This window comes from Arthrobacter sp. SAFR-044 (assembly GCF_051965175.1).
Taxonomy (GTDB): Bacteria; Actinomycetota; Actinomycetes; order Actinomycetales; family Micrococcaceae; genus Arthrobacter.
In genome coordinates this window covers 57,351-171,550 of sequence record NZ_JBQCMK010000007.1, presented here as the reverse complement: position 1 = coordinate 171,550, position 114,200 = coordinate 57,351, and the positions used below count along the sequence as shown (strand labels likewise).

The 114,200-nt window shown below is 66.8% G+C and carries 100 protein-coding genes and 4 tRNA genes (2 of these 104 cut by a window edge); 75 read left to right on the top strand and 29 right to left on the bottom strand.

The annotated features are described in order from the left end of the window. The 8 genes from ACTHQS_RS12850 to ACTHQS_RS12815 all read left to right on the top strand — a co-directional run. A protein-coding gene (locus tag ACTHQS_RS12850; RefSeq protein WP_440169423.1) for a homoserine dehydrogenase crosses the window boundary here: on the top strand, positions 1-1,155 show its 3' portion. 162 nt of this gene lie to the left of the window's left edge; the window shows 1,155 of its 1,317 coding nt (coding positions 163-1,317); the start codon falls outside the window, past its left edge; the stop codon is at positions 1,153-1,155. After that, positions 1,156-2,262: a threonine synthase gene (thrC, locus tag ACTHQS_RS12845; protein ID WP_440169421.1), complete on the top strand. Its 1,107-nt coding sequence runs from the start codon at positions 1,156-1,158 to the stop codon at positions 2,260-2,262. A gap of 2 nt (positions 2,263-2,264) precedes the next feature. Beyond that, positions 2,265-3,239 (top strand): homoserine kinase, encoded by a 975-nt coding sequence (thrB, locus tag ACTHQS_RS12840; protein WP_440169419.1) that lies wholly within the window; start codon positions 2,265-2,267, stop codon positions 3,237-3,239. 292 nt (positions 3,240-3,531) lie between these two features. Beyond that, positions 3,532-5,655, top strand: a complete 2,124-nt coding sequence (gene rho / locus ACTHQS_RS12835; protein ID WP_440169416.1) for a transcription termination factor Rho — start codon at positions 3,532-3,534, stop codon at positions 5,653-5,655. Positions 5,656-5,911: 256 nt separating this feature from the next. After that, complete coding sequence (prfA, locus tag ACTHQS_RS12830; protein WP_307357591.1) at positions 5,912-6,985, top strand: peptide chain release factor 1; 1,074 nt, start codon at positions 5,912-5,914, stop codon at positions 6,983-6,985. 16 nt (positions 6,986-7,001) lie between these two features. After that, entirely contained in the window at positions 7,002-7,901 is a 900-nt protein-coding gene (gene prmC / locus ACTHQS_RS12825) for a peptide chain release factor N(5)-glutamine methyltransferase (protein WP_440169413.1), read from the top strand. Next, a complete protein-coding gene (locus ACTHQS_RS12820; RefSeq protein ID WP_440169410.1) occupies positions 7,898-8,716 on the top strand; it encodes an L-threonylcarbamoyladenylate synthase in 819 nt (272 codons plus the stop codon). The genes prmC and ACTHQS_RS12820 overlap by 4 nt, the downstream gene beginning before the upstream one ends. Continuing rightward, on the top strand, positions 8,716-9,483 hold the full coding sequence (locus ACTHQS_RS12815; protein ID WP_440169408.1) for a WecB/TagA/CpsF family glycosyltransferase: 768 nt from the start codon (positions 8,716-8,718) through the stop codon (positions 9,481-9,483). The genes ACTHQS_RS12820 and ACTHQS_RS12815 overlap by 1 nt, the downstream gene beginning before the upstream one ends. 48 nt (positions 9,484-9,531) lie before the next feature. On the opposite strand, the gene ACTHQS_RS12810 is transcribed toward ACTHQS_RS12815, so the two are convergent. Continuing rightward, positions 9,532-10,428 (bottom strand): glycosyltransferase, encoded by an 897-nt coding sequence (locus ACTHQS_RS12810; protein WP_440169405.1) that lies wholly within the window; start codon positions 10,426-10,428, stop codon positions 9,532-9,534. Between the two features lie 289 nt (positions 10,429-10,717). On the opposite strand from ACTHQS_RS12810, the gene ACTHQS_RS12805 reads away from it, so the two are divergent. The 14 genes from ACTHQS_RS12805 to ACTHQS_RS12740 all read left to right on the top strand — a co-directional run bounded on the left by ACTHQS_RS12805 (position 10,718) and on the right by ACTHQS_RS12740 (position 24,278). Next, positions 10,718-11,830 (top strand): MraY family glycosyltransferase, encoded by a 1,113-nt coding sequence (locus ACTHQS_RS12805; protein ID WP_440169402.1) that lies wholly within the window; start codon positions 10,718-10,720, stop codon positions 11,828-11,830. Between the two features lie 110 nt (positions 11,831-11,940). Further along, positions 11,941-12,423, top strand: coding sequence for a hypothetical protein (locus tag ACTHQS_RS12800; protein ID WP_440169400.1), 483 nt, complete (start codon positions 11,941-11,943; stop codon positions 12,421-12,423). After that, a complete protein-coding gene (locus ACTHQS_RS12795; protein ID WP_440169397.1) occupies positions 12,416-12,754 on the top strand; it encodes an AtpZ/AtpI family protein in 339 nt (112 codons plus the stop codon). The genes ACTHQS_RS12800 and ACTHQS_RS12795 overlap by 8 nt, the downstream gene beginning before the upstream one ends. 81 nt (positions 12,755-12,835) lie before the next feature. Continuing rightward, complete coding sequence (gene atpB / locus ACTHQS_RS12790) at positions 12,836-13,636, top strand: F0F1 ATP synthase subunit A (RefSeq protein ID WP_440169395.1); 801 nt, start codon at positions 12,836-12,838, stop codon at positions 13,634-13,636. Positions 13,637-13,746: 110 nt separating this feature from the next. Beyond that, positions 13,747-13,965, top strand: a complete 219-nt coding sequence (gene atpE / locus ACTHQS_RS12785) for an ATP synthase F0 subunit C (RefSeq protein WP_003804776.1) — start codon at positions 13,747-13,749, stop codon at positions 13,963-13,965. Positions 13,966-14,019: 54 nt separating this feature from the next. Beyond that, positions 14,020-14,571: a F0F1 ATP synthase subunit B gene (locus ACTHQS_RS12780; RefSeq protein WP_440169393.1), complete on the top strand. Its 552-nt coding sequence runs from the start codon at positions 14,020-14,022 to the stop codon at positions 14,569-14,571. Beyond that, positions 14,571-15,398 carry a F0F1 ATP synthase subunit delta gene (locus tag ACTHQS_RS12775; RefSeq protein WP_440169391.1) on the top strand — a complete coding sequence of 276 codons (828 nt, stop codon included), beginning with the start codon at positions 14,571-14,573 and terminating at the stop codon, positions 15,396-15,398. The genes ACTHQS_RS12780 and ACTHQS_RS12775 overlap by 1 nt, the downstream gene beginning before the upstream one ends. 78 nt (positions 15,399-15,476) lie before the next feature. Beyond that, positions 15,477-17,114 (top strand): F0F1 ATP synthase subunit alpha, encoded by a 1,638-nt coding sequence (gene atpA, locus ACTHQS_RS12770; protein WP_440169389.1) that lies wholly within the window; start codon positions 15,477-15,479, stop codon positions 17,112-17,114. A 71-nt stretch (positions 17,115-17,185) separates the two neighbouring features. Next, positions 17,186-18,076, top strand: coding sequence for a F0F1 ATP synthase subunit gamma (locus ACTHQS_RS12765; RefSeq protein WP_307425892.1), 891 nt, complete (start codon positions 17,186-17,188; stop codon positions 18,074-18,076). An 82-nt stretch (positions 18,077-18,158) separates the two neighbouring features. Further along, entirely contained in the window at positions 18,159-19,613 is a 1,455-nt protein-coding gene (atpD, locus tag ACTHQS_RS12760) for a F0F1 ATP synthase subunit beta (RefSeq protein ID WP_110541032.1), read from the top strand. Position 19,614: 1 nt separating this feature from the next. After that, entirely contained in the window at positions 19,615-19,899 is a 285-nt protein-coding gene (locus ACTHQS_RS12755) for a F0F1 ATP synthase subunit epsilon (protein WP_018760117.1), read from the top strand. A 10-nt stretch (positions 19,900-19,909) separates the two neighbouring features. Continuing rightward, positions 19,910-20,341, top strand: a complete 432-nt coding sequence (locus tag ACTHQS_RS12750; RefSeq protein ID WP_440169386.1) for a DUF2550 domain-containing protein — start codon at positions 19,910-19,912, stop codon at positions 20,339-20,341. Positions 20,342-20,346: 5 nt separating this feature from the next. After that, a complete protein-coding gene (locus tag ACTHQS_RS12745) occupies positions 20,347-21,675 on the top strand; it encodes an alpha/beta hydrolase (RefSeq protein ID WP_440169384.1) in 1,329 nt (442 codons plus the stop codon). Positions 21,676-21,707: 32 nt separating this feature from the next. Further along, positions 21,708-24,278: a bifunctional lysylphosphatidylglycerol flippase/synthetase MprF gene (locus tag ACTHQS_RS12740; protein ID WP_440169608.1), complete on the top strand. Its 2,571-nt coding sequence runs from the start codon at positions 21,708-21,710 to the stop codon at positions 24,276-24,278. Between the two features lie 142 nt (positions 24,279-24,420). On the opposite strand, the gene ACTHQS_RS12735 is transcribed toward ACTHQS_RS12740, so the two are convergent. Both ACTHQS_RS12735 and nucS read right to left on the bottom strand, forming a co-directional pair. Beyond that, positions 24,421-24,624, bottom strand: a complete 204-nt coding sequence (locus ACTHQS_RS12735; RefSeq protein ID WP_011692441.1) for a cold-shock protein — start codon at positions 24,622-24,624, stop codon at positions 24,421-24,423. 305 nt (positions 24,625-24,929) lie between these two features. Further along, positions 24,930-25,625: an endonuclease NucS gene (gene nucS / locus ACTHQS_RS12730; RefSeq protein WP_387558902.1), complete on the bottom strand. Its 696-nt coding sequence runs from the start codon at positions 25,623-25,625 to the stop codon at positions 24,930-24,932. Between the two features lie 116 nt (positions 25,626-25,741). On the opposite strand from nucS, the gene ACTHQS_RS12725 reads away from it, so the two are divergent. Further along, positions 25,742-26,095: an ATP/GTP-binding protein gene (locus ACTHQS_RS12725; protein WP_440169380.1), complete on the top strand. Its 354-nt coding sequence runs from the start codon at positions 25,742-25,744 to the stop codon at positions 26,093-26,095. 45 nt (positions 26,096-26,140) lie between these two features. Then, positions 26,141-26,938 carry an alpha/beta hydrolase gene (locus ACTHQS_RS12720; RefSeq protein ID WP_440169378.1) on the top strand — a complete coding sequence of 266 codons (798 nt, stop codon included), beginning with the start codon at positions 26,141-26,143 and terminating at the stop codon, positions 26,936-26,938. A gap of 18 nt (positions 26,939-26,956) precedes the next feature. Here the strand turns inward: ACTHQS_RS12720 and ACTHQS_RS12715 are convergent, their stop codons facing one another. Further along, positions 26,957-28,270, bottom strand: a complete 1,314-nt coding sequence (locus ACTHQS_RS12715) for an AI-2E family transporter (protein WP_440169376.1) — start codon at positions 28,268-28,270, stop codon at positions 26,957-26,959. Positions 28,271-28,504: 234 nt separating this feature from the next. Here ACTHQS_RS12715 and ACTHQS_RS12710 point away from each other — a divergent pair, with 234 nt between their 5' ends. The 4 genes from ACTHQS_RS12710 to ACTHQS_RS12695 are packed head-to-tail and all read left to right on the top strand — an operon-like array spanning position 28,505 to position 32,635. Further along, positions 28,505-30,169 carry a hypothetical protein gene (locus tag ACTHQS_RS12710; RefSeq protein ID WP_440169605.1) on the top strand — a complete coding sequence of 555 codons (1,665 nt, stop codon included), beginning with the start codon at positions 28,505-28,507 and terminating at the stop codon, positions 30,167-30,169. A 51-nt stretch (positions 30,170-30,220) separates the two neighbouring features. Continuing rightward, entirely contained in the window at positions 30,221-31,240 is a 1,020-nt protein-coding gene (locus tag ACTHQS_RS12705; protein WP_440169374.1) for a tetratricopeptide repeat protein, read from the top strand. Then, entirely contained in the window at positions 31,240-32,337 is a 1,098-nt protein-coding gene (locus tag ACTHQS_RS12700; protein WP_440169371.1) for an NADH:flavin oxidoreductase/NADH oxidase, read from the top strand. Before ACTHQS_RS12705 ends, ACTHQS_RS12700 begins: the two co-directional genes overlap by 1 nt. Positions 32,338-32,365: 28 nt before the next feature. Continuing rightward, entirely contained in the window at positions 32,366-32,635 is a 270-nt protein-coding gene (locus ACTHQS_RS12695) for a DUF3253 domain-containing protein (RefSeq protein WP_440169369.1), read from the top strand. A gap of 16 nt (positions 32,636-32,651) precedes the next feature. Here the strand turns inward: ACTHQS_RS12695 and ACTHQS_RS12690 are convergent, their stop codons facing one another. Then, on the bottom strand, positions 32,652-34,529 hold the full coding sequence (locus ACTHQS_RS12690; protein ID WP_440169366.1) for a Na+/H+ antiporter: 1,878 nt from the start codon (positions 34,527-34,529) through the stop codon (positions 32,652-32,654). Between the two features lie 51 nt (positions 34,530-34,580). Here ACTHQS_RS12690 and ACTHQS_RS12685 point away from each other — a divergent pair, with 51 nt between their 5' ends. The 5 genes from ACTHQS_RS12685 to ACTHQS_RS12665 all read left to right on the top strand — a co-directional run bounded on the left by ACTHQS_RS12685 (position 34,581) and on the right by ACTHQS_RS12665 (position 39,958). After that, positions 34,581-35,375, top strand: a complete 795-nt coding sequence (locus ACTHQS_RS12685) for an ABC transporter ATP-binding protein (RefSeq protein WP_440169364.1) — start codon at positions 34,581-34,583, stop codon at positions 35,373-35,375. Further along, entirely contained in the window at positions 35,357-36,928 is a 1,572-nt protein-coding gene (locus ACTHQS_RS12680) for a transporter (RefSeq protein WP_440169361.1), read from the top strand. Before ACTHQS_RS12685 ends, ACTHQS_RS12680 begins: the two co-directional genes overlap by 19 nt. 21 nt (positions 36,929-36,949) lie before the next feature. Then, positions 36,950-37,729, top strand: a complete 780-nt coding sequence (nagB, locus tag ACTHQS_RS12675) for a glucosamine-6-phosphate deaminase (RefSeq protein WP_440169359.1) — start codon at positions 36,950-36,952, stop codon at positions 37,727-37,729. A gap of 109 nt (positions 37,730-37,838) precedes the next feature. After that, on the top strand, positions 37,839-38,177 hold the full coding sequence (locus ACTHQS_RS12670; protein WP_110541018.1) for a DUF3039 domain-containing protein: 339 nt from the start codon (positions 37,839-37,841) through the stop codon (positions 38,175-38,177). Beyond that, the gene (locus tag ACTHQS_RS12665) at positions 38,177-39,958 is read left to right on the top strand and encodes a DEAD/DEAH box helicase (protein ID WP_440169356.1); all 1,782 of its coding nucleotides are present in this window, start codon (positions 38,177-38,179) and stop codon (positions 39,956-39,958) included. Before ACTHQS_RS12670 ends, ACTHQS_RS12665 begins: the two co-directional genes overlap by 1 nt. Positions 39,959-39,961: 3 nt before the next feature. Here the strand turns inward: ACTHQS_RS12665 and ACTHQS_RS12660 are convergent, their stop codons facing one another. Beyond that, a complete protein-coding gene (locus ACTHQS_RS12660) occupies positions 39,962-40,594 on the bottom strand; it encodes an isochorismatase family protein (RefSeq protein WP_440169353.1) in 633 nt (210 codons plus the stop codon). Between the two features lie 9 nt (positions 40,595-40,603). Then, positions 40,604-41,932 carry a nicotinate phosphoribosyltransferase gene (locus tag ACTHQS_RS12655; RefSeq protein WP_440169350.1) on the bottom strand — a complete coding sequence of 443 codons (1,329 nt, stop codon included), beginning with the start codon at positions 41,930-41,932 and terminating at the stop codon, positions 40,604-40,606. A gap of 155 nt (positions 41,933-42,087) precedes the next feature. On the opposite strand from ACTHQS_RS12655, the gene clpS reads away from it, so the two are divergent. The 6 genes from clpS (at position 42,088) to rdgB (ending at position 46,420) form a co-directional block, all read left to right on the top strand. Continuing rightward, positions 42,088-42,471, top strand: coding sequence for an ATP-dependent Clp protease adapter ClpS (clpS, locus tag ACTHQS_RS12650; protein WP_440169348.1), 384 nt, complete (start codon positions 42,088-42,090; stop codon positions 42,469-42,471). Further along, a complete protein-coding gene (locus ACTHQS_RS12645; RefSeq protein WP_440169346.1) occupies positions 42,464-43,030 on the top strand; it encodes a DUF2017 domain-containing protein in 567 nt (188 codons plus the stop codon). The genes clpS and ACTHQS_RS12645 overlap by 8 nt, the downstream gene beginning before the upstream one ends. A gap of 105 nt (positions 43,031-43,135) precedes the next feature. Further along, complete coding sequence (gene murI, locus ACTHQS_RS12640) at positions 43,136-44,167, top strand: glutamate racemase (RefSeq protein ID WP_440169344.1); 1,032 nt, start codon at positions 43,136-43,138, stop codon at positions 44,165-44,167. Continuing rightward, positions 44,164-44,961, top strand: a complete 798-nt coding sequence (locus ACTHQS_RS12635) for an MBL fold metallo-hydrolase (RefSeq protein ID WP_440169341.1) — start codon at positions 44,164-44,166, stop codon at positions 44,959-44,961. Before murI ends, ACTHQS_RS12635 begins: the two co-directional genes overlap by 4 nt. A gap of 56 nt (positions 44,962-45,017) precedes the next feature. Next, positions 45,018-45,776 (top strand): ribonuclease PH, encoded by a 759-nt coding sequence (gene rph / locus ACTHQS_RS12630; RefSeq protein WP_440169339.1) that lies wholly within the window; start codon positions 45,018-45,020, stop codon positions 45,774-45,776. Continuing rightward, entirely contained in the window at positions 45,773-46,420 is a 648-nt protein-coding gene (gene rdgB / locus ACTHQS_RS12625; RefSeq protein ID WP_440169337.1) for an RdgB/HAM1 family non-canonical purine NTP pyrophosphatase, read from the top strand. The genes rph and rdgB overlap by 4 nt, the downstream gene beginning before the upstream one ends. A gap of 75 nt (positions 46,421-46,495) precedes the next feature. Here rdgB and ACTHQS_RS12620 read toward each other — a convergent pair whose 3' ends face one another. After that, positions 46,496-47,290, bottom strand: coding sequence for a DedA family protein (locus ACTHQS_RS12620; RefSeq protein ID WP_440169602.1), 795 nt, complete (start codon positions 47,288-47,290; stop codon positions 46,496-46,498). Between the two features lie 82 nt (positions 47,291-47,372). Between ACTHQS_RS12620 and ACTHQS_RS12615 the strand changes: the two genes are divergently transcribed. Both ACTHQS_RS12615 and ACTHQS_RS12610 read left to right on the top strand, forming a co-directional pair. After that, a complete protein-coding gene (locus ACTHQS_RS12615) occupies positions 47,373-48,437 on the top strand; it encodes an exonuclease domain-containing protein (protein WP_440169335.1) in 1,065 nt (354 codons plus the stop codon). A 79-nt stretch (positions 48,438-48,516) separates the two neighbouring features. Next, entirely contained in the window at positions 48,517-48,996 is a 480-nt protein-coding gene (locus ACTHQS_RS12610; protein WP_440169333.1) for a DUF4395 domain-containing protein, read from the top strand. Here ACTHQS_RS12610 and ACTHQS_RS12605 read toward each other — a convergent pair. Next, entirely contained in the window at positions 48,977-50,062 is a 1,086-nt protein-coding gene (locus tag ACTHQS_RS12605; protein ID WP_440169331.1) for an ADP-ribosylglycohydrolase family protein, read from the bottom strand. The genes ACTHQS_RS12610 and ACTHQS_RS12605 overlap by 20 nt on opposite strands. A 241-nt stretch (positions 50,063-50,303) precedes the next feature. Here ACTHQS_RS12605 and ACTHQS_RS12600 point away from each other — a divergent pair, with 241 nt between their 5' ends. The 4 genes from ACTHQS_RS12600 (at position 50,304) to ACTHQS_RS12585 (ending at position 57,015) form a co-directional block, all read left to right on the top strand. Continuing rightward, on the top strand, positions 50,304-51,233 hold the full coding sequence (locus ACTHQS_RS12600; protein WP_440169329.1) for an MIP/aquaporin family protein: 930 nt from the start codon (positions 50,304-50,306) through the stop codon (positions 51,231-51,233). A gap of 57 nt (positions 51,234-51,290) precedes the next feature. Then, on the top strand, positions 51,291-52,469 hold the full coding sequence (locus ACTHQS_RS12595; RefSeq protein ID WP_440169326.1) for an exonuclease SbcCD subunit D: 1,179 nt from the start codon (positions 51,291-51,293) through the stop codon (positions 52,467-52,469). After that, positions 52,466-55,552 carry an AAA family ATPase gene (locus tag ACTHQS_RS12590; protein ID WP_440169323.1) on the top strand — a complete coding sequence of 1,029 codons (3,087 nt, stop codon included), beginning with the start codon at positions 52,466-52,468 and terminating at the stop codon, positions 55,550-55,552. Before ACTHQS_RS12595 ends, ACTHQS_RS12590 begins: the two co-directional genes overlap by 4 nt. A gap of 92 nt (positions 55,553-55,644) precedes the next feature. Next, complete coding sequence (locus ACTHQS_RS12585; protein WP_440169320.1) at positions 55,645-57,015, top strand: MFS transporter; 1,371 nt, start codon at positions 55,645-55,647, stop codon at positions 57,013-57,015. Between the two features lie 58 nt (positions 57,016-57,073). Here ACTHQS_RS12585 and ACTHQS_RS12580 read toward each other — a convergent pair whose 3' ends face one another. Continuing rightward, positions 57,074-57,808, bottom strand: a complete 735-nt coding sequence (locus tag ACTHQS_RS12580; protein WP_440169317.1) for an IclR family transcriptional regulator — start codon at positions 57,806-57,808, stop codon at positions 57,074-57,076. A gap of 251 nt (positions 57,809-58,059) precedes the next feature. Between ACTHQS_RS12580 and ACTHQS_RS12575 the strand changes: the two genes are divergently transcribed. Further along, entirely contained in the window at positions 58,060-59,394 is a 1,335-nt protein-coding gene (locus tag ACTHQS_RS12575) for an MFS transporter (RefSeq protein WP_440169315.1), read from the top strand. Between the two features lie 98 nt (positions 59,395-59,492). On the opposite strand, the gene ACTHQS_RS12570 is transcribed toward ACTHQS_RS12575, so the two are convergent. Further along, positions 59,493-60,320, bottom strand: a complete 828-nt coding sequence (locus tag ACTHQS_RS12570; RefSeq protein WP_440169312.1) for an alpha/beta fold hydrolase — start codon at positions 60,318-60,320, stop codon at positions 59,493-59,495. A gap of 79 nt (positions 60,321-60,399) precedes the next feature. Beyond that, positions 60,400-61,731 (bottom strand): amino acid permease, encoded by a 1,332-nt coding sequence (locus ACTHQS_RS12565; RefSeq protein ID WP_440169599.1) that lies wholly within the window; start codon positions 61,729-61,731, stop codon positions 60,400-60,402. 362 nt (positions 61,732-62,093) lie between these two features. Here ACTHQS_RS12565 and ACTHQS_RS12560 point away from each other — a divergent pair, with 362 nt between their 5' ends. From ACTHQS_RS12560 to ACTHQS_RS12540, 5 genes are read left to right on the top strand one after another with little or no spacing between them, the layout of a single operon-like run. After that, a complete protein-coding gene (locus ACTHQS_RS12560; protein ID WP_440169310.1) occupies positions 62,094-62,804 on the top strand; it encodes an NUDIX hydrolase in 711 nt (236 codons plus the stop codon). Next, positions 62,801-64,105 carry a quinolinate synthase NadA gene (gene nadA / locus ACTHQS_RS12555; RefSeq protein ID WP_440169308.1) on the top strand — a complete coding sequence of 435 codons (1,305 nt, stop codon included), beginning with the start codon at positions 62,801-62,803 and terminating at the stop codon, positions 64,103-64,105. The genes ACTHQS_RS12560 and nadA overlap by 4 nt, the downstream gene beginning before the upstream one ends. Next, entirely contained in the window at positions 64,105-65,931 is a 1,827-nt protein-coding gene (locus ACTHQS_RS12550; RefSeq protein WP_440169597.1) for an L-aspartate oxidase, read from the top strand. Before nadA ends, ACTHQS_RS12550 begins: the two co-directional genes overlap by 1 nt. Then, positions 65,924-66,838 (top strand): carboxylating nicotinate-nucleotide diphosphorylase, encoded by a 915-nt coding sequence (gene nadC, locus ACTHQS_RS12545; protein ID WP_440169306.1) that lies wholly within the window; start codon positions 65,924-65,926, stop codon positions 66,836-66,838. The genes ACTHQS_RS12550 and nadC overlap by 8 nt, the downstream gene beginning before the upstream one ends. Before the next feature lie 10 nt (positions 66,839-66,848). Next, positions 66,849-68,015, top strand: a complete 1,167-nt coding sequence (locus tag ACTHQS_RS12540) for a cysteine desulfurase family protein (RefSeq protein WP_440169304.1) — start codon at positions 66,849-66,851, stop codon at positions 68,013-68,015. Between the two features lie 64 nt (positions 68,016-68,079). Here the strand turns inward: ACTHQS_RS12540 and ACTHQS_RS12535 are convergent, their stop codons facing one another. Then, positions 68,080-68,568 carry a GtrA family protein gene (locus ACTHQS_RS12535; RefSeq protein WP_440169302.1) on the bottom strand — a complete coding sequence of 163 codons (489 nt, stop codon included), beginning with the start codon at positions 68,566-68,568 and terminating at the stop codon, positions 68,080-68,082. Between the two features lie 25 nt (positions 68,569-68,593). Then, positions 68,594-69,256 carry a DUF1684 domain-containing protein gene (locus ACTHQS_RS12530; protein WP_440169300.1) on the bottom strand — a complete coding sequence of 221 codons (663 nt, stop codon included), beginning with the start codon at positions 69,254-69,256 and terminating at the stop codon, positions 68,594-68,596. Between the two features lie 220 nt (positions 69,257-69,476). Here ACTHQS_RS12530 and ACTHQS_RS12525 point away from each other — a divergent pair, with 220 nt between their 5' ends. Continuing rightward, positions 69,477-70,277 (top strand): hypothetical protein, encoded by an 801-nt coding sequence (locus ACTHQS_RS12525; RefSeq protein ID WP_440169594.1) that lies wholly within the window; start codon positions 69,477-69,479, stop codon positions 70,275-70,277. 70 nt (positions 70,278-70,347) lie between these two features. After that, entirely contained in the window at positions 70,348-71,154 is an 807-nt protein-coding gene (locus tag ACTHQS_RS12520; protein WP_440169298.1) for a transglutaminase-like domain-containing protein, read from the top strand. On the opposite strand, the gene ACTHQS_RS12515 is transcribed toward ACTHQS_RS12520, so the two are convergent. The 8 genes from ACTHQS_RS12515 to bcp all read right to left on the bottom strand — a co-directional run bounded on the left by ACTHQS_RS12515 (position 71,151) and on the right by bcp (position 81,210). After that, positions 71,151-71,612 carry a MarR family winged helix-turn-helix transcriptional regulator gene (locus ACTHQS_RS12515; RefSeq protein ID WP_440169296.1) on the bottom strand — a complete coding sequence of 154 codons (462 nt, stop codon included), beginning with the start codon at positions 71,610-71,612 and terminating at the stop codon, positions 71,151-71,153. The two genes, ACTHQS_RS12520 and ACTHQS_RS12515, sit on opposite strands and share 4 nt — an antisense overlap. Beyond that, positions 71,612-72,721, bottom strand: coding sequence for an LLM class flavin-dependent oxidoreductase (locus tag ACTHQS_RS12510; protein ID WP_440169294.1), 1,110 nt, complete (start codon positions 72,719-72,721; stop codon positions 71,612-71,614). Before ACTHQS_RS12510 ends, ACTHQS_RS12515 begins: the two co-directional genes overlap by 1 nt. Positions 72,722-72,911: 190 nt before the next feature. Beyond that, positions 72,912-76,142: an efflux RND transporter permease subunit gene (locus tag ACTHQS_RS12505; protein WP_440169292.1), complete on the bottom strand. Its 3,231-nt coding sequence runs from the start codon at positions 76,140-76,142 to the stop codon at positions 72,912-72,914. Between the two features lie 69 nt (positions 76,143-76,211). Further along, on the bottom strand, positions 76,212-77,714 hold the full coding sequence (locus tag ACTHQS_RS12500) for a malate:quinone oxidoreductase (RefSeq protein ID WP_440169289.1): 1,503 nt from the start codon (positions 77,712-77,714) through the stop codon (positions 76,212-76,214). A gap of 79 nt (positions 77,715-77,793) precedes the next feature. Next, positions 77,794-79,461: an ABC transporter substrate-binding protein gene (locus ACTHQS_RS12495; protein ID WP_440169287.1), complete on the bottom strand. Its 1,668-nt coding sequence runs from the start codon at positions 79,459-79,461 to the stop codon at positions 77,794-77,796. 163 nt (positions 79,462-79,624) lie between these two features. Next, entirely contained in the window at positions 79,625-80,329 is a 705-nt protein-coding gene (locus tag ACTHQS_RS12490; RefSeq protein ID WP_440169285.1) for a fasciclin domain-containing protein, read from the bottom strand. A 231-nt stretch (positions 80,330-80,560) separates the two neighbouring features. Further along, positions 80,561-80,642: transfer RNA gene (locus tag ACTHQS_RS12485), tRNA-Leu, on the bottom strand. Between the two features lie 94 nt (positions 80,643-80,736). Continuing rightward, the gene (gene bcp / locus ACTHQS_RS12480; RefSeq protein ID WP_440169283.1) at positions 80,737-81,210 is read right to left on the bottom strand and encodes a thioredoxin-dependent thiol peroxidase; all 474 of its coding nucleotides are present in this window, start codon (positions 81,208-81,210) and stop codon (positions 80,737-80,739) included. A gap of 96 nt (positions 81,211-81,306) precedes the next feature. Between bcp and ACTHQS_RS12475 the strand changes: the two genes are divergently transcribed. After that, on the top strand, positions 81,307-81,765 hold the full coding sequence (locus tag ACTHQS_RS12475; RefSeq protein WP_159635391.1) for a MarR family winged helix-turn-helix transcriptional regulator: 459 nt from the start codon (positions 81,307-81,309) through the stop codon (positions 81,763-81,765). A 244-nt stretch (positions 81,766-82,009) separates the two neighbouring features. Here ACTHQS_RS12475 and ACTHQS_RS12470 read toward each other — a convergent pair. The 3 genes from ACTHQS_RS12470 to ACTHQS_RS12460 form a co-directional block, all read right to left on the bottom strand. Next, a tRNA-Lys gene (locus tag ACTHQS_RS12470) sits at positions 82,010-82,082 on the bottom strand. Positions 82,083-82,196: 114 nt separating this feature from the next. Further along, positions 82,197-83,369, bottom strand: coding sequence for a PQQ-dependent sugar dehydrogenase (locus ACTHQS_RS12465; RefSeq protein WP_440169281.1), 1,173 nt, complete (start codon positions 83,367-83,369; stop codon positions 82,197-82,199). Then, positions 83,323-84,489, bottom strand: a complete 1,167-nt coding sequence (locus ACTHQS_RS12460) for a sunset domain-containing protein (RefSeq protein ID WP_440169278.1) — start codon at positions 84,487-84,489, stop codon at positions 83,323-83,325. Before ACTHQS_RS12460 ends, ACTHQS_RS12465 begins: the two co-directional genes overlap by 47 nt. 257 nt (positions 84,490-84,746) lie before the next feature. Between ACTHQS_RS12460 and ilvD the strand changes: the two genes are divergently transcribed. From ilvD to ACTHQS_RS12410, 10 genes are all read left to right on the top strand, one after another. Beyond that, positions 84,747-86,465, top strand: coding sequence for a dihydroxy-acid dehydratase (ilvD, locus tag ACTHQS_RS12455; protein ID WP_440169276.1), 1,719 nt, complete (start codon positions 84,747-84,749; stop codon positions 86,463-86,465). A gap of 380 nt (positions 86,466-86,845) precedes the next feature. Then, the gene (locus ACTHQS_RS12450; protein WP_440169274.1) at positions 86,846-88,753 is read left to right on the top strand and encodes an acetolactate synthase large subunit; all 1,908 of its coding nucleotides are present in this window, start codon (positions 86,846-86,848) and stop codon (positions 88,751-88,753) included. 2 nt (positions 88,754-88,755) lie between these two features. Beyond that, positions 88,756-89,268, top strand: a complete 513-nt coding sequence (ilvN, locus tag ACTHQS_RS12445; RefSeq protein WP_043453275.1) for an acetolactate synthase small subunit — start codon at positions 88,756-88,758, stop codon at positions 89,266-89,268. Positions 89,269-89,352: 84 nt separating this feature from the next. Continuing rightward, positions 89,353-90,378 carry a ketol-acid reductoisomerase gene (gene ilvC, locus ACTHQS_RS12440; RefSeq protein WP_440169270.1) on the top strand — a complete coding sequence of 342 codons (1,026 nt, stop codon included), beginning with the start codon at positions 89,353-89,355 and terminating at the stop codon, positions 90,376-90,378. A gap of 124 nt (positions 90,379-90,502) precedes the next feature. Then, entirely contained in the window at positions 90,503-92,092 is a 1,590-nt protein-coding gene (gene serA / locus ACTHQS_RS12435) for a phosphoglycerate dehydrogenase (protein WP_018768338.1), read from the top strand. Positions 92,093-92,308: 216 nt separating this feature from the next. Continuing rightward, positions 92,309-95,107 carry an FtsX-like permease family protein gene (locus ACTHQS_RS12430; protein WP_440169267.1) on the top strand — a complete coding sequence of 933 codons (2,799 nt, stop codon included), beginning with the start codon at positions 92,309-92,311 and terminating at the stop codon, positions 95,105-95,107. Beyond that, a complete protein-coding gene (locus ACTHQS_RS12425) occupies positions 95,104-95,859 on the top strand; it encodes an ABC transporter ATP-binding protein (RefSeq protein ID WP_387556566.1) in 756 nt (251 codons plus the stop codon). The genes ACTHQS_RS12430 and ACTHQS_RS12425 overlap by 4 nt, the downstream gene beginning before the upstream one ends. Before the next feature lie 35 nt (positions 95,860-95,894). After that, the gene (gene metG, locus ACTHQS_RS12420) at positions 95,895-97,451 is read left to right on the top strand and encodes a methionine--tRNA ligase (protein WP_440169263.1); all 1,557 of its coding nucleotides are present in this window, start codon (positions 95,895-95,897) and stop codon (positions 97,449-97,451) included. 92 nt (positions 97,452-97,543) lie between these two features. Then, on the top strand, positions 97,544-98,596 hold the full coding sequence (locus ACTHQS_RS12415) for a 3-isopropylmalate dehydrogenase (protein ID WP_440169260.1): 1,053 nt from the start codon (positions 97,544-97,546) through the stop codon (positions 98,594-98,596). A gap of 104 nt (positions 98,597-98,700) precedes the next feature. Continuing rightward, positions 98,701-99,813, top strand: coding sequence for a branched-chain amino acid aminotransferase (locus ACTHQS_RS12410; RefSeq protein ID WP_440169258.1), 1,113 nt, complete (start codon positions 98,701-98,703; stop codon positions 99,811-99,813). A gap of 82 nt (positions 99,814-99,895) precedes the next feature. On the opposite strand, the gene ACTHQS_RS12405 is transcribed toward ACTHQS_RS12410, so the two are convergent. Further along, on the bottom strand, positions 99,896-100,489 hold the full coding sequence (locus ACTHQS_RS12405; RefSeq protein ID WP_440169256.1) for a hypothetical protein: 594 nt from the start codon (positions 100,487-100,489) through the stop codon (positions 99,896-99,898). A gap of 148 nt (positions 100,490-100,637) precedes the next feature. Between ACTHQS_RS12405 and ACTHQS_RS12400 the strand changes: the two genes are divergently transcribed. Genes ACTHQS_RS12400 through ACTHQS_RS12385 form a run of 4 tightly spaced genes read left to right on the top strand, consistent with a single transcriptional unit; the run spans position 100,638 to position 104,553 of the window. Then, positions 100,638-101,462 carry an MBL fold metallo-hydrolase gene (locus ACTHQS_RS12400; RefSeq protein WP_440169253.1) on the top strand — a complete coding sequence of 275 codons (825 nt, stop codon included), beginning with the start codon at positions 100,638-100,640 and terminating at the stop codon, positions 101,460-101,462. Between the two features lie 5 nt (positions 101,463-101,467). Next, the gene (locus tag ACTHQS_RS12395; protein WP_440169250.1) at positions 101,468-102,244 is read left to right on the top strand and encodes a fumarylacetoacetate hydrolase family protein; all 777 of its coding nucleotides are present in this window, start codon (positions 101,468-101,470) and stop codon (positions 102,242-102,244) included. Between the two features lie 57 nt (positions 102,245-102,301). Beyond that, complete coding sequence (gene gltX, locus ACTHQS_RS12390) at positions 102,302-103,816, top strand: glutamate--tRNA ligase (protein WP_440169247.1); 1,515 nt, start codon at positions 102,302-102,304, stop codon at positions 103,814-103,816. Next, positions 103,816-104,553 (top strand): HAD family hydrolase, encoded by a 738-nt coding sequence (locus tag ACTHQS_RS12385; protein ID WP_440169244.1) that lies wholly within the window; start codon positions 103,816-103,818, stop codon positions 104,551-104,553. Before gltX ends, ACTHQS_RS12385 begins: the two co-directional genes overlap by 1 nt. 70 nt (positions 104,554-104,623) lie before the next feature. On the opposite strand, the gene ACTHQS_RS12380 is transcribed toward ACTHQS_RS12385, so the two are convergent. After that, entirely contained in the window at positions 104,624-106,189 is a 1,566-nt protein-coding gene (locus ACTHQS_RS12380) for a hypothetical protein (RefSeq protein ID WP_440169242.1), read from the bottom strand. Between the two features lie 303 nt (positions 106,190-106,492). Between ACTHQS_RS12380 and ACTHQS_RS12375 the strand changes: the two genes are divergently transcribed. The 4 genes from ACTHQS_RS12375 (at position 106,493) to ACTHQS_RS12360 (ending at position 110,339) form a co-directional block, all read left to right on the top strand. Then, positions 106,493-106,564, top strand: a tRNA-Gln gene (locus tag ACTHQS_RS12375). 128 nt (positions 106,565-106,692) lie between these two features. Further along, positions 106,693-106,768: transfer RNA gene (locus ACTHQS_RS12370), tRNA-Glu, on the top strand. Between the two features lie 188 nt (positions 106,769-106,956). Beyond that, positions 106,957-108,726 (top strand): dynamin family protein, encoded by a 1,770-nt coding sequence (locus ACTHQS_RS12365; protein WP_440169240.1) that lies wholly within the window; start codon positions 106,957-106,959, stop codon positions 108,724-108,726. Beyond that, positions 108,723-110,339, top strand: coding sequence for a GTPase (locus ACTHQS_RS12360; RefSeq protein WP_440169237.1), 1,617 nt, complete (start codon positions 108,723-108,725; stop codon positions 110,337-110,339). Before ACTHQS_RS12365 ends, ACTHQS_RS12360 begins: the two co-directional genes overlap by 4 nt. Positions 110,340-110,349: 10 nt before the next feature. Here the strand turns inward: ACTHQS_RS12360 and ACTHQS_RS12355 are convergent, their stop codons facing one another. Beyond that, positions 110,350-110,895: a DUF1697 domain-containing protein gene (locus ACTHQS_RS12355; protein ID WP_440169235.1), complete on the bottom strand. Its 546-nt coding sequence runs from the start codon at positions 110,893-110,895 to the stop codon at positions 110,350-110,352. A 43-nt stretch (positions 110,896-110,938) separates the two neighbouring features. Then, positions 110,939-111,658 carry an IclR family transcriptional regulator gene (locus tag ACTHQS_RS12350; RefSeq protein WP_009356552.1) on the bottom strand — a complete coding sequence of 240 codons (720 nt, stop codon included), beginning with the start codon at positions 111,656-111,658 and terminating at the stop codon, positions 110,939-110,941. 113 nt (positions 111,659-111,771) lie between these two features. Between ACTHQS_RS12350 and leuC the strand changes: the two genes are divergently transcribed. The 3 genes from leuC to murA all read left to right on the top strand — a co-directional run. Then, the gene (gene leuC / locus ACTHQS_RS12345) at positions 111,772-113,226 is read left to right on the top strand and encodes a 3-isopropylmalate dehydratase large subunit (RefSeq protein ID WP_440169233.1); all 1,455 of its coding nucleotides are present in this window, start codon (positions 111,772-111,774) and stop codon (positions 113,224-113,226) included. A 9-nt stretch (positions 113,227-113,235) separates the two neighbouring features. Beyond that, positions 113,236-113,838, top strand: a complete 603-nt coding sequence (gene leuD, locus ACTHQS_RS12340) for a 3-isopropylmalate dehydratase small subunit (protein ID WP_440169230.1) — start codon at positions 113,236-113,238, stop codon at positions 113,836-113,838. A gap of 147 nt (positions 113,839-113,985) precedes the next feature. Beyond that, a protein-coding gene (gene murA / locus ACTHQS_RS12335) for a UDP-N-acetylglucosamine 1-carboxyvinyltransferase (protein WP_440169227.1) crosses the window boundary here: on the top strand, positions 113,986-114,200 show its 5' end (the start). 1,111 nt of this gene lie beyond the right edge of the window; the window shows 215 of its 1,326 coding nt (coding positions 1-215); the start codon lies at positions 113,986-113,988; its stop codon lies off the right edge, out of view.

Sequence of the window (114,200 nt, the reverse complement as noted above, 5' to 3'; positions counted from 1 at the left end):
GACGTGGACCTGCCACAGGAGCTTTTCACCACCGACGCCGAAACACTCGTCAAGGACGCCGACCTGGTCATCGAGCTGATGGGCGGCATCGAACCCGCGCGCACGCTGATCCTCTCCGCGCTGCGCAACGGCGCCTGCGTGGTCACCGGCAACAAGGCGCTCCTGGCGCAGGACGGCCCCACGCTCTACGAAGAGGCGGACAAAGCCGGCGTCCAGCTGTCCTACGAGGCCGCCGTTGCCGGTGCCATCCCCATCCTGCGCCCCATCCGCGACAGCCTCTCAGGCGACCGGATTACCCGGGTGCTGGGCATCGTCAACGGCACCACCAACTTCATCCTTGACCAGATGGACACCACCGGCGCCCAGTTCGCGGATGCCCTGGCCGAAGCCCAGCGCCTTGGCTACGCCGAGGCCGACCCCACTGCCGACGTCGAAGGCCATGACGCTGCCGCCAAGGCCGCCATCCTCGCGTCGCTGTCCTTCCACACCCGTTTCGCGCTGGACGACGTCCACTGCGAAGGCATCACGTCCGTCAGTGCCGCGGACATCGCCGCCGCGAAAGACGCCGGCTTCGTCATCAAGTTGCTGGCCATCGCGGAAAAGCTGACGGACGCCGAAGGCAAGGAAGGCGTTTCCGTCCGCGTACACCCCACCCTCCTGCCCCGCGAACATCCGCTGGCCGCTGTCCGCGGTGCCTTCAATGCGGTGTTCATCGAGGCCGAAAACGCCGGTGAACTGATGTTCTACGGCCAGGGCGCCGGCGGCACCCCCACGGCATCGGCCGTCCTGGGCGACCTCGTTTCAGCAGCCCGCCGCCTGGTCCTGGGCGGTCCCGGCCGCACCGAAACCACCACCGGCCACGTTCCCGCGCTGCCCATCGACGCGGCCACCACCAGCTACTACATCGGCCTGGACGTTGCCGACCAGCCCGGCGTCCTGGCAAAGATCGCCCAGCTCTTCGCCGAACACGGTGTCTCCATCGAAATCATGCGGCAGACCATCCACCGCGATTCGGCGTCCAACGTGGAGTCGGCCGAACTGCGGATCGTCACCCACCGCGCGTCAGAGGCTGCCCTCGCAGCCACCGTCGAGGCCGTGAAGGGCCTGGACGTCATCAATTCAGTTACATCCGTTTTGCGGGTAGAAGGAGTCTAAGTGGCTCACCAATGGCGCGGAGTCATCCGCGAATACGCTGACCGCCTGCCCGTGACGGAGTCCACCAGGGTCATCACCCTGGGCGAGGGCGGCACCCCGCTGGTGCGCGCGCAGAAGCTCTCCGAACTCACCGGTTCCGAGGTCTACCTCAAGGTGGAGGGCATGAACCCCACCGGCTCCTTCAAGGACCGGGGCATGACCATGGCCATGACGGCAGCGGTTGCCTCCGGCGCGAAGGCCGTCGTGTGCGCTTCCACCGGCAACACGTCCGCGTCCGCCGCTGCCTACGCCACCGCCGCCGGCCTCAAGTGCGCCGTCCTGGTGCCCGAAGGCAAGATCTCCATGGGCAAGCTCAGCCAGGCCATCGCCCACGGCGCCACCCTGCTCCAGGTGGACGGCAACTTCGACAACTGCCTTGACATCGCCCGCAAGCTGGGGGAGTCCTACCCCGTCTTCCTGGTCAACTCGGTCAACCCTGCCCGCATCCAGGGCCAGAAGACCGGTGCCTTCGAAGTGGTCGATTCCCTGGGTGATGCCCCTGACATCCACGTGCTGCCCGTGGGCAACGCCGGCAACATCACGGCTTACTGGAAGGGCTACAAGGAGTACTCCGCTCCCTTCGAATCGGACACGGCCGGAACGCTCCCCGCCGTATCCACCAGGACGCCCGCGATGTGGGGCTTCCAGGCCGCCGGTGCTGCGCCCTTCGTGGCAGGCCACCCCATCACGGAGCCGGACACCATCGCCACCGCCATCCGCATTGGAAATCCTGCGTCCTGGGATGGTGCCGTGGGCGCCCGTGACGAATCCGGCGGACTCATCGAGGCCGTTACCGATGAGGAAATCCTGAACGCCCACCGGTGGCTGTCGTCCAAGGAAGGCGTCTTCGTGGAGCCCGGTTCCGCCGCCGGTGTGGCAGGCCTGCTCAAGAAGCACGCCGCAGGCGAAGTCCCCAGCGGGAAGACCATTGTCATCACTGTCACCGGCCACGGACTCAAGGACCCCCAGTGGGCCCTGCGCACCGAGGACGGCAGCGATGTCCAGCCGGTCAAGGTTCCGAACGACGTTGTCACCGTTGCCGCTGAGCTGGGACTGGAAGAAAAATAACCTTGGACACCACCTCGCAGGCCGCCGTAGGACTGCAACTGATTGAGCCGGGCCAGCGCGTCACCGTGCGCGTTCCGGCCACCACGGCCAACCTGGGTCCCGGCTACGACAGCCTGGGACTTGCACTGGCCCTGCACGACACCCTGACCGTGGAAAGCCTGGACACGGACCAACTCGTCTTCGAACTCAGCGGCGAGGGCGCCGACACCCTCCCTCGGGATGCCAGCCACTTGGTGGTGCGTGCCATGGATGCGGCCTTCGAACGGCTGGGCTACCGCCACGGCGGCCTCAAGGTGACAGCCCGGAACGTGAACCCGCACGGCCGCGGGCTGGGCTCCTCCGCGTCCGCCGTGGTGGCTGCGGTCTCGGCCGCCAACGCCATGGTGCCGTCCGGAAGCCAGCGTGGAAAGGACTGGATCCTGCAGCTCACCAGCGAGTTGGAGGGCCACCCGGACAACGTCGCACCCGCGATTTTCGGCGGACTGGCGCTGTCATGGCAGGACAGTGAGCAGTACAGCAGCACCAGCGCTGCCGTTGCCGGTTCCATCATCCCCATTGTGGCGGTCCCCGACTACGAACTCTCCACCGAGGCCGCCCGCGCTCTGCTGCCGGCATCCGTCGGACACCATGCGGCGGCGATGAATTCAGGCCGCGCGGCCCTGCTGATCCATGCCCTGACGCAAAAGCCCGAATTCCTGTTGCCGGGCACCGAGGACTACCTGCACCAGAGCTACCGGGCCGAGGCCATGCGGCCCAGTGCGGCATTGATCGGCGCCCTCCGGAAAGCAGGCTACGCGGCAGTGGTTTCCGGCGCCGGGCCAACCGTCCTGGTGCTGGCCAACGGTGAAGCGCAGGCCGGCGATGCCCTCGCCTTCATCGAGGCCTTTACATCCGAGAACACGCCGGACATCGGCTGGCGCGTGCTGAAGCTCGCAGTGGACGTTGAAGGTGCTAAGGTGGACGTGCACCGGCGGTAATTCCGCCTATCTGATCTGCTCCTGCATTCAGTTGCTGTTTGATCTACCACTGTGAATGTATTCCGGTGCCGCCTGCTTGGTCTGTCGCAGGAATCTGCAGCATCCAACTGCCCCTGAAGCGTCAGTCAGGCGTTGTGCCGTGGGCGCAGCGCAAGGTGAATCAGTATCCGGCCCTGCTGGCCGAAATCCAACCGGCAAGGCTGAAATCCGGCTGCAGATCTGAACTGCAGCCCAGATCAAATCATCGCGTCCAGCTCCCAGTCTGGACGCCGTCGAGGGGGAAGGATCCTTCGTGACCGAAACCACTGAGCTGTCGCCAGCTGTGGAACACACAACTTCTGCTGCCGAATCAACGGCCGCACCCGCCAAGAGCAGCGGCCTTGCCGGCCTGAAGCTCGCCCAGCTGCAGGCCCTTGCCAGCCAGCTCGGCATCTCCGGCGGCTCCCGCATGCGCAAGGGGGACCTGGTTTCGGCCATCTCCGCCCACCGCGCAGGGACCCTCACCGTCAAGACTCCTGCCAAGGCAGCGGCCAAGGCTCCGGAAAGCACTGTGGCTCCGGCCGCACCGGCTTCCGCTCCGGAGGCCGCAGAAGCTCCTGCTGCTGAAGGCACCCGTGCCCGCGGACGCGGCCGCAGCCGCCGCGCTGTCAGTGACGGCGTGGTAGCCCCCGCAACCGAGGCTCCGGTTGCGGAAACCGCAGCCGCACCGGCCGCCGCAGCCGTCGAGGCGCCGTCGGCCGCCCCCGCGGAAACCACCGAGGCAACGGAGGGCGCCGCCGAGCGCCGCCAGCCGCGAACCCGCAACCGCCGCCGCAGCGAAGCCGCTGCAGCCTCCGTCCAGGAAGCTCCGGTGGAAACCCCGGCAGAGCAGCCGGCCGCGGAACAGCGCGCAGGTGAACAGCGCACCGAAGCTCCCGCGGAAGCAGGGGACGCCGGCCAGCGCACGGAACGCCGTGAAGGCGGCCGCACCCGCGGCCGTGACAACACCCGCGATTCCGATGGCGGCCGCGACAACGCCGGCAGCCGCGAAGCCGGCCAGCGCGACGGCGGCCGGGACACCCGGGACAACGACGACGCCGACGGTGGAAGCCGCCGCAACCGCCGTAACCGCCGCGACCGGAATGACCGCAACGACCGTTCCGGCGGCCAGGACCGGGACAACTCGCGCAACGACCGTTTCCGCGACCGCAACGACCGCCGCCGCGGCCGCAACCAGGGTCCGGACGTGGACGATGTCGAGGTCACCGACGACGACGTCCTGCTGCCGGTCGCCGGCATCCTTGATGTCCTGGAGAACTACGCGTTCATCCGCACCTCCGGCTACCTGCCCGGCCCCAACGACGTCTACGTCTCCCTGGCCCAGGTCAAGAAGTACAACCTGCGCAAGGGTGACGCCGTTGTAGGCGCAATCCGTGCTCCGCGCGAAGGCGAAGACCGCAGCCAGCAGTCCGCCCGCCAGAAGTTCAACGCCCTGGTCCGGGTCACATCGGTCAACGGCAAGACGCCGGAAGAGCTCAAGGACCGCGTGGAGTTCGCCAAGCTGGTTCCGCTCTACCCGTCCGAGCGCCTGCGCCTCGAGACCGACCCCAAAAAGATCGGTCCCCGCGTCATCGACCTCGTGGCCCCCATCGGCAAGGGCCAGCGCGGCCTGATCGTCTCCCCGCCCAAGGCCGGCAAGACGCTCATCCTGCAGTCCATCGCCAACGCCATCACCACCAACAACCCTGAGGTCCACCTCATGATGGTGCTGGTTGACGAACGGCCCGAAGAAGTCACGGACATGCAGCGCACCGTCAAGGGCGAGGTTATTGCCTCCACCTTCGACCGTCCCGCCGACGACCACACCACCGTGGCCGAGCTCTCCATCGAACGCGCCAAGCGCCTGGTGGAAATGGGCATGGACGTGGTGGTCCTGCTGGACTCCATGACCCGCCTGGGCCGCGCCTACAACCTGGCAGCACCGGCCTCCGGCCGCATCCTGTCCGGTGGTGTGGACTCCGCAGCCCTCTACCCGCCCAAGCGCTTCTTCGGTGCCGCCCGCAACATCGAAAACGGCGGCTCGCTCACCATCCTGGCCACCGCCCTCGTCGAGACCGGTTCCAAGATGGACGAGGTCATCTTCGAAGAGTTCAAGGGCACCGGCAACATGGAACTCCGCCTGTCCCGCCAGCTGGCAGACAAGCGCATCTTCCCGGCCGTGGACGTCAACGCGTCCGGTACCCGCCGCGAAGAGAACCTGCTCTCGCCCGAAGAAGTCAAGATCATGTGGAAGCTGCGCCGCGTCCTCTCCGGACTCGAGACCCAGCAGAGCCTTGAACTGCTCACCAACAAGATCCGGGAAACCCAGAGCAACGTCGAGTTCCTCATGCAGGTCCAGAAGACGACGCTTGGTGCGAAGTCGGATAACGACAAGTAGTTTCACCAGGGGCGGGGCCGACGCATTTTGCCGGCCCCGCCTTTGTCGTTCGGATTTTGCCGCCCCCGCCCCTTCGCTGGGCGGCTTCGATCTTCGATCGTTCGCCGCCCAGCTCCGGCAGGCCCGATGCCACTCCCGGGGCGGCAAAATCCGAACGCCATGCAGTTATCTCACCAAATGCGGGCATGCGTCCGGACGTGCGGTCAGTCTCCGCATGGCAGTCATTAGACTTGTACAAGTCGAAAGAGGTTTATAGATGTTTGAGTCCGTACAGGGCCTGCTTGATGAGCATGATTCCATCCAGGCGCAGCTCGGGGATCCTGCTGTTTATGCTGACCAGCGGCTTGCCCGGAAGCTGGGGCGGCGGTCGGCTCAGCTCAATGGCATCGTTGAGGCCTATCACAAGTGGGAAGGCATCCGGGACGATCTTGCTGCCGCCAAGGAGATGGCTGCTGAGGATCCCGAGTTTGCTGCCGAGGTGCCTGAACTTGAGGCCGCGCTGGAGACTGCTGCCGCCAAGCTGCGGCGCCTGCTCATTCCCCGCGATCCCGACGACGCCCGCAACGTGATCCTTGAGGTCAAGGGCGGGGAAGGCGGCGACGAGGCCGCCCTGTTCGCCGGCGACCTGCTGCGCATGTACACCCGGTACGCGGAGTCCCGCGGCTGGAAGACCGAAATCATTTCAGCCACTGAGTCGGACCTCGGTGGCTACAAGGACGTCCAGGTGGCCGTCAAGGGCAACTCGAACGATCCCGCCGAAGGCGTCTATGCGCGGCTTAAGTTCGAAGGCGGCGTGCACCGCGTCCAGCGCGTGCCCGTCACCGAGTCCCAGGGCCGCATCCACACCTCCGCTGCCGGCGTGCTGGTCCTGCCCGAGGTGGACGAGCCCGAAGAGCTCGAAATCAACCAGAACGACCTCAAGATCGATGTGTACCGGTCCTCGGGCCCGGGCGGCCAGTCCGTGAACACCACCGACTCCGCCGTCCGCATTACGCACCTTCCCACCGGCATTGTGGTGGCCATGCAGAACGAGAAGTCCCAGCTGCAGAACCGTGAAGCCGGCATGCGTGTCCTCCGCGCACGCATCCTGGCGCACCAGCAGGAGCAGATCGACGCCGAGAACTCGGCCCAGCGCAAGTCGCAGATCCGCACCATGGACCGCTCTGAGCGCATCCGCACCTACAACTACCCCGAAAACCGGATCGCGGACCACCGCACCGGCTACAAGGCCTACAACCTGGACCAGGTCATGAACGGTGACCTGGAACCGGTCATCCAGTCCGCCATCGAGATGGATGAGCAGGCCCGGCTGGACGCCATCGGCGACTGACCGGAAGCCTTCACCCATGACCGAGCCCACCTCCGCGGCGCCCGCCCAGACACTCGGTGCGGCCGTCCGTGAGGCTGCCGCACTCCTGGCTGAGGCCGGTGTCCCCAGCCCCCGGACCGACGCGGAGCTCCTGGCGGAACACCTGCTCAACGTCGGATTGGGACGCCTGCGCTCTCTGATGCTCGGCGATACTCCTGTACCGCCGGGCTACGCGGAACTCGTTGCCGAACGTGCCCGCCGCATTCCGCTGCAGCACATCACCGGAGTGGCGCATTTCCGTTACCTGGAGCTGGCCGTAGGCCCGGGAGTGTTCATCCCGCGTCCGGAGACAGAGTCCGTGGTCCAGCTGGCCATCGACCACGTCAAGGGGATGCAGCACCCCCGCATCGTGGACCTCGGGACGGGATCCGGTGCCATCGCGGGTTCCATCGCGCACGAGGTCCCCGGCGCAGAAGTGCACGCGGTCGAGTACAGCCCGTTCGCCCACGCCTGGGCGACGAAAAACCTGGCGCCGCTGGGGGTCAACCTCATCCTGGGGGACCTGCGCGACGCTTTCGGCGAACTCAACGGGACAGTCGACGTCGTGATTTCCAACCCGCCGTACATCCCGGCCGAAGCCATCCCCAACGAACCCGAAGTAGCCCTGCATGATCCGCCGGAGGCTCTATACGGCGGCGGAGCGGACGGCATGGAACTTCCGACGGCGGCAGCGGCTTCCGCTGCCCGGCTGCTGCGGCCCGGGGGCTACTTCGTCATGGAACACGCGGAAGTCCAGGCAGGCTGGATTGCCGCCATGCTCTCCAGGGCCGGAACCTGGACGGCCGTCACCACGCACCTGGACCTGAACGGCAAGGAGCGCGCCACCAGTGCCGTGCTCGCGGACCAGGCCATACGGAATGAAAGAATGGGCCAGTGACCACAACTTATGACTGCACCATCGACGACGAGCGGGCCCGGGGGCTCGAGGACGCCCAGCGTGCCATCAGCGAAAAGAAGTGCGTCGTGCTCCCCACCGACACGGTTTACGGCATCGGCGCAGACGCGTTCTCCCCGCAGGCCGTCACCATGCTGCTGGTATCCAAGGGGCGCAGCCGCACCATGCCGCCGCCCGTCCTGATTCCGCGCATCAATGCCCTGGACGGCCTGGCCACTGACGTGTCTGCGGATGCCCGCGCACTCGCTGAGGCCTTCTGGCCCGGCGGCTTGACGCTGATCCTGCATGCGCAGCCGTCCCTGGACTGGGACCTCGGCGAAACCAAGGGGACCGTGGCGCTGCGGATGCCTGCCGACGAAGTCGCCCTGGAACTGCTGACCTTGACCGGCCCCCTCGCCGTGTCGTCCGCCAACCGCACCGGCCACGCTCCGGCCCAGACTGCCGCTGCCGCCCGGGAACAGCTGGCTGATTCCGTGGAGGTTTACCTTGAAGGCGGCCAGCGCCCCTTGGAGGGTGAAGCCGGGGTGCCGTCCACCATTGTGGACGCCACCGGCCCCCTCCTGCGCGTGGTGCGCAACGGCGCAGTGAGCCTGGACCAGCTCCGCGAGCACGTTCCGGGTGTCCTGGGCCTGGGAGAAATCCCCATGGCTGAGGAGGAGCCCGCACCAGAGCAGGCTGCTGCGGGGGATGCGACGGACGACGGCGGGGCCGCACCCGGCGCGTCCGGGTCCGGGTCGTCCGCTGTGACAGGCCCGGCCGCGGAAGCCACGACGCCGGCCGGGAACCAGCAGCCTTGATGGCGCTGGACCGCCAGCAGATTCCCGTCCTGGACGTCCACGCCACTCCGCTGCGGGTCCCCGACCTGGTGGCGGAGCTGAGCAGCTTCGTGGCGGAAGGATCCACCCGTACCGTCCTGGGCCACAACCTGCACAGCGTCACCCTCACCCTGTCCGACGACGGATTCCGGCGCCTGTACGAGGACAGTGACGTGGTGCTCCTGGACGGCGCGCCCGTGCTGTGGCTGTGGGGGAGGACCGGCAACGCCGAAGGCCCGGTCATGGATTACCGGCTGGGTTCCACGGACTGGCTCCCGGCACTGGACCAGGTCTGCGGCCTTGAACGGATTGCCGTGATCGGCGCCGGAACGGAAGCTAACGCAGGGGCTGTCAACAGGCTGAAGGACATTGTTCCAGGCGCCCGCGTCTCCGGCTTTCCCGGCGAGGGATGGGGCCCTGACCTGGAGGAGGCAGCCATTGCCTGGCTGCACCGTGAACAGCCGCAGTTGGTCCTGCTTGGCCTGGGCATGCCGCTCCAGGAGGACGTGCTGCAGCGCCGGTTGGCTGACATGCCGCCTGCTGTGTACTGCGCTGTGGGCGGTGCCATCGAGCAGTTGGCGGGGGTCCAGAAGCTTGCGCCCCGGTGGCTTGGCAGGATGGGCCTGGAGTGGGCATGGCGCCTGCTCCTGCATCCCCGCCGTGTGGCCTACCGCGTGCTGGGAGAGCCCTGGGTCCTGCTGTGGCTCCTGGCCGCCAGGAGGCTCAGAAAGCCGCGGCTGGAAAAATAAACGCTGCCGCAGAACCGCGGGGGCGCGGTAGACAGCGGCAGCGTGTGCCTAGAACTTCTGGTCTTCCAGTGGAGCGAAGCCCTTGCCGCGCAGGCCGGCAGTGAACGACCGCGCCCACCCCAGGAAGCCCGGAAGGTCCCGGCGCTGCAGGAAATAACCCAGGTAGCCGCCGACGTCGGCCACCAATGAGCGCACCCGGAAATACCGGCGGATGAGGTAGCCGCGGTTCCGGTAATAGTAGTAGCGCTTGAAGGCGGAGTCCGGAACGATCACGTGCCAGCGGGCGCCGTAGACGTGCTGCGTTTCACCGAAGGCGTGCGGGTGCGTGATGGCGGTAGTGGTGACCGTGCCGAAGCGGATCCCGGCCTTGCGCAGCCGGATGGTGAAATCAACCTCGTCGCCCCGGATGAACAGGCGCATGTCCGGCAGGCCCACCTTGAAGAACACGTCGGAGCGGATCAGCGCACCGTTGAAGAAGTGGCCGTCATCCGGCAGGAAGCCAAGTTTCTCCACCTCGGCCCGGTCGTGCGTGACCTTGCCGTCAAGCCGGAAGAAGAAGGACAGCCGGTCGGGATGGCCGGGCGCCGTGACCAAAGGGACCACCGCCTCCAGGCCGCGTGCCTCAGCCTCACGAAGCAGCGTGGCGAGGCATTCCGGGTCGGCCGGCTCGGCGTCGTCGTCCATCATCCAGATCCAGCGCGCACCGCTGGCCACTGCCTTGAGTGCGGCCAGCGCAAACCCGCCGGCGCCGCCCAGGTTTGCTTCGGAGCGGACATAGTCCACGTTGGGGTGCGCCGCCGCCACGTCCGCAGCAGGGGTGCTGCCGCTGTCCACCAGGCAAATCGTGTCCACGTGCCGGCTCTGGGCGTTGATGGAATCCAGCAGGACGGACAATTCCTTGGGCCGGTCGAAAGTTACGGCGGCAACCGCAATGCGGGAGGTCATGGGGGTCCTTTCAGCATGGCTGCCAGGGAGTTCCCCGCCTGTTATGCGCCCGTGTGGCGCGGAGCCATGGTGCCGGTGGCACTAGTATCTTTGACTAGAGTCCACTGTAATACAGCCCTGTAAGGCCCTGCGCGTAAGTCTGTGCGCACTGCCTGCTGCGCGCTCGGCGACGGAGAAGTTTCATTTATCGAAGAACAGATTCCCGGCCCGTGAGCCCATCCACCCAAAACCCGCTGCCCCTGCAGCTGAGGGGCTGCGGCACCACCACTCCTGTTGCGGTTGCCGTCCCATGATCATGTACCTGCTGATGGGGCTCACCGCCGCCATCGTCTCCTACGCAGCGACCTGGGGTGCCCGCGTCGTTGGCCACCGCCTTGAGCTGCACCTGCCCATCCGCAGCCGCGACATGCATTCCACGCCGGTGTCCAGGCTGGGCGGCGTGGCGATCTTCCTGGGCGTCATGGTGGCGCTGGTTGTTGCCAGCCAGTCCTTCTTCGTCAAGGACATCTACCGCAACAATTTCTCACCCTGGGGTGTCCTGGCAGGAGCCGCGGTGATCGTCCTGGTGGGCGTGGCGGACGACCTGCTGGACATTCGGTGGTGGGTGAAACTGATCGGCCAGAGCGCAGCCGGACTCACAGTAGCCAGTTGGGGTGTCCAGATGACCATCGTCCCCTGGGTGCCGGAACCTATCTACCTCCAGGACGGAACCCTGCGGATAGTGCTGACGGCCGGATTGATCGTCACCACCATGAATGCCTTCAATTTCATTGACGGACTGGACGGCCTCGCGGCGGGCGTCGCCATCATCGGCGGCACGGCGTTCTTCGTCACCGCCTACTGGGTACACCGGAACGCGGTGCTGCTGGACTATTCGGACCTGGCAACCCTCATTACGGCTGTGCTGGTGGGCGGCTGCCTGGGCTTCCTGCCGCACAACTTTTTTCCCTCGAAGATCTTCATGGGCGACTCCGGTGCCATGCTGATCGGACTCCTCATGGCTTCGGCCGGTGTGGTGTCCACGGGGCAGATCACCTCCGGCCTCTACGACCGGGCCAACGGTATCTCCACGATCATTCCCATCCTGCTTCCCTTCGCGGTCCTCTTCCTCCCACTGCTGGACCTGGGGCTGGCCGTCGTCCGCCGGACAGCCCGCGGACGGTCGCCCTGGTCCGCGGACCGCGGACACCTGCACCACAAGCTGCTGGACATTGGCTATTCGCACCGCACCGCGGTGATCCTGATGTACCTGTGGACCGCCGTCCTGTCCTTCGGCGGCCTGGCGTTCGCCGTCTTCCCCTGGCACATCGTGCTCGCCGTGGACATCTTCGCCACACTGGTCATGGGACTGGTGACCGCCTGGCCGTACCTGTCCCGCGGCAACGGGGAAACCACGGCGTAACGGCGGTTCTGAATTATTTCTATCTCGTGTAGAATTCAGGGGCAGCCCAAGCTGCCACTCCACCCCCTGCCTCCTGGCGATCTGCCATGTGGTGCCGACGATTGGATCGCATGCCCTCCAACGCCGAGTCCGGACCTGCGTCCGGCAATGGACCCGTTGGTACGTCCGGTCCCACCCATTCGCTCTGGCTCAACCTGCTGAAACGCAGCTCGATTGCCGCCACGGCCGGACTTGTGCTGAGCGCAATCCCGGCCGGCCTCCTCAACGGGGCAACCGGGGCGGTATCAAGTTTCCTTGGTGGCCTGCTGGTGATGCTGTTCTTTGGCATCAGCCTGCTGGTGGGGCACTTCGTGGGGCGCCGCAACCCCTCGGGTGCGATCGGGATGTTCGTGGCCACCTACTTCATCAAGGTGGTGGGCTTTGCCGTTGTCCTGTTCGTCATCGGTGCTCCGGAATGGCTCCATGGCCGCTGGTTCGTCATCGGTGCCGTTGTGGCAGTGGTCTTGTGGCAGGCCGCGGAGATCCAAGGCTTCAGCAGGGCCCGCCTCCAGATCTACAACGATCCAGAAGACAGGGGAGCCCCCGATGCGTGATCCGAAGAAGACTCCGGGCGGCGCACGCGGCAAGCGCGGCTCAAACGGCTCCACACCGGCATCTTCCGACGCGTCCAACGATGGCGGCTACAACGCCGGAATGGCTGTATTCAGCTACATCATTGGCGGAATCATCGTCTGGAGTTTGATAGGGTGGGGGCTGGATTATCTGTGGGGAACGCGCTGGATTGTGCTCGCAGGCGCTCTGCTTGGAGCCGTCGGAGGTTTCTACCTTTCCCACATGCATGGCCTCACCAGTTCCCGCAAAATTGCTGATGGGCGCCATGCTCCCAGCGCACCGTCCCAGGACGGAGAAGATAATGCCAAATAATTTCACAGGGGGAACAGCAGGCTGTCAGGCTGCCGGACCCCGCCCAACGCCCAATGATGGACACTGCAGAGAGGAAACGCGTTGATCGCGCTTGCGCTCCCGGCCCAAGATTCAGGAGAGTTTACTCCTCCTGGTATTAACGATATGCATTTGCCGGCAATTCTGCCGTGGGGTGCCGCAGAAGGATTCTCCAAGCAGATGCTGCTGGTCCTCCTCTCTGTCGTCTTTATCGCCGTCTTCTTCGTGCTCGCCGCACGCAAGCAGCAGCTGGTACCCGGCAAGCTCCAGTTCGCAGGCGAAGCCGCGTACGGCTTCGTCCGCAACGGCATTGCCAAGGACATCATCGGCGGCAGGGACTTCATCAAGTACGTCCCCCTGCTGTTCAGCCTGTTCTTCTTCATCCTGGTCAACAACATCTACGGCGCCATTCCGGTGTTCCAGCTCCCCACGTTCTCGCACGTGGGTGGAGCGTACGTGCTGGCCGGCCTGGTCTACATCACCTGGATCGCCATCGGCGTCAAGAAGAACGGCCTGCGCTACTTCAAGCTGGCCACCGTCCCCTCTGGGGTGCCGTGGTACATCCTGCCGATCGTGATTCCGATCGAAATCATCTCCAACTTCGTTGTCCGGCCCGTCACGCACAGCCTCCGTCTGTTCGCGACTATGCTCGCCGGCCACCTGATCGTGATGATCGCCGGCTCCGGCATCGAGTACCTCATCATGCAGGAGAACTTCCTGTTGAAGGGAACCTCCATCCTGGTTCTTGCCGGTGCCATCGCCATGTACATGCTTGAAGCCCTGATCATGGTCCTGCAGGCCTACGTCTTTACACTGCTGACCGCGATCTACATCGAAGGCGCACTGCACGCCGACAGCCACTAGGCACGCCGTCCGGGGCAGCACGCTCCGGCGGCACATAACAGTCTTCCCCTTGCGGGGATGAAGCAACCCAAACAACCTGCCACATAAGTGGCATCTTGAAAGGAAAAAAAATGGAAGGCTCCATCAACGGCTCCCTCAACCTCATCGGCTATGGCCTCTCGGCTATCGGCGGTGGTATCGGTGTGGGTCTCGTGTTCGCTGCCTACATCAACGGCGTCGCACGCCAGCCGGAAGCCCAGCGCGTCCTGCAGCCGATCGCATTCCTTGGCCTGGCGCTGACAGAAGCACTCGCCATCCTGGGCCTGGTCTTCGCTTTCGTTCTCAAGTAAACCTTCAGAACTTCAGCGAACATTCAGAACCGAGTAGATAAGGACGGGTGAAATATGCATCAGCTGATCATCTCAGCCGCCGCTGAAGGCGACGTCAACCCCCTTGTTCCCAATGGCTGGGAAATGCTGGTTGTCTTCGTGGGCTTTGCCATCCTCTTCTTCATCGTGGTCAAGTTTGTTGTCCCGATGTTCGAGAAGACCTTCGCAGAGCGTGCCGAGGCCATCGAAGGCGGCATCGCCAAGGCTGAAAAGGCCCAGGCTGAGGCGTCTGCTGCACTCGAAGAGTACAAGCAGCAGCTGACCGACGCCCGCACCGAAGCCAACCGCATCCGTGAGGAAGCCCGCGCCGAAGGTGCCCAGATCCTCGCGGATCTCAAGGAGAAGGCGGCAGCAGAGTCTGCCCGCATCACCGCACAGGCCCACGCACAGATCGAATCCGAGCGCCAGGCGGCCGTGGTGTCCCTGCGCTCCGAGGTGGGCACCCTGGCCACCACCCTTGCCGGCCGCATCGTGGGCGAGTCCCTCGAGGACGACGCACGCGCGGCACGGGTAGTGGACCGTTTCCTGGCAGATCTGGAGACCCAGAACGCAGGTGCAGCTAAGTAATGGCAGGCGTATCGAGCGAATCGCTGGCAACAGCCCTTGCCGCTTTGGAAGCGAAGCTTCCCACGGCGTCGCTGCAGCTGGCAAAGGAACTCTTCGGAATCCTGGGAATGGTGGACAGCTCGGCTGGCTTGCGCCGTGCCCTGACTGACCCCTCCCGCAGCGGTGACGAAAAGTCGGCGCTGGTGAGGCAGCTGGTTGGCGGAAAAGTCTCCGCTGATGCTGCTGAGATCGCGGCCGGACTGGCCAGCTCACGCTGGGCATCGGCGCGTGACATCGGCGATGCACTCGAGACTCTTGCCGCAACGGTGGTCATTTCCGTTGCTGAAAACAAGTCGGCCGTTTCTGCCTCCGGAATCACCGGCCTGGAAGAGCTGGAGAACGATCTGTTCTCCTTCAACCAGGCTGTTGCCTCCAGCCACGAGGTACAACGTGCTCTGTCCGAACCGCAGGCAAGTGCCGCAGTGAAGGCTACCCTTGCCGGGAAGCTGGTGCCGGGCGTCAGTGAGGAAGCCAAAGTCCTCATTACGCAGGCAGTCAGCGAGCCTCGGGGAATCAAGCCCACCCGGCTTGTGGAACGCTTCGCCGAACTGGCAGCCAAGCGGCAGCAGCGCTGGATTGCAACGGTCAGCGTAACCCGACCCTTGTCGCAGACGCAGCTGGCACGCCTCCAGGCGGGCCTGAATGCACTGTACGGGCGGGAACTGAAGGTCAACATGAACGTTGACCCGTCGCTCATTGGCGGAATCCGCGTCCAGGTGGGTGACGAAGTGCTCGACGCTTCGGTTCTTACCCGGCTGGGCGAACTGCAACGCCAGCTGGCCGGCTAGCCGGACGAGCATAACCAAACTGATAGAAACCCCGGTCACCGTTTGCGGTGATCACAAACAGGAGAGCAGGGACTGCAGATGGCCGAATTGACCATCAACGCCGACGACGTCCGTAATGCGTTGAACGAGTTCGCGGCGTCCTACGAACCCGGAAACGCAGAGCGCGTAGAGGTTGGCCGTGTAACGACCGCAGGTGACGGCATCGCCCGTGTTGAGGGCCTTCCCTCGGTCATGGCGAACGAGCTTCTTCGCTTTGAGGACGGCACTCTGGGCCTGGCCCAGAACCTTGACGTCCGCGAGATCGGTGTCATTATCCTCGGTGACTTCCAGGGCATCGAAGAAGGCCAGGAAGTGCACCGCACCGGACAGGTTCTGTCCGTTCCGGTCGGCGACGCCTTCCTCGGCCGAGTGGTTGACCCCTTGGGCCAGCCCATGGACGACCTTGGCGAGATCAAGGCTGAGACCACCCGTGCCCTGGAACTCCAGGCGCCCGGCGTGACCCAGCGCAAGTCGGTCCACGAGCCGATGCAGACTGGCCTGAAGGCCATCGACGCGATGATCCCGATCGGCCGCGGCCAGCGCCAGCTGATCATTGGCGACCGCCAGACCGGCAAGTCCGCCATCGCGATCGACACCATCATCAACCAGAAGGCCAACTGGGCTTCGGGTGATGTCAAGAAGCAGGTCCGCTGCATCTACGTCGCCATCGGCCAGAAGGCGTCCACCATTGCCGCCATCCGCCAGACCCTCGAGGACAACGGCGCGCTGGAGTACACCACCATCGTGGCCTCTCCCGCCTCCGACCCCGCAGGCTTCAAGTACCTGGCGCCGTACGCAGGCTCGGCCATCGGCCAGCACTGGATGTACGGCGGCAAGCACGTCCTGATCGTGTTCGACGACCTGTCCAAGCAGGCCGAGGCATACCGCGCCGTGTCCCTGCTGCTCCGCCGCCCGCCGGGACGCGAAGCCTACCCGGGCGACGTCTTCTACCTGCACTCCCGCCTGCTGGAGCGTTGTGCCAAGCTCTCCGACGAGCTCGGTGCCGGTTCCATGACGGGGCTGCCGTTGATCGAGACCAAGGCGAACGACGTGTCCGCCTACATCCCGACCAACGTCATCTCCATCACCGACGGCCAGATCTTCCTGCAGTCGGACCTCTTCAACGCCAACCAGCGCCCCGCTGTTGACGTGGGTGTCTCGGTGTCCCGCGTTGGCGGTGCCGCCCAGGTGAAGTCCATGAAGAAGGTCTCCGGTACCTTGAAGCTGGACCTCGCCCAGTACCGCGACATGCAGGCCTTCGCGATGTTCGCATCCGACCTGGACGCCGCATCCCGCCAGCAGCTGACCCGTGGCGCCCGCCTGATGGAACTGCTCAAGCAGGGCCAGTACTCGCCGTTCCCGGTCGAGGACCAGGTCGTCTCCATCTGGGCCGGCACCAACGGCTACCTGGATGACGTTCCCGTCGAGGACATCAGCCGCTTCGAGGCTGAATTCCTGGAGCACCTGCGCCACAAGTCCTCGATCCTGACCACGCTGGCCCAAACCAACGTGCTGGACGACGACACCGTTGCCGCCTTGAAGTCCTCGATCGTGGACTTCAAGAAGGGCTTCTTCGGCGAGGGTGACAACCACCTGGTAGGCGCCGGCCACGAGGAGCATGACGCTATCTCCGAGGGCGAAGTCGACCAGGAAAAGATCGTCAAGCAGAAGCGCTAGTTCCGCATAGCCGGGTGTGCCGCCCCCAGGGTCCGGCACACCCGGCTACGGAATGTTAGGAAAGGATAAGTATGGGAGCCCAGATCCGGGTCTACCGCCAGAAGATCAGCTCGACCACGTCGATGCGCAAGATCTTCAAGGCGATGGAACTGATCGCTACCTCGCGCATCGGGAAGGCCCGTGCGCGCGTAGCAGCTTCACTGCCTTACGCGAACGCGATCACGCGCGCCGTTTCTGCTGTCGCAAGCCAAAGCGAAATCGACCACCCGCTGACCACTGAGCCGGAGCAGATCCGCCGTGCCGCCGTCCTGGTAATTACCTCGGACCGCGGCCTGGCAGGTTCCTACTCCGCCGGTGTGCTCAAGCAGGCGGAAGGTCTCTTCGAGCTGCTCCACGCTGAAGGCAAGGAAGTCAAAACCTACCTCGTGGGCCGGAAGGCCCAGGCCTACTTCGAATTCCGGAACCGCGAATACGCGCGGGTCTGGACCGGCGGAACCGACGCTCCGGAGTTCGCGACCGCCCGTGAAATCGGCGAAGCGCTGTTGGCAGAATTCGCGACCGACTTCGAAGAGGGCGGCGTGGATGAAATCCACGTTGTCTACACCCGTTTCAAGTCCATGGTCACCCAGGAACCGACCGTCATCCGCCTGCTCCCGCTTGAAGTAGTGGAAGAGCAGGCTGCCTCTGAATCGGACCTCCTGCCGCTGTACGAGTTCGAGCCGGAAACGGAGCGTGTCCTTGACGCGCTCCTGCCGCGCTACATCGAATCGCGGATCTTTGCAGCCATGCTGCAGGCGGCGGCGTCCGAGCTTGCAGCCCGCCAGCGCGCGATGAAGTCCGCAGGCGACAACGCAACGGACCTGATCAAGAAGTACACGCGCCTGCGCAACACGGCCCGCCAGGCCGAAATTACGCAGGAGCTTTCCGAGATTGTTGCAGGTGCCGACGCCCTCGCGTCGTAGCCTCCAGCAGCCCGGTACCGCGGAACCAGCACCACCACAGATAGACTTAACCCCACGCCATCTACTGAATGAAGTGAGAGAGATGACTGCCACTGCTACCGAACACGTAGCCGCAACGTCCGGTGCAACCGGCCGTATTGCGCGCGTAATCGGCCCGGTTGTCGACGTCGAATTCCCGGCTGACGCAATCCCGTCGATCTATAACGCCCTCACCACCGAGATCACTCTCAACGGTGAAACCAAGACCATCACCTTCGAAGTTGCGCTGCATCTCGGCGACAACCTCATCCGTGCAATCTCGCTGCAGGCAACCGACGGCCTGGTCCGCGGCACCGGCGTTATTGACACCGGCGCCCCGATCTCCGTTCCCGTCGGCGACGGTGTCAAGGGCCACATCTTCAACGTCCTGGGCCAGCCCCTGGACGTTGCCGAGTCGGAGCTGGACGTCAGCGAACGCTGGCCCATCCACCGCAAGGCCCCCAGCTTCGCTTCGCTCGAAGGTTCCACCGAGATGCTGGAGACCGGCATCAAGGTCATCGACCTCCTCACCCCGTACATCAAGGGTGGAAAGATCGGCCTCTTCGGCGGCGCCGGCGTGGGCAAGACTGTTCTGATCCAGGAAATGATCACCCGTGTTGCCCGCAACTTCGGTGGTACTTCCGTGTTCGCCGGTGTTGGCGAGCGTACCCGTGAGGGCAACGACCTCTGGGTTGAAATGGAAGAGGCAGGCGTCCTCAAGGACACCGCCCTTGTATTCGGCCAGATGGATGAGCCGCCGGGAACGCGCCTGCGCGTGGCCCTGTCCGCACTGACCATGGCGGAGTACTTCCGCGATGTGCAGAACCAGGACGTGCTGCTGTTCATCGACAACATCTTCCGCTTCACCCAGGCAGGCTCTGAGGTTTCCACCCTGCTGGGCCGCATGCCTTCGGCCGTGGGCTACCAGCCCAACCTGGCGGACGAGATGGGTCTCCTGCAGGAGCGCATCACCTCCACCAAGGGCCACTCCATCACCTCGATGCAGGCCATCTACGTACCCGCAGATGACTACACTGACCCGGCTCCGGCCACGACCTTCGCACACCTGGATGCCACCACGGAACTTTCCCGTGAAATTGCCTCCCGTGGTCTGTACCCGGCCGTTGACCCGCTGACGTCCACCTCGCGAATCCTGGATCCCCAGTACATCGGCAAGGATCACTACAACACGGCCGTCCGTGTGAAGCAGATCCTGCAGAAGAACAAGGAACTCCAGGACATCATCGCCATCCTCGGTGTCGATGAACTCTCCGAGGAAGACAAGATCGTCGTGTCGCGTGCACGCCGTATCCAGCAGTTCCTGTCGCAGAACACCTACACCGCCAAGCAGTTCACCGGTGTCGAAGGCTCCACGGTTTCCATCAAGGACACCGTTGAAGGCTTCGCTGCCATCTGCGACGGCGAACTCGACCACATCGCAGAGCAGGCGTTCTTCAACGTCGGCGGCCTCGATGACGTAGAGCGCCAGTGGGCCAAGATCCAGGAACAGACCAAGTAATATGGCTGAGCTTGAGGTTGAGATTGTCGCAGCGGACCACTTCGTGTGGTCCGGAGCGGCCAAGATGGTCAAGGCCCGCACCAGCGATGGTGAAATCGGAATCCTGCCCGGCCACTCGCCCCTGCTGGCGATCCTGGCCGAGGGTGAGCTGGCAATCCAGCCGGTATCCGGGGACCGTATTGCGGTAGATGTGGACGGTGGGTTCTTCTCCGTGGACAACAACCGCGTGGTCATCGTTGCTGACAACGCCCAGCTGGGCGGCTCGGCTACCGCTGGGATCCGCTAGCACGACCTTGATGGACGCACCGGGTATTTCGTTCATCGCACTGGCAATCACGTTCGGATTGCTGATTTTTGCACTGTGCCTTTCGGGGGTGCGCCGCTTCAACCTGCGGCGTGCCCTCGGCACGGTGGACGCCTCCATTTGCGTAGCTGGAAACAGCTGGCAGATGGGGGTTTGTCGTTATCAGGACAATGACCTTGAATGGTTCAGGCTCATCTCCCTGAGCGTCCGCCCCAAGTACACTTTCAAACGCAGTTCCCTGGAGCTGCTGGGCCGCCGGAAACCCACGGAAGCCGAGGCCGTGAAGGTCCAGCCGGACGTGGTGATCGTCGAACTCCGGTACGAGGGGCAGGACCTGCACTTCGCCATGAAGTTCGACGCCTACACAGGTCTTTCATCCTGGCTGGAAGCGGGACCGGTCATCGGCGTGGGGACCTGGCGCTAGCCAACGTGGACTGGTTTTCAGACATCCGGCTCACGGACGGCCCGCTATACGGAACTGTCCTGGTGTTGGGAGCGGGCGGCGCAGCCTATCTCCTGGTGCCGCCCTGGCGCGCCTCCATGGCCCCCGCGCACCGGGCCCGGGCCTGGGTGCTGCGCATCATCATTGCAGCCGCCGCGGCCTTTGCGCTGGTGGCCACGGTGCACTGGGCCCTCATCAACATCTTCACTGTCTTTCCGGAGGACCTGCCGGATCCCGTACTGCTGTGGCTGGTCCCAGGCGTCGCGGCTGTCATCCTGGGCCTGCTCCGGCTGCCCAGGACAAGCTGGGGTGGCCGCGGCGGGGGGATCCTTGCGGCGCTGCTGGTGGTCCTGCTGTCAGCAATCCAGATCAACGCCTACTTTGGCCTGAACAGGACGGTAAGCGACCTCTTGGGCACCGCGCTGGCACGTATTCCGGCACTTGAGCAGGACCTCATGCGGCACCCGGGCGAATCGGACGGCGTCCCTCTCCGGGGCTGGAAGCCGGAGGGGGAGTTGCCGGCCGGAGGCGAACTGCGGAAGTCGGCAATCCCGGGGCCGGCCTCCGGGATGACCACGCGTGATGCCTTTATCTACCTGCCGCCGGCCTACTTTGCCGCCAACCGGCCTGCCCTGCCGGTGCTGGTCCTGGTGGCCGGGCAACCCGGCGGCCCGGCGGACTGGCTCACGGGCGGCGCAATCCGTGGCCACATGGATTCCTTTGCCGCCGAACACGGGGGAGTAGCCCCGGTGGTGGTCATCCCTGACCCCAACGGATCCCAGCCCGCCAACACCATGTGCATGGACAGCCGGATCGCCAACGCAGACACCTACCTGTCCCAGGACGTGCCACGCTGGATCAGTACCACACTTGCGGTGGACACCAACCACAGCCATTGGGCCATCGGAGGCTTCTCCTTCGGCGGCACCTGCGCGGTGCAGATGGGTACCCGGCATCCGGACGTCTACGCTGATGTGCTGGGATTTTCCAGCGAGGCCGAGCCCGCCATTGCCAAGGAACGGCAGAAGACCATTGACGCCGCCTTCCCCGGAAATCCCGGGGAATTCATCAAGCAGACTCCACTGGAGATCATGAAACACCAACGGTTTGAGTCCAGCGGCATGTACCTGACTGCAGGCCAAAACGATCCGGAGTTCGTGGGGAACCTCCATACCTTGGCTGCCGCGGCAGAGAATGCGGGCTTTACCGTGCAGGCACACGAGGTGGAGCACACCGGCCACTCGTGGGACACCTCGTCCAAGCGCTTTGCGGACGCACTGCAGTTCCTTGGCAAGCAGTGGGGCCTGCAGTGGTGAGCACCCGGCATCCGGACCGCACCGTCGTCCTGATGTGGGCCGCCGTCGGGCGCCCGGCAGTCCAGCAGGCGCTTGGAACGCTGAAATCCATGCCCTTCACGCTGGGCGTCGTTGTTGCCTTCCTGGCAGCCGCCGCCCTGACCGGGAGCTTCCTGGACGGACCGCCGGAACAACTCCTGGGACTCGCCTCCGTCAGCGGGCCCGGCTTGCGCCACGGGCGGTGGTGGTCCCTGTTCACCAGTCTTTTTTTCGCCACCAATCCGCTGGCCTACCTCGCCGCGTCACTGATGATTGTCCTGCTGCTCGGACTCGCCGAGCGCAAGCTGGGCCGCCGGGCCGCCGTCGGCCTGTTCTTTGGCGGCCAGTTTGCTGCCGTCACCGTGTTCCTCCTGGTGACCCAGCTGGCGGGCTACGTGGGTGACGGCTGGCTGGACAGGATGGTTGATGACCGCCTTATCGGCCCCTATGCCCCCGTGCTGACCGCCGGCCTTGCCGCGAGTGCCCGGATCACCCTGCTGTGGCAGCGGCGGCTGCGCACCGCGGTGTTGTCCATCTCGATCCTGCTGGTCCTCTACGTCGGTCATGCCGAGACGGTCATCGGCCTCATCGGCGCGCTCCTGGGCCTCCTGGCCGGCTGGTGGATCCAGGGGGACCAGGGGCGGCTCCATCGCCACCGGTCCACCGGACGCGAGACCAGGAACCTCCTGGCCCTCACCGTTGCCGTGTTCGCCGTAGGACCCATCCTGACCGGAATCACGCGCGCGCCCACCGGCCCGCTGGCCCTGCTGCGCGACGTCGTGCTGAGCCCGATGCCAACCCTCAGCCAGCTCGTCTTCAACTGCGGTGCCACCGTTGACGCCTCCTGCCTGGAGACGGGAAGGGCAGGGTTTGCCGGACCCTTCGGCCTGGCGCTGGCAGTGGTGCCGGTCATCCTGCTGCTGATCTGCGCGGACGGCATGCGCCGGGGCCGCCGGCTGGCACTGAACATCGCACTGGCCATCCAGCTGGCCGTGACGGCCCTGGCGGCGGTCTACCTTGCCCTGTTCGCCCTTGTTCCCTCACGCCTCCAGGGCACGCACGCAACGCCGCTGTCCTCTGCGTTCGCCCACGTCCTTCCGCTCGTGGTCGTCCCGCTGCTGCTGGCGGTGGTCCTGTGGCTCAACCGCCGGCAGTTCCGTGTACAGACCCGCCCCGGTGCACGGCGCACCCTCGGGGCAGTGGTCTGCGGAACATGGCTTGTCCTGGCCAGTTCCTATACGGTGGCCTGGTTCTGGTCCGGCGGCCTGGCCCGGGACGGCGGGCTGCTGGGCCTTTTCGCGGAGTTGGCGCGGCAGTATGTTCCGGTGCCCATACCGCAGCATTTCCGCCGGGCCTTCCCGGAACGGGACAGTGCGGAAGCCCTGCTGTTCGCTTACTCGGGCCCGGTGTTCTGGCTCGTGGCCCTGGTGGCCGTGTGGTGGGTGCTCGTGGGGCGGCACCATGGCCTGAACTTTGGGCGGCAGGACCGGGACCGCGCCCGGCAGCTGCTCCACCAGGGCGGCGGCCCGCTGTCATGGATGGCGTTGTGGGAGCCCAACACCTACTGGTTCAGCCCGGACGGGGCGGGGGCCATGGCCTTCCAGCAGCACGGGACGGTGGCCCTGACCCTGGGCGGGGCCATTGGTGACCGCACGGCGGAGCAGGGCGTGACGGAGGGGTTCCTGGACTACTGCCGCAGCCAGGCGCTCATTCCCGCACTGTATTCCTGCGATGACACCTTGTGGCCGGCACTGAGGGAACGCGGCTTTTCCCGGGTGGCCGTGGCCCAGGAAACCCGGCTGGCCCTGAACGAGCTGGAGTTCAAGGGTAAGGAATGGCAGAACGTCAGGACGGCACTGAACCGCGCCGCCAAGCTGGGGGTTCATGCCGTCTGGGGCTCCTACCATTCCCTGCCGGCAGCACTCCGGTCCCGGCTGAACGAAGTATCCGAGGAATGGGCGGCCGGCAAATCGGTTCCCGAAATGGGCTTCACGCTTGGGGGAGTGGACGAGCTCGACGACGAGGAGGTCCTGTGCTGCCTGGCCGTTGACGGCAATGGTGCGGTCCACGGCGTGACCAGCTGGCTTCCGGTGTACGACGGCGGGCGGCTGGTCAGCCGGACGCTGGACGTCATGCGCCGGGGCAGTGAGGGATTCCCGGGGGTGATGGAGTTCCTGATCGCCTCCGCTGTCCTCGAGCTGCGTGATTCCGTGGACATGATCTCCCTGTCCGGCTCGCCCCTTGCCAGCCGTCCCGAGGGCCAGCCTGGGCAGGGTCCGGAAGGCGCGGGCTCCGCGGACGAAGCCGGTGGGGCCGAAGAGGAGGAAGACGCAACCGCCACCGATGAGGGCGCGCAGAACCTCGTGCGGATCCTGGACCTCGTGGGGCACGCGCTTGAGCCCGTCTACGGCTTCCGCTCCCTGGCAGCGTTCAAGTCCCGGTTCAAGCCTGAGTACCGGGCCCTTTACCTGTACTACCAGGACCCGCTGCACCTGCCTGCCATCGGGAGGGCGCTGACCCGCGCCTACCTGCCCGGGCTGTCGCTGGCGCAAGGTGCCCGGCTGGTCCGCAAACTGGTGACCTGAGGAGGCATTAGCCGCGCAGTCCCTCGTTAGGGAAAGGCATTGAAGAAAAAGTTGTACTTATTGGCAAAAGCAAATGATCCCCGGCAATTTCGCCGGGGATCATTTGCTTTGCTGACAGCCGCCGTAAGCGGCCGCGCAGGTACTAGACCAGAGTTACGCCCGTAGCCTGGGGGCCCTTGGCGCCCTGGCCGATTTCGAACTGAACGCGCTGGTTCTCGTCGAGGGTCTTGAAGCCACCGGTCTGGATCTCGGAGTAGTGAACGAAGACATCGCCATCGGAGTCGTCCGGGGTGATGAAGCCGAAGCCCTTTTCAGCGTTGAACCACTTCACGGTTCCCTGTGCCATTTATTTCTCCTCATTATGGAACTTTTTAAGACCGGCACACCTCGTGCCGCCCTTGGTCACTCCGCGAGAAGAATCCTGGTTTGCCTTGCCCGAAAAGGACTGGCGCTGCAGGAGCTTCGCGCTCGCAACTTGTCTTGCGAGCATGAAAAACACCTACACAAAGACTGAGATAAGAATTTCATGCCCGTTCCCGCAGGTCAACGGCCCGAACAGCAAAAAGGAAAAAATTTAGGTAAAAACCAGATGACCTGGATGGCGGCCCCTGAAAGGGGGAAATTAGGTGCCCCAAGCAACAAAGGGAATTTCTAGAAGAGCCGGGATTCGCTGTCGTCCACTCCGCGCATGGCGTCGTAGTCCAGGGTGACGCAGTCGATCCCGCGGTCGTTGGCCAGAACCTTGGCCTGCGGCTTGATCTGCTGGGCCGCGAAGATGCCGCGGACGGGTGCCAGCAGGGGGTCGCGGTTGAGCAGTTCCAGGTACCGGGTCAGTTGCTCCACACCATCGATGTCCCCGCGGCGTTTGAGCTCAATGGCCACGGTGGCGCCGTCGGCGTCCCGGGCCAGGATGTCCACCGGGCCGATGGCGGTGAAGTACTCGCGCCTGATCAGGGAGTAGCCCTGGCCCAGCGTCTCAATCTGCTCGGCCAGCAGCCGCTGCAGGTCGGCTTCCACGCCGTCCTTGATCAGCCCGGGGTCCACGCCGAGGTCGTGGGAGGACTCGCTGACCTTCTCGTGGATGTTGATGATGAGCCGGTCATCGGTCTTGGCTGACTGCACGGTCCACTGCTCCACCACGCCCAGTTCGAGGTCCACTTCGTCGGGGGACGAAACGCGCAGGGTTGCCGGGGGACTCATCCAGTTCAGCGGCTTGTAGGAGCCGCCGTCGGAGTGCACCAGCACGGAGCCGTCCGCCTTCACCAGCAGGAGCCGGGTGGCCAGGGGGAGGTGGGCCTTGAGCCGGCCAACGTAATCAACGGAGCAATGGGCTATGACGAGTCGCACGCCGTACAGACTATCGCGTGGGCCACCCAGGCCGTGCCCGACGTCGGACCGGGTGGGGCGCCGGGGCACCCCCCCCGCGGCGTGGGCGGGCGGACCGGCTGGGGCAGAATGGATACATGCCGCGTTCCAACCGACCCCGCCGTCCTGCTTCAGGCAAGGGCCCCGTTTCCGGCCGGGGCGCTGGACGGAAGGGGAATGCGGACGTTCCCGAGCTGGACCTTGAACGCGCACGGGCCGGCATCGCCCGCCGTGAAAGCGCCCCCGACGGCGAGTGGATGGTCCGGACGATGACCGCGAAGAATGCCGAAAAGACCTACATCTGCCCGGAGTGCTCCACCGCCGTCCTGCCAGGGATCGCGCACCTGGTGGTCTGGAAGGACGACCACCTCTTTGGGGCGGCTGCCGGCCTGGCGGAGCGCCGGCACTGGCACACCAACTGCTGGATGACGCGCAGCTACCGGTACCGCTGACCTTCCGCGGGCAGGAGAACCTCCGCTGTCGCTAAGCTGGCAGGCATGACTTTTGATCCGGCGTCGTACGAATTCACCCAAGCCCAGGGCCCCGCTCCCATCCGCGCCTCCACCGTCCTGCCTGCCCGGCGCGAAAACATCGAGCTGCAGACGGAGGACGGCCACAGGCTGGTGGGGGAGCTGGCGCTGCCTGAGTCGGGCCCTGTGAAGGCCACGCTGATCACGCTCCACCCGCTGCCCACGCATGGCGGCTTCATGGACTCCCACGTCTACCGGAAGGCCTCGTACAGGCTGCCGGCGCTGGCGGGCATCGCGGTGCTGCGCTTCAACACCAGGGGCACCGCCTCCCCCCGCGGCACCAGCACCGGCGCCTTTGAAGAAGGGGTGGGGGAGCGCTACGACGTGGAGGCAGCCGTCCGTTTCGCCGTCGAACGGGGCCTGCCCAACCGCTGGCTGGTGGGCTGGTCGTTCGGGACCGAGCTGGCCCTGATGTACGGTGCGGTGGAGCCTGTGGCCGGGCAGGTCGAGGGCGCCGTGCTGCTGTCGCCCCCGCTGCACCGTGCCACGGACAAGCACCTGCAGCTGTGGGCGGAATCCGGCAAGCCGCTCACCGTCCTGGTCCCGGAGCATGACGACTTCCTGCAGCCGGCCGAAGCCGCCGACCGCTTCAGCCTGGTGCCGCAGGCCCGCGTGGTGGGTGTGGCAGGGGCCAAGCACCTGTGGGTGGGGGAGAAGTACGCGGCCCGGGCCCTGAACGAGATTGTGGCCCAGGTCAGCCCCGACCCGGCGCGTGGGGAGCTGCCGCAGGAATGGGACGGGCCGGCGGCGGCCGCAGGAGCCTAGGGCTGCCTGGCCGCGAGCCTAGTGCTGGTCCTGCCGGGCGATGTAGATCTCCCGGACCAGGAGCAGGACGGCGGCCGCCGTGGGGATGGCGATTAGGGCCCCCAGCACACCCAGCAGGCTGCCGCCGGCAATGACGGAAATCACCGCCACCGCACCCGGCACGGCCACGGCCTTCTGCATGATGCGCGGTGAGATGAAGTATGCCTCGAACTGCAGGTAGGCGAAGTAGCAGATGGCGTAGATGGCCGCCACCTGCCAGCCCTCGGTGAGGGACACGAGGGTAACCACGATGCCTGCGATCATGCCGCCCACCAGGGGTATGAAGGCAAGCAGGACCACCACGAAGGCCAGGAGCAGCGCGAAGGGTATGCCCACAATGGACATCACCACGAAGGCGAAGGTGGCGTTGAGCAGGGCCACGCAGGCCTGGCCGATCACATAGTTTCCTACCGAGCGCGTGATCTCCTCCGAGAGGGCAGCCACCCGCTTCCGCCGGGAGCGCGGGGCCAGGCGGTAGCCCCACCTCTTCATGGCCGGCAGCGCCGCCAGGAAGTACAGGCTCAGCACCAAAACGATCAGGGCGCCGAAGAGGCCGTTGGCCACCGTGGATCCGAAGCCCACCACACCCCCGAAAATGCCGCCCATTGCGGCGGGGTCGTTGACGAACTTGTTCAGTTCCTCGGTGATGCGGTCCCGCACCCCGAACTGGTCGTCGAGGCTCCGGAAGAGGTCCGAATCCATGAAGCTGCGCACCCAGTCGGGCGCCTGCCGCACGATCTCGGAGACCTGTTCGACGATGGTTGGAATGAGGGTGGCGAAGAAACCGACCACGGCCCCCATCAGGACCGCCACCGAGACCAGAATGCCGGCGGGCCGGGGGATCTTCCGGTTTTCGAGCCAGCCCACCACCGGCTCCAGGCCCAGGGCAATGAACAGCGCCGCCACGATCCACAGCAGCAGCTGCGTGGTGTGGGAGCCGATCCAGTAGACCAGCAGCGCCAGTCCCACGCCCACGGTGCCCATGAAGCCCATGTACAGCGGGTGCTGCGGGGACATCCGGGGACCCGGATGGCCGAACTGCGGCTCCTCCCCCTCGTCGTGGTCCCCCTCCGGGACCTGGCCGGTATATTCCGGCGGCATCTCGAAGCGAAGCCGGGGCTGCGCGCCGGGCAGGGGCTGCCGAAGCCGGCGGACCACGTGGCCAAGGGCTGCAGCGGCTGAACCCCCGCGGCGTGCCGCCATGCCGAGCGGAGGAACGGCGGCAGGGACAGGGCCCCTGGGATCCCCTGTATTACCGGTTGCAGCCGAGGACGGGTCCGTCTTGTCAGTCAATGGTTGTGGGGGCCTGTTCCGTGCGTGGCACCGCCTGCGCGGGCCGGTGTGATGATCATCGCAAACACTATCAGCAGGCTTGTCACCACGAGCCGAAGGCGCCGCCCGCGGGCCGGCAGGGGAAGGGGCGGGAGGGCCAAAAAAGGGAGCGTGGTAACAAAAAGGTTACTATTGAAGGCAAACCCCCGCTGATGATAGGTGTTTCCCTTGCGTTTAAAGACTGCAGCCGCACTTGTGCTGCTCGGCCTCCTGACACTTTTGGCCGGCATCGGCCAGAGAACCATCTGGGCTCCCTCCGAGACGTTCACGGCGTCCGCGCCGGCCGACGCCGCCGCTGCGCCGCTCACGGTCATCGACCAGAAGCTGCGCACCCTGCACGGCGGTACGGTCAAGATCAACATCCAGGGCGACGGTAACTTCATGCTGGCCTCCGGCCGGCCGGATGACGTCGACGCCTGGGTGGGCAGGACGGCCCACAACACCATCACCGGGGTTTCCGAGGACGAAAAGTCCCTCCGGGTTGACCACGCCGACGGCGAAGCTACCGCCCCGAACCCAGCCGGTTCGGACCTTTGGGTCTCCAACGAGAATGCCAGTGGTGAGCTTGAGTACACGTGGACCCCGCCCGCCGACGGCGACTGGAGCCTCCTGCTCGCGTCCGACGGCACCAAGCCGGCACCTGCCACCGTGTCCATGACCTTCCCGAACGACACGTCCACCCCCTGGGCTGTCCCGCTGATGGTCCTGGGCAGCCTCCTGATCCTGGGCGGCATCGTCCTGGCGCTGCTTTCCGCGCGCCGGAAGAACGGCGAAGGCGACGGCGGCTCCGGCTTTGTCCGCCGCGCCCGGGCCCGGAAGGCACAGACCCAGGCCCCGTCGTCGTCCTCCAAGGTCACGATGGTGGCTGCGGGTGTGGCAGCAGCCGTGCTGGCGGGATCCGGCACCGCCGCCCAGGCGGCCAGCCCCAGCCCCCAGCCTTCCGGCAGCGCCTCATCACCGGCCAAGGAAGCAGTTGGTTCGCCTGTCCTGCTCGACGCACAGTTCCGCCGGATCCTGGAGCAGGTCTCCAGCGCCACCGATGCCGGGGATGCCGCCAAGGATGCCGCCAAGCTCGCGGACCGCGTTGCCGGTCCAGAGCTGGAAATCCGCACCCAGAACTACAAGATCCGCTCCCAGGTGGGTTCCTACGAGCCGCGCATGCCCGTCCGCTCCACCAAGCTGCTGACCACAGTGGTCACCAGCGACCGTGACTGGCCGCGTTCGGTGCTGGCCGTGACCCAGGGCGAAGGCAACGTTGTCCCGCAGATCCTGACACTGGTCCAGCAGTCGCCGCGCGAGAATTACAAGCTCATGGAAACCACGCCCCTGCAGCCGGGCACCACGTTCCCGAACATCAGCCGCGGAGGCACCGACACCCTGGCCGCTTCGGACAAGTCCGGACTGCTTTACAGCGGCGAGGAGGCAATGTCCGGCCTCGCCGACAGGCTCACGTCCGCAGACTCGCCGTTCAAGGACAAGCTCGTCGAGGGTGACTCCTCGCCGTACATCGCTGACACCCTGTCCTACCAGGCAGAGGTGGCCAAGGCGGGCGAGAACGGCAACTTCTCCTTCACCCACAAGGTGGTTCCCGAGAGCACCGTGGTGTTCCGGACCTCCGATGGCGGGGCCCTGGTCCTGGGCCGGATCAACTTCGGCTTCGAAGGCACGCCGAAGGCCGCAGGTGACAAGCTCAGCATCGGCGACGACGCAGCAGCCCTGGCCGGGGGCAAGGAAACCACCACGGGCATGGTCTTGAACTTCGCCGAGTCGATGGCCGTGTACGTGCCGCCGGCTGGTTCGACGGACCCGATGAAGCTCGTCGCCGCCACCCGCGGCCTCGTGGGGGCCAGCTTCAAGTAGCCCCTGGCTGTATTGCCACCGGCAGCGGCCGGAGTGGCTAGAGTGGGAAACATGAGTTCGCCAGCTTCCCGCCCAGTCCCTCCTGCCGCTGCCAGCCTGCTTAACCTGCGCGGCGCCGTCGACCTTTCCTCACTGAAGCGCCCCGCTGCTCCCGCCGGTACAGCCCCAACCGGCCCAGCCCCCGCCGGCACAGCTCCGTCCGGGGCTCCGGTGGCGGCGCAGGGAGAGCAGCCGGCCGCGGCGGCAGGTGGACCTGAACTCAAGGTCAACGTCACCGAAGCAAACTTCCAGCAGCTGGTGGAACTGTCCGCGCAGGTTCCTGTGGTCTTCGCCCTGTGGGCGTCCTATTCGCCGGAGTCCGGCAGGATGGTGGAGACCCTCGACCGTGTTGTTGCCAGTTATGGCGGCCGCCTGGTCCTCGGTGCAGCTGACATCGAAGCGTTCCCGCAGCTTGCCCAGGCCTTCCAGGTGCAGGCCGTCCCCACCGCGGTCGCCGTCCTGAAGGGGCAGCCGGTACCGCTCTTCCAGGGTTCGGCGGAGGAGCAGCAGGTGCGCAGCCTCTTCGACGAACTCCTCAAGGTGGCGGCGGCCAACGGCGTGACCGGAAGCCTTGACGCCGGCGGGGCCGCCGAACAGGAGCCCGCGCCGCTGCCGCCGCTGCACCAGGCCGCCTATGACGCCATTGAGGCCGGCGACTACTCCGCCGCCGCCGAGGCCTACCGGCAGGCGCTGAAGGAAATGCCGTCGGACCACGAAGCCAAGGCCGGCCTGGCCCAGGTGGAGCTGATGGACCGGCTGCAGTCGGTATCGGCCCAGGACAGCGAAGCGCTGCGTACGCTGGCGGCCAATGAGCCGAACAACCTTGAAGCCCAACTCGGGGTGGCGGACCTGGACGTGGCCGGCGGCCACGTGGAGGACGCGCTGAACCGCCTGGTGGCCTTCATCGGACGGAACTTCGGTCCGGAGCGTGAAACTGCGCGGGTGCGGCTGCTGGAACTGTTCGAGGTGGTGGGCGCCGGAGACGGCCGCGTGGCAAAGGCGCGCCAGGCCCTGGCCCGGGTGCTGTTCTAGTGCCGGCCCTGTTCCAGCCGCTGGCGCTGCGGTCCATGGAGCTGCAGCACCGGGGCTGGGTGTCGCCCATGTGCCAGTACAGCTGCGATCCCGACGACGCCCCGGGGGTTCCAAACGACTGGCACCTGGTGCACCTGGGCGGCTTCGCCGTGGGCGGCGCGGCAATGATCCTCACCGAGGCCGCGGCCGTGAACGCCGAGGGCCGGATCAGCCCCCGCGACGCGGGCCTGTACAACGATGAGCAGGCGGCGGCCTGGCAGCGGATCATTTCCTTCGTCCACCGGAACGGCACCGCCGGAACCCGGATTGGCGTCCAGCTGGCCCATGCCGGCCGGAAGGCCTCCACGTACTGGCCGTTCTCCGGCAAGCACGGCAGCGTCCCGGCTTCCGAGGGCGGGTGGGACACGGTCGGCCCGTCCACTACCTCCTTCGAGGGCTACGCGGCACCTGCCGCCATGACCGTGGAACAGATCCAGGGCGTCATCGCTGATTTTGCCGCCGCCGCTGAGCGTGCGGTGGCCGCCGGCTTTGACACCATGGAGATCCACGGGGCGCACGGCTACCTCCTCCACCAGTTCCAAAGCCCGCTGATCAACCAGCGTGACGACGAGTGGGGCGGGGACGAAGCTGGACGGAACCGGCTGATGCTGGCCGTGGTTGACGCCGTCCGTGCCGTGATTCCCGATTCCATGCCCCTGCTGCTCAGGATCTCGGCCTCCGACTGGGCGCCCGGCGGCGTGGACCAGGCGGCGTCGGTCCGGCTGGCCCGTGAAGCTGCTGCGCATGGCGTGGACCTGGTGGATGTTTCCAGCGGCGGGGCAGTGGCCCACCAGCAGATCAAACCGGGGCTGGGGTACCAGACCGGTTTCTCGGCCGCCATCCGCGAGGAGGCAGGAATTGCCACCGGCACGGTGGGGCTGGTGACCACGCCAGGACAGGCAGAGCACGCCATTGCCACCGGCCAGGCCGACGGCGTCTTCATTGCCCGGGCCGCGCTGCGCGACCCCCACTGGTGGCTCCGGGCCGCATTTGAACTGGGCCACGACATGGCCTGGCCGCCCCAGTACGAGCGCGCCATCCCGCGGCGCACCTTCTGAACCGCATTTTCCGGAGTGGGAGTACGGCATGACGCGCCCTGACCCGCACACCCCGGTTTGCCGGCAGCTGGAAGCGAAGATCCTGGAGCTGCTGGCTGCGCGGGCGCCAACATCCACGATCTGCCCGTCCGATGCCGCCAGGGCCGTGGGCGGCGACGACTGGCGGCCCCTCATGGAACCGGCCCGCGAAGCTGCGCGTCGCCTGGTAGACGCCGGCCAGGTCCAGATCACCCAGGGCGGATCCGTCGTCGATCCTGCTACGGCGAAGGGCCCCATCCGGATCCGAAAGGCGCCCTGAAGACCAGCGCCGGCTGTCAGCCCAGCAGGTCGTCCACGTAGCACCAGCGCCATTCTTCGCCGGGTTCGATGCTGCGCATGACGGGGTGGCCGGTTTCCTTGAAGTGGCGGCTGGCGTGCCGTCCCGCGGAGGAGTCGCAGCAGCCGACGTGTCCGCACGCAAGGCACATGCGCAGGTGCACCGGCGTGGTGCCCTCCCGTTCGCAGCCTGCACAGGCCGGGTCGCCGGGGAGCGGAGACGGCATGGCGGCCGTCAGGTGGTCGCAGACGCCGCCCGGCTGGGACAGGCCTTCGCCGCCGCCGCCGTCAGCTGCGGAGTCCAGTTCGTTGAGGGAAGCGTCGAGCATGGACTCCTCCACATCCAGCCGTTCCAGGACTTCGCTGAGGACCTCATGGGCAAAGTCCCCGCCGCGCCTGAGCTCCAGGACTTTCTCCCGCTCCGCTTCCAGCATGGCCATCCGCAGCTGGGCGTACCGCTGGCTGGGGGTGGCCGCCTCTGCCGCCGGCCTGCCCAGGCGCTCCCAGGCTGCCAGCCCCCGCTCCTGCGTCCGCCGCCGCAGCATGTCCATGACCTCGGGGGGATCGCTCTCACGCCGGAGCTCCTCCAGGCGTGCCATCCCCGCGGTGGTGGCCAGCTGCATCAATGACGCCTGGTTCAGCGCATCCTCGCGCCTGTCCGGCCCCGGCACGCCCAGGGCGCGGACCAGGGCGGGAAGCGTAAAGCCCTGCAGCACCAGGGTGCCGGCCACCACCACCATGGCGGCCAGGACCAGTACGTTGCGGTGTTCAAGGTCATCGGGCAGCGTGAGCACGGCGGCCAGGGTAACCACGCCGCGCATGCCCGCCCAGGACACGATGGCGGGGAACTGCCACGGCGGCGCCGGGTCCTTCCGCCGCACCGCAGGAATCAGGCGGGGGAGGTACGTTGTGGGAAAGACCCAGATGGGGCGCAGCACCAGCACGGCCAGCAGGATCACCGCGCAGCCAAGCCACACCCGGCCGGCCCCCAGTGAATCGTCCTGGACACTGTCGATGATGGTCCGCACCTGCAGGCCGATCAGCAGGAACACGGAGTTCTCCAGGAGAAACTGCACCGTGTCCCAGTTGCTGCGGGCGCTTTGCCGCGCGGCTCCGTTGGGCATGGACGGCGCCTTGGTGCCCATCACCAGGCCGGTGACGACGACGGCGAGCACGCCGGACGCGTGGATGGCCTCGGCGGGGAGGAAGGCAACGAACGGGGCCATCAGCGACGTGGAAGTGTTGATGGCCACGTTGCTGATCCTTTTCCGGATTTCAGTCAGGATGTAGGCGGCAGCGAGGCCCACCACCAGCCCGCCGCCGGCCGCCACCACGAAGCCGGCGGCCACATCCACTGCGGACACCGAACCGGCGATGGCGGCCACGGCAGCGCGCAGGCACACCAGCGCGGTGGCGTCATTGACCAGGGACTCGCCTTCAAGGATGTTGACGATCCGGCGGGGCATGCCCACCCTCCGTGCGATCGCCGTGGCAGCCACGGCGTCCGGAGGAGCCACCACCGCGCCCAGGGCGATGGCGGCGGCCAGTGGGATTTCCGGGAACAGCCGCCAGACCACCGCCCCGACGCCCAGGGCGCCGAAGATGACGTAGCCAACGGACAGGAGCCCGATGGAGCGGCGGTTAGAGGTGAAGTCGAACAACGATGTGCGGAAGGCGGCTGCGTAGAGCAGCGGTGGCAGCAGGCCAACCAGGACCAGTTCGGGGTTAAGCTCCACCGGCGGAATGAACGGCAGGAAGGAACCCGCCACGCCGGCCAGGACCAGAAGCAGCGGAACCGGGAGGTTGAGCTTCCGGCCCGCCAAGCTCCCCGCGCAGACCACCGCAACGATCACGAGCAGGCCCAGCGCAATGTCCATGAGGTTAGTTTCCCACCCCCGGAGCGGGGGCCCGCGGACTAGGCTGGCATCATGACTGCTCCGATCCCTGACCAGGCGTCGAATCCGGGCCCCGTGGCGGCCCTTTCCATCCGGGGGCTGGCCAAGCGGTTCGGCGGGAAAATCGCCGTCGACGGCATCAGCCTGGACGTACCGGCGGGGTCGTTCTTCGGCATCGTGGGACCCAACGGGGCAGGCAAGACCACCACGCTGTCCATGGCCACCGGCCTCCTGCGCCCGGACTTCGGCACCGCCGTGGTGCACGGCGTCGACGTCTGGCAGCACCCCCTCGAAGCCAAGCGCCTCATGGGTATCCTTCCCGACGGCGTCCGGCTCTTCGACCGGCTGACGGGAGAGCAGCTGATTACCTATGCCGGGCTGCTGCGCGGCATGGACAAGGCCGTGGTGGCTGCGCGGGTGGGGGAGTTGCTGGCGGCCATGGACCTTGCCCAGGATGCGGGGACGCTGGTGGTGGATTACTCGGCGGGCATGACCAAGAAGATTGCCCTGGCCTCAGCGCTCATCCACGCCCCGCGGCTCCTGGTGCTGGACGAGCCGTTTGAAGCCGTTGACCCGGTGTCTGCAGCAAACATCCGCTCCATCCTGGACCGGTACGTGGACTCGGGCGGAACGGTCATCGTGTCCAGCCACGTCATGGACCTGGTGCAGCGGATGTGCGACCACGTTGCGGTGGTGGCAAAGGGACGGCTGCTGGCGGCGGGGACCGTGGATGAGGTGCGCGCCGGCGCCTCGCTTGAGGACCGCTTCGTACAGCTGGTCGGCGGGCACAGCCACACGGAGGGCCTGGAATGGTTGCGCACCTTCTAAAGCTCAAGCTCACGCTGCTCCGCAACGGGCTGCGCCGCAGCCCCTGGCAGCTGGTGGGCATGGCCATCGCCGGGCTCTATGCGCTGGGAGTGGTGGCGACACTGATCATTGCCCTGGTCCTGCTGCGCAACGCCGGGCCGGTGACAGCCCATACCGCGGTGGTCCTGGGTGGCTCCGTCGCCGTCCTGGGCTGGGGCGTTGTTCCGGTAGCGGCATCGGCTACGGACATGACGCTCGACCCGGCCCGCTTCACCACCTTTGCGATCCCCATGAGGCAGATGCTCGCCGGACTTGCCCTGGGCGGCCTGATCGGCATTCCAGGCCTGGCCACCGCGCTCGTGTCACTGTCCACGGTGGTCACCTGGTCCCGGGGCGTGCTCCCCGCGCTCGCAGCTTTGGCCGGCGCGTGCCTGGGCGTCATGACCTGCGTCGTTCTGGCCAAGGTGGTCACCACCGCCACGGCGAGCCTGGCCGCTTCCCGGCGCTTCAAGGATATCAGCGCCCTCGCGTTCATGGTGCCGCTGGTCCTGCTCGGCCCCATCGTGGCGGGGGTTGGCCGCGGCATCTCCGCGTCCACGGGTTTCCTGCCGGAGTTCGCCCAAACCTTGTCGTGGACGCCGCTCGGCGCCCCCTGGTCGCTTGGCGGGGACGTCGCGTCGGGCCGCCCCGGGCACGCCGCACTGAAGCTGCTGGTCTCGGTGGCGGTCCTGGCTGCGCTGGCCTGGTGCTGGAAGCTGCTGCTCGAACGGGCACTGGTCACCCCGCCGTACGCCGGCGCCGGTAAGCGCCGGGGCCGCAGGCTGGGACTGTTCGGCCTGCTGCCGGCCACCCCCGCCGGAGCCGTGATGGCAAGGTCGCTCACCTACTGGTTCCGGGACCCGCGCTACTCGGGTTCGCTGGTGGTCATACCGCTGCTTCCGGTGGTGCTGGCCTTCCAGGGGACGCAGACGGGCAGCTATGGCAGCCTGGCTTTCCTCGCCCCGGTGTCCGCCTTCATCCTGGCCTGGTCAATCTCCGCTGACGTCTCCTATGACAACACCGCGTTTGCCCTCCACCTGGCCACCGGAGTCCGGGGCGTTGCGGACCGGCTGGGACGTGCCCTGGCGTGCATGACCTTCGCCCTCCCCGTGGTGCTGGTGTTCTCGGTGGGGCATGCCGCCTTCACCCGCACCTGGACAGGGCTTCCCGGCCAGCTGGGGTTCAGCCTGGGGATCCTCTTCACCGGCCTGGGCCTGTCCTCGGTGGTGTCCGCCCGGTACACGGTCACCGTGCCGCTGCCCGGGGACAGCCCGTTCAAGAAACCGCCGGGCAACGTAGGGCAGACCCTGGCCGTGCAGTTCGTGGGAATGCTGGTCCTGATGCTCCTGGTCCTGCCCGAGGCCGCGCTGCTGGTTGCCCAGGCGGTCACGGGCAACATCCTGTTCGGCTGGACCAACCTTGCGGTGGGAACCGTTCTGGGCCTGGTCCTCTTCCTGGCCGGTGTCCGCCTGGGCGGCAGGTGGCTCGATGCCCGCGGGCCGGAACTCCTGGCGCAGGTTACCGTCAACCGCTGACAGTTCCAGGAAAGGAACCCCATGGAAGTCGTAATCCTCGGCGGCAGCAGGCAGATCGGAAGGCTCGCCGCCGATGCCATCGAACAGCTGGTCCGCCGCAAGCCGGACGCGGTCCTTGGCCTGGCCACGGGATCCTCGCCGCTGCCGGTCTATGACGAACTCGCAGCCCGGCATGAACGGGGCCTGGACTTCAGCAGGGCTTCCGGTTTCGCGCTGGATGAATATGTTGGCCTGCCAACCGGCCACCCGGAGTCCTACCGGGAGGTGATACGCCGGGAATTCACCAACCGCGTGAACATCGTCCCGGAGAACGTCCATGGGCCTGACGGAACCGCCGCGGACATTCCTGCTGCCTGCGAGGCGTATGAACAGGCCATCGCCGCGGCCGGTGGGGTGGACCTGCAGCTGCTGGGCGTGGGCACCGATGGGCACATCGGCTTCAACGAGCCAGGCTCCTCCTTCGCGTCCCGGACGCGGATCAAGAGCCTTATCGAACAGACACGCCGGGACAATGTCAGGTTCTTCACCAGCCTGGCCGACGTGCCGCACCATGTCATCACGCAGGGCCTGGGCACCATCATGGCGGCGCGCCACGTGATCCTGCTGGCCACGGGCGCGCAAAAGGCCCAGGCAGTCCGCGATTTCGTGGAGGGGCCGGTGGCTGCCATCTGTCCGGCCTCCGTGCTGCAGTTCCATCCCCACGCCACCGTGCTGCTGGACGAGGCCGCGGCTTCGGCCCTGAAACTTGCGGACTTCTACCGCCACACCTATGAGAACAAGCCCGCCTGGCAGGGACTGTAACGACCCCTGCTGGAGCGGCGGCACGGCGTCCAAAAGTACGACGGCGGCCGGTGCCGGACGCCGGTACGGGCGTGCCGCCGTCGGACGTCCGGCCCTCGGAAAGGCTAAGATGGATGCCATGACTAGCATGACGGACCCTCTCGAGAACGACCCGATGCGCGAGCTTTCCGGGGCTGGAACGTCCACGGCCACCATTGAGCGCGAGGAACTGCGCCAGGAGGTGGAACCGGGAGACCGGGAGCGCTTTGCCCACTATGTGCGCAAGGAAAAGATCATGGAGTCCGCGATGACCGGCGAACCGGTCATTGCGCTCTGCGGCAAAGTCTGGACCCCGGGACGGGACCCGCAGAAGTTCCCCGTGTGCCCTGAATGCAAGGAAGTCTATGAGGGCCTCCGGCCGGGCAACGACGGCGGGAAGGGTCCGGGGGACTCGGGCAACAACAAGTAGTGACGGAGACGCTCTTTGGCGGCCCCACCCTGCCTCCGGCCTACCCGGAACGTGCAGCCTGGGGAACCGCCCCGAAACTCCGTGCCTGGCAGCAGGAAGCCCTTGACCTCTACCTGCAGAACAGTCCCCGCGACTTCCTCGCGGTCGCAACCCCGGGTGCCGGTAAGACCACCTTCGCGCTGCGGATCGCGTCCACCCTCATCGACTCCGGTGCCGTGAACCGCGTGACCATTGTCGCCCCCACCGACCACCTGAAACGCCAGTGGGCGGACGCGGCGGCGAAGGTGGGGATCGCCATCGACCCCAACTTCAAAAACTCCGACGGCCAGCACGGCCGGGGGTTCATCGGCGTCGCCGTGACCTACGCACAGGTGGCCAGCAAGCCCCTGCTCCACCGCGCCAAGACCGAGGCCGCCCGTACCCTGGTGATCCTGGACGAGATCCACCACGGCGGCGAAGCCCTGTCCTGGGGCGACGGCCTGCGCGAAGCGTTCGATCCCGCGGTCCGCCGGCTGTCCCTGACCGGTACACCGTTCCGCTCCGACACCTCGCCCATCCCGTTCGTGGAGTACGCCGAGGACCGGGACGGCATCCGGCGCTCCAAAGCCGACTACACCTACGGCTATGGCAACGCCCTCCGCGACCACGTGGTCCGGCCGGTGATGTTCATGGCCTACTCAGGGCAGATGCGCTGGCGCACCAGCGCGGGCGAGGAAATGGCCGCCTCCCTTGGTGAGGCCGCCGTGACCAAGGACATCACCAGCCACGCCTGGCGGACCGCTTTGAACCCGGCGGGGGAGTGGATTCCCGCTGTCCTGGCCGGTGCCGACAAGCGGCTCAGCGAAGTCAGGCGCACCGTGCCTGACGCCGGTGGCCTGGTCATCGCCACCGACCATGAGGACGCCCGCGCCTACGCCGGGCAGCTCAAGCGGATCACCGGCGAATCGCCCACCGTCATCCTGTCCGACGATGCCAAGGCGTCGAACAAGATTGAGGATTTCTCCGCCGGCGACAAGCGCTGGATGGTTGCGGTCCGCATGGTGTCCGAAGGCGTTGACGTGCCCCGGCTTTCCGTGGGCGTCTACGCCACCTCAACGTCCACGCCGCTGTTCTTCGCCCAGGCGGTGGGACGTTTCGTGCGTGCCCGCAAGAGGGGCGAAACGGCGTCGGTCTTCCTGCCGTCCGTGCCGCAGCTGATGGCACTGGCCAACTCCATGGAGATGGAGCGGGACCACGCGCTGGACCGGCCGGAGAAGGAGGACGGCGACGGCCTGTTCAACCCGGAAGACGCGCTGATGGAGGAGGCCAACCGCGAGGAAAAGGCCTCCGACAGCCTCACCAAGGGCAAATTCGAGGCGCTGGATTCGCAGGCGTCCTTCGACCGCGTCCTGTTTGACGGCGGCGAGTTCGGCACCGGCGGCGAAGTGGGGTCCGACGACGAACTGGACTTCCTGGGGATCCCCGGACTCCTCGACGCGGAGCAGGTGGGGACGCTGCTGCGCCAGCGCCAGCACGAGCAGTTGAACCGGAAGAACCGGAAAGGCCCGGCCGCGGCCGCCCAGCAGGTCCCCGCCGTGCCCGACCACCGCATGCTGATGGATCTGCGAAACGAACTGGCCAAGAACGTGGCCGCCTGGGCTGCCCGGACCGGAACCCCGCACGGAGTGGTGCACACCAAGCTGCGCACTGTCTGCGGCGGCCCACCCGTGGCACAGGCCAACGAGGAGCAACTGAAGTCCCGGCTCCGCAAGCTCCAGGACTGGTTCGTGGGCCGCAAGTAGCCCTTAGGCGACGTCCGCCCCGCCGAGTTCCATTTCCGCAACGGCGTCTTCCAAATCCTCGGCAATGCCGGCGGTCAGCCGCCGCACTACCGTGACACCGTAGCCGGCCTGGACGGCGTCGAGGGCGGTGGCCTTCACGCAGTAATCGGTGGCGATGCCGACCACCACCACGTCCTCCACGTCGTGGCTCTGCAGCCAGTCATCGAGGCCGATGGCGTCCTCATCGGTTTCCAGCCCTGCCTGGGCGCCGGGCAGGCCCCCGGGCTGGCGTTCCCCGGTGGGGACGGCGTCCTCAGGGGCCAGCAGGCCCTCGAAGCCCGAGTAGGCGGCGGCGAACTGGCCCTTCCGGAAGTACGCGTCCACGTACTCGGTATCCAGGTCCGGATGGAGCTCGGCCCCGCGGGTGCCTGCCACGCAGTGCCGGGGCCAGCTGTCCTTGTAATCGGGCGTATCGGAAAAGTGGCTGCCGGGATCAATGTGCCAGTCCTGCGTGGCCACCACATGGTCAAATTCGCCGTTGTGGGCGTCCAGGTACTCGCTGATGGCGCCGGCCACTGCCGCACCGCCGGGAACGGCGAGCGAGCCGCCCTCGCAGAAATCGTTCTGCACGTCCACGATGATCAAAGCGCGGGACATCAGTGCTCCTCAGTTTTCTTCGTAGATGGTGGGGATCGCTGCCTCGCCGCGCTGCAGGCGGTTGACCACCGGGGGCAGCTCAGCCATGGAATCTGCGTGGCGCTGCCGTGCGCGCAGCACGCCTTCGTGGCCGGTCCATCCCGGCACCAGTTCGCCGTTCTTCATGAACTGCTGCAGCAGCGGACGGTCGTTGCCGTCATCCTCCGGCCGGTGGCCCACTCCCACGACTTCCGCGGTAGCGGTACCGCGATCGTCCAGCTTCCGCAGTGCGTACTTGCGGCCGCCCACGCTGGCCTTGTTCTTGGCCGCCTTGGCCACGGAGACGAAGGTGCCGTCGTCGTCCGCCCGGCTGACCAGCTTGTAGACCATGCTTGCCGTGGGGGCACCGGAGCCGGTTACCAGCGACGTGCCGACGCCGTAGGAATCGACAGGGGCTGACTGCAGGGCAGCGATGGCGTATTCGTCCAGGTCCGAGGTGACCACGATCTTGGTGTGCTCGTTGCCGAGGTCGTCCAGGAGCCGGCGCACCCACTGCGCCTGGGCCACCAGGTCGCCAGAGTCCAGCCGGACGCCGCCCAGGTTGGGTCCCGCCAGCTCAACGGCCGTGCGGACGGCCTTTTCGACGTCGTAGGTATCCACCAGCAGCGACGTGCCCTCGCCCAGCGAGGCAAGCTGGGCCTCGAAGGCCTCCCGCTCGGTATCGTGCAGCAGCGTGAACGAGTGGGCTGCAGTGCCGACGGTCTTCACGCCGTAGCGGATGCCCGCCTCCAGGTTGGACGTGCTGTCAAAGCCGGCGATGATTGCCGCACGCGCGGATGCGGTGGCGGCCTCCTCATGGGTGCGCCGGGAGCCCATTTCAATGCAGGGACGGCCGCCGGCTGCACTGACCATCCGGGACGCAGCGGACGCGATGGCGGTGTCATGGTTGAGGACGGACAGCAGGTAGGTCTCCAGCATGCAGGCCTCGGCGAAGGAGGCCTCCACCACCAGGATGGGGGAGTTGGGGAAATACGCCTCCCCCTCGGCGTAACCCCAGATGTCACCGGCGAACTTGTAGTTGGCCAGATACTCCAGCGTTTCCTGGTTGACCACCTTGGTGCGCTCCAGGAAGTCCAGCTCAGCCTCGCCGAAGCGGAAATTCGCAATGCCTTCCAGGAGGCGTCCGGTACCGGCCACAATGCCGTAGCGCCGGCCGTCAGGCAGGCGCCGCGCAAACGCTTCGAACACGGACCTGCGGTGCGCTGCCCCTGAATGGAGGGACGCCTGCAGCATGGTCAGCTCGTAGTGGTCGGTGTAAAAGGACGTGCGGGGATGGTCCCAGCCGGCTGAGGTGCTCACGAAAGTCACTCTAGTCCCCACCGGCTCCCTCGTCTCGCTTCGCTTCGCCGTGGGGCCCTCGCCGGCGTGGGCCCACCCACCGGCTCCCTCGTCTCGCTTCGCTTCGCCGCGGGGCCCTCGCCGGCGTGGGCCCACCCTCCCCATAGAATGGACAGATGACCATAAGCGTTGCGCCCGGCCCTGATACACAGGAGGGCATCCGGACCGGCACAGCAGAGTCCACCGACTCCCTGACCGCGCCGGACATCCCCTGGAACCTGGTGATCTGGAACGATCCCGTCAACCTGATGAGCTACGTCAGCTATGTTTTCCAAAGCTACTTTGGCTACTCCGAGAGCAAAGCCAACAAGCTCATGATGGAAGTCCACAAGAAGGGCCGTTCCATCGTTGCCTCCGGCAGCAAGGAACAAGTGGAGCGCCACGCGGTGGCCATGCACGGTTTTGGGCTCTGGGCCACGGTGGAAAAGGCCAGCGGCGGCCCCGGCGGCAATTCAGGCAAGTCCGGCGGTCCGGGCCAGGGTAAGGGGAAGCGTGGCTAAGGCATTCAAATACGGGCTTAAGGGCATCACGGGCTTCCTGGAACCCGCCGAGCGGGACCTGCTCCGCAGCCTCATCGACGACGTCATCTCCATGCTCCAGCCCGAGGACCGCACGGGACAGGACCCGCTTGCCGCACTCATCGGCCTGGACATGGACGTGGCCGAACCCACGGACCGTGCCGTCAAACGGCTGCTTCCCAACGTGGTGAAGGACGACGGCGCCGCGTCCCTTGAGTTCCGCCAGCTCACCGAGCGGTCGCTGCGGGAAACAAAGATCGGTGCCCTCCGGGCGGCTGCCCTGGACCTGGACAAGGACGAGATCGTGCTGACGCCTGAAGGGGCCCGGCACTGGTCCATGGCGTTGAACGACGTGCGGCTGGTCCTGGCGGAGCGGCTGGACATCCGGGACGAGGCCGACGCCGAACACGTCCACCGCATGCAGGACTGGTCCCAGGCCGAGGACGTGGAGAGCTACCTGGCGCTGGTGTACAACTTCACCACCTGGCTCCAGGAGTCGCTGGTGCAGGCCATGCTGCAGTCGATGGAATCCAAGCGGTGAGCGTCGGCGGCCCAGGGGAGGCCGTCCGCTGTGACACAGCAGACATGAGTTGCCGGACACAAGATGATGGCTGACGCTTCCGGGACCACCTATCCTCGAATAATCATGACAACAGCCCCGAGCATGGAACCACCGGCGGAAACACAGCCGGCGGCCGCCGAAAGCGACCTTCCGGCCGCCGCCCCTGAATCCCGCCCCATCGGCGTCTTCGATTCCGGAGTCGGCGGGCTTACCGTGGCCCGCTCCATCATTGACCAGCTTCCCAACGAGTCAATCCTTTACGTGGGGGATACCGCCCACGGGCCGTACGGACCGCTCCCCATCGCCGAGGTGCGCGCCAACGCCCTGGGCGTGATGGACGAACTGGTGGACTCCGGAGTCAAGCTGCTCACCATCGCCTGCAACTCGGCGTCGGCCGCTGTCCTTCGTGACGCCCGCGAACGCTACACCGCCAAGTACGGCATCCCGGTCATCGAGGTGATCCAGCCCGCGGTCCGCCGCGCCGTCGCGGCCACGCGCAGTGGAAAGGTGGGCGTGATCGGCACCTCCGCCACGGTGGGGTCCCGCGCCTACGAGGACACCTTCGCCGCAGCACCCGACCTGGACATCACCTCCGTGGCTTGCCCGGAATTCGTCAACTATGTGGAGGCCGGCATCACCACCGGCGCGGCCCTTCTCGCGGTCGCAGAGGAATACCTGGCGCCGCTGCAGGCCGCCGGCGTGGACACCGTGGTCCTGGGCTGCACCCACTACCCGCTGCTGACCGGCGTCATTTCCTACGTCATGGGCGCCGACGTCACCCTGGTCTCAAGCGCGGAAGAAACCGCCAAGGACGTCTACCGTGCCCTGGCCACCCACAACCTGCAGCGCACCTCGGAGGCCCCGCCCGAGCACCACTTCGTGGCCACGGGTGACGCCGGGCAGTTCGAAGCGCTCGCCCGCCGGTTCCTGGGCCCGGAAGTACTGTCGGTCCGGCACGTGGACCATGTGGCCGCGCAGTACCCCACGGGCAGCCTGGCACGGATCACCCCTGAGATGATTGCCGCCGCGCAAAGCGCGCGCAACCGGCCCAGGACCTCCAACTTCGTGGGCGGCGGATTCACCGGTGCGCGCCGCGGCGGAGGGTCCGCCCTGTGAAGCTGACCATTGTGGGATGCACGGGCTCATTCCCCGGGCCCGGGTCCCCGGCGTCGTGCTACCTCCTGACCGCCACGGACGGCGAGCGGACCTGGAAAGTGGTGATGGACCTCGGCAGCGGAGCGCTCGGAGCCATCCAGCGCTACACCGACCTGGAGGACATCGATGCGATCTTCCTCACCCACCTGCACCCGGACCACTGCATGGACCTGTGCGGGCTGCACGTTGCCATCCGCTGGAAGCCGGGAGGCTGGGGCCGCGGCCGGATTCCCGTGTGGGGGCCCGCCGCCACGGCAGACCGGATGGCCACCGCCTACGGACTGCCCCTGGATCCCGGCATGCATGAAGAGTTCGACTTCACCAACTGGACCGAACGCGAACCCGTGACCGTGGGGCCGTTCACCATCACCCCGTTCGCCGTGAACCACCCCATCGAGGAGGCCTACGCCCTCCGCGTGGAAGTGGTGGAACCCGGCAAGGACGGAAGTCCGCTGTCCCGGGTCCTGACCTATTCGGGCGACACCGATTCCTGCGCCGGACTTGAGGAAGCAGCCAAGGACGCCGACCTGTTCCTGTGCGAGGCAGCCTTCGAAGAAGGCCGCGACGACGGCATCAACGATGTTCACCTGACGGGCAAGCGGGCCGGGGAGGCAGCCGCGGCAGCCGGCGCGCGGCGGCTCCTGCTGACCCACATCCCGGTGTGGACATCCCAGACCACCGTGATGGCCGAAGCCCGTCCCGTGTTTCCCGGCGATGTGGCGGTTGCCGTGGCGGGCGTGCACTACACCATCTAGCTGCGCCCGATCCCACTGCGCCTGCCTGCCCCACCGGCACTCGATAAGCTAAAGGCATGACATCTGAAGCAACAGCAGTGCCCATTGTGCGCGCCGACGGCCGTGCCCCCGACCAGCTCCGGCCCATCAGCATCACCCGCGGATGGTCCAACCAGGCTGAGGGATCTGCGCTGATCGAGTTCGGCAACACCAGGGTCCTGTGCACGGCATCCCTGACCGCCGGTGTCCCGCGCTGGCTCAAGGGCGAAGGCCGCGGCTGGGTCACGGCCGAGTACGCCATGCTGCCCCGTGCCACCAACACGCGTTCGGACCGCGAATCCGTCAAGGGGAAGATCGGTGGCCGCACGCACGAAATATCGCGCCTGATCGGGCGTTCGCTGCGGTCCATCATCGACACCAAGGCCCTCGGCGAGAACACCATCGTGCTGGACTGCGACGTCCTCCAGGCCGACGGCGGCACACGGACCGCAGCGATCACCGGCGCCTATGTGGCCCTGGCTGACGCCATCCGGTTCGCCCGCGACACCAAACTCATCGCCAGGAACGCCCAGCCACTCATCGACACCATCGCGGCCGTGTCCGTCGGAATCATCGACGGCGTCCCCATGCTTGACCTGCCCTACGTGGAGGACGTCCGGGCGGAGACCGACATGAACGTGGTGGTCACCGGCTCGGGCAAGTTTGTGGAGGTGCAGGGCACCGCAGAGGGTGCCCCGTTCGACCGGGATGAGCTGAACCAGCTCCTGGACCTGGCGCTGCTGGGCACCGCTGAGCTGGCCGCCATCCAGCGCGAGACCCTGGCCGACACCCTGTGAGCGGTGCGGCTCCCCGGCTGGTGCTCGCCACGCACAACAAAGGAAAACTTCGCGAACTCCGTGAACTGCTGCGCGGACAGGTGCCGGGGCTCGACGTCGACACCCAGGTGGTGGACGCAGCGGCGGCGGGTGCGCTGGACGTCGTCGAAACCGGCGTGACGTTCGCCGAGAACTCCCTGCTGAAAGCGCGCGCGGTGGCCGGCGCCACCGGGCTGGTGGCGATCGCCGACGACTCGGGGCTGGCCGTGGACGTCATGGGCGGGGCTCCGGGGATCTTCTCCGCCCGCTGGGCGGGACGGCACGGTGACGATGCCGCCAACCTGGAGCTGCTGCTGAACCAGCTGTCCGATGTTCCTGACGAACACCGCGGTGCTGCCTTTGTTTGTGCTGCCGCGCTGGCCATGCCCGCGGAAGCCGAGGGCCCCGGGCGCGAGGTGGTGGAGTATGGACAGCTGGAGGGGGTCCTGCTCCGTGAACCACGCGGCGCCGGCGGCTTTGGCTATGATCCCGTGCTGCAGCCGGTGGGCGAGGACCGCAGCTGCGCCGAGCTGTCCGCCGAGGAGAAGAACGCCATCAGCCACCGGGGCAAGGCCTTCCGGGCACTGCTGCCCTCGATTGTGGCGGCGCTGGAGGCGGCCGGCTGAGAGAACACGCAAAGAAGGTGCGCACCCAGGCGGGGTGCGCACCTTTTCTGTCAATCAGGAGTGGGTGGAGGCCTGCTATTCCGGCCGTCCGCCACGGATGTTGCGGGGAGTCTTCTGCTCCTCTTCCGGCCCGTGCTCCTCGATGAACTCATCGACGGCGTCGGTACCATAGGCGGCCGCCTGGCGCCGCGCGGACATCCCGCGCAGGAGCTCGATGCCGATGGGAATCACCGAGACCAGCACGATGGCGATGAAGATGATGTCCAGGTTGTCGCGGACCCAGGGAACCTTGTCTCCCAGCAGGTAGCCGAGCAGCGTCACGCCGCCGCCCCACAGCGCCGCGCCGATGACGTTGTAGATGAAGAACTTCTTCCGGCTCATCTGCGCCACGCCGACGATCACCGGAACAAAGGTCCTGATGATCGGCACGAAACGGGCCAGGATCAGGGCCTTGCCGCCGTGCTTTTCAAAGAACGCGTGCGCATTCTCGACGTTCTCGCGCTTGAAGAGCCGCGAGTTGGGCTTGTTGAAGAGGGCAGGGCCGGCCTTGGACCCGATGAGGTAGCCGGTCTGGTTGCCGATGATGGCTGAGACAACGATCAGCAGGGCAAGGAGCCAGATGTTGAACTTGATGGTGTCCGTGGCCACCAGCAGGCCCGCGGTGAACAGCATGGAATCGCCCGGCAGGAAGAAACCCACCAGCAGGCCGGTTTCGGCGAAGACGATTCCGCACACCAGCAGGACCACCCAGGGGGCGAGTGCGGGATCGGCCAGGAAGACCTGGGGGTTCAGCCAATCGGGCAGGAAGGATGCCATTTTCGGCTGGACCGGTCCCGCACCGCCCAGCATGGACACAGCGAGGTCATTCATCACAGGAAAGTTCACCCCTCAAGGTTACTTGACGGGCCTGTGCTTCCCGGGCTGGGTGCTCCCCGGCGGTAAGGTAGGGGCCGTGGGTTTGAACTTTACGGCGATCGACTTCGAAACGGCCAACGGCTTCCGGGGCTCCCCGTGCTCTGTGGGGCTGACGAAGGTGAGGGGCGGAAAGATCGTTGCGGAGGCCTCCTGGCTGATGCGTCCGCCGGCGGGGTACGACTCCTTCGCCCACCACAATGTCAGGATCCACGGCATCACTCCCGCCGACGTGGCCGGCATGCCCCGTTTCGGCGAGCTGTTCCCTGAAATCGGCGCGTTCATCGGCGACGATGTGCTGGCCGCACACAACGCCGCCTTCGACCTGGGCGTGATCCGCTCGGCGCTGGAAGTATCGGGCCTGCCCGGGCCCGCCTACGACTACGTCTGCACCGTCATGCTGTCGCGGCGCTGCTACTCCCTGGTATCCAATTCCCTCCCGTTCGCAGCCGAGGAAGCGGGCGTGCCGCTGGTCAACCACCACGACGCTACAGAGGATGCACGTGCCTGTGCGGGCATCCTCATCGATATCGCCGCGCGCAACGGTGCCAACAGCATCGCCGAACTGTACTTGTCCCTGGGACTGGCCATGCCCCGGCAGCAGGCCTTCGATCCAGCCACCGGGGACCTCTCAAAGCCCAGCCTCACGGCCATGGCGGGTGCTTCCGGCAATGGGGCCGCCCTGGTCCGCCGGTTCCAGTCCGGCTGGCCCGAGGAAGGACTGAACCCGGAGCCCAACCTCGACGCCGAGCCCGGCCATCCGTTGTACGCCCAGACGGTGGTGTTCACCGGGCAGCTCTCCATCAACCGTCCGGAAGCCAAACTGCGGTCGGCCCGGTGCGGGGCGCGGACCGAGAGCCGGGTCACCGCCCGGACGACCGTCCTGGTGGTGGGGGACGGGTTCGTTGCCGCGGACCTGCGCTCGGGCCGGCTCACCGGCAAGGCGCGCCGGGTCCTGGAGCTCCACGAGCGGGGGCAGGCCATCGAAGTACTGTCCGAGGGTGAGTTCCTGCAGATGGTGGGCAGCGGGGACGCAGCGCCGGGGCCGCTCCACAGCGCCGGGGAAGCCTGGGCGGGCGCACGCGCACCCGCCGTCAGCGCCTGACCCATCCGCCGGGAAGGGGCGCAGTCACGCGGCGCAACAAAGCTTGGCCGCCCCGGCAGCTGCCTCCTACCCTTGCGTCATGGCCTCCCTGTTCGCTTTTCCCAACCCAGTCAACGAGTACGCCGCCCGCACCACGGCAGCGCTCGTGGTGCTGCTCGCCGTCGTCACCGCCGTGGCCAATTCCGGATGGGGGCTCGCGGCCATTGCCGTCGGGTTCTGGCTGCGGTTGCTGTTCGGCCCCAGGATTTCGCCCCTGGCACTGCTTTCGGTCAAGGTGATTACCCCGCGGCTGGGAATGGTGAAGCTGGTTCCGGGACCGCCCAAGCGCTTTGCGCAGGGGATCGGCGCGGCAGTATCCACCGCCGCCCTGCTCCTGTTGACCGCCGGTGCGGCGCCGGCAGCCTGGACGCTCCTGGGCGTCCTGGTGATAGCTGCGTCGCTGGAGGCCTTCGCCGGATTCTGCCTGGGATGCACGATCTTCGGGTTCCTGCAGCGCCGCGGAGTGATCCCGGAGGACGTCTGCGAGGCCTGCAACAACATCAGCCTTCGCCGGTCGTAACCTTCACCAACTGATCCGCCATGCCCCGGATGACCTCCGGCGCTTCCAGGGCCTCAAGCCATTCCGCCGGCAGGCATGCCTCGCCGTACAGCGCACCCAGGATGTTCCCCGCCAGGGATCCTGCCGTGTCGCTGCCGCCGCTGTGGTTCACCGCCACCGCGAGGGCCCTCCGGAAATGCACGGCGGGCTGCGCGTCGGCAGCCTCGGCGGGGAGCGTGGCGAGGACGGCATAAAGCGCGACGGCGAGTGCTTCCTCCGCCGTCCAGCCTCCGCCCAGCACCTGGAGCAGTTCCTCCGGGCCGACATCTGCTTTCTCCGCGAGCCGGAGGGCGGCTTCAAGGCGTTGCGGCAGCTCCGGGGCCACGTCCACCAGGGTGGCCGCATGCGCTGTCACGCCGTCAGCGGCGTCCCGCAGCTCCTCCCCGGACACCAGCCGGTGGATCAGGAGGCTGAAGATGCCCGCACTCTGCCGCGCGGCAGGATGTCCATGCGTCAGCGCGGCGGCGTCGGCACTCAACTTGTAGACGGCGTCGGGCGTGATGTGCGGCACCAGCCCGAACGGTGCCGAACGCATTACGGTGCCGGCGCCTCTGGCCTCGGGGTTCACCGGACGCATCGCGGTTCCCATTTCACCGGATGCCAGCCCGCTGATGCAGACCTTGTCTGGATGCCTGCGCTGCCTGAGCACCTCATTGCCGTCGATCCAGCGCGGCTGGGGCGCCGGTGCGGACGGCCCGGCATCCTCACCCTGGGTGGCCAGCCAGCGCAGGTAGGCCAGCCACAGGCACGCGTTCACGTCCGCTCCCACGCCGGAGTTTGCCCACTCCAGCGCCTCCACCAGTCCGTCCACCGTGTACAGGGTTAGTTGGGTGTCATCGGAGAAATGGCAGGGGCCTTGCAGGTCCTCGAACCCTGCCAGGCCCTGCGCCCCGAACCGCTCCCGGATGTCGGCGATGGAATCGGACACCACGGCATAGCCCAGGGCATCGCCCAGCGCCCCGCCCAGCAGGGAACCGCGGATGCGGGACGGAAGGGTAGGCGCGGGGATGCCGTGGTTAGAGCTCATGGAGTAAATTTACCGTCCGTAGCCCGGGGCCAGCGCTCCCGCCGTTGCCCGGCAGCACCCTGTCCCGGCACCCCGGCAGACAGCTGCCGTCCAGCAAACGCACAGCCTGGGCTGGAATACTGCTCGGGTTGTCCGGCGCCACCGGCGCCACCGGCGCCGCCGCAACACATTGCTGGACGGCCGCGGCGCCGCAGCAACCAGCAGCAGCCTGACTCCAGAACCCAAACGCAAAGGTCCCACCATGAGCACCCCTGTCCCAGCCCGCGACGCAGTGCAGCCCGGAGTCACGGCTGCCGCGCCCACCGGCCTGCTGCCCCGACTGGCGGCCGAGGCCTTCGGCAGCCTCTTCCTGGCGGTGGCCGGGCTGGGCGTGCCGCTGTTCAGCATTCCGCAGTCCAGCCCCGTCCCCTCCGCCCTGGCTGCCGGCCTGGCCATTACCGCGGCAATGCTGGCCTTCGGGCATATCTCCGGCGGCCACTTCAACCCGGCCATCACCCTGGGGCACCTCCTGGCCGGACGGATCCGGGCCGGCGCGGCCGCCGCGTACGCCGCCGCCCAGATCCTCGGGGCCCTGGTGGGCGCCCTGGCCCTGTTCGGAATCCTGCGCACCCTGCCCAGCATCCCGGACAGCCGCACCGCCTTCGACACCGTGGCCGCCGGCTTCGGTGAGCACTCCATCATCCAGGCTCCGCTCGCGGCCGTCGTCCTCCTGGAACTGCTGGGCGCCGCCATCATCGTGGCTGTCTTCCTGGGGGCCGCCGGCCGTGAAGGCGGAAGCCGCACGGTGGCGCCCGTCGCCGTCGGACTGTCCTTTGCTGCGCTGCTCCAAGTGGGCCAGTCGGTGGGAAACCTGCCATTCAACCCTGCCCGTGCGGTCGCGTCCGCCGTCTTCAGCTCCGGCTGGGCGATGGAGCAGCTGTGGGTCTTCCTGGTGGCGCCGCTGGCTGGAGCTGCCATTGCCGGGCTGGTGTTCCGTATCACGGCCTTGGCTGATTCCCCGGCTCCCCATGTGGACGAGCAGGCTGCCGATGAACCCGACGGCGCTGCCGAAGCCGAACCCGCCGCCGACAACGACGCCGACGTGAATGAGGGAGTCCCCGGTGAGGCTGGCCGCCAGGAGAGGCCCGGCGTGAGCGAGGCCCAGGAGTTCTTCGACGGAAAAAGGTCCTGAGCGCTGTTTGCCGCGGCGTTTTTCTGCACTGTCAGTGGCTGCCGATAGCTTAGGAATATGCGGTTACTTCACACCTCGGACTGGCACCTTGGCCGCTCCTTCCACGGCGTCGGCATGCTGGACGCCCAGCGGGCTTTCGTCGACCAGCTGGTGGCGGCGGTTGGGCGGGACAGCGTTGACGTTGTCCTGATCGCCGGCGACGTCTATGACCGGGCGCTTCCGGGCGTGGACGTGGTCCACCTGCTTGACGACGCACTGGTCCGGCTCACTGCCGCGGGCGCAAAAGTGGTCCTCACCAGCGGCAACCACGACTCCGCCATCCGCCTTGGGTTCGCATCCCGCCTGCTGGAACGCGGGGGAGTGCACCTGCGCACCAGGGTGGAGGACCTCGACCAGCCACTGCTGCTGCCGCTGGGAACGGATGCTGCGGGGAAGGACGCCGTCCTGGCGCTCTACGGCATCCCGTGGCTTGAGCCCAGGATGGTCGCCGAACAGCTGGGGGTGGACACGGCAAGCCATTTCGAGGTCACCCGTGCGGCAACCGGCCTGATCCGGGAGGACATCGCCCGGCGCGCTGCCTCCGCCACCATCCACTCGGTGGTCCTGGCCCATACCTTCGCCAGCGGAGGCATCAGTTCTGACAGCGAGCGGGACCTCAGCATCGGCGGCGTGGGAGCTGTTCCGCTGGACCTGTTTGACGGTTTCAGCTACACCGCCCTGGGCCACCTGCACGGTCGGCAGAAGCTGTCCGATTCGGTCAGGTACTCGGGGTCACCACTGGCCTATTCCTTTTCCGAGTCCACGCACCAGAAGGGTGCCTGGCTGGTGAATATCGGCCCGGAGGGCGTTGCGTCGGTGGCGGAAGTCCTCTGGGAGGCCCCGCGTTCCCTGGCCGTTCTCCGCGGACCGCTGGAGGAGCTGCTGGCGGATCCGGGGCATGCCTGGGCTGAAAACGCGTATTGCCAGATCACCCTGACGGATTCCCAGCGCCCTTCCCGTGCCATGGAACGGCTGCGCGCCAGGTTCCCGGACACGCTGGTCCTTGCCTTCGATCCCCAGGGCGCCGCAGCCGCCACGGAGGCCAGCTACAGCAGCAGGCTCGCAGGCGCGCCGGACGACCTCGCCGTCTGCTGCGGGTTCCTGGACCACGTGCGGGGAAGGAGCGCCGACCCCGCGGAAAGAACTGCGCTCGCGGCCGCCCTGGAAAACGTCAGGCTCCTGGAGGTCTCGCGGTGAGGATCCACCAACTGCGCATCTGCGCGTTCGGGCCCTTCGCCGGAACCGAAGACATCGACTTCGACCGCCTCAGCGCGCACGGCCTGTTCCTGCTGAACGGGCCCACCGGTGCCGGCAAGACCAGCGTCCTGGATGCCATCTGCTTTGCCCTCTACGGCTCCGTGCCGGGCGCACGGCAGGACGGTAAACGGCTGCGCAGCGACCACGCCGAGCCCGGGCAGGAACCCGCCGTTACCTGTGAATTTTCCGCACAGGGACGCCGCTTCGAAGTGACCCGCTCCCCGGCATGGGAAAAGCCCAGCGCCCGTGGAAAGAACGGCTTCACGGTCCAGCAGGCCAAGACACTGCTCCGCGAACGGGTGGACGGCGCCTGGGTGGAGAAGTCCGCCCGCAATGATGAAGCGGGTGCAGAGATCATGGCCCTGCTGGGCATGGACCGTGAACAGTTCACCCGGGTGGTGATGCTGCCGCAGGGAGATTTCGCTGCCTTCCTGCGTTCCAAGGCTGCTGACCGGCTGGACCTGCTGCAGAAGCTCTTCGGCACCCAGAGGTTTGAAGCCCTGGAACAGGAACTGTCCCGGCAGGCCGCCGCCGCACGGGAGGACGTGGCCGTCCTGTCCGCGCAACTCGGCCTCCTGGCCTCGCGTGCCGAGACCGAGGCAGCCCCGCTCCAGCTTTCTGAGGCGGGGGCGCCGCCGGCGGATGACATCCCACGCCGCCTTGACTGGCTGCAGGCTTCTGCCGGCGTGCGCCTGGCCGAACTCACGGAACAGGCCGCAGCTGCTGAAGCAGTCAACCAGGACCGCCGCGCAGAGGCTGAGCAGGAGGCTGCGCGCCATGAGCGGCACCGAAAACTCAAAGCGGCCGTGGCACGGCAACAGGCCGTCCAGGCAGGGACCGCGCAGCATGAAGAAACTGCCTCCCGGCTTGCGCGGCACCGCCAGGCCGAGGTTCTCCAAGGGCAACTGCAGGCGGTGGATGCCGCAGCCGCCAAGGTCCGCGGCGCCGCCGCGGCCGCCGAATCGGCCATGACGTTGCTCCGCCTGGCCGCCGGGGACGGCGGCGAACTGGCCCAGCTCAGCATTGAGATAACCGAGGATACCGTTTCCAGCCCGGGCGCGCCCGAGGATGCCCGGGGGAGCCTGCCAGGGGCTGCGGAGGAACTGGGCAGGCTGCGTTCGCTGCTGGCCGTCGTCGAGGCACGGCTCCCTGACGAAGGCAGGCTCCAGGACCTGCGGAAGCGGCACCAAGGGCTGGCCGGCAGGCTGGGGGAGCTGGAACTCTCCGTCGGGACGCTGGGCCAGCGCGCCGCGCGCCTGGTGGCAGAACGTGAACAGCTCGCGGACGGCATGGACCAGCTGGAGGGCCGTTCCGTGGAAGCCGCGCTGCGGCGCAAGGAAGCCGGAGCTGCGGCGGAGCTGCTGGACGTCGTCCGCCGCTACGGGACCGCCGTCGAGCACAGGGACCGGGCCAAGGGCCGCCATGAAGACTCGCGGGAGAACCTCCTGGAGGCGAAACGCCGCTGGCTGGACCTGCGGGAGGAACGTCTGGCCAACGCTGCCGCGGAACTGGCAGCGGGGCTGGTTCCCGGAAGCCCCTGCCCCGTCTGCGGAAGCGGACACCACCCCGGCCCGGCAGATGCGGGCACCGGAGGACCGGCCCTTGCCCAGGATGAGGAACGGGCCCATGGCCTTTACGAGGCTGCTGAGGCAGCCCATGCCCTGGTTGCCGCAGATCTTGCCGAGGCGCAGCAGGCCGTGGCCGTCCTCGCCGGCCAGGGCGGGACCACGCCGATGAAGGAGGCACGCTCCGGCGCGGCTGAGGCCCTTGCCGCGGCGGTGGACGCCGAGCAGGCCGCGAAGGAGCTGCAGGACAGGCGGCAGCGGCTGGACGCCCTGGACACAGGCCTCACCCAGGCCCGGGCCACGCTGGCCGAAACGGAGGCGGAGCTGTCCCAAACCACGGCGTCCCTCGCCGACCTGGCTGAACAGGTCGCGGCCCTGGACACAGCGCTGGCCGGCCTTCGGGGCGGCCACCGCAGCCTGGACCGCCGGCTGCGGGCACTTGAAGAGGCGGCTGCAGTACTGGATAAAGCCGTCGAAGCGCAGGCGCGCCTGGACGGTGCGCGGCTGCAGGCAGCCGAAGCCCGGGAGCATCTGGAAGGGGCCCTGCCGGCTGCCGGCTTCGCCAGTGCGGGCGAGGCCCGCAGCCAGCTCCTCGGCGCCGCTGAACTGGCAGCCCTTGAGTCCGCCATCCGTGCCGCCCAGGACGAAGCAGCCCGCGTTGCCGGGCTGTTTGAGTCAGAAGACATCGTGCTCGCACTGGACGAAGCGGCCGGCGGATACGTTGCAGACGAGGGACGGCTGGCGGGGCTGCGCCTCGTCGCGGCCGAAGCCCGGAATGCGGCGCGGGAGGCCGATCTCGCTGCCGGTCTGGCCGGCCGGTGCCTGGCATCGCTCAAGTCCATCGCCGCCGAATATGAAGCGCTGGCCTGCTCCTCGCGTGAGCCCGCAGAGCGGGCGCAGATGCTTTCGGGATTGGCCGACGCCGCAGCCGGGCGGGGCGAGAACACGTACCGGATGAGCCTGACGAGCTATGTCCTGGCCGCGCGGCTGGAACAGGTGGCCCTTGCTGCATCCGAACGCCTGGTGGCCATGAGCGACGGCCGGTACCTTCTCCAGCACACGGACGCCAAGGCCGCCCGCGGTGCAAAGTCGGGACTGGGACTGGAAGTAGTGGATCAGTGGACAGGATTCCGCCGGGACACCTCCACGCTTTCCGGAGGTGAGTCCTTCATGGCCTCGCTCTCCCTGGCCCTGGGACTTGCCGACGTGGTCCAGCAGGAATCCGGAGGGGTGGAAATCGAAACCCTGTTCGTTGATGAGGGCTTCGGCAGCCTGGACGACCAATCCCTGGAACAGGTCATGGATGCCCTCGAAGGACTTCGTGACGGCGGGAGGGTAGTGGGATTGGTCAGCCATGTTGCCGAGATGAAACAGCGGATCAGCACCCAGCTGCAGGTAGTCAAGAACCGCAACGGATCCACCCTGCGGATCTCCGAAAGCCTGGACGCCGTCGTCTGACTGTCCGCTGGCCAGGGCCGATATACTGACTGCGTTACCGGGTTGCGCGCATCGGGAGGAGGGACGGTGCGCACCTACTGAGCGAGCCCGAAGTGACACCACAAACAAGCCCTTCACCGACGAGCCCTTCAGCAGCCAGCCCTTCCCAAGCCGGCACCACCCCTGCCCGTGCCGTTCCATGCGGGGAAGGCCCTGACCCGGACACCACGGAAAGGGCAGGACGGGGACGCTTTTCGCGCCTTCCCCACCTGGCCGGCCCGGGTTTCATACCGCTGGGCCTCTTTGCGCGGCTTCCCCTGGCCATGCTGGCCATGGGCACGCTCACCCTCGTCACCTCGGCCAGCGGCTCCTTTGCCGCCGGCGGCACAGCAGCAGGCGCGGTGGGTATCGGCTCGGCCCTGGGAGCTCCGGTTCTGGGGTCCCTTGCGGACAGGCGGGGACAGCGGCCGCTCCTGTTGCTGGCGGCCGTGCTCAATACAGTGGCCGTGCTGGCCCTGGTCCTTGCCGCCAATGGCACCGCCGCGTCCGGCGATTTCCCGTCCGCTGTCCTGGCTGCAGCCTTCGCGGCCGGTGCCACCTGCCCCCAGGTAGGGCCCCTGGCCCGGGTCAGATGGATGTCCCTGACGGCCAAAGCCGGAGGCCCAACGGCACCGCCCGGCGGTTCTGCCCGTGACCTGGACACAGCCCTCTCCTACGAGAGCACGGCCGACGAGGTGACGTTTGTCCTTGGACCCGCCCTGGTGGGGATTCTGGCCAGCCTCGTGGCGCCCTGGCTTCCGCTGGTCCTGGCAGCGGCCATGACCATCACGCTGGTGCCGGCCTTCGCCGTTCACCCCACCCACCGGGCCGTACCGGCCACCCGGCGTCCGGCCGGCGGGAAGCGCAAGGGTTCTGCACGTGCCGTGAAGCTGCCATGGTCTGTAGCCCTGCCTGTCCTTGCGATGGCCTGCATGGGGACATTCTTTGGTTCCACCCAGGCTGCCCTCAGCGCCTTCTCTGCCGGGCTGGGCGGCGCGGAAATAGCGGGGCTGCTGTACGCCGTCATGGGTTTGAGTTCCGCCGCAGCAGCACTCTCGGTCGCCTACTGGCCGCGCCGCGCAGGCCTGGCGCTGCGCTGGGTTCTCTGCGCAATCCTGATGGCAGGGCTGGCGGTCCTGCTGCTGGTGCCCTCGTCGCTGCCCATGATGGCGGTGGTCCTGCTGGTCCTGGGACTCCCGGTGGGTCCGGTCATGGTCACCGTCTTCGCCGTGGGCGGGAACGTGGCACCTGCCGGCAGGCTTGGCACCGTGATGACCGCGCTTGCCAGCGGCATTGTCGCCGGCACGGCCATCGGGTCCTCGGTTGGCGGACAGCTGGCCCAGCTCCACGGGGCCGCAGCCGCGTTCCTCGTTCCGGTCTGCGCGGCGGCGGCGCTGGCTCTGCTCGGTGCCGGAACCGCCGTCGTCCTCCGCCGCCGGCCCTGACGCGGCACCTGCGTGCGGGCGGCCCCGGTCCTAGCCGCGGGTGGGACGGGCAGTGCTGTTACGCCAGCTGGCGCTCGATCCTGGCCGCACTTTCCGCGATGGCAGCGCCCACGGAATCCGGGTCATGGGCGGAACGGATATAGACGACGGCCAGTGCGGCCGGACGCCCACCGGGCACCCGGACGGGTGCTGCCAGCGAGGAAACTCCTGCGATCACCTCGTCATGGCTGGCCGAGTAGCCCTTCCGCCGTGCCTCCGCAGCCTCCGGGCGATAAGGCATGCCCGTCGCCAGCCTGTCCCACTCTTCCTCCGAGAGGGCGGACTGGATGGCAATCCCTGGCGCGCCCGCGTTGATGGGGTGCCGTGTGCCCGGGTGCTGGGCAACGGTAGCCCCCGAATGCCGCGGTTCCACCGTCACCAGCGTGATGCAGTCGTGATGGTCCCACACCGCCACGAACGCGGTCATGTCCAGTGAGTTGGCCAGCTGGGTCAGCTCCGGCAACGCAGCGCTCTGCAGGTTGCGCGATACACCGCGGGCCAGGACCGCCAGCCCCGGGCCCGGCTGGACCCGGCCGGCGTCGTCCCGAACCAGGAGTGAGTGGTCTTCCAGGGTGCGCAGGATCCGGTAGGCCACCGAACGGTGGACGCCCATGGCATCGGCAAGCTCCGCAATGGTCAGCGGCCCGGGGGCCGCCGCCAGGATTTCGAGGGCGCGGATGCCACGCGAAAGGGTTTGGGAAGGCGAAGCCTGGGTCGCCGCTCCCGCCGGGGCTGCGGCTGCTGGAGGAGTCATAATGTCCATCCTAGGCGGGCGGGCCTTCAGCGCCGTGACTCTTGTCTCAACCTCAGCCTCCCGGCAATGTCCTTTATGCGAACTTGTAGTTCCAATATGGAACTTGCGCACCCTACCGTTCGGCGCAAATTCCAACCATCCCGTGTTCCGCATCACACCTTTCGTAGTACCCTACTAACTAACTGACCGTTCTGTCGGTAATCCTGAAGGCGTACGGGCGGCGTTGCTGCCCAATAAACAATGGAGTTTCAATGACCACACCTTCCAAGGTGGATACACTCGCCGGTCCCAGCACCCGGCGGGAGGAGCGCAAGGTCCTCGCCGGCACCCTCGTCGGCACCACCATCGAGTGGTACGACTTCTTCATCTTTGCCCAGCTGACCGCAACGCTGCTGTCGCCGCTGTTCCTGGCACCGCTGAACGAGTCCAACCCGGGCCTGGCGCAGATCCTGTCCTTTGCCCTCATCGGCATCAGCTTCCTGTTCCGTCCCCTCGGCGCCGTTATCGCCGGGCACCTGGGTGACCGCCTGGGACGGAAGGCAATGCTGGTCTTCACCCTGGTGATGATGGGCGCGGCCACCGCCCTCATTGGCATGTTGCCCACCTACGCGCAGATCGGCGCCTGGGCCCCCGTGCTGCTGATCCTGCTGCGCGTTATCCAGGGCTTCTCCGCCGGCGGTGAATGGGGCGGTGCCGCCCTCATGGCCGTCGAGCACGCGCCCGTCAACCGGCGCGGCCTCTTCGGTGCCTACCCGCAGATCGGCGTGCCCGTGGGGATGATCCTGGCCACCGGCCTGCTGTTCTTCCTCAACACCAGCATGTCCAAGGAAGACTTCGCAGCCTGGGGATGGCGCGTGCCGTTCCTGCTCTCCATCGTCCTGATCGTGGTGGGCTACCTGATCCGCCGCGCCGTCGCAGAGAGCCCGGTCTTCCAAGAGATGGCCCTGCGGAAGAAGGAGAGCAAGGCACCCCTGGGTGAGCTGATCCGGAACCACAAGCTGCCCGTCCTGTACTCCACCCTGATCTTCATCGGCAACAACGCAGCAGGCTACCTGCTGATTGCGTTCTTCATCTCCTACGCCACCAAGACCCTGAAGATGCCCACCCCGCAGATCCTCCTGGCCACCACGCTGGCATCCTTCGGCTGGCTGATCTTCACCCTGGTGGGCGGATGGCTGTCCGACCGCATCGGCCGCGTCAAGACCTTCCTGATCGGGTACGCCATCGTCTTTGCCTGGATGATCCCCATGTTTGCCCTGATCGACACCAAGGACATCGTGCTCTACGGCGTCGCCCTGTTCGTCCTGACCATCGGCCTGGGCCTGTCCTACGGACCCATGTCCGCCATGTACGCGGAGATGTTCCCCGCCAGCGTGCGCTACTCCGGCATCTCCATCGGGTACGCCTTCGGCGCCATCCTGGGCGGCGCCTTCGCAGCAACCATCGCCGAAACCCTGCTGCAGTCCACCAAATGGACCGGTTCGATCGGCATCTACATCATGGCACTCTGCGTCATCTCAGCCGTGGGCGTGGTGCTCGCCAAGGAGACCAAGGGACGCCCGCTCGGCGTCAGCGGCCACCACTGATCCCCACCCACCGTCACCCAAAGCGGGAAGTAAGACAGCAACAGCCCGGACCCCAGGGTCCGGGCTGTTGCTGTCTGGCATCCGCCAGGCCTGGAACGTCAGACGCCCAGGAACGAAATGGCGGCCTGCTTGAAGGCCCTGCTGGTGATGGCGTTGGTGTGGTTCCGGCCCGGGAGGACCAGTTGCTCTGCCATGGAGCCGGCACCGCGGGCCAGTTCGGCGAGCTTGGGCAGGGTCTTGGCCCGCTCGTCCTTGTCGCCAACCACCAACAGCATGGGAACGTGGGGTACAGCTTCGGCGGGGTCGTACGGTTCTGCCTTGATGGCCTCCACCAGCGACAGCAGCGCGAAAATGTTGTTGCTCGGCAGCAGCAGGGCCATTTTGAGAAGCTGCGCGGTGGATTCGTCGCTGATCGGCGTGCCGTCCGCCAGGTAGTCCTGGGCGGCCCTGAGGTCGAATGCGGCCAGCGGGTCGGAGTCGTTGGGTCCGCCGAGCACCAGCCGGTGCACCAGCTCGGGCTGGGTTGCGGCGAACTCCCACGCGAGCCGGGAGCCCAGGGAATAGCCCACGACGTCCAGCCCGCTGGCAGGGTCTCCGTCGTGAAGGGGGCGCGCGCCGGCGTCGAACGCTGCCTGCAGCAGGTCCGCCCGGATCCTGCTGGGCGAGTAGGAATCCATATCCTCAGGCGCACCACTGCGGCCGTGGCCCGGCAGGTCCACCGTGATCACCCGTCGGCCGGCGTCAAGCAGGGCGGACACCCAGCCGGTGTCCTCCCAGTTGAGCTTGGAGGAGGAAGAAAAGCCGTGCAGCAGCAGGACCGGCCGGAGGCCCGCATCGGTGGCGGGCTCATGGACTGCCACGTACAGCTGCGGGTCGGTCCCTTCAACGGTGTGCCCGTGCTGCTGTCCGGTGTGCCTGCCGCTCATGGTGTGTTCCCCAATCAGGTACGGCGCCTGGGCGGGCCCGGCGCGTCGGTGCGTCTTCGTTGGAAAGGTACGCTCCACTCTACCTGTTGCCGGGCCGGGTCCTGCTGGCCAGGCGGGCCCCGGCGGCACACGCCAGCGCAATGCCGGCGATCAGGGCAAAGGTGCTGAAAAGCTGAATGCGGCTGCCCTCGGCACTGAAGCCGACGGCGAAGATGAGGCCCAGGAGGACAAGGCCCAGGACCGTGAGGCCGGGGAAGCCTTTCATCCGGAGGGGAAGCGGGGTCCCGTCCCGGTCCGCGCGCCGGCGCAGGATCAGCTGGGAGACCAGGGCGCTGCCCCACACCACCAGGCACGTGGATCCCACCAGCTGGAAGAGCGCCGGCAGGATCCGTTCCGGGAACAACAGCTCGAGGACAGTCGCGACGAAGCCGAAGGCCACCGATACTGCCACCGCGAGCAGGGGCACGCCGGCATTGTTCAGCCGGGTGAGGACCCGGGGCGCCTCGCTCCGCTGGGAGAGCGAATACACCATGCGCGATGCACCGTAGAGGTTCGCGTTCAGCGCCGAGAGGAGCGCGACGACGGCCACGAGGGTGATGGCGGTGGAGGCGCCGGGGATTCTGGCAGCGTCCAGCACGCCGGCGAAGGGCGAGGCAAGGCTCTTGGACGTGGCGGGAAGGACGGCGGCAATGACGAAGACGGAGCCGATGTAGAACACCAGGATGCGCCACACCACGGTCCGGATGGCCTTGCCGACGCTGCGTTCGGGATCCTCGGTTTCGGCTGCGGCCACGGAGACGATCTCCGTCCCGCCGAACGCGAAGATCACAACGAACAGCGCCCCGGCAACACCGCCCAGGCCCTGGGGCGCGAAGTTTCCCGTGAGGTTGTCCGCGCCGGGGGAGCCGACGCCGGGCAGCAGGCCCAGGAGCAGCGCGGCACCGACAACGAGGAACAGGACGATCACGGCCACCTTGAGGATGGCAAACCAGAACTCGAACTCACCGAAGTTCCGGACACCGGCCAGGTTGATGCCGGTAAAGACCACCATGAACAACAGCGCCAGCGCCCAGACCGGCACCACCGGCCAGACGGAGAACAGCAGCCCGGCCGCGCCCAGGGCCTCGGCCGCAATCACCACTACCAGCTGCAGCCACCACAGCCACCCGATGGTGGCCCCTGCCGTCCGGCCCAGTGCCCGCTCCGCGTACACGGAAAAGGCTCCACTGTTCGGGTTCGCTGCCGCCATCTCGCCAAGGGCCCACATCACCAGGATGATCAGGGTTCCGGCCACGAGGTAGGAGACCAGCACCGCCGGCCCCGCCGCCTGGACGCCGGCGCCGGACCCCAGGAACAATCCGGCCCCGATGGCGCTGCCCAGCCCCATCATGGTGAGCTGGCGCGGCTTCATGCTGTGGCTGGCAGGGGTCTTCGTGGGTGATGATGTGGCGGACGTGGTCCGGTCAGACTTCGTCGTCATGGGGAAATGCACCTTCTGGGGGCTTGGTGATGGGTCCGGCCTCCGGGGCCGGGGTCCTCGTGGGACGTCTTGAATTTACCGCTTCCCGAACCTGCCCGGAAACGGAGGGCCGGGAGGGGGCCCGGAAGCGGGGAAGAGCGCCCCCGTTTGCTGCGCGCCTGGCGGGCTGCCCGCCCGGAAGAAATATTTCCCTTTCGGGTGCGGCCGGCCGTAGAATCAGTTTTGGTCAAGTTGACCATAACTAAGGATGAACGCGCGGGGGCGGTCAAGGGCGATAGAAGGTGGTGGAACGGGTGTACTACAGTTCGGCGAACGTTTCCGAGCGGCAGGCCGCGCCGCCGTCGCTGGCCATCTCCACTGTGATCTTCGCCCTCCGTCCGAGCGAGACCTCGGGCCGGCCCACCCTGTGGCTTCCGCTGGTGCGCCGGATCCGGGAGCCCTTCAAGGGCCTGTGGGCCCTGCCGGGCGGACCCCTCAGCCATGAGGAGTCCCTCCAAGGCGCCGCCGCCCGGAACCTGCAGGAGACCACCGGCCTTGCGCCCCGCTACCTTGAGCAGCTCTATGCCTTCGGCGGCCTGCACCGTTCACCCACCCAGCGGGTGGTGTCCATTGTGTACTGGGCCCTGGTCCAGCCAACGGAAGCAGCGCTTGCTGACGAGTCTGAAAACGTTCGATGGTTCCGGGCAGACCGCCTGAGTGAGCTGGCGTTCGACCACAACGCGATCGTGGATTACGCCCTCTGGCGCCTCCGGAACAAGCTGGCCTACGGTTCGGTGGCTTACCACCTGCTGGGCGAGTACTTCACGCTGGCCCAGGTCCGCGAAGTCTATGAAGCCGTCCTGGACCGCCAGCTGGATCCGGCCAACTTCCGCCGGCAGCTCAAATCCACCCCCGAAATCGAAGAAACCGGGGAATACCTCCAGGGCGGCAAGCACCGCCCGCCACGCCTCTACCGCTACACCGGCCGGCCAGGCCTTGACCCAGACAACAGGAGCACACCATGAGCAGCGTCAATACGGCAATCCAGCTGATCACGCGCGAACAGGCCGAAAAGGGCGCAGCAGCTGACCGCAGCACCTGCAGTCCGGCGCTGGCCAAAGGCCCGTGGGACTACGATTTGGCCGAGGCGCTCGCCGGCGTGCCCGCCTACGGCCCGGGCGCCTCGAGCGCGGACCCGGCTCCGGCCAACACCCCGCGCCAGGGCCAGTTGCCCGAAGAGTACAAGGTGGCCAGCGACGTCGAACTCGGGGAACGGATCCAGGCCGCCAAGGCGGTCCTGGGTGACCGGGCCGTCATTTTGGGCCACTTCTACCAGCGCGATGAGGTGATCCAGTACGCCGACTTCGTGGGTGACTCCTTCCAGCTCGCGAACGCCGCGCTGACCAGACCGGAGGCAGAGGCCATCGTCTTCTGCGGCGTCCACTTCATGGCGGAAACCGCGGACATCCTCTCCACGCCGGAACAGGCCGTCATCCTGCCCAACCTGGCGGCCGGCTGCTCGATGGCGGACATGGCGGACGCGGACTCCGTGGAGGAGTGCTGGGAACAGCTCGAAGAGATCTTCGGGACCGAGCCCGACGCCGAGGGCCGGGTCCCGGTCATCCCCGTCACCTACATGAATTCCTCCGCAGCCCTGAAGGCGTTCTGCGGCGAACACGGCGGCATCGTCTGCACGTCATCGAATGCAAAGACCGTCCTCGAGTGGGCATTCCAGCGGGGCCAGCGGGTCCTGTTCTTCCCCGACCAGCACCTGGGCCGCAACACGGCCAAGGCCCTGGGGGTGCCCCTGGACCAGATGCCCATGTGGAACCCGCGCAAGGACCTGGGCGGCAATGACGAACAGGCGCTCCTGGACTCCCGCGTGATCCTCTGGCACGGGTTCTGCTCGGTGCACAAGCGTTTCAGCGTGGCCCAAATCGAGAAGGCCCGGGCGGACTTTCCCGGCGTCCAGGTCATCGTGCACCCCGAATGCCCCATGGAGGTGGTGGACGCCGCGGATTCCGCCGGCTCCACGGACTTCATCAAGAAAGCCATCGCCGCCGCCACCGAGCCCACGACATTCGCCATCGGCACCGAAATCAACATGGTGAACCGGCTTGCCGCCGAGTACCCGCAGCACACCATCTTCTGCCTGGACCCGGTGATCTGCCCCTGCTCCACCATGTACCGGATCCACCCCGGCTACCTCGCCTGGGTACTGGAGGAACTGGTGGCCGGCCGCGTGGTCAACCGCATCACCGTGGATGACAACGTACAGGCCAATGCCCGGACGGCGCTCGAGCGCATGCTCGCCGCGAGGCCGTGATGAACCACCGCCTGGCCATCGTCGGAAGCGGCATCGCGGGCCTCTACGCTGCGCTGCTCGCCACCGACGCAGGAGCGCACGTGGTCCTGCTGACCAAAGGCGCGCTGGAGAACAGCAACACCTGGTACGCACAGGGCGGCATCTCTGCCGTCCTTGCCAAACCCGCACCGGGAGACACCCTCGCCGCACACATCGCCGACACACTCCGCGCCGGTGCGGGACACTGCGACGAGGCCGCAGTCCGGCTGATGTGTACGGAGGCGGAGCGCGATATCGCAGGCCTCCAGCGCTACGGTGTTGCGTTCGATGCGGGCCACGCTGCGGCGGGGAATGAGGCCATGCACGACGGCGGTCCGGCCCTTGGGCTCGAAGCGGCCCACAGTGCCCCGCGGATCCTGCACGCAGGAGGAGACGCCACTGGCGCCCGCGTGGCCGGTGCGCTGATCCGGGCTGTCCTGTCCCGGCAGGATGACGGAAAGCTCACCATCCTCACGCACGCCCAGGCCACCGCCCTTGTGACCCGGGACGGGCGCGTGGCAGGAGTCGAGTACCTCCAGGACGGCCGGCCTGCGGTCCTGGACGCGGATGCGGTCCTGCTCGCCACCGGGGGATCGGGTCAACTGTTCGCCCAAACCACCAACCCGGCCGTGGCCACCGCCGACGGACTGGCGCTCGCCGTCCGCGCCGGTGCGGCAGTGGCAGACCTTGAGTTCTTCCAGTTCCACCCCACCTGCCTGGTCAGCTCCGCCACAGCGCATCCCGCCCGGCTGGACGGACCGCTGCTGATCTCCGAAGCCGTCCGCGGCGAAGGGGCCATCCTGCTGGACTCCGGCGGCCGCCGCTTCATGCAGGCCTACCACCCCGATGCCGAACTGGCACCCCGCGACGTCGTCTCCCGCAGCATCGCCCTCCACCTGGCCAAGCTCGGCGACCCCAACGGCCACGTCTACCTCGACGCCCGCGGCATCGAACAGGCCAGGGGCGCGGGCTTCCTCCAACAGAGGTTCCCCACCCTCACCCGCAAAACCCGCGACGCCGGCATCGACTGGACCTGCGAACTCGTACCGGTCGCCCCCGCCGCGCATTACTGGATGGGCGGGGTACGCACCGACCTCTCCGCCCGCACCACCGTCCCCGGCCTCTACGCCGCCGGCGAAGTTGCCTGCACCGGCGTCCAAGGGGCAAACCGGCTGGCCAGCAACTCCCTCCTGGAGGGACTCGTATTCGGCCGCCGCGCTGTCGAATCCTTCCTGGAGGGCAGCCCCGCAGGTCCCTCGGCGCCTGCGCTCGCGCCTCGCACCGGCGACCGCCTCGCAAGCTCGGCGGCCGGTGCGGACGCTCACGCGACAACGGCGCTTTCGGGACCTCCGGAACTGCCCCACGCTTCCGCACCCCTGCCGCGAAACGCAAGTGCTCACGTCGCTGTCCCTGCTGCTTTAGAAGGCGCGGCGGATCGGTCAGGTGCGCCAGGCGGGAGTTGGCCGTCCAACTTCGGTGGGGGAGGGGAATCCGAAGAACCCTTCTCCCGGGAGGCTCTTCGCCGTCTCATGACCTCCCATGCCGGAGTGCTGCGCTCTGGGGAGTTGTTGCTCAAGGCTGGCCGGACGCTTGACTCTTGGGCCGGCGTCGTCCGTCCTGATGCTGTTAATTCCTCCGCCGACCCAGTGGCACACGAGGACCGGAACCTTCTGTTGGCTGCCCAACTGCTGGTCGCTGCCGCCCTTGACCGCCGTGACTCTCTGGGGGCGCATTACCGCAGCGATGAACCCGTCGAAACTGACAACCTGTCGTCCCTCCGCCCGAAAGCGAGCCTGCTCCATGACTGACCCCGCCGTGATCGACCAGGCTGTGTCCCTGCGCCCGGCACTCGACCTCACCCTCCCGCCGGCCCCCGTCAGGGACATCCTGGAACGGGCCTTCGCTGAGGATGCGCCTTCCGGTGACATCACCTCGCAGTTGCTCATCCCCGCCGGTGCCAGCGCCACCGCAGTCCTCAACGCGCGCGTCCCCGGCGTCCTCAGCGGCGCCACCGTGTTCCGCGACGCCATGCAGCTGGTGGATCCCGCCACGCAGGTGGACCTGCTCCTGGCGGACGGTGGGACGTTCGACGCCGGCACGCACCTGGCGAGGGTCAGCGGCAGCGCCCGCTCGGTGCTGATGGCCGAACGCGTGGCACTGAACCTGGTCCAGCGGATGTCCGCCATCGCCACGAAGACCGCCGAATTCGTGCGGCTTGCCGAGGGGACCCGGGCCCGCATCACCGATACGCGGAAAACCACCCCCGGCCTGCGCATCCTTGAACGCTTCGCGGTGCGTTGCGGCGGCGGCGCAAACCACCGGTACAGCCTCTCCGACGCTGTGCTTGCCAAGGACAACCACCTGGCCGTGATGACCGGCGGTGACCCGGCACAACTCACCGCGCTCCTGCTGGCCGCCAAGACGCAGCTGGGCCACACCACCCACTTTGAAGTGGAAGTGGACCGGATGGACCAGATCGAACCCGTGCTGGCCGCCGGAGTGGACACCATCATGCTGGACAATTTCAGCATCGAGGAACTCAAGGCAGGCGTTGCCCTCGTGGCCGGCCGGGCCCGCGTGGAAGCCAGCGGCAATGTGAACCTCGAGACCGTCGCGGCCATTGCCGCCACCGGCGTGGACGTGATCTCCGTGGGTGCGCTCACGCACACCGTGGCCGCCCTGGACCTGGGCCTCGACGTCGAACTGACCGTGTAGCGGGGACGCCGTGATCTTCCTGGACGCTGCCGCCACCACCCCGGTCCGCCGCGAGGTACTCGACGCCATGTGGCCTTACCTCACCGGCGGATTCGGGAACCCCTCCAGCCACCACACCCTCGGCGAATCCGCAGCTGCGGCATTGGCCGGGGCCCGGTCGGCCGTGGCGGATGTCCTCGGCTGCCGGCAGGGCGAGATTGTGTTCACGTCAGGAGGAACGGAAGCGGACAACCTTGCGGTGAAAGGCATTGCCCTGGCCCGGCAGGCAGCAAACCCACTGCTGGACAGGGTGGTGATCAGCGCCGTCGAACACCCCGCTGTGGAGGAATCCGCGCGGTACCTCGAACGCTTCCATGGCTTCACCGTGGACGTCGTCCCCGTCGATGCAACCGGCCTGGTCACGCCGGCTGCCCTGGCCGGCGTGCTGCGCCCGGAAACCGCGCTGGTGAGCATCATGTACGCCAACAACGAGGTAGGCACCGTCCAGCCCATCGCCGCCCTGGCGGAACTGGCCCACGCCCAAGGCATCCCGTTCCATACCGACGCCGTCCAGGCCGCTGGCTGGCTGCCGCTGGACACCCGCGCGCTGGGGGTGGACGCCATGAGCATCTCCGGACACAAACTGGGTGCACCCAAAGGCTGCGGCATGCTGTTCGTCCGGAGCCGCACCAGGCTGGAACCGGTCATCCACGGCGGCGGCCAGGAACGCGGCCGCCGTTCCGGAACGGAAAACGTGGCCGGTGCCGTGGGTCTTGCCACTGCCCTCACGCTGGCCAGGGACGGACAGGCGGAGCATCAGGTGCGGGTGGCCTCCCTGCGGGACCGTTTCATTGCCGCGGTGCTGGCTGGAGTGCCGGACGCCGTGCTCACCGGGCACCCCTCTCAGCGGCTGCCGTCGGTGGCATCCTTCTGTTTCCCCGGGACCAGCGGCGAGTCGGTGCTCCTGGAGTTGGAACGCCGCGGCGTGGTCTGCTCCAGCGGCTCGGCGTGCGCTGCCGGCTCAGACGCGCCATCGCCCGTGCTCACGGCGCTGGGTTTGCCGGCCGAGGTGGCCCAGACGGCGGTACGCTTCAGTTTCGACGCGTCGGTGACCCGGGAGGACCTGGACACGGCAGCGGCCGCCGTCCAAGCGGCGGTCGCCGGCGTTCGGAACCTGGGCGCGGGCCAGGGCCGGTAGCCGGGCGCCTGTCCTGGCGGTGCCGGAACCCTGGCGGTGCCGGAACCCTGGCGGTGCCGGAACCCTAGCGGTGGCGCGCCCGGCGGAAAATCCAGTGCCGCAGCATGCTGAAGCGCACGGCGGTGGCAAGGAAGCCGGACAGCGTGGTGGCCACCAGTTCGTCGCCAACCGTGGCATCCCGATTGAACCAGTGCAGCACACCCAGGCTGCTGCCGGTGATCACCAGCGCCACGGCGATCACCACCAGGCCGTTGAGGTGGTCACGGGTACGCCGCTGCTCGCCGGCAATTTTGAAGGTCAGCCGCCGGTTAAGGGCCGTGTTCAGCAGCGACGTGAGGACCAGTGCCACGGCGTTGGCCAGCTGCGCGCCGAGCCACGGCCGCAGCAGCGCGTAGAGCCCCAGGGACGCCGCAGTACAGATGACCCCGACGCCGGAAAACCGCAGCAGCTGCCGGATGACCGGAAAACGCAGCACGCCACGGTAGTGCCTGGTGGCGGGTAAGCGCCGGGTGGTGGTTTCCGTAACGGTGGGCGCGGACACACCTTCCCTCACGCGGCGTTACCGGGGGCGGCAGGCATCAGTACAGCTCGCCCACGGGAATTTCCACGGCCAGCCGGTTGGACGGACCGGGCAGGGGGCACGCCCACGCCTCGTTGTAGGCGCAGGAGGGGTTGTAGGCAAAGTTGAAGTCCAGGACGAACATGGCATCCGGCCCGGATCCCTGGACCCCGTGGAATGCGCCCTTGATGGTGTCCAGCAGGTAGCGCCCGGCCCCATAGCTTCCGCCCGGCTGGCCTGCCGTGGCGTCGCGGAACGGCACAAAGATACCGCCGCCGTAACCATGGATCTTCCACACGCCCAGCTGGCCCATTTCCGGCAGGTCGAAGGTGCCAAGGCGGACAAAGTGGACCACGCCGTCGGTTCCCGTGTCCATGCTCAGCTCGCGGCCCGCGCCTTCCTTGGTGAGCGGGACGTGGAACCGGTAGATGGGATCGTAGTCGGCAGTCTTGAGGCCGGAGAAGCGCGCCTTGTCCGCTGCGGTCAGTGCGGAAGCCGGGTGCGTGGCGAACATCAGGTCCCGCTGGTGGCGCCAGTATGAGTGTGCCTCGGACGGGCTGTCGGCGGAGATCCGGCGGACGTTGTCGTAGAGCGCAAAGGTCCGCAGCCGCCAGTCGGCGATGTCCAGGGCGGAAATGTCCGCGGGGTTCTCTTCGGCTGCGCCGTGCTGCTCTTCCGACATAGCCTCCAGCCTAGTCCCAGGGCGGGGTGACAGACGTCCGACGGCGACACGCGCGGCAGGTGCCACAGCCCGCGGCGGGTTCGTGGGCCGGCTGGGGGCCGCGCCGAAGGGTGCAGGAAACGCCGCAACGGCAGGGAGGAGAGGGGGCCGGGCTAGGCTGGGTCCCATGACAGGCACGCCAGCAAAGGCTGTTCGCTCCGGTATGTACTTTCTCTCCGGGATGGCCATGGCGGCCACCGCGGTTCTGCTGGCGGGGTGCTCCGGCCCCCAGGCCGCCCCTGACTGGACGGCGCAACCGGAACCGTCGGCAACAGCATCTTCCGGAGCTGTATCTAGCGGAACTGCGTCAACCGGAACTGCGACGTCTGCGGCGCCGGCCGGCAGCGCAGCAGCATCAGCAACGGCATCAGCAACGACCTCCGGCGAACCCCAGGCTGTGCCCACCGCAACGTCGTGGAAGACGTTCTCCGATCCCGCAAAGGCGGTCAGCTTCGATTTGCCGGCGGACTGGATTGCCCAGTCCGTGGCGCCGGAGGAAGGCGTCCTTCCCGGCGGACTCAAGGTTGAAGTAAAGAAGCCCGACGGAACCTTCATGGCCGCGCTCCGGACGGGACTGCCGCCGTCGTCCGCTGAATGCCCGGAAAGCGCGCGGCGCCCGTACACGGTGATCAGCAGCGTACCGTTCGACGTTGCCGCGCAGGGCGGGGAGGGAACCATCCCGCCGCGCATGGTCTACCGGGTGATCCAGGGTTACCGCTTCTTTGGGTCCTATGGCATCACCAACCTGGTCGGCGGAACTGACGGTCAGGCGTGCGAGCTGCGCAATGTGGTCCGTGGTCCGGCCGGGAAGGGGGACTATTCGTTCGGTGACCTGGTGTCCCTCAAAGCCTTCGCACCGGATGAGAAGGTTGCCCCGGCGAAGGCCTTCGATACGCTGGGCCAGGCGGCCCAGTACGTCAACGAGAGCCCTGACTTCGCCAACGTGCAGCGGATGCTAATGTCGCTGAAGGTCAAAAACTAGTCCCGCTGCCCGCGCCCACCGGTGCCGGGGCGCCCGACTTGCCTTCCGCCCCCCACACCCCCGGAGAGACATGGAACGCTCTGTTTCCGCACGCCTGGCCTTCAGGACCATCGCCAACACCAAGGTGGCCATGGCCATCGCCGTAGCGAGGAACAGCGGCTACGCATCCTTTGAAGAGTCCCTGTCCGTGACCGCCGGTGGAGCGGCGGTTCCCCTTACGGAAGTTTCGGACCACCACGGGGGCCGGTTCCACTACATGGAGTTCGCCGAGCCTGCCGAAGTCACGGTGGAATACGCGGCCACGGTGACCGGCCGTGCCGTGCCCGAGGAGGCGTGCCTGGCCGACCGCATCCGCTACGTGCGTCCCAGCCGGTATGCCGAGTCGGACCGGCTGCTGCCGACGGCCTACGCGGAATTCGGCGGGGTCCACGGGGCCGACCTGGTGCATGCGGTCCGCGAGTGGGTCAATGGCGAACTGCGGTACATCAGCGGCTCCTCCCGCGGCACGGACGGTGCGGTGGAGACCCTCCTCAGCAGGCGGGGCGTCTGCCGTGACTTCGCGCACCTGGCCATCGCCCTGCTCCGCTCCAAGGACATCCCTGCCCGCCTCGCCGCTGTCTACGCCCCTGGCCTGAACCCCATGGATTTCCATGCCGTCGCGGAAGCCTACGTGCAGGGCGCCTGGCACGTCATCGACCCCACGGGGCTGGCCCCCCGGGAGTCGATGCTGCGCATTACTGCGGGCCGGGACTCGTCCGACACAGCCTTCCTTTCCACCGTGGGCGGAAGCCTGGTATTGAACCAGCTGCGCGTGACCGCGGTGGTGGACGGGGACCTGCCGGCCGAGGATCCCGCCCGGCTGCTGCAGCTGGGCTAGCGCTTCCCCAGCGAGTTACGGAGCTTGTCGGTCAGCCGCATGAGCTCCTTCTGTTCTGCGGGCGTCAGAGCCGGCGCCACCAGGGCCGAGATGTCCCGGACGTGCTCGCGGCCAATCTCCTTCTGCAGTTCCCGGCCCTCGTCCGTAAGCTTGAGCAGCACGCCGCGGCCGTCCTCCGGTGCCGGCATTCGGGCCACGAGTCCCCGCTTTTCGAGCCGTTCCACCAGCCGGCTGAGACTGGACTGGCTCAACAGGACGTTGTCGTTGAGCTCGTTGAGCCGCAGCCAGCCGGACGGGCAGCGGGAGAGCGTGAACAGGACGTCGTATTCGTTCAGCGCAAGCTTCCGGAACGCGGGTCCGGACTGCAGCTTCCGCATGACAGCGACCTGCGCCCGGAACAGCGATTCCCAGGTTTCCGCCGCCAGCCGCACGGGCGATTCCGATCCTCCCGCAGCCATCAGGCCACCGGGGCGGAGTTGCCGGCGTCCTGGGATGCCAGAAGGGCGGCCACGCGGCCCGCGTGGGTGGGCGGCTCGGGGACGTGCGCGGGCTTGAGGGCTGCGTACTCCTTGCGGAGGACCGGCAGCACTTCCTCCCCGAACAAGTCCAGTTGCTCCAGGACGGTCTTCAGCGGCAGGCCTGCATGGTCGATCAGGAACAGCTGGCGCTGGTAGTCACCAAAGTACTCGCGGAACGTCAGGGTCTTTTCGATGACTTCCTGCGGGCTGCCTACGGTCAACGGGGTCTGAGAGGTGAAGTCCTCCAGGGACGGACCATGGCCGTAGACCGGCGCGCTGTCAAAGTAGGGTCGGAATTCCTTCACGGCATCCTGTGAGTTCTTCCGCATGAAGAACTGTCCGCCCAGCCCAACGATCGCCTGGTCCGCCTTGCCGTGTCCGTAGTGCTCGTACCGCTCGCGGTAGAGGCCGATCAGCTGCTGGTAGTGCTCCTTCGGCCAGAAGATGTTGTTGGCGAAGAAGCCGTCACCAAAGTACGCGGCCACCTCGGCGATCTGCGGGGTGCGGATTGAACCGTGCCATACGAACGGGGCAACGCCGTCCAGCGGGCGGGGCGTGGAGGTGAAGTTCTGCAGCGGGGTGCGGAACTTGCCGGACCAGTTCACGGTGTCCTCGTCCCAGAGCTTGCGCAGGAGGCTGTAGTTCTCGATGGCCAGCTCCACGCCGTCCTGGATGTTCTTGCCGAACCACGGGTACACCGGGGCCGTGTTGCCGCGGCCCAGGACCAGGTCGACGCGGCCGTCGGCCAGGTGCTGGAGCATGGCGAAGTCTTCGGCGATCTTCACCGGGTCATTGGTGGTGATCAGCGTGGTGGCCGTGGAAAGGATGATGCGTTCGGTCTGGGCCGCGATGTAGGCCAGCGTGGTGGTAGGGGAAGAGGAGAAGAAAGGCCGGTTGTGGTGCTCACCGATGGCGTAGACGTCCATGCCGATTTCCTCGACCTTTTTGGCAATGGCCACCGACGCCTTGATGCGCTCGTGTTCGGTGGGGGTGCGGCCCGTGGTGGGGTCCGTGGTGATGTCGCTGACGCTGAATACACCGATCTGCATGACGTGCCTTTCCGTTCCTGGACTTGCTGGCTTGGTTCCAGTGTAGACCAATTTAGATGCATTTGCATCTATCGCCATCTGTAACAGCAGGGCGCGGGGATTATTCCCGAGTGCTGGTGCCAGGGAAAGGCCCGCAACGCAGCGATGCCCGCACCAGGAGTTGGCGCGGGCATCGCGGGCATGGTGGGCCTTACTCGGCCCCGGGGGCGGCGCGGCGGCCGCTGATTTTGGGGACCTGCCCAGTGGTCCAGTCGCGGAACTCAGCGTCGATGTCAGAACCGGGGCCGACCTCCGGCCGGTCCTGCAGGTCCCGCAGCAGCGCCTTCTTCTCGCGCCGTCCCTCCACCAGCCGGTAGAGGACGGGGACCAGGATCAGGGTAAGCGCGGTGGAGGACACCAGGCCACCGATCACCACCACCGCCAGCGGCTGCGAAATGAACCCCCCGCCGCCCGTGAGGCCCAGGGCCATGGGGGTCAGGGCAAACACGGTGGCCAGTGCCGTCATGAGGATGGGCCGGAGCCGCTGCCGGGCGCCGTTGGTGATCGCGTCCGCCACGTTCATGCCCGGCCGCCCGTCGTGAGGCTGCCGGTATTGGTTGATGAGGTCGATCAGCACGATGGCGTTGGTGACCACGATGCCCACCAGCATCAGCATGCCAATCAGCGAGGGCAGGCCCAGCGGAACCCCGGTGAGCAGCAGCAGGGCCACGGCGCCGGTGGCCGCGAACGGAACCGAGACCAACAGGATCAGCGGCTGCACGAGGGACCTGAAGGTGGCCACCATGATCACGTACACGATGGCGATGGCTGCCAGCAGGGCCAGGCCCAGTTGCCGGAAGGACTCCGCCTGCTGGGTGGTGGCACCGCCGATGGTGGCGGTAACGCCCGGCGGCAGCTGGACATCAGCCAGGCGCTTCTGGACTTCGGTGTTCACGGCGCCCAGGTTGGAGCCCGACGGCGTGATGGACACCTTGGCGGTGCGCTCCCCATTGCTGGCGGTGATGGAGACCGGGACGTCCACTTGTTCGACGGAGGCGATGCTTCCCAGCGTCACTGGCCGCCCGCCCGCAGGGAGCGGGATGTTCCGGACGGCATCGATGCTGGTGAACTTGGTGCCCTGGCCGATCCGGACGGGGAAGTCGTTGGTGTCGATCCGGACCGTACCGGCGGGGATGGGGCTGATGGTGGAGGCCAGGACGCCGGCCACCTGTTCCTCGTTCAGCCCGGCGGCGGCGGCTTTGGCCCGGTCCACCTTGACCTGCACCACCGGGTTGCTGGCGGCGAGGTTGCTCGCCACCTCGCTGGTGCCGGGCACGCCCGTCATGGCCGCCACCATGGTGTCGCTGGCCGACTGCAGGTCGGCGCTGGTGGCCGCTTTCAGCGTGATGTCAACGGTGGACGAGGTGCCAAAGCCGCCCTGCTGCGTGCCTACGGAGATCTTTCCGGAATCGGGAACCTTCGCGAGCTCCGAGCGCACGGTCTCCTGGAGCTGCTCCTGGTTCGCCTTTTCGTCCGTGACTACGGTGAACGTTGAGTTGGAGGATCCGGTGGAGGTGAGGGCGGCGAAGCCGGCCTGGGCGTTCCCGGACGTCACCTGGACGTCCTTGATGCCGTCGACGCCGCGCAGGACCCCTTCGAGCCGGATGGCGGCGGCGCTGGTATCGGCCAGGCTGGTCCCCGCCGGCAGTACCTGGCGCACGGTCAGGCTGTTCTGCCCCGAGTTTCCCAGGAGGTTGGTGGCCAGCAGCGGCGTCATGGCGCCGGTGGCACCGAGCACCAGGACCGCTGCCACCAGGGTGATGACGGGGTGCTTCTGGGTGGAGCGAAGGATGGGTAGGTAGCCGCGCTGCAGGCGGCTGCGCTGTTCGGCGTCGTGGGCCCTCGCCTTGGCCTCGTCGGCAATGCGCCGGGCCTCGCGGGAGCCGGCAGCGGCACCGGCGCTCCCGCCCTTGGGGTTCCGCAGGAACCAGTAGGCAAGCACCGGAACGATGGTCAGGGACACCAGCAGCGATGCCAGCAGCGCCATGGTGACGGTCAGGGCGAAGGGCCGGAACAGTTCACCGGCCAGTTCACCGACAAACGCGATGGGCAGGAATACCGCCACCGTGGTGAGCGTGGACGCGGTGATGGCGCCGGCCACCTCCCGGATGGCGGTGAGGATCGCCGTCGACTTTTCCTCGCCGTAGCTGAGGTGCCGCTTGATGTTCTCAATGACCACGATGGAGTCATCCACCACTCGGCCGATGGCGATGGTGAGCGCGCCGAGGGTCAGGATGTTCAGCGAGTAGCCTGTGGCTGACAGGCCGATGAACGTGATCAGGAGGGACAGCGGGATGGACACGGCCGTGACCAGCGTGGACCGGGCAGACATCAGGAAGAGCAGGATGACGGCGACGGCGAAGCCCAGCCCCAGCAGGCCCTCCGTGGTGAGGTCCTTAATGGACTTTTCGATGAACGGCGCCTGGTCGAACACGGGTGTGAACTTGGCGTTCGAGCCCAGCTCGGCTTCCAGATCATTAAGGGAGTCCCGCACCGCGTGTGAGATGGCCACCGTGTCACCCTCGGGTTTCTTGGTCACGGAGACGGCAAGCGTCTCGGCGCCGTTGGTCCGGGTAATGGAGGTGCGTTCGTCATCCTTGAGCGAAACATCTGCTACCGACCCGATGGTCGCCGCGTTCTTCGTGCCGGACAGGGGGAGGGCCTTGATGGCGTCGAGGGAATCGACCGGACTGCCGATCTGCAGCGAGAGGGTCCTGCCCTGGTCCTGGAGTGTTCCGGCAGGGATCAGCGCGCCGTTGTTGGACAGGGCGTCGCGGATGGCTGTGACGCCTACCCCCGCCGCCGCCATGGCGTCGGTGCGGGGGAGGATCTCGATGTGCTGGGTGGCGCCCCCTGTGACGTCGGCGCTGCGGACGCCGTCGATCTTCTGCAGCCGGGGGACACTCAGGCGCTGCAGGTCCGCGTTCAGTTCACTGAGCGGTTTGTCCGAAGAAACGGCGAGGAAAACGATGGGGAAGTCGCTGATGCTCCCGGCGATGGCCTGCGGCTGGACGTCGCTGGGCAGCGTCCGCTTGGCATTGGAGATGGCCCGGTCGATCTGGTTCCGGGCCCGGTCCAGGTTCGATCCGTAGGTGAACACCATGGTGATCTGGGAGACACCCGTCCGGGACGTGGAGGAGGTGGATTCCAGCCCCTCCACGCCGTTCAGCGCCTTTTCCAGCGGACCGCTGACCTGCTTGTCAACTACCTCGGGTGAGGCACCCGGCATGGAGCTGAGCACGGTGATCTGCGGGAACTCAATGGAAGGAATGAGCTCCTGCTTCAGCGATGACATGGTGATCACGCCGAAGACCGAGGCGAAGACGGTGATCAGCGCGATCAGGGCCCGGTTCGCCAGGGAAAGGTGCGCCAACCGGAACATGGGTGGTCTCCTGGGGGTCTAAGTGACTGGTACAAGCCCTGGGGGTGCCAGCCGCTGGCCCCGGCAGGGTCAGTGGCTGGCGGAAACACTTTCCAGCTGGAGGGACTTGGCCGTGGCCCGTTCCAGCTCCGCGGCGAGGTCCGGATTCTCATCCAGCTTCACCCCGTAGCCGGGCATCATGTCCTTGAGCTTGGACTGCCAGCCCTTGAAGTTCTTGGGGAACGTCTTCTGGAGCAGTTCGATCATGATGGGGACAGCGGTGGACGCCCCCGGCGAAGCGCCCAGGAGCGCGCCGATGGAGCCGTCGCGGCCGGCGATCACTTCAGTGCCGAACTGAAGGACGCCGCCCTTTTGCGGGTCTTTCTTGATGATCTGTACACGCTGGCCGGCGGTGATGAGTTCCCAGTCCCCGCCCTTTGCCTCGGGGTAGTACTCTCGCAGCGCCTCCACTTTCTGGTCTTGGCGCTTGACCACTTCCTTGACCAGGTAGGCGGTGAGGTCCATGTTGTCCTTGGCCACCGCCAGCATCGGGATGATGTTGCCGGGGCGGATGGACAGGGGCAGGTCCAGGTAGGAGCCGTTCTTCAGGAAGTTGGTGGAGAAGCCTGCGTACGGGCCGAACAGGAGCGAACGCTTCCCGTTGACGTAGCGGGTATCCAGGTGGGGAACGGACATGGGCGGTGCACCCACGGAGGCCTGGCCGTAGACCTTGGCGCTGTGCTGGGCGGCGATGGCCTCGTCCGTGCAGCGGAAGAACTGGCCGGAGACCGGGAAGCCGCCGTAGCCCTTGCTTTCCGGGATTCCGGACGCCTGGAGCAGGTGCAGGGCGCCGCCGCCGGCGCCGACGAAGACGAACTTGGCGTGGATCTTGCCGCGTTCTCCGGACTTGGGGTGCTTCAGCGTCAGGTCCCAGCCGCCGTCGGACGCGCGGGAGATCCCGGTGACGTCGTGGCCGTAGTTGATTTCGACGCCGGTGTTCCCAAGGTAGGTGGTCAGCTCGCGGGTCAGTGCGCCGAAGTCCACGTCGGTGCCCTCGGCGGCCCGGGTGGCGGCAATACGCTGCTGGGGGTCGCGGCCCTTGACGATCAGCGGCGCCCACTTGGCGATCTGCGCGTGGTCCTCGGAGTACTCCATGCTCCGGAACAGGGTGTGGGGCTTGAGGGCCTCGTAGCGGGTCTTCAGGAACCGCGCGTGGTCTTCGCCGATCACGAAGCTCATGTGCGGAACGGTGTTGATGAAGCCCTTGGGCGAACCGATCAGGCTGTTGTCCACCAGGTGGGACCAGAACTGGCGGGACAGCTGGAACTGTTCGTTGATGAGCAGTGCCTTGGCGGGGTTGACCGAGCCGTCTTTGGCTGCGGGGGAGTAGTTCAGTTCGCAGAGGGCGGCGTGGCCCGTTCCTGCGTTGTTCCAGGGGTCTGAGCTTTCGAGTCCCGGCTGGTCCAGCCGTTCGAACAGGGAGATGGTCCAGTCCGGCTCCAGCTGCTTGAGGAATGCCCCCAGCGTGGCGCTCATGATGCCGCCGCCTATCAGGACAACGTCGGCGTGTGGGGTCTTGGAAATGAAGGTCACGATCAGTCTCCGATTGCAGCGGCTCTGGCTGTCACAGAATATCCCCGCGCAGCCCGCATACTGAAATTGGCCGGGCCCGTCAAGGCTTTAGCTGGACCTTGGTGAAAACTTCATTTAAGACCGGTGACGCGGGGTAGTTCAGCACCCGGTCGGACAGGGCCAGTGCGGAGATGGGGAAGGCAATGGGAACCGCCGGGACCGTCGCGGCGATCTGGGCGTTGATGGTGTGATAAAGCTCATCCCGTTCCTTCCCGTCAGGCAGTCCCCGCGCCCGGTTGATCTTGGAAAAGACCTGCGGATCCTGGTATCCGAACTCGCCGTTTTTCTGCCCGAAGAGGGGGCCGACGAAGTTGTCGGCGTCCGAGTACGAGCCGTTCCACCCAAGGATGTGGAGGGCATGGTCGCCGGCGGACTGGACCTTCTGCAGGTAGCCGTCCGACCAGTCAACGGGCACGGGCCGGATGTTGAAGCCGACGGCGGTGAGCTGGCGGCTGAGCTCGGCGTAGACCTTTTCAGGGGTGGGCAGGTACGGGCGGGTGACGTTCATGGGGTAGTAGAACTTCAGTTCCTCGCCCGCGTAGCCGCCCTCTTTCAGGTAGTCCTTGGCCTTGGCCGGATCGTGTCCGAGCGCCGGCGCGTCATTGTTGAAACCGCTGATCTTGGGCGGAACGAACTGCGTGGCCTTGGCGGTGTTGTCGATGAAGAACTTCCGGATCAACGTCTCCTTGTCGATGGCAAGCTCCACCGCCTGCCGGATCTTCTGGTTCTGGAGGATCGGGATGTCCTGGTTCATGCCCACGTACATCACGGAGAACGGGTCGCGCTGCACGATCTGCTTGCCGCGCTTGACCAGCTGGTCGAAATTCCCCACGGTGACGGCGTCATAGCCGTCGATCGTGCCGTCCAGCAGTGCCTGGAGGCGGGTCTGGGGATGGTTGTAGGCCAGGAAGTTGATGGTGCCGATCTGGCCGCGGTCGCCCCAGTAGGTCTTGTTGCTGGCGAGGGTGACGTTGTCGGTGCCCCAGGCGGCAAGGGTGAAGGGGCCGGTGCCGACCGGATTCGTGGCGAAGGCTGACATTGCCTGGCCGCCCCGGTTCTGGTCCAGGACGTCCGCTTTGCCCGAGGCGAGGGCTGCAGGGGATGCGATGGCGAACGCCGGGAGGGTCAGTGCCTGGAGGAATGCGGTGAAGCGCTGGGTGAGGTCGATCTGTACCGTGTCGGGGTCTAATGCGGTGCAGCCCTTGAAGATCGACAGCCCGGGCTCGTCCGAATGTGCCTTGAACACGTCCTTGAAGGAGGTGCCCGGTGCCTGCTTCCGCAGGTCGGCGGAGAAAGCGAACCAGCGGTTGAAGTTCGTGCATACTGCGTCGGCGTTGAACGGAGTGCCGTCCTGGAAGGTGACGCCCGTGCGGAGCTTGAAGGTATAGGTACGGCCTTCGTTGGACTCGTTCCATTCCGTTGCCAGCAGCGGTGTGGGTTTTCCGGTGGTTTGGTCCACACCCACCAGGCCCTCCAGGATCTGCCGGGTGATGCGCTGGGACTCCACGTCGTTGGACAGGGCCGGGTCCAGTCCCAGGGGCTGGGCAGCGGTGCCGAAATTGAAGGTGGCCTCGGGCTCCGCCGGGGCGGAACTGGGCGGACCGGATGTGGGCGAGGGAGACGGCACACCCGTGCACGACGTCACGCCCAGCGCCATGAGGACGGCGCCTGCTTTGATGACCGTCCGCCGCGATGTACTGCTGGGCACTCGTTTATCACCTCTGGATGCTGCCGGCTCCGCCGCTTGCGGGCCGGGACCAGTCTAGAGGACCGGGCTTGCGGGCAGCTTCAGGCAAGCACGTGACGCGCGACAGGGCCGGCTCCGCCGGGTTTCAGACGGACCCGGCCCTGTGCTGGGGGTGGAAGAAGGCTTACTTGGGCATGAGCACGGAGTCGATCAGGTAGACCGTAGCGTTTTTGGTCTTGACGCCGCCGCAGATCACGTTGGCGTTGTCCACTTTGAGGTTGTCGCCGCTGCCGGTCACCGTGACCGAGCCGCCTTCGACGGTGGCGTGCGTGCCGGCGATCTTGTCCGGGGTGATCTGGCCGGGCACTACGTGGTAGGTGAGGATCTTGCTCAGCAGCGCATCGTCGGTCTTCAGCGTTTCGATGGTGGCGGGGTCGATCTTCTTGAAGGCATCGTCCACGGGAGCGAAGACCGTGAACTCGCCGCCGTTGAGCGTGTCAACCAGATCCACTTTGGGGTTCAGCTTGCCGGACACTGCCGCGGTGAGCGTGGTGAGGATGGGGTTGTTGGAGGCTGCGACGGCGACCGGGTCAAGGGCCATGCCTTCAACGGAGCCTGCGCCGGTGGGCACCTGCTTGGCGTAGGCGGCGCAACCGGGGCCAACCAGGTTGGCGGCCGGATCCATGCTTGCCGCCGAGGAGCTTGCGGACGGTGATGCCATGCTGGTGCTGGACGGGGATGCCATGCTGGAGCTGGGGGCGGATGACATCGGCGCCGACGACGCCGAGGACCCGGAGGTGCTGCCGGAACCGCCACATGCCGTGAGGCTGAGCAGAGCGGCTGCTGCAACGCCTGCGACGGTGAAAGTGGTGCGCTTGAAGGTCTGCATTTGGGTTCTCCTTGGATCGTTTGCCTGCCGCCGTCGGACATTTGGTTTCGTGGCGTGCGGCCTGCCTTTGGGTGGGCACCTGCCCTTGGCTGGTGTCTCAATGGCTATTCGCCGGGTGGGCATCGGCGGATGGGTGGATCTTCGGAGTTTTTCTATTCGGGGCAGAAATTGGCGACCGGATTGCCGGTGCTTAACGCAGGAATCCCCCGGCCGGGGCCGGGGGATTCGGTGTGCGCAAGGGGGGACTTGAACCCCCACGCCCGAAGGCACAGGAACCTAAATCCTGCGTGTCTGCCAATTTCACCACTCGCGCTCAGCTTCCTGCCGTGAACCGAAAATGCTCGACGGCGGATGCCAGTGTCCATTGTAGCGTTGCCAGGGTGGTTGCCCGGGAAGTTGCGGGCCGGTCAGGCGTCGAGGTTGAGGTCCCTGCGCAGTTTGGCCACGTGGCCGGTGGCCCGCACGTTGTACTGGGCCAGCGCCACCTTGCCGTCGGGGTCCACCACGATGGTGGAGCGGATCAGGCCCTCATAGGTCTTGCCGTAGTTCTTCTTTTCGCCCCAGGCGCCGTAGGCGTCGGCCACGGCGTGGTCCGCGTCGGAAAGCAGCGGGAACGTCAAGGACTCCTTGTCAGCAAACTTTGCCAGTTTCTCGACGGGGTCGGGGGAGATCCCCAGGACGTCGTAGCCGGCGGCCTGCAGGGAGGCCAGGCTGTCCCGGAAATCGCAGGCTTCCTTGGTGCAGCCGGGAGTGGCGGCAGCGGGGTAGAAGTAGACGATGGTGGAGCGGCCGGGCCGGGCAGCCAGGCTGACGTCCTTGCCGGTGGAATCCTGGAGGGTGAACGCGGGTGCCTTATCGCCGGTAACCAGTCTTTCAGCCATTGTTTTTCTCCTTGTCGCGGGCGGGACACAACAGCCTAGTAAGCAGGTGGAACGAGTGCTAATCGGCATTTGGCTATACTTGCTGCTATGCCTGATATGGATCACTGGCCCACAGGGCGCCTTCTGTCCACTGCTGCCCGACTCGTTGAGCACTCCTGGAACGAAAAACTCGGCGCCATCGGCCTCACCCATGCCGGTGTTATCGCCATCGAAGTCCTTGCAGCGCAGGGGCCCATGACCCAGGCCCAGCTTGCCCAGTACGTCCGCGTGCAGGCCCAGACCATGGGCAAGACCCTCAGCCGGCTTGAGTCCCACGGCCACATAGCGCGGGTGCGCAGCACCTCGGACCGCAGGAGCCACGTGGTATCGCTGACCGAGCAGGGCAAGGAAGCTGTTGCCCAGGCCGTGGAGATGGAGCGCTCGGTCCTGGCGTCCGCGTCGATCGACCCCGAGCTGCTGCGCCAGGAACTCAAGGCCGTGGTCAGGGAACTGGCCAGCCAGTTCTCCACCACGCCCAGCAACGCCGGAGCCCTCATGGACAACGTGGCAAAGTAGCCGCTGGCGCTGCGGACACCATACGTAAAGCGCGGCCCTGGTTCGGAAGAACCGGGGCCGCGCTTTTTTGTGCCCGGCCGCCGCCCGCCGTCGTACCTCCCCACGTCACCCCCATCGATTGCTCCGTACTTGTCGTTCTGGGCCGTGAAAACGACAAGTACTCAGCAATGGATGGACGTGGGCCGGGAAAACAAAACAGCCCCCCGCTTGTGTTTCCACAAGCCGGAGGCTGTTTTCCCAATCGTGCACCCCCCGGGACTTGAACCCGGAACCCATTGATTAAGAGTCAATTGCTCTGCCAATTGAGCTAGAGGTGCATCTTATTTGCTTCCATCTCCGGGCTTTTTCTTTCCCGTTGATCTCCGCAACGACATGAAACTCTACACGAACTTTTGGTGCAAGTGAAATCGGCTCCGGCGGAGGTGCCCGAATCAGGGGGAGGGCCGCAAAACCAGCGCGAAATCAGGGTTTTGGTTGTTCGTCAGCAGCCACAAACCTCCGTTCGGGGTCCGAATGACGTCCCGGATCCGACCGTATTCCCCTGTGAAATAGGCCACAGGGGACCCTGCTTCTGTTCCATGCAGCGGTACTGCCCACAACCTTTCGCCCCGGAGTGCACCGAGGTAGGCAATTCCGCCGAGGATTTCCAGCCCGCTGGGGGAGGATTCGCGCGTGGAGGGCCACACGACTTTCGCGTCCTGGAAGCCTGCGCGGTGCGGCGCCCCGGTGACGTCCGGCCAGCCGTAGTTGGCGCCCGGCAGGATCAGGTTCAATTCATCGTCCACGTCGGGGCCGAACTCGCTGGCCCAGAGCCGTCCGGATTCGTCCCACGCCAGGCCCTGGACATTCCGGTGGCCCAGGCTGTAGACAGCGTTCCCGAACGGGTTTCCAGGCGCGGGAGAGCCGTCCGGACTGAGCCGAAGGATCTTGCCGCCCAAGGCCCCGGGGTCCTGCGGCTGCTCCCGGCGTTGGGCGTCGCCCGTGCCCACGTACAGGAAACCGTCGGGGCCAAACCGGATCCTGCCTCCGTTGTGCGTGCCGGCTTTGGGTATTCCGGAGAACACGGTTTGGGGCTGGCCCAGCGTCAGCGAACCGTCCGCGCTGCTTCCGACAGTAATCATGACCACCCGGTTGTCCTCCTGCGTGGTCATATAGGCATAGAGGACGCGGTCGGCGTCGAAATGCGGGGAAAGCGCCAGTCCCAGGAGGCCTCCCTCTCCGCCGGGCACCACGTCGGGCACTTCCCCGAGGGTTGTGGCCTTGCCGTCCCGAACAGCCTTCAGCAGTGCGGTCCCGCGCTCCGAGATGATGGCGGTGCCGTCCGGAAGGAATACCGCTGCCCAGGGCGTGTCCAGTTGAAGCTCCAACCGCTCCTGCACGGTGGGCGCAGGTACCGCAGGTGCGGTAACGGCAGGGTTTCCGACGGCGGCTCCCGGCGACGTGCCGGCGACGGCAGGGCTTGTGCCTGGCGGCCCTGGTGCGCCCGTGCAGGCGGCCAGCACCAGGCACGCGGCCAGACAGGTAAGGCCCGCCGCAATGCGGCGGGCCTTCGTCCTGTTAGAGCCGTTTACGCCGTGGGGCGCGGAAACCGGCGGCCTCCGCATGCGCGGCAGATTCAAACCAGACTTCCGCCCGGGTCTGCTCATAATCCGGATGTCCTTCTTCGTAGTACACCATTTCGGCGGCGTCGCCCTTGACCGTGTAGTCCGCAGGTCCGCTGCCGTCGGGGCCGGGTGCGGCTGATCCTTGGCCGTAAGGCTCGTCGGCCGCCAGGTGCCCGGCAGGCTCGGCGGCAATTGTGACCTGGCCCGGGACGAAGCCCTGCCCGAACCCCTGGGCTTCGTCCTGTCCCTGCCCGGACGGCTGGTGGTCCGCCGCGTTTTCCACCAGCGCGGATGACTGGGCGCGGTCCATGGTTTCGGCTGCTCCAGCATCCGTCACGCCGCCGAAGGGCACCGCCGGCTCGTGCTGCGGGGCCGCTTCGGAGCTGTCCGCCCGGTGCTGGGGCGCCTGGCTTCCGGCCGGCCCGCCGCCGGTTGTGCCGCCGTCGTCCATGCTCTCCACTGCGGCCGTTTCGGCACCCGGAAGCGTGGGGGCGTGGGGCGCTGTGTATTCGTCATGGTGAACGGGACTGGATGCCGCGGGGGCGGCCTGCCCGGAGGAGGCTTCAGCGCTGGAGCCGGGTTGGTGCGCCTCCGCGGGGGTAGCTGCGGCCGTCCCGGCAGCCGAGGAGCCGGACCGGGGCGCGGCTCCGGCCTCGGACCACTGGGTTTCCCATTCGGCCTGGTCTTCGTTTTGCTGTGCAGCCTGGCCCTGGGGCCGGTGTTCTTCGTGCCCGGTGCCACTGCCGGGCGTCTCCGTGCCGGAAGCGGCGGGGCCGGCTACGTTGGCCGCCTCAGTGGCCTTCTCGGTGGACAGGGGAGTGGAAGTGCGCGCCGCCGGCGCGGAAGCGGCGGACGAGTCGGCCGGCTCTTCCGCCGTGGCGGGTGCGGCCGGTTCGGCGGCTTTCCCGAATCCCGCTGCTGTTGGAATGCCGGTGGTCCCCGCAGCCGCGGCCGAAGCTGCCGCGCTGCCCCCTTCAAGGGCCCCGTCGGCACGGGCCCGCTCGGTCTTCGCCGCCGGCGATGACCCCTCGGGCGCATTGGCGGACTTGTTGCGGCTGACGAGCCACCAAATGATGACGGCGATGACGACTATGAGGATGATCCAGAAAACAAAGTCCATGGCAGGCCCTTCTGTACAGGTGGCGGGTGTCCTGTCCCCGACGCTACGTCGGGTCACCACTGCTGTCCAGAGATGCCGCGGCGCGCGGGGGAAGGCCCGGTTGGAAGGGCGCCCGGGACATGTGACTGCAGCTCAGCACTATCAACGTCTCAATATATGAGATGCAAGTCCACTATCTGGCTGAACTTCCAAGACTTTTCCCGTTTCCCGCCGTCGACCGTCGTTTCACGGACCGTTCGAGCCCTAGACTTTCCCCTATGAGTGACGCCCAGACCACAACCGGAACCAAGCCGGACATCAAGCCCCGCAGCCGCGTCGTCACCGACGGCATCCACGCGGCCCCCGCCCGCGGCATGTTCCGGGCCGTCGGGATGGGCGACGACGACTTCGCGAAGCCCCAGGTGGGCGTGGCAAGTTCCTGGAACGAAATCACCCCCTGTAACCTCTCCCTGAACCGGCTGGCACAGGGCGCCAAAGAGGGCGTCCACGCCGGCGGCGGTTTCCCCATGCAGTTCGGCACCATTTCAGTGTCCGACGGCATCTCCATGGGCCATGAAGGCATGCACTTCTCCCTGGTCTCCCGTGAGGTCATCGCCGACTCCGTGGAGACCGTCATGCAGGCCGAGCGGATCGACGGCTCGGTCCTGCTGGCCGGCTGCGACAAGTCCCTGCCCGGCATGCTCATGGCGGCGGCCCGGCTGGACCTTGCCAGCGTCTTCCTCTACGCGGGGTCCATCATGCCCGGCTGGGTCAAGCTCGAGGACGGCTCCGAAAAGGAAGTCACCCTGATCGACGCCTTCGAAGCCGTGGGTGCGTGCGCTGCCGGCAAGATGAGCATGGAGGACTTGACCCGCATCGAGAAGGCCATCTGCCCGGGCGAAGGCGCCTGCGGCGGCATGTACACGGCCAACACCATGGCCTGCATCGGCGAGGCGCTGGGCATGTCCCTCCCCGGATCCGCCGCACCGCCCTCGGCAGACCGCCGTCGTGATGAGTTCGCGCGCAAGTCCGGCGAAGCGGTGGTCAACCTGCTGCGCCTGGGCATCACGGCCCGGGACATCATGACCCGGGAGGCCTTCGAGAATGCCATTGCCGTCACCATGGCCTTCGGCGGCTCCACCAACGCCGTCCTGCACCTGCTGGCGATTGCCCGCGAGGCAGAGGTGGAACTGACCCTGGATGACTTCAACCGCATCGGCGACAGGATCCCGCACCTGGGCGACCTCAAGCCGTTCGGCCGCTACGTCATGACCGACGTGGACAGGATCGGCGGCGTGCCCGTCATCATGAAGGCACTGCTCGACGCCGGCCTGCTGCACGGCGACTGCCTGACCGTCACGGGCAAGACCGTCGCGGAGAACCTCGAGGCCATCAACCCGCCGGACGTTGACGGCAAGATCCTGCGCGCGCTGGACAACCCGATCCACAAGACCGGCGGCATCACCATCCTGCATGGCTCCATGGCCCCCGAAGGCGCGGTTGTTAAAAGCGCCGGCTTCGACGCAGACGTCTTCGAAGGCACCGCCCGCGTCTTCGAGCGCGAACAGGGAGCCCTGGATGCGCTGGACAACGGCAAGATCAAGGCCGGCGACGTCGTCGTTATCCGCTACGAAGGCCCCAAGGGCGGCCCGGGCATGCGCGAAATGCTCGCCATCACCGGCGCCATCAAGGGCGCGGGCCTGGGCAAGGACGTCCTGCTCCTCACCGACGGCCGGTTCTCCGGCGGCACCACAGGGCTGTGTATCGGCCACGTGGCACCGGAAGCGGTCGACGGCGGCCCCATCGCCTTCGTGCAGGACGGTGACAGGATCCGGGTGGACATTGCTGCGCGCACCTTCGACCTGCTGGTGGACGAAGCGGAACTCGAAGCCCGCAAGGTGGGCTGGGAGCCGCTGCCCGCCAGGTACACCAAGGGAGTGCTCGCCAAGTACGCCAAGCTGGTCCACAGCGCCAGCCAGGGCGCCTACACCGGCTGATTTGAGTTCCCGGGGACACCTCCCGGGACTGCCCCGCCAGAGGCGGCAGGGCTTAATAAGGGATGACCAAGGGGCCCAGGCTGACGGCGCTCGCGCCGGAAGTTTGGGGTAGGGTCATTCCGTGGACAATGGAGTCCACATGGTGAGATTGGGTTGTCGCTCGTTGACACCTATCTCGCCAAGAGGGAAAACTGAACGCATGACTTTCGTTACCGCCGGCACCGTCGTCGTCGTCCTTACCAAGCGCGTGGCACCTTAGCCCCTGGTAACGAAAAGTCACGCGCAAACCCCTCAAGAAGCCGCCAGGCCGAGGGGTTTTTTTATTTCCCACCGTTTCAAAGCAATTCCAGAACCAGAGAAGATCCACAAGGAAGAGTCCGATGAGCAAAGGATCGCCCATCAGCCCCTCGCTGATGGCCACCAAGTCCGCTGGAGCCCCCAAGGCTCCGGAACGCGCCGACCGGACGGCTGACCATGCCGCCGTCGTCGCCGACCTTGCTGCCGTCTCTCCTGTCCTTGGGCCGAACAACGTCGTACCCCCGACGGTGATGACCGGCTCGCAAGCAATCGTCCGCTCGCTCGAAGAACTCGGCGTCGACGACATTTTCGGTTTGCCTGGTGGCGCGATCCTGCCCACCTACGACCCCCTGATGGCCTCCACCATGAATCACGTGCTGGTCCGTCACGAACAGGGAGCCGGCCACGCCGCGCAAGGCTACGCCATGGTCACCGGGCGGGTGGGCGTCTGCATCGCCACCTCGGGCCCCGGCGCCACCAACCTCGTTACCGCCATCATGGATGCCCACATGGACTCCGTTCCCCTGGTGGCCATCACCGGCCAGGTATCCAGCGGCGTCATCGGCACCGATGCATTCCAGGAAGCCGACATCGTGGGCATCACCATGCCCATCACCAAGCACTCGTTCCTGGTGACCGACCCCAACGACATCCCGCACGTCATGGCCGAGGCCTTCCACCTGGCCTCCACCGGCCGTCCGGGCCCGGTGCTCGTGGACGTTGCCAAGGACGCCCAGGTGGGCCAGATGACCTTCTTCTGGCCGCCGAAGATCGACCTGCCGGGCTACCGTCCGGTGACCCGCGGCCACAACAAGCAGGTGCGCGAGGCCGCCAAGCTCATCGCCGCTTCCACCAAGCCTGTCCTGTACGTGGGCGGCGGTGTGGTCAAGGCGCATGCCTCGGCCGAACTGCTCGCCCTCGCCGAAGCGACCGGGGCGCCGGTGGTGACAACCCTCATGGCCAAGGGCGCTTTCCCCGACTCACACCCCCAGCATGTGGGGATGCCCGGCATGCACGGCAGCGTTTCCGCCGTCACGGCCCTGCAGCAGTCGGACCTGCTGATCACGCTCGGCGCCCGCTTCGATGACCGCGTCACGGGCGTGCTGAAGACCTTCGCACCCAACGCCAAGGTCATCCACGCCGATATCGATCCTGCGGAGATTTCCAAGAACCGCACCGCGGACGTGCCCATCGTCGGGTCCGTCAAGGAGATCATCCCGGAACTGACCGAGGCCGTGCGCAGCCAGTTCGAAGCCTCGGGCACCCCGGACCTCACCACCTGGTGGGCGTTCCTGAACAACCTCAAGGAAACCTACCCGCTGGGCTGGACGGAACCGGATGACGGCCTGATTGCCCCGCAGAAGGTCATCAAGCGGATCGGCGAGCTCACGGGCCCCGAGGGCGTTTACGTGGCGGGCGTGGGCCAGCACCAGATGTGGGCCGCGCAGTTCATCAAGTACGAGCGTCCGCACGCCTGGCTGAACTCCGGCGGCGCCGGCACCATGGGCTATGCCGTTCCGGCCGCCATGGGTGCCAAGGTGGGCGAGCCGGACCGCGTGGTCTGGGCCATCGACGGTGACGGCTGCTTCCAGATGACCAACCAGGAGCTGGCCACCTGCGCCATCAACAAGATTCCCATCAAGGTTGCTGTCATCAACAACTCCTCGCTGGGCATGGTGCGGCAGTGGCAGACCCTCTTCTATGAAGGCCGCTACTCCAACACCGACCTCAACACCGGCCATGACACGGTCCGCATCCCGGACTTCGTCAAGCTGGGGGAGGCCTACGGCTGCGCTTCGTTCCGCGTGGAGCGCGAAGAGGACATCGACGCCACCATCCAGAAGGCCCTCGAAATCAACGACCGCCCCGTGGTCATCGACTTCGTGGTGAGCCCCAACTCCATGGTGTGGCCGATGGTGCCCGCCGGCGTGAGCAACGACCAGATCCAGGTTGCCCGCAACATGACCCCGGAATGGGAAGAGGAAGACTGAGCATGAGCCGCCACACACTTTCCGTCCTGGTTGAGGACAAGCCCGGCGTCCTGACCCGCGTGGCCAGCCTCTTCGCCCGCCGCGCCTTCAACATCAACTCCCTGGCTGTTGGCCCCACCGAAGTGCCGGGTGTTTCCCGCATGACCGTGGTGGTCGACGCCGACGGCGACCTCATCGAGCAGGTCACCAAACAGCTCAACAAGCTGGTCAACGTCATCAAGATCGTTGAGCTCACCCCAGAATCTTCCGTACAGCGCGACCACATCCTGGTCAAGGTACGTGCGGATGCCGCAACACGCCTGCAGGTAACCCAGGCCGCAGACCTGTTCCGCGCCTCAGTGGTCGACGTGTCCACCGACTCCGTCGTCATTGAGGCCACCGGCCACCCGGAAAAGCTCACAGCCCTGCTCTCAGTGCTGGAGCCCTTTGGCATCCGCGAAATCGTGCAGTCCGGCACCCTGGCCGTTGGACGGGGATCCCGCTCCATGAGTGACCGGGCGCTCCGCTCCGCCTAGGCATCGCGTCCAGGCGGGACCACGCGCCCGTAACCGCAGCACCGCAAGACCACTATCTACAACCACTCAAGAGGAGTTACGCAAGTGACTGAAATGTTCTACGACGACGACGCCGACCTGTCCATCATCCAGGGCCGCAAAGTTGCCATTGTTGGCTACGGCTCGCAGGGCCACGCCCACGCGCAGAACCTGCGCGATTCCGGCGTCGAGGTTGTCATCGCGCTGAAGGAAGGCTCGAAGTCGATCGCCAAGGCTGAGGACGCCGGCTTCACGGTCAAGAACGTTGCCGACGCTGCCGAATGGGCTGACGTCATCATGATCCTGGCGCCGGACCAGCACCAGCGCGCGATCTACAACGAGTCCATCAAGGACAAGCTGACCCCCGGCAAGGCCCTCGCCTTCGCGCACGGCTTCAACATCCGCTTCGGCTACATCCAGGCACCGGAGGGCGTTGACGTCATCCTGGTTGCCCCGAAGGCTCCGGGCCACACCGTGCGCCGCGAGTTCGAAGCCGGCCGCGGCATCCCGGACATCATCGCCGTGGAACAGGACGCAACAGGCAACGCCTGGGAGCTGGCCAAGTCCTACGCCAAGGCCATCGGCGGCACCCGCGCCGGCGTCATCAAGACCACCTTCACCGAAGAGACCGAAACTGACCTCTTCGGCGAGCAGTCAGTCCTCTGCGGCGGCGTGTCCCAGCTCATCCAGTACGGCTTCGAAACCCTGACCGAAGCCGGCTACCAGCCGCAGATCGCCTACTTCGAGGTGCTGCATGAGCTCAAGCTCATCGTCGACCTCATGTGGGAAGGTGGCATCGCCAAGCAGCGCTGGAGCGTCTCCGACACCGCAGAATACGGCGACTACGTGTCCGGCCCGCGCGTCATCACCCCCGAGGTCAAGGAAAACATGAAGGCCGTCCTGGCCGACATCCAGTCCGGTGCCTTCGCCAAGCGCTTCATCGAGGATCAGGACAACGGCGGCGTCGAGTTCAAGGAGCTCCGCGCCAAGGCCGAGCAGCACCCCATCGAGGAAGTCGGCCGCGAACTGCGCGCCCTGTTCTCCTGGCAGCAGCAGGATGCTGACTACGTGGAAGGCTCCGCAGCCCGCTAAGGCTGCCCGCGCAACCGCATAGACCCCAATGGTGAGGCCGGGTTCACACTTAACAATGTGAGCCCGGCCTTTCCGTCGGCCTAGACTTGTTCCATCCCCAGGACTGCAACGCAGAGGATCAGCCGTGTCAAAACCCGTAGTACTGCTCGCCGAAGAACTTTCCCCCGCCACCGTCGAGGCCCTTGGCCCGGACTTTGAAATCCGACAGACCGACGGCGCCGACCGTTCCCAGCTGCTCTCGGCGATCAGCGACGTAGACGCCATCCTGGTCCGTTCCGCCACCCAGGTGGACGCAGAAGCAATCGCCGCGGCCAAGAACCTGAAGGTCATCGCCCGCGCCGGCGTGGGCCTGGACAACGTGGACATCAAGGCCGCCACCCAGGCCGGCGTGATGGTGGTCAACGCCCCCACGTCCAACATCGTGTCCGCCGCGGAACTCACCGTGGGCCACATCCTCAGCCTTGCCCGGCACATCCCGCAGGCCAGCGCCGCCCTCAAGGACGGCGAATGGAAGCGCTCCAAGTACACCGGCATCGAACTGTTCGAAAAAAAGATCGGCATCATTGGCCTGGGCCGCATCGGCGCCCTGGTGGCAGCCCGCCTCAAGGGCTTCGACACCAAGATCCTGGCCTACGATCCCTACATCACCTCGGCCCGCGCAGCGCAGCTCGGCGTGCAGCTGGTCACCTTGGACGAGCTCCTGGCCCAGTCCGACTTCATCACCATCCACATGCCGAAGACGCCCGAGACGGTCGGCATGCTCGGCGCTGATGCCTTCAAGAAGATGAAGTCCACCGCCTACGTGGTCAACGTGGCCCGCGGCGGCCTCGTGGACGAGGAAGCCCTCTTCACCGCCCTCCAGGACGGCGAAATCGCCGGCGCCGGCGTGGACGTCTTCGCCAAGGAACCCAGCACCGACCTGCCGTTCTTCAAGCTCGACAACGTGGTGGTCACCCCCCACCTTGGCGCCTCCACGGACGAAGCCCAGGAAAAGGCCGGCGTCTCCGTGGCCAAGTCCGTCCGCCTTGCCCTCGCGGGAGAGCTGGTCCCGGATGCCGTCAACGTCGCCGGCGGCGTGATTGCCCCCGACGTCCGTCCGGGCATCCCGCTGATCGAAAAGCTGGGCCGCATCTTTACCGCGCTGACCCACGCATCCCTGACCCAGTTCGACGTCGAAGTGGCCGGCGAAATCTCCTCCCTCGACGTCAAGGTCCTGGAGCTTGCGGCACTGAAGGGCATCTTCGCCGACGTCGTGACCGAGCAGGTCTCCTACGTCAACGCCCCGGTCATCGCCGAACAGCGCGGCATCAACGTCCGCCTCATCACCACTCCCGAGACCGAGTCCTACCGCAACGTCCTGACCCTGCGCGGCGCCCTCAGCGACGGCAGCCAGATCTCCGTGGCAGGCACCCTGACCGGCCCCAAGCAGATCGAGAAGCTCGTGGGCATCAACGGCTTCGAGGTTGAGATCCCCATCAGCGAGCACCTGGTGGTGGTCGCCTACACTGACCGTCCCGGCGTCATTGGAACCATCGGCCACATCCTGGGCATGAACAACATCAACATCGCCGGCATGCAGGTGGCCCGCTCCAACGAGGGTGGCCAGGTCCTGGCCCTGCTGACCATCGACAGCTCCGTTCCCCAGCAGGTGCTGGACGCCATCAAGGCCGGCATCGGCGCCGAGATGGTCCGGGAAGTGGACCTGGAAGACTAGCGCGACACACCGGCCGAAACGCCGAAAGCCGCTCCTCCGCAGGGGTCCGTCCCCTCGGAGCCACGTATGATTGGCCGGTCTGCTTACAATGGCTAGGTCCTGATTCAGGACCACAGCCGGCAGACCGGCCAATACCTTTTGCACATCCGTCCGCCATTGCCCACGTCTGCCGGCGGTTGGATGTGCGCGCACGCAATCCAGGTTTCAGGGAGTTCCATGAACGCCGTCCAGAGGTTCATCAGAAGCAGAGTGCTGCTGTTGACCGCGGCCATCTTGATCGCAGCCATGTGCTTGTCGGTCCTCGTCCAAAGTCAGTCACAGGCTGCGCTCAACCGGACGGTTGATGAGAACTCGAGGGGGCTCTACGACATCCTGGTCCAGGCCAAAGCGCCCTCCGGGGCCCTGCTGCAGCCCGAAATCGCCAACGGCGCAGGCGGCATCGGGTTCGACCAGCTGGACTCCATCCGGAAGCTCTCCGGCACGTCCGTGGCCGCCCCCATCAGCCTGGTCTCGCGGGTCACCCAGAACCTGGAGACGCCGCGCCTGGATGCCATGGACTACCTCGGCTACAACGCCGGACTGGCCGGCACCGCCACGGCGGACCAGGCCGCCGGCGCCACCGCCCCGGACAAGTGGCCTGCAGCTGAATCCGTGCTGACCGATGCTGCCAAGAAGTACCGCCTGACCGCCAGCGCCGTGAGCTCCGATGGAAACTCCGAGCAAACGCTCTTCAAGACCACGGCGGAGGGCACGCTGGGCAAGGCCCGGCTCGTGGAGGAGAAGGCACAGGGCGGCAGCAGCATCCGCATCGCCCCGCCGGCAGGGGAGACCGGCATCAAGTTCCCCGCCCCCGCCGGAGGCTCCGAGCACAACCTCTTCAACCTCTCCGTGGCACTGCCGCTCGCCCCTGAGGTCACCGAATCCGTGGTGGCAGTCGACCCTGCCGCCGAACGGGCCCTGCTCGGTTCGGCCGGCGACTTCCTGGCTCCCTTGGAGAAGGCGCCGCCCGCTGATGCGCGTGACGCGGGCGCCGTGGGCCGCTACCTGGAAGGTCTCTTCACCAACGGCATCAGCATGGACCAGCTGAAGGAAGGGCCGGACTTCCTGGGCGTCAAGCTCAAGTACTGGGCCCCTTTGATGACCCAGTACCAGCAGGCCAAGCGCACCGGCCAGCTGACCAGCGGTTCGCAGGCAGTTCCGCTGATCGTCCGCTCCGGCACGTCGCTGGACCTGAAGTACAACGTCAAGATCGAGGAAATTGACGACGCCGGCAAGGTGGTCAAGGACGTCGGTACCGTTTCGAAGTCCCTGGGCAAGGATTACCTGCCCTTCGTTTCCAAGGACCCCTTCGTTTTGTCCTGGCCGGGCTCCACCGACCACTCGTCGCTGCTGGGCAGCAACGGCAACTTCAACCCCGGCCTTTACACGCCCGCCAAGTGGAGCACCAACTTCGCCGGCGCCCCCAAGTACACGGACGGTGACCCCGCCGCCAACGGGGCCGTGGACAAGACCGCCGTGCCCGGCGAATGGGTCACCGTCAACCGGCTCCCGGACAAGGCTGCCAACGGCGCCCCCGTCGACCAGACGCAGCGCAACCCCGTAGACGAGCGGTCGTACCGGGACAACCTGCCCACCGGCCAGCAGCAGGCCGCCACGCCGCTGCCCATGGTCTACGGTACGTTCGACCCCGCGGCAGTGGAGGCAGCCTCCGGCGACGTCAACAAGCTTCCGCTGGGCGGGTACGACCCCACGCCGTTCACCCTGACCAAGGACGCGTCAGGCAAGGACGTCTCGGCCGCAGACCTGAAGCCGTCGCTCAGCGCCACGGGACTGGCCAGCCAGTCCGCCGGTGCCATCACTGACTACTACGGACTCGCTGCCGCCCGCGGCTACAAGCAGAACGCCTCCGTTATCGACGCCGTCCGCGTCCGCGCCAAGGCGCCGGGCAGCTGGAAGGACGCCCAGCCCGAGGTGGAGAAGCTCGCCACGGAGATCCGGGCCATGGGCCTGGACGCCACTGTGGTGGCCGGTTCGGCCCGTGAGGACACCAGCATCTTTGTTCCCGGCTACTCCAAGGACGGAGCCGGCAAGGAATCGGCGCTCGGTACGGTGCAGCAGTCCTGGGTCCGGCAGAATGCCGCCGAAGCCGTGGCCGGAGCGCTTTCCGGAACCAACATCACCCTGCTTTTCCTGACGCTGTGCGGAGCTGCCCTCCTGACCGGCGCATCAACCGTGAGCTACATCCGCAAACGCCGCAGCGAGGCCGGAACCCTCCGGGCAATGGGCTGGACCCAGCGGCGAATCCGCAGCTGGGTGCTGGAGGAATTCGGCGTCGGGGCCGTGCTGCTTGCAGTGGCAGGCATCGTGCTGAGCCTGCTGAGCTGGAGCCCTGCCACAGCGCTGGTGTGCGTCGCCGTCCTGGTGCTGTATTGCGGGGCTGCACTGTTTGCCGCCCGGCAGCTCCGGCACCGCGACGTGATTGACCAGGAGCCGCAGCACGACGAACGGCTCATCCCGGTCGATTCGCCGTTGACCTTCGCCAACCGGCAGCTGAGCACGAACAAGTTCAACACCTTGTCGCTGGCCGTCGCTGTCGGTGTCTTCGGTGCCGCCGTTGGCGGCCTGATCGCCCTGCTGATCGACATTCCGCGCGCAGCCGGCGCAAGCGCCCTGAGCGGCCTGGCCGCAGCCAGCGTGACGCTGCCCAGCATCCTGCTGGCGCTTGCGGGCGTGGCCGTGGGGCTGGTGCTGACCCTTGTGACGGGACGTTTCGAGCTCAACGCCAAGCGGCAGTACCTTGGCATCCTCCAAGCCATGGGCTGGAACCCGGACATGCTCGGCCAGGTCCGGCTGTTCGAAAACGCACTGGTGGGAACCGTGGCCCTGCCGCTGGGCGTGCTGGGCGCCCTGGGCATCGGCCTGCTGCTGGCCCCCTATGCAGCCATCTGGGCTGCGGTGGCCGGGCTGGTGGCTGTAATTTGCTGGATACCGATTGCAACGAAAGTGGTCCAATGACAAACCCGACGAACGTCCAGCGCAGCCGCAGGAGCGGCTCCAACGAGGTCCCCCTGCAGACCCGGGCCAGCACCATCGTCAAGTCGGCTGACCACGCCACCCCGCTGGAAATGCGCGACATCACCATCCGCTACGGCGGCGGAAAGGGCGGCGCCGAGGCCGTGAGCGTGGTGGAAGGATTCGACCTGACCCTGCACGCCGGCGAGATGCACTGCGTCGCCGGCCGAAGCGGCTCCGGCAAGACCAGCATCCTGACCGTCGGCGCCGGACTTACCCTGCCGACGTCGGGCCGCGTGTTCTGGGAAGGCGATTCCCTCGAAAGCATGGGTGACGACGAAATCGCCGACCGCCGTCGTGCCCTGATCGGTTACGTGGACCAGGGCGGTGCCCTGATCGACGGCATGAGCGCCCTGGAGAACGTCCTCCTGCCCGCCGTTCCGGACGGCGAAGTGGAGCAGCGGCGGGACATGGCCAAGGACCTGCTGGACCTGGTGGGCCTGGGCCGCCGCATGCGGCACCGCCCCGCCCAGCTGTCCGGAGGTGAACGGCAGCGCGTGGCCATCGCCCGCGCGCTGATCCTGGGCACCAGGGTGCTGGTGGTGGATGAGCCCACCGCCTCCCTGGACCGCGCCTCCGCAAACCGCATCATCAGCATCCTGAAGGACACCACCTCCGACGGCATCGCCGTGCTGGTGGCCTCGCACGACCACGAACTGGTCCGGCTCAGCGATACCCTGACAGAACTGATTTAGCCCACTCCTCCGCACCGAAGGTAACCGTCCGCACCGTGACTGCTTCAGAGAAAACGCCGTTCTACATCACCACGGCCATCACCTACCCCAACGGCGTGCCGCACATCGGCCACGCCTACGAGTACATAGCGACCGACGCCATGGCGCGCTTCAAGCGGCTTGACGGCTATGACGTGATGTTCCTGACCGGCACCGACGAGCACGGCATGAAGATTGCCCAGACCGCGGAGAAGGAAGGCATCACGCCCAAGGAACTGGTGGACCGGAACGTTGAGGTCTACAAGGCGGCGCACTCCGCTTTGGCCATCAGCTACGACCGGTTCATCCGCACCACGGACGCCGACCATTACGCGGCTTCGCAGGCCATCTGGAAAAAGATGGAGGCCAACGGCGACATCTACCTCGACAAGTACGAGGGCTGGTACTCGGTCAGGGACGAGGCCTTCTACGCCGAGGACGAGACGGTGGTGAAGGACGACGGCGTGCGCTACTCGAAAGAGACGGACACCGAGGTGACGTGGACAGCGGAGGAGAGCTACTTCTTCCGGCTCTCCGCCTACCAGGACAAGCTGCTGGCCCTCTACGAAGCCCACCCCGAGTTCGGTGCCCCGCAGTACCGCTTCAACGAGGTCATCAGCTTCGTCAAGCGCGGCCTGGAGGACCTGTCCATCAGCCGCACCACCTTCGACTGGGGCGTTCCCGTCCCGGGCAATGACAAGCACGTCATGTACGTCTGGGTGGACGCGCTGACCAATTACCTCACCGGCGTCGGCTACCCGGACGAGAACTCAGAGAAGTTCCGGAAGTACTGGCCCGCCGACGTCCACATCATCGGCAAGGACATCTCCCGGTTCCACGCCATTTACTGGCCCGCCTTCCTGATGAGCGCCGGGCTGGAACTGCCAAAGCGCGTCATGATCCACGGCTTCCTGCACAACAACGGGGTCAAGATGTCCAAGTCCCTGGGCAACGTGGTGGCGCCGGCGGACTTCGTTGCCCGCTACGGCCTGGACCAGGTGCGGTTCTTCTTCCTGCGCGAAGTTCCCTTCGGCGCGGACGGCAGCTACAACCACGAGGCCATCGTGGGCCGGATGAACGCGGACCTCGCGAACAACTTCGGCAACCTGGCCCAGCGCTCCCTGTCCATGGTGGCGAAGAACTGTGACGCCGCGGTGCCCACCCCCGGGGCCTTCACGGCCGAAGACGACGCCATCCTCGCCCAGGCGAACGGTTTGCTGGAGACCGCCCGCGCCGCCTTCGAAAAGCAGGAGTTCAGCCGCGCCCTGGAGGCCATCTGGGGCGTGCTGCACCACACCAACGCCTACTTCGCCGAGCAGGCGCCCTGGGTGTTGCGGAAGACCGACGTTGAACGCATGAACACCGTGCTCTACGTGACGCTCGAGGTCCTGCGGATCGTGGCCATCCTGGCCCAGCCTGTCATGCCCGGCGCATCGGCCAAGCTCCTGGACGCGCTCGGCCAGCCCGAGGGCGACGCCCGGCAGTTCGCCGCGACCGCGACGCCGATCGTGCCGGCCACCGCACTTCCCGCGCCCACTCCTGTTTTCCCCAAGTTCGAGGAACCCGCCGAGTAGCGCCGCCGCCCGCCCTTGATGCGCGGATGCGCTTATGTCCAAAAGCTGAGACGTTTTGACCACCATATGGATATCTTGGCTACCCTGAAAACATGAGCGCATCCTCCATCAACCTCGCAGTAATCCCCGGTGACGGCATTGGCCCCGAAGTCATTGCCGAGGCAGTCAAAGTGCTGGAAAAGGCTGTGGCGGCAGAGGGCGTGGAGCTCAACCAGACCCATTACAAGCTCGGTGCCGAGCACTGGCTTGCCACCGGAGAGACGCTGCCGGACGAGGTCCTCGCTGACCTGCGGACCCGCGATGCCATCCTGTTCGGCGCTGTGGGCGCAGCACCCGGCGACACCCGCATCCCGTCCGGCATCATCGAACGCGAGATGCTCCTTAAGCTCCGCTTCAGCCTGGACCACTACGTCAACCTGCGGCCCTCCCGGCTCTACGGAACCGTCGGCAGCCCGCTGGCCAACCCCGGCACCATCGACTTCATTGTGGTCCGCGAAGGAACCGAAGGCCCGTACGTGGGGAACGGCGGCACGCTGCGGGCGGGAACCCCGCATGAGGTTGCCACCGAAGTGTCCCTGAACACCGCCCACGGCGTGGAGCGCGTGGTCCGGGACGCGTTCCGCCGCGCCAGCCTGCGCGAGCGCAAGCACGTCACCCTGGTCCACAAGCACAACGTCCTGGTCTATGCCGGGCACCTGTGGAAGCGCACCGTCGAAGCCGTGGCCCAGGAATTCCCCGAGGTCACCCATGACTACCTGCACGTGGACGCCGCCACCATTTTCATGGTCACGGACCCGTCCCGTTTCGACGTCATCGTCACCGACAACCTGTTCGGCGACATCCTCACCGACCTCGCCGCGGCCATTACCGGCGGCATCGGCCTGGCAGCTTCCGGCAACATCAACATGGACCGCACCGCGCCGTCGATGTTCGAGCCGGTCCACGGGTCCGCGCCGGACATCGCCGGCCAGGGCAAGGCAGACCCCACCGCGGCCATCCTCTCCGCGGCCCTCCTGCTGGACCACCTGGGCTACACCCAAGCCGCCCGCCGGATCGAAGCCGCAGTGGTTGCCGACGTCGAAAAGCGCGACGGCAGCGCCCGCAGCACCAGCGCCGTGGGTGACGCCATCGCCGCCGGCCTGTAGCCCGGGCCGGGGCCGCCGGCATCGGGCGTAAGCTTTACTCGAATCACCAAATGCCGCCCTCCCGTTCAGCGCTGAACCCCGGGGCGGCCGATCGTGGAGGAACCATGACTCAGACCGCCCATGGCGTCGAATTCACCCGGCAGCCCTCGGAGAACCCGAAGTCCGCCGAAGAGCGTGCAGCCATCCTGGCAAACCCGGGATTCGGCAACTACTTCACCGACCACACCGCCATCGTCGACTACAGCGTGGACGCGGACGGCAACGGCGGCTGGCACGACGCCCGGATCGAACCCTACGGTCCGATCGTGCTCGATCCTTCCGCAGCTGTATTCCACTACGGGCAGGAAATCTTCGAAGGGCTCAAGGCCTACCGGCACGCGGACGGCTCCGTCTGGACCTTCCGCCCCGAAGCCAATGCCGCGCGGCTGAACAAGTCCGCCCGCCGGCTTGCCCTGCCCGAACTGCCGGCCGAATACTTCCTCAGCGCCATCCGCGAACTGGTGGCCGTGGACAAGGAATGGGTGCCCTCCGGTGACGGCGAGGCTCTCTACCTTCGGCCCTTCATGATCGCCACCGAGGCCTTCCTGGGGGTCCGTGCCGCCCGTGAAGTCTCCTTCCGCGTGATTGCTTCGCCCGCCGGCAACTACTTCGGCGGCGAGCTCAAGCCCGTCTCCATCTGGATCTCGCGCCAGTACGCCCGGGCCGGCCGCGGCGGCACCGGCGACGCCAAGTGCGGCGGCAACTACGCAGCCTCGCTGATCGCCCAGCAGGAGGCGGAGGCCAACGGATGCAAGCAGGTACTGTTCCTGGACCAGGCCAATGACAACGCCGTGGAAGAGCTGGGCGGCATGAACGTCTTCTTCGTCATGAAGGACGGCTCGCTGGCCACGCCTGCGCTGACCGGCACCATCCTGGAAGGCGTCACCCGGATGTCCGTGATCCAGGTGGCCAAGGACATGGGCCGCGAGGTGGCCGAGCGCAAGATCACCCTTGATGAATGGCGCGACGGTGTGGCCTCCGGCGAGATCACCGAGGTGTTCGCCTGCGGCACAGCAGCCGTCATCACCCCCATCGGGGTCCTGAAGGACGCCACCGAGTTCATCGGTTCCGAGGACGCCAAGGCCGGCGAGGTCACCATGGCCATCCGTGAAAGGCTCCTGGGCATCCAGACGGGCGCCGAGCCGGACACCCACGGCTGGCTGACCCGCCTGGCATAGTTTCAGGCTTCAACGCACGACGGCGCCTGCCGGACTTTGGTCCGGCAGGCGCCGTTCTGCGTTCCAACCGACCGCGGGTTGGTCAGCGGCGTGCTGCCTTCCGGGCCGCGTTCTTCATGGCTTTGCGGGAGACCGGCTTGAGTGCCTTGCGGGCCGCTTCCTCCGCCAGGGCCCGGTTGCGGCGGGCGTCGATGATGTCGTTCCAGAGGGTGGTGGCAAAGACGCCGCCGTCCTGCGCGTAGACGTCATAGGGGTAGCCGGCGAAGACGGAGGGGGTGGGGCCGGCGACGAACAGGTCCTTCCCGTTGGCCTGCGCGACGGCATCGCCAACTGCCCAGGTCCGCGTCAGGTGGCGGGCCAGGTTCTCCTGCACGAAGACGTTGGCGTCGCCGGAGCGGGCGGCCTGTTCCAGCAGTGCTTCCAGGTCCGACGCCACCAGCGCGGCGCCGGCCTGGTCCGCAGGGGCGGGGGCAGCCTCCAGTTCGGCGCTGATACTGCCGACGGCGGCCGTCCAGTCAGCGGTTTCGCGGAACTTCTTCCACATGGGGAACCAGATGATGCTGCCCGTCGCATGGTTGTGGATGTGCAGCAGGCCGGTGGCTTTTTCGGTGGCCGAGTGGTCGTGGCCGTCGGCGTCAGCCTGGGCGAGAAGGTCTGCGAGTGATGCTGTGCTCATGGGCGGTGTCCGGCTTCCTGGTGGAGATCGTGGGGTTGTTACTCCTTGCCAACCCCCGGCCTGCGTTGTTCTATTCCGCCAGGCCGTGGAGGCCGCCCAGTGCCGGGGCCGGCTGGGGAGGGGCAGCCGCGGATGCAAGGATGGGTGGGTGACTTCAGATTCCGGCTCCGCACTGCAGCGCAGCTCACAGCTGACCACGTTCATCCTTGCCCCCAATCCGGGCCCCATGAGCCTGGACGGCACCAACTCCTATGTCCTGCGCGCCCCGGGGCAATCTGCGGCGGTTGTGGTGGACCCGGGCCCCTTGGATGAACGCCACCTCACCGCGCTGGCGCGGGCAGGCGCCGTCGAACTGATCCTGGTGACCCACCGCCACGCGGACCACACCGCCGGTTCAGCACGCCTGCATGACCTGACGGGCGCGCCGGTCCGTGCGGCCGATCCGAACCACTGCCACGGCGGGGGAGAGCCCCTGGCCCACGGGGAAGTTATCCGGGCGGCAGGGCTTGAGATTACAGTGGTGGCCGCGCCGGGGCACACCTCCGACTCCGTCTGCTTCCATCTGCCGGCGGATGGGCCGAACGGATCGGTGCTGACGGGAGACACCATCCTTGGCCGGGGGACCACCGTGCTGGACTATCCGGACGGGACGCTGGGCGGTTACCTCGCATCGCTGGACCGGCTGGAGGCCCTGGGTCCTGCCACGGTCCTGCCGGCCCACGGCCCGGTGCTGCCGTCCCTTGCGGCCGTCGCACGGGATTACCGGGCGCACCGGGAGGAACGGCTGGCGCAGATCCGAGCCGTGCTGGACCGGCTGGGCCGGGACGCGTCAGTAGTGGAGGTGGCTGACGCCGTCTATGCCGACGTCGGCCCTTCCGTCCGGCGCGCTGCCGAACTGTCGGTCGCGGCGCAGCTTTCCTACCTGCGCGGCGATGGCGGCGGACAAGCGGCGACGGCGGGAACGGTAGGGTAGGAGCCATGCGTATTGCCAGGTTTGTCGTCGATTCTGATCCCCTGTACGGCGTTGTGGAAGGTGAGCCAGGCAGTGAGGAAATCACTGTCATCCACGGCGACCCCTTCTTTAACGGAGTGGAGCGCACCTCGGTGCGCCACAAGCTGGAGGACGTCCGGCTGTTGGCGCCGATCATTCCCCGGAGCAAGGTCATCGGTGTCGGCCGGAACTTCGTGGAGCACGCCAAGGAACTGGGCAACGAGGTGCCCGCCCAGCCGCTGCTGTTCCTGAAGCCCAACACCGCCGTCGTGGGCCCCAATGACCCCGTGGTACTGCCGGAATTCTCCGAGGAGGTCTCTTTCGAAGCCGAGCTGTGCGTGGTCATCGGCCGCATCTGCAAGGACGTGCCGGAAGAGCGCGTGGACGACGTCATTTTCGGGTATACCTGCGGGAACGACCTCACGGCCCGCGATGTCCAGAAGACCGACCTGCAGTGGACCCGCGCCAAGGGCTTCGACACCTCCGCGCCGCTGGGGCCCTGGATCGAAACCGACCTGGACACGGAAGACCTGCAGATCACGGGCCGGCTCAACGGCGAGGTGCGCCAGGACGGCAGCACCAGCCAGATGATCCGCGGCGTGCGCGAACTGGTGTCCGTGGTGTCCCAGGCGTTCACCCTGCTGCCCGGCGACGTCATCATGACCGGTACGCCTGCCGGCGTGGGACTGGTCACGGAGGGGGACCGCTTCGAGGTGGAAATCGAGGGCATCGGGCGGCTGTCCAACCCCATCGTCCGCCGCTAGCACTGTCCCGCAGGGCGGGAGGCCGCACCCGGGCGGGCGGGTAAAGTTGAAGCCACTATGAGTATCGCTTCTTCGTCACCTGCCGCCTCCATTCCCCCCGTCACCGCCGAAACGCCCGTACGGGTCCGTTTCTGCCCCTCGCCCACGGGCACCCCGCACGTGGGACTGGTCCGGACGGCCCTGTTCAACTGGGCCTACGCGCGCCACACCAAGGGCACGCTGGTCTTCCGGATCGAGGACACTGATGCCGCCCGTGACAGCGAGGAAAGCTACCACCAGCTGCTGGACGCGCTGAAGTGGCTGGGCATCGACTGGGACGAGGGCGTGGAGGTGGGCGGCCCGCATGAGCCGTACCGGCAGTCCCAGCGCGGCGACATCTACCAGGACGTCATCAAGCGGCTGCACGAGGGCGGGTTCATCTATGAGTCCTTCTCCACCCCGGAAGAGATCGAGGCACGCCACCGTGCAGCCGGCCGCGATCCCAAGCTTGGCTACGACGGCTTTGACCGCCACCTGACGGAGGAGCAGCTGGGGCAGTACCGGGCGGAGGGCCGCCAGGCTGTGCTCCGCCTGCGGATGCCGGACGAGGACATCACCTTCACCGACCTGGTCCGGGGCGATATCACTTTCAAGGCCGGATCTGTGCCCGACTTCGCCGTGGTCCGTGCCAACGGTGCACCGCTGTATACCCTGGTCAATCCCGTGGATGACGCATTGATGGGCATCACGCACGTGCTCCGCGGCGAGGACCTCCTCAGCTCCACGCCCCGTCAGGTTGCCTTGTACCGCGCGCTGTACGCCATCGGTGTTGCGGAGTACATGCCGGAATTCGGACACCTGCCCTACGTCATGGGCCAGGGCAACAAGAAGCTCTCCAAGCGCGACCCCGAGTCCAGCCTGTTCCTGCACCGCGAGAGGGGCTTCATTCCGGAAGGGCTGCTGAACTACCTGTCCCTGTTGGGCTGGTCCCTCAGCGCGGACGAGGACATCTTCACGGTGGAGCAGCTCGTTGAGCACTTCGACATCCATGACGTCCTGGGCAATCCTGCCCGCTTTGACCTGAAGAAGGCCGAAGCCATCAACGGCACGCACGTCCGGATGCTTGAACCCAAGGACTTCCGGGACCGGGTGGCACACTACCTGCGCGAAGCCGGCCTGGTGGGGGAGATCCTCACCGACCGCGGGGAGGAGATCCTCACCGAGGCGGCACCCCTGATCCAGGAGCGCATCACGCTGCTGGGGGAAGCACCGGAGATGCTGGCTTTCCTGTTCAAGGCGGACGACGCCGTCGATGTTGCCGATGACGCCCGCAAGGGCCTTCCCGCCAACCTCGCCGAGGTGCTGGACGCCGCGATCGCCGCCCTGGAACCGGTGGAGGACTGGACGGCGGAGAACATCCAGGCTGCCCTCAAGCAGGCCCTCGTGGAGGACATGGGCATCAAGCCGCGCCTTGCCTTCGGCCCGGTCCGCACCGCGGTCTCCGGCCGCCGCGTGTCGCCGCCGCTGTTTGAGTCCATGGTGATCCTGGGCAAAGAGTCGTCCCTGCGCCGGCTCCAAGCCTTCCGCGGCTGATGGCCGCCCCGAGCCATGCACCCGCCGGCGTACTGAAGACAGCTTTCGGCGTCGTCCGGGGCGTCCTGTTCGACATTGACGACACCCTGGTGGACCTCGAATATTCAATGACCACCGCCCTGCGCGAAGTCAGCGAACACCTCCTGCCCGGCCTGGACCAGTCCGGGTGGGAGCGGTTCGGGCGCATCTTCACGCACGAAACGACGCATTACTACGACCGCTACCTTGCCGGCGAACTCACGTTCAACGAGCAGCGCCTGCTCCGGGGGCGGGCCGCCCTGGGGCACTTCGGCGTGGAACTTGCCGACGGCGAGGAATCGCACCGGTGGCTGAACGCCTACATGGAAAAACAACCTGCCTACGTCAAGCCGTTTCCCGATGTGCTGCCACTGCTGGACGTTTTGGACGGTGCGGGCATCCCTTACGGAGCCGTGAGCAACAACGTCCACGATTACCAGCGCGCCAAGCTGGACGGCGCCGGGCTGGAGCGGATCACCCACCTGGTGGGCACAGACACGCTGGGCGTCGCCAAGCCGGATGCAGCCATCTACCTTGAAGGTGTCAGGCTCCTGGGCACAGCCCCTGCCGAAACGCTGTATGTGGGCGACAACCGGCTGCTTGATGCGGAAGGCTCGACGGCGGCGGGCCTGGTGGGCGTGTGGCTCAACCGTGTGGGCGAGGTTGTTGAGGATTTCGACGGCGGCATGGTCGCGTCACTGGACCAGCTGCTGCAGTAGCCCTGGCGTGCAATGACCGCGGCACTGCTTCAGGACCGCGGTCATTGCGGGGTGACGACGGGGTCCGCTGTCAGGCCGCTGCGGCGGCCCGCAGGGAACGCCTGCGAAGGACCAGATACGCCCCGGCGGCGGCAGCCACCAGCAGTGCCACGAGCAGCAGCGCGACTGCCGGGTTGTCCAGCCACGACGACGGCGAGACGGCGGCCACCTTGGAGTGCAGCTCCTGCGTGCCGGCCGCGATCCTCGAGTTGCCGTCGGCCAGCTTGCCCGCGCCATCCGCCAGTTTGCCCGAGCCGTCATCAAGCTTGCCGTTGCCGTCGGCCAGCTGCCCGGTTCCGTCAGCGAGCTGGGCTGACCCCGCCTGCAGCTGCCCTGTACCGCGGCTCAGCGCAACGGTGCCGTCCGACAGCGCCTCGGTTCCGGCCAGCAGGCCCGGGTTCTCCGGGTCGCCGCCGCCGTTGATCCCCGCGCTGAGTTTCGTGGTGCCGTCCTGCAGGTTGTTCGCCGCGTAAATCAGGCCCGGGCTGTCCGGGTTGCCGGGGACACCGTCCATTCCCACCCTGATCTTCGCCGTGCCCTCCGCCAGCATGGACGTGCCCAGTACCACGCCAGGGTTTTGCGGGTCAGTTGCATTGAGCTTTTCCGCCAGAGTGGCGAAGCCAGCCTTCAACCGGCCCGCGCCGTCGTTCAACTGGCCTGCCCCGGCGGCCAGGCTGCCGGTTCCGGCCTTTAGCTGCCCTGCACCGTCATTAAGCTTTGCTGCCCCCGCATCAAGCTGGCCTGCTCCCGCATAGGCACGGCGGCCGCCGTCGGCCAGCTTGGCAATCTGGTCCTTGATCACTGCAAGGGGCACCAGGCCCTGGGGCCCGTTTGCCGCCGCTTCAAGCTGGTCCAGCCCCTGGCTGAGCGCGGCGAGCCCGTCGCCCTTGGTGGGGTCGTTGCCCGCGCCGGGGTAACCCTTCAACTGGGCTGTTCCGTTCTTCAACGCAGCAGTCCCCGCGCTCATGCTGGTGGCACCTGCATCGAGCTGGCCGGCGCCGCCCGCGAGCCGGCCCGTGCCCGCCGCCAGCTGCCCCGCGCCGTCCGCAAGGTTGTTCGGCGCGTTTCCGGCGGCCGTGGGAGTAAGTGCCGCTGAAAGGGCCACGGCGCCTGCCTGGAGCTTCCGGGCACCGTCATCCACCTGGTAGACACCCGGAACAAGTTTGTGCAGGACATCGTTTTGCAGCTTCGTGGTGCCGGCATGCAGCTTATCCACCCCAGGTGCGAGCTGGTCGCGGACTCCGGAAAAGATCTTTCCCGCGCCCGCCTGCAGGGCAGCAGCGCCGATATTCAGTTCAGTGCTTCCGTCCTTGACTTTGACCGATCCGTCCTTCAACTGGACGGCGCCCTTATTCGCAGCGCCGGCCCCTGCGGCCAGCTGGCCTGAGCCGTCCTTGAGCTGGGACGCTCCCGCTGCGGCCTGCTCGGCGCCGTCCATCAGCTGGGCGGCACCATTGGAAATCTGGCCGGTGAGGTAGGTGTAGAACGCAAGGAAAAGGACGAGCAACAGCGACAACGCGATGATCGCGATGGACTGAGACCTGGGTCTGGGCTTTGCTGCGGCAATGGTTGCTGTGCGGGTTGTCAACGCTGACACTTCCTAACTTTCCGCCGGACGACGCTGCCCGGGGGCGAAAACCGTGGCTTGTAAGGCGTTCCCGTTTTCCTCGTGGGTGACCCAACATGCGGGGCAGGGATTTTGTTACTGATCGGTAACTTACTCGAGGGTAACCACAGGACCGGAGGGTGGGCAAGGGTTTCGTCTGATCGGTCCACGGAGTGGTCACGAGCCCGGGCAGCTCTCGATTTGTGCGAGCCGGAAGTCTCGGGTAAAGTAATTTCTCGTGCTGAGGCGCACGGAGCAGGGAAAACGCCCTGAAAACCGGCCCGAAAGTGCCATTGGGATATGGTGTAATTGGCAACACTACGGTTTCTGGTACCGTCATTCTAGGTTCGAGTCCTGGTATCCCAGCTCTGGTTTGACTGCTGATTTCAGCGCCAAAACAGGAGGTTTCCATTCGGTTCGCCGATTTGAAACCACGGCAAAGTGTGTGAAATACTCACTGAGCTTGAGCAGCGGAAACGCTGCCGGAAGTACGCGGCCCCATCGTATAGCGGCCTAGTACGCTGCCCTCTCACGGCGGTAACGCGGGTTCGAATCCCGCTGGGGTCACCATGGAAAATGGTCCCGGGCATCAGCCCGGGGCCATTTTTGTTTGCAGTCTGAGCGTCCTGGACCTTCCCCGCCAAACGGACAGAACCCCTTATCGTTCCGCGGGGAGTTGTCCTTCAGCGGGGGAGTATCCTGCTGGACCGACGCGCCGTGACGGCTCGCGACCCACACTGAACTGGCATGATGTTGCTGTGACCTCCCACAACGAGCAGGGCCGCCCGTCCCAGCCGCCATCGCCCTCCATGGCGGCGGTGACGTTGCTGGAGGAAATCCGCAGCGGGCTGGATGATGTCACGCTCCCGCTGGCCCTGCCGGGCGCAGACCAGGCGCGCCGTGACACCGCAGCCGCGAGAGCCCAGTTGGACGACTACATCCTTCCGCGGTACCGCAGCCTGGACGCCCCCTTGCTTGCCGTCGTCGGCGGTTCCACGGGCGCGGGCAAATCCACCCTCGTGAACGGCCTCGTGGGGCATCCCGTAACCCGCGCCGGCGCGATCCGCCCCACCACCCGCCAGCCCATCCTGCTGCACAATCCCGCTGAAGCTGCCTGGTTCGAAGGCCAGCGCGTCCTGCCGGGGCTAAGCCGCATCCGGGGAACCCTGGCCGCCAGTCCGGTTCCCACGGGCCACCAAGGGGAGCCGGCTGCTGCCATCGATTCGCTGGTCCTGCTGGCCGATCCGGCAGTACCTGCCGGCATCGCCCTCCTCGACGCTCCCGACGTCGACTCCATCTCGGACCAGAACCGCCTGCTCGCCGGACAGCTGCTGGCCGCCGCCGACCTCTGGGTCTTCGTCACCACGGCAAACCGGTATGCCGACGCCGTCCCCTGGAAGCTCCTCCTGGACGCCGCGTCCCGGGACATCACCGTTGCGGTGGTGCTGGACCGGGTGCCGCAAGGAGCCGAAACGGAGGTGAGCCAGGACCTCCGGGGCCTGCTGGACCGCGAAGGCCTGGCCGGAAGCCGCCTGTTCATCATCGCCGAAACAGTCCTGGATCCTCACGGCATGCTGCCCGCGGGCGCCGTGGATGAGTTGCGGGAGTGGCTGGCGTCGCTGGCTTCTGATGCCGCGGGCCGCAGCGACGTAGCCCGCCGAACCCTGAACGGAACAGTCCGCGCACTGGCCCAGCGGATCACGGACCTCGCCGAATCGCTGCGTGAACAGGAACGGGCCGCCGCCCGGCTCGAATCCGACGCCGTGGCGGCTTACGAAAACGCGGCCACCCGGATCCTCGACGCCACCCGCGACGGAGCCCTGCTGAGGGGCGAGGTACTGGCCCGCTGGCAGGACTTCGTGGGCACCGGCGAATTTTTCCGCACGCTTGAGCAGAACGTGGGACGCTTCAGGGACCGTGTGGGTGCGTTCTTCCGTGGTGAACCGGCCCCGGCGGTGCGGGTGGAAGCGGCCATCGAGACCGGCCTGCAGGCAGTCATCGTCGACGAGGCAGCCAACGCCGCCGAAGACACCGATCAGCGGTGGCGCTCGGACCCGGCGGGCCGGCAGCTACTGGGGCCGGACAACCTGTCCGGCACAGGGCCAGGCTTCCCCGACCGGGCGGCTGCCGAGATCCGGGCCTGGCAGGAAGCCTTGATGGAGCTGATCCGCACCGAAGGCCAGGGCAGGCGTACCCAGGCGCGCTGGCTGTCGTTCGGCATCAATGGCCTCGGCGCCGCGCTGATGATCGTGGTGTTTTCCATGACGGCGGGACTTACGGGACTGGAGATCGGCGTGGCCGGTGGCACCGCCGTCGTGGGCCAGCGCCTGCTGGAGGCAGTGTTTGGTGAGGATGCCGTGCGCCGGATGGCCGACAAAGCCCGTGAGGACCTGGCCGCCCGCTGCCAGCAACTGCTGATGGATGAACAGCAGAGGTTCCTGCAGCGGTTGCCGGCGGACAACCCCGCCCAGGCGCAGGCGCTTGCCGCGCAGGCCGGAGAGCTGGCGCGGCTGGCGGAGCGCGCGTGAGCCGCCACGGCCGTGCGCGGGAGTCCTCGCGGCTGGACGCCCGGCTCCAGGCCCTCCAGGACGCCCGCGAACTGGGGGAGGGGGTGCTGCCGGACCAGGCGCTGCAGGAAGCATTCGAGGTCCTGGAGCGGGCAAGTTCCCGCCGCTCCCTGTCCGGTGACCACACAGTGGTGGGTTTCTTCGGGGCAACGGGAAGCGGCAAGTCGTCACTTTTCAACGCCGTCAGCGGCGCGGAAATCGCGACGGCCGCCGCGCGCCGTCCCACCACCTCGGAACCGTTGGCAGGTGTCTGGGGAGCGGCAGGCTCCGAGGCGCTCCTCGATTGGCTGGAGGTGGGGAACCGGCACCACGCCGCGCCCGTGGAGGGCTTCGCCGACGAACGGACCGGTTTGATCCTGTTGGATCTCCCTGACTTCGACTCCACCCGTGCCGCCAACCGCGAAATTGTGGAGCGCATGGTGGGCATGGTGGACGTCCTGGTCTGGGTCCTCGATCCGCAGAAGTACGCCGACGCGGCCGTCCATAACGGATTCCTTGCACCGCTGGCGTCCCACGGGGCCGTCACGCTTGTGGTCCTGAACCAGGTGGACCGGCTGCCCGCGCATGATCTGCAGCCGGTGCTTGACTCGCTCCACGCGATCCTTGCCGGTGAAGGGCTGGGACAGGTGCGGGTACTCGCCTCATCCGCCCTGACGGGGGCAGGGATCGCGGAGGTGCGTGCAGCGATCCGAAAGGTGGCCGTACAGCGGCAGGCCCAGTCCCGGCGGCTGGAGGCCGATGTCACCAAAGCGGCGGAGGACCTGCGGCGTGCTTCCGGTGACGGTGACGCTGCAGGGATCCGTTCTGCTGCCAAGACGCAGCTCGCTGACGAACTGGCCATCGCAGCAAACGTGCCTGCCGTGGTGCGCGCCGTAGGGCAGTCCTACCGCCTCGAATCCGTGCGACGTACCGGTTGGCCGGTAACCCGCTGGCTCTCCCGGTTCCGCGTTGACCCGCTGCGGCGCCTCAACCTCCGCAGCAGTGCTCCCGCCGGCCTGAACCGGACGTCGTTGCCGCCGGCCGGAGCGCCGGAGCGGGCCCGCACCGATGCGGCGGTCAGGGAGTTCGCGGACTCGGCCGGCGCCGGAGCACCTGGCCCGTGGCGGGCAGCGATCCGGGGGGCTGCCAGGACCGGCCGGGAGCGCCTGCCCGATGCGCTGGACCAGGCCATCGCCGGGACCGACCTTGGTGCCAACCGCAAGGCGTGGTGGTGGGGTGCGTTCAACGTGGTGCAGTGGTTGGCGCTCCTGACCGCGTTGGGCGGCCTGGGCTGGCTGGGAGTCCTGGCCGGGCTTGCCTACCTCCAGCTGCCGGTGCCGGAGGTGCCGCGCGTGGAGGGCTGGCCGATACCCACCCTGATGATCGCCTTCGGCGTGGTGTTGGGAATCTTCCTTGCCGTCACCGGGCGTTTCATTGCAGCGGGAGCTGCCCGGGCCAGGGCTGCCAGGGCACGACGACGGCTCAACAGTGCCGTTGCCGCGGCGGCACAGGAGCTGGTGGTGGAGTCGGTGGAGGCGGAGATCGGCCGGCTGGCTTCCTTCAACAAGGCATTGAAGGAAGCCCGGCAGGCTTAAGGGCTCCTGGTTACCCTGCTGAAAGGGCCCGTGCGGCGTCACGGACCTTGATCAGGGTGCGCAGGTTCCGGGTGGTGGTTGCGGCCTTGAATTTCGCCTTGGCGCTGATCTTGCTGAAGGGGCTGTCCAGGGTCCCGCCCACAGGGGCCAGCCAGGCAAGCGCCTCCGGCGCAAGCCGCTGCTGGTCCTGGCTTTCCAGGGCTGAGCCGGCCGCCTCCAGTTCGTCCAGTACGGCAGGGTCCGAAGAAATGGTGATGTAGGTATGGGTGGCCTTGTCGTCCTCGGGATAGGGGCAGGCGTCCACGAGTTCAGCCACCCTCCCGGCGTCCAGGACCACCACCCACGCTTCGTAGCCAAAGGCCGCGCGGAGGCACTTTTCGCACTCGCGCTTCACGGCTGCGGCGTCCAGGCTGCTGGACAGCACCACGTTGCCGCTCGCCAGAAGGGTCTTTGCGTCGGTGAAACCACAGTTCTTCAGTGCGTCCCTGAGGTCCGCCATCTTGATATTGATTCCGCCAACGTTGATCCCACGGAGGAACACTGCATAGCTGCCCATGGGCACAGCCTAGCGGCGTGGACGCCTGGGGGACGGGAAGGTCCTAGTCGTTGTTCTTTCGCAACGCCTCGGTCAGGATGCGTCCAGCGTTGCAGACCACTTCAGCGTGAAGGCGTCCCGGCTGGCGGGTCAGCCGTTCGATCGGGCCCGAAATGGAGACGGCGGCGATCACCCTGCCGGACGGTCCCCGCACAGGTGCCGAGACTGACGCAACCCCAGGCTCGCGTTCGCCCAGGCTCTGCCCCCAGCCCCGTCGTCGTACTCCTGCCAGCACGGTGGGTGTGAAGCGGGCCGACTGGAGGCCCTCCAGGAGCCGGTCGTGGTCTTCCCACGCCAGCAGGACCTGGGCGGCGGAACCGGCTTTCATCGACAGCTGGGTGCCTACCGGGATGGTGTCGCGCAGGCCGATGGGGCGTTCCGCGGAGGCGACGCACACGCGCCAGTCGCCCTGCCGCCGGAAGATCTGGGCGCTTTCTCCAGTGGCGTCGCGCAATTGCATCAGCACGGGGCCGGCCGAGGCGATCAGGCGGTCCTCGCCGGCGGCGGAAGCGAGCTCAACGAGCCGGCTGCCAAGGACGAACCGGCCCTGGATGTCACGGCTCACCAGCCGGTGGTGCACCAGCGCCAAGGCGAGGCGGTGGACAGTGGGCCGGGCCAGGCCGGTGGCGGCCACGAGCTGCGCCAGCGTGGTGGGTCCTGCCTCGAGGGCATCGAGCACCTGGGCCGCTTTATCAATGACACCGACTCCACTAGAATTGTCCATGTAATGATATTGCCGTCTCATTATCTGAGATGCAAATCTTTCGGGTGGCGCGCCGCGGAGGCCTCCTGATTCAGTTGGACTATTCAGCCAAACAGCAGTGAAGGGAGATGGCCATGGGAAAGACATTGGCCGAGAAAGTCTGGGACGCACACGTGGTGCGCAAAGGTGACGGCGATGGTGCCAACGCCCAGCCCGACCTTCTGTTCATCGACCTCCACCTGGTCCACGAAGTCACGTCCCCGCAGGCATTTGAAGGCCTGCGGCTGGCAGGGCGCAAGCTGCGCCGGCCGGACCTGACCATCGCCACCGAAGACCACAACACCCCCACCCTGGACATCGACAAGCCCATTGCCGATCTCACCAGCCGCACCCAGATCCAGACCCTGCGCAACAACTGCGCGGAGTTCGGGGTCCGGCTGCACAGCCTGGGCGACGCCGAACAGGGCATTGTCCACGTCGTGGGTCCCCAGCTGGGCCTCACGCAGCCCGGCATGACGGTGGTCTGCGGAGACTCGCACACCTCCACGCACGGCGCCTTCGGGGCGCTCGCCATGGGCATCGGCACGTCCGAGGTGGAGCACGTCATGGCCACCCAGACCCTGTCGCTGAAGCCGTTCAAGACCATGGCCATCAACGTGGAGGGCACACTGCGGCCGGGCGTTACCGCCAAGGACATTATCCTCGCCGTGATCGCAAAAATCGGCACCGGCGGCGGCCAGGGCTATGTGCTGGAATACCGTGGCTCGGCCATCCGGGCGTTGTCCATGGAAGCGCGGATGACCATCTGCAACATGTCCATCGAGGCAGGCGCCAGGGCCGGCATGGTGGCACCCGACCAGACCACGTACGACTACATGCTGGGCCGCCCGCACGCGCCGGAGGGCGCTGACTGGGACGCCGCCGTCGAGTACTGGAACACACTGAGGACCGACGACGACGCCACCTTCGACGTCGAGGTGGACCTGGACGCCGACACGCTGGAGCCGTTCGTCACCTGGGGCACCAACCCCGGCCAGGGCGTGTCCCTGTCCCAGTCCGTTCCGTCCCCCGAGGACTTCGGCGACGAGAACGCCAAGGCCGCCGCGGTGCGTGCCCTGCAGTACATGGGGCTCGAAGCCGGCACGCCGATGAAGGACATCCGGGTGGACACCGTCTTCCTCGGTTCCTGCACCAACTCCCGGATCGAGGACCTGCGCGCCGCCGCGGACATCATCCGCGGCCGCGAAAAGGATCCGCAGGTCCGCATGCTGGTGGTGCCCGGCTCGGCCCGGGTCCGGCTCGAAGCGGAAGCTGAGGGCCTGGACCGCGTGTTCAAGGACTTCGGTGCGGAATGGCGGTTCGCCGGCTGCTCCATGTGCCTGGGCATGAACCCGGACCAGCTGGAGCCGGGGGAGCGCTGCGCCTCAACCTCCAACCGCAACTTCGAAGGGCGCCAGGGCAAGGGCGGCCGCACGCACCTGGTGTCCCCGGTGGTGGCGGCAGCCACGGCCGTGCGCGGCACGCTCAGCTCGCCGTCGGACCTTGAACCGGCTCCCGAACCCGCAGCCATCCACATCGACGCAGCCTAGGACAACACCATGGAAAAATTCACCAAGCACACCGGCATCGGCGTCCCGCTGCGCCAGAGCAACGTCGACACCGACCAAATCATCCCCGCTGTCTACCTCAAGCGCATCACCCGGACCGGGTTCGAGGATGCCTTGTTCTCCGCCTGGCGCAAGGACCCCTCCTTCATCCTGAACCAGGAGCCGTACAACACCGGTTCGGTGCTGGTGGCCGGCCCGGACTTCGGTACCGGCTCCTCCCGCGAACACGCCGTCTGGGCACTGAAGGACTACGGCTTCAAGGCTGTGCTTTCTTCCCGGTTCGCCGATATCTTCCGCGGCAACTCCGGCAAGCAGGGGCTGTTGGCCGCGCAGGTGGCCCAGGACGACATCGAGCTCATCTGGAAGGAACTCGAGAACGCCCCGGGGACCCAGGTCACGGTGGACCTTGAGTCCAAGACGGTCGTCTGCGGCAACATTGTGGCTCCCTTTGAGATCGACGACTACACCCGCTGGCGGCTCCTGGAAGGCCTGGACGACATCGGGCTGACCCTCCAGCACGAGTCCGACATCACCGCCTACGAGGCCACCCGCCCGGCGTTCAAGCCCAAGACCCTGCCGGCCAAGCTTTCCTAGCCCAGGTATGCATCCGGCGGCGGGCGCCCGGTCCCGCCACGCCCCGCCGCCGGTGCCCCGTTATTTCGGTTCGGTAACGCGACCTCCTATGCTTGGTTGGAGCCTTTGCAAGGTTTTGGGGGCTAGTGATCGTGAGGAAACCGGTATATGAGTAGTGTTCTGACAATCCGCGGCGGTGTCCCGCTTACAGGCCGCGTCAGCGTCCGTGGGGCCAAGAATCTTGTTCCCAAGGCAATGGTGGCGGCGTTGCTGGGCAACGAACCCTCGGTGTTGCGGAACGTGCCGGAAATCAAGGACGTGGAGGTCGTCACCTCCCTGCTGCAGCTGCATGGCGTGACCGTGGAGAAAGACCCGGTCAACGG

Excerpts from the sequence above, each read along its gene's own strand:
- ACTHQS_RS12765 (WP_307425892.1), top strand. The coding sequence starts at position 17,186 with ATGGGAGCCCAGATCCGGGTCTACCGCCAGAAGATCAGCTCGACCACG.
- ACTHQS_RS12620 (WP_440169602.1), bottom strand. The coding sequence starts at position 47,290 with ATGAATGACCTCGCTGTGTCCATGCTGGGCGGTGCGGGACCGGTCCAG.
- ACTHQS_RS12750 (WP_440169386.1), top strand. The coding sequence starts at position 19,910 with ATGGACGCACCGGGTATTTCGTTCATCGCACTGGCAATCACGTTCGGA.
- ACTHQS_RS12690 (WP_440169366.1), bottom strand. The coding sequence starts at position 34,529 with ATGGACATTGCGCTGGGCCTGCTCGTGATCGTTGCGGTGGTCTGCGCG.
- murI (WP_440169344.1), top strand. The coding sequence starts at position 43,136 with ATGACAACAGCCCCGAGCATGGAACCACCGGCGGAAACACAGCCGGCG.
- clpS (WP_440169348.1), top strand. The coding sequence starts at position 42,088 with ATGACCATAAGCGTTGCGCCCGGCCCTGATACACAGGAGGGCATCCGG.
- nagB (WP_440169359.1), top strand. The coding sequence starts at position 36,950 with ATGGAAGTCGTAATCCTCGGCGGCAGCAGGCAGATCGGAAGGCTCGCC.
- ACTHQS_RS12810 (WP_440169405.1), bottom strand. The coding sequence starts at position 10,428 with ATGACCTCCCGCATTGCGGTTGCCGCCGTAACTTTCGACCGGCCCAAG.
- ACTHQS_RS12525 (WP_440169594.1), top strand. The coding sequence starts at position 69,477 with ATGGCCATGGCGGCCACCGCGGTTCTGCTGGCGGGGTGCTCCGGCCCC.
- ACTHQS_RS12405 (WP_440169256.1), bottom strand. The coding sequence starts at position 100,489 with ATGAGCACAGCATCACTCGCAGACCTTCTCGCCCAGGCTGACGCCGAC.
- ACTHQS_RS12580 (WP_440169317.1), bottom strand. The coding sequence starts at position 57,808 with ATGACTCCTCCAGCAGCCGCAGCCCCGGCGGGAGCGGCGACCCAGGCT.
- ACTHQS_RS12425 (WP_387556566.1), top strand. The coding sequence starts at position 95,104 with ATGACAAACCCGACGAACGTCCAGCGCAGCCGCAGGAGCGGCTCCAAC.
- ACTHQS_RS12800 (WP_440169400.1), top strand. The coding sequence starts at position 11,941 with ATGCCCTCCAACGCCGAGTCCGGACCTGCGTCCGGCAATGGACCCGTT.
- ACTHQS_RS12755 (WP_018760117.1), top strand. The coding sequence starts at position 19,615 with ATGGCTGAGCTTGAGGTTGAGATTGTCGCAGCGGACCACTTCGTGTGG.
- ACTHQS_RS12795 (WP_440169397.1), top strand. The coding sequence starts at position 12,416 with ATGCGTGATCCGAAGAAGACTCCGGGCGGCGCACGCGGCAAGCGCGGC.
- ilvD (WP_440169276.1), top strand. The coding sequence starts at position 84,747 with ATGAGTGACGCCCAGACCACAACCGGAACCAAGCCGGACATCAAGCCC.
- ACTHQS_RS12550 (WP_440169597.1), top strand. The coding sequence starts at position 64,105 with ATGAACCACCGCCTGGCCATCGTCGGAAGCGGCATCGCGGGCCTCTAC.
- ACTHQS_RS12530 (WP_440169300.1), bottom strand. The coding sequence starts at position 69,256 with ATGTCGGAAGAGCAGCACGGCGCAGCCGAAGAGAACCCCGCGGACATT.
- ACTHQS_RS12570 (WP_440169312.1), bottom strand. The coding sequence starts at position 60,320 with ATGAGCGGCAGGCACACCGGACAGCAGCACGGGCACACCGTTGAAGGG.
- ACTHQS_RS12490 (WP_440169285.1), bottom strand. The coding sequence starts at position 80,329 with ATGCAGACCTTCAAGCGCACCACTTTCACCGTCGCAGGCGTTGCAGCA.
- ACTHQS_RS12475 (WP_159635391.1), top strand. The coding sequence starts at position 81,307 with ATGGATCACTGGCCCACAGGGCGCCTTCTGTCCACTGCTGCCCGACTC.
- nadC (WP_440169306.1), top strand. The coding sequence starts at position 65,924 with ATGACTGACCCCGCCGTGATCGACCAGGCTGTGTCCCTGCGCCCGGCA.
- ACTHQS_RS12605 (WP_440169331.1), bottom strand. The coding sequence starts at position 50,062 with ATGAGCTCTAACCACGGCATCCCCGCGCCTACCCTTCCGTCCCGCATC.
- atpE (WP_003804776.1), top strand. The coding sequence starts at position 13,747 with ATGGAAGGCTCCATCAACGGCTCCCTCAACCTCATCGGCTATGGCCTC.
- ACTHQS_RS12350 (WP_009356552.1), bottom strand. The coding sequence starts at position 111,658 with ATGGACAATTCTAGTGGAGTCGGTGTCATTGATAAAGCGGCCCAGGTG.
- ACTHQS_RS12385 (WP_440169244.1), top strand. The coding sequence starts at position 103,816 with ATGGCCGCCCCGAGCCATGCACCCGCCGGCGTACTGAAGACAGCTTTC.
- rph (WP_440169339.1), top strand. The coding sequence starts at position 45,018 with ATGACATCTGAAGCAACAGCAGTGCCCATTGTGCGCGCCGACGGCCGT.
- ACTHQS_RS12775 (WP_440169391.1), top strand. The coding sequence starts at position 14,571 with ATGGCAGGCGTATCGAGCGAATCGCTGGCAACAGCCCTTGCCGCTTTG.
- atpA (WP_440169389.1), top strand. The coding sequence starts at position 15,477 with ATGGCCGAATTGACCATCAACGCCGACGACGTCCGTAATGCGTTGAAC.
- ACTHQS_RS12520 (WP_440169298.1), top strand. The coding sequence starts at position 70,348 with ATGGAACGCTCTGTTTCCGCACGCCTGGCCTTCAGGACCATCGCCAAC.
- atpD (WP_110541032.1), top strand. The coding sequence starts at position 18,159 with ATGACTGCCACTGCTACCGAACACGTAGCCGCAACGTCCGGTGCAACC.
- ACTHQS_RS12355 (WP_440169235.1), bottom strand. The coding sequence starts at position 110,895 with ATGGGCAGCTATGCAGTGTTCCTCCGTGGGATCAACGTTGGCGGAATC.
- nadA (WP_440169308.1), top strand. The coding sequence starts at position 62,801 with ATGAGCAGCGTCAATACGGCAATCCAGCTGATCACGCGCGAACAGGCC.
- ACTHQS_RS12565 (WP_440169599.1), bottom strand. The coding sequence starts at position 61,731 with ATGAAGCCGCGCCAGCTCACCATGATGGGGCTGGGCAGCGCCATCGGG.
- ACTHQS_RS12725 (WP_440169380.1), top strand. The coding sequence starts at position 25,742 with ATGCCGCGTTCCAACCGACCCCGCCGTCCTGCTTCAGGCAAGGGCCCC.
- bcp (WP_440169283.1), bottom strand. The coding sequence starts at position 81,210 with ATGGCTGAAAGACTGGTTACCGGCGATAAGGCACCCGCGTTCACCCTC.
- ACTHQS_RS12670 (WP_110541018.1), top strand. The coding sequence starts at position 37,839 with ATGGATGCCATGACTAGCATGACGGACCCTCTCGAGAACGACCCGATG.
- ACTHQS_RS12740 (WP_440169608.1), top strand. The coding sequence starts at position 21,708 with ATGTGGGCCGCCGTCGGGCGCCCGGCAGTCCAGCAGGCGCTTGGAACG.
- prmC (WP_440169413.1), top strand. The coding sequence starts at position 7,002 with ATGACCGAGCCCACCTCCGCGGCGCCCGCCCAGACACTCGGTGCGGCC.
- leuC (WP_440169233.1), top strand. The coding sequence starts at position 111,772 with ATGGGAAAGACATTGGCCGAGAAAGTCTGGGACGCACACGTGGTGCGC.
- prfA (WP_307357591.1), top strand. The coding sequence starts at position 5,912 with ATGTTTGAGTCCGTACAGGGCCTGCTTGATGAGCATGATTCCATCCAG.
- ACTHQS_RS12415 (WP_440169260.1), top strand. The coding sequence starts at position 97,544 with ATGAGCGCATCCTCCATCAACCTCGCAGTAATCCCCGGTGACGGCATT.
- ACTHQS_RS12705 (WP_440169374.1), top strand. The coding sequence starts at position 30,221 with ATGAGTTCGCCAGCTTCCCGCCCAGTCCCTCCTGCCGCTGCCAGCCTG.
- ACTHQS_RS12695 (WP_440169369.1), top strand. The coding sequence starts at position 32,366 with ATGACGCGCCCTGACCCGCACACCCCGGTTTGCCGGCAGCTGGAAGCG.
- ACTHQS_RS12505 (WP_440169292.1), bottom strand. The coding sequence starts at position 76,142 with ATGTTCCGGTTGGCGCACCTTTCCCTGGCGAACCGGGCCCTGATCGCG.
- ACTHQS_RS12780 (WP_440169393.1), top strand. The coding sequence starts at position 14,020 with ATGCATCAGCTGATCATCTCAGCCGCCGCTGAAGGCGACGTCAACCCC.
- ACTHQS_RS12735 (WP_011692441.1), bottom strand. The coding sequence starts at position 24,624 with ATGGCACAGGGAACCGTGAAGTGGTTCAACGCTGAAAAGGGCTTCGGC.
- ACTHQS_RS12610 (WP_440169333.1), top strand. The coding sequence starts at position 48,517 with ATGGCCTCCCTGTTCGCTTTTCCCAACCCAGTCAACGAGTACGCCGCC.
- ACTHQS_RS12660 (WP_440169353.1), bottom strand. The coding sequence starts at position 40,594 with ATGTCCCGCGCTTTGATCATCGTGGACGTGCAGAACGATTTCTGCGAG.
- ACTHQS_RS12395 (WP_440169250.1), top strand. The coding sequence starts at position 101,468 with ATGCGTATTGCCAGGTTTGTCGTCGATTCTGATCCCCTGTACGGCGTT.
- ACTHQS_RS12460 (WP_440169278.1), bottom strand. The coding sequence starts at position 84,489 with ATGGACTTTGTTTTCTGGATCATCCTCATAGTCGTCATCGCCGTCATC.
- ACTHQS_RS12600 (WP_440169329.1), top strand. The coding sequence starts at position 50,304 with ATGAGCACCCCTGTCCCAGCCCGCGACGCAGTGCAGCCCGGAGTCACG.
- ilvN (WP_043453275.1), top strand. The coding sequence starts at position 88,756 with ATGAGCCGCCACACACTTTCCGTCCTGGTTGAGGACAAGCCCGGCGTC.
- ACTHQS_RS12595 (WP_440169326.1), top strand. The coding sequence starts at position 51,291 with ATGCGGTTACTTCACACCTCGGACTGGCACCTTGGCCGCTCCTTCCAC.
- ACTHQS_RS12515 (WP_440169296.1), bottom strand. The coding sequence starts at position 71,612 with ATGGCTGCGGGAGGATCGGAATCGCCCGTGCGGCTGGCGGCGGAAACC.
- ACTHQS_RS12410 (WP_440169258.1), top strand. The coding sequence starts at position 98,701 with ATGACTCAGACCGCCCATGGCGTCGAATTCACCCGGCAGCCCTCGGAG.
- ACTHQS_RS12720 (WP_440169378.1), top strand. The coding sequence starts at position 26,141 with ATGACTTTTGATCCGGCGTCGTACGAATTCACCCAAGCCCAGGGCCCC.
- ACTHQS_RS12510 (WP_440169294.1), bottom strand. The coding sequence starts at position 72,721 with ATGCAGATCGGTGTATTCAGCGTCAGCGACATCACCACGGACCCCACC.
- ACTHQS_RS12575 (WP_440169315.1), top strand. The coding sequence starts at position 58,060 with ATGACCACACCTTCCAAGGTGGATACACTCGCCGGTCCCAGCACCCGG.
- ACTHQS_RS12805 (WP_440169402.1), top strand. The coding sequence starts at position 10,718 with ATGATCATGTACCTGCTGATGGGGCTCACCGCCGCCATCGTCTCCTAC.
- ACTHQS_RS12685 (WP_440169364.1), top strand. The coding sequence starts at position 34,581 with ATGACTGCTCCGATCCCTGACCAGGCGTCGAATCCGGGCCCCGTGGCG.
- ACTHQS_RS12680 (WP_440169361.1), top strand. The coding sequence starts at position 35,357 with ATGGTTGCGCACCTTCTAAAGCTCAAGCTCACGCTGCTCCGCAACGGG.
- ACTHQS_RS12465 (WP_440169281.1), bottom strand. The coding sequence starts at position 83,369 with ATGCGGAGGCCGCCGGTTTCCGCGCCCCACGGCGTAAACGGCTCTAAC.
- leuD (WP_440169230.1), top strand. The coding sequence starts at position 113,236 with ATGGAAAAATTCACCAAGCACACCGGCATCGGCGTCCCGCTGCGCCAG.
- ACTHQS_RS12815 (WP_440169408.1), top strand. The coding sequence starts at position 8,716 with ATGGCGCTGGACCGCCAGCAGATTCCCGTCCTGGACGTCCACGCCACT.
- ACTHQS_RS12450 (WP_440169274.1), top strand. The coding sequence starts at position 86,846 with ATGAGCAAAGGATCGCCCATCAGCCCCTCGCTGATGGCCACCAAGTCC.
- ACTHQS_RS12430 (WP_440169267.1), top strand. The coding sequence starts at position 92,309 with ATGAACGCCGTCCAGAGGTTCATCAGAAGCAGAGTGCTGCTGTTGACC.
- gltX (WP_440169247.1), top strand. The coding sequence starts at position 102,302 with ATGAGTATCGCTTCTTCGTCACCTGCCGCCTCCATTCCCCCCGTCACC.